The 115,343-nt window shown below is 64.9% G+C and carries 84 protein-coding genes, 1 other RNA gene, 1 pseudogene and 1 riboswitch (1 of these 87 running past the window's edge); of the genes and pseudogenes, 38 read left to right on the forward strand and 48 right to left on the reverse strand.

Annotation, left to right across the window (positions count from 1 at the left end; all coding sequences use genetic code 11):
- On the reverse strand, positions 1 to 1,508 hold the 5' portion of the coding sequence (locus ACZZ0O_RS04525) for a DUF885 domain-containing protein (protein WP_463592336.1). Its footprint begins 304 nt before the window's first position; 1,508 of the gene's 1,812 nt are visible here — the first part of the coding sequence; the start codon lies at positions 1,506 to 1,508; its stop codon lies off the left edge, out of view.
- A gap of 343 nt (positions 1,509 to 1,851) precedes the next feature.
- The gene (gene rsmG, locus ACZZ0O_RS04530; protein ID WP_463592337.1) at positions 1,852 to 2,490 is read right to left on the reverse strand and encodes a 16S rRNA (guanine(527)-N(7))-methyltransferase RsmG; all 639 of its coding nucleotides are present in this window, start codon (positions 2,488 to 2,490) and stop codon (positions 1,852 to 1,854) included.
- Between the two features lie 365 nt (positions 2,491 to 2,855).
- Between rsmG and ACZZ0O_RS04535 the strand changes: the two genes are divergently transcribed.
- Positions 2,856 to 4,442, forward strand: a complete 1,587-nt coding sequence (locus ACZZ0O_RS04535) for an alkaline phosphatase D family protein (RefSeq protein ID WP_463592338.1) — start codon at positions 2,856 to 2,858, stop codon at positions 4,440 to 4,442.
- Here the strand turns inward: ACZZ0O_RS04535 and ACZZ0O_RS04540 are convergent.
- On the reverse strand, positions 4,427 to 5,023 hold the full coding sequence (locus ACZZ0O_RS04540) for a 4'-phosphopantetheinyl transferase family protein (protein ID WP_115514700.1): 597 nt from the start codon (positions 5,021 to 5,023) through the stop codon (positions 4,427 to 4,429). The genes ACZZ0O_RS04535 and ACZZ0O_RS04540 overlap by 16 nt on opposite strands.
- Before the next feature lie 126 nt (positions 5,024 to 5,149).
- Here ACZZ0O_RS04540 and ACZZ0O_RS04545 point away from each other — a divergent pair, with 126 nt between their 5' ends.
- Positions 5,150 to 5,401 carry a GlsB/YeaQ/YmgE family stress response membrane protein gene (locus tag ACZZ0O_RS04545; RefSeq protein ID WP_039425819.1) on the forward strand — a complete coding sequence of 84 codons (252 nt, stop codon included), beginning with the start codon at positions 5,150 to 5,152 and terminating at the stop codon, positions 5,399 to 5,401.
- 324 nt (positions 5,402 to 5,725) lie between these two features.
- On the opposite strand, the gene ACZZ0O_RS04550 is transcribed toward ACZZ0O_RS04545, so the two are convergent.
- Genes ACZZ0O_RS04550 through ACZZ0O_RS04565 form a run of 4 tightly spaced genes read right to left on the reverse strand, consistent with a single transcriptional unit; the run spans position 5,726 to position 10,913 of the window.
- The gene (locus ACZZ0O_RS04550) at positions 5,726 to 6,163 is read right to left on the reverse strand and encodes a GFA family protein (RefSeq protein WP_055846799.1); all 438 of its coding nucleotides are present in this window, start codon (positions 6,161 to 6,163) and stop codon (positions 5,726 to 5,728) included.
- Positions 6,160 to 6,939 carry an exodeoxyribonuclease III gene (gene xth, locus ACZZ0O_RS04555; protein WP_463592339.1) on the reverse strand — a complete coding sequence of 260 codons (780 nt, stop codon included), beginning with the start codon at positions 6,937 to 6,939 and terminating at the stop codon, positions 6,160 to 6,162. Before xth ends, ACZZ0O_RS04550 begins: the two co-directional genes overlap by 4 nt.
- 52 nt (positions 6,940 to 6,991) lie before the next feature.
- Positions 6,992 to 8,248, reverse strand: a complete 1,257-nt coding sequence (locus ACZZ0O_RS04560; RefSeq protein ID WP_463592340.1) for a phosphodiester glycosidase family protein — start codon at positions 8,246 to 8,248, stop codon at positions 6,992 to 6,994.
- The gene (locus tag ACZZ0O_RS04565) at positions 8,238 to 10,913 is read right to left on the reverse strand and encodes a TonB-dependent receptor (RefSeq protein WP_463592341.1); all 2,676 of its coding nucleotides are present in this window, start codon (positions 10,911 to 10,913) and stop codon (positions 8,238 to 8,240) included. Before ACZZ0O_RS04565 ends, ACZZ0O_RS04560 begins: the two co-directional genes overlap by 11 nt.
- A gap of 106 nt (positions 10,914 to 11,019) precedes the next feature.
- Between ACZZ0O_RS04565 and ACZZ0O_RS04570 the strand changes: the two genes are divergently transcribed.
- Positions 11,020 to 12,165 carry an ROK family transcriptional regulator gene (locus ACZZ0O_RS04570; RefSeq protein WP_115563384.1) on the forward strand — a complete coding sequence of 382 codons (1,146 nt, stop codon included), beginning with the start codon at positions 11,020 to 11,022 and terminating at the stop codon, positions 12,163 to 12,165.
- Between the two features lie 52 nt (positions 12,166 to 12,217).
- On the opposite strand, the gene ACZZ0O_RS04575 is transcribed toward ACZZ0O_RS04570, so the two are convergent.
- The 6 genes from ACZZ0O_RS04575 to ACZZ0O_RS04600 all read right to left on the reverse strand — a co-directional run bounded on the left by ACZZ0O_RS04575 (position 12,218) and on the right by ACZZ0O_RS04600 (position 19,188).
- A complete protein-coding gene (locus ACZZ0O_RS04575; protein WP_463592342.1) occupies positions 12,218 to 12,976 on the reverse strand; it encodes a hypothetical protein in 759 nt (252 codons plus the stop codon).
- A gap of 72 nt (positions 12,977 to 13,048) precedes the next feature.
- Entirely contained in the window at positions 13,049 to 13,792 is a 744-nt protein-coding gene (locus tag ACZZ0O_RS04580) for a peptidylprolyl isomerase (RefSeq protein ID WP_463592343.1), read from the reverse strand.
- Positions 13,793 to 14,060: 268 nt separating this feature from the next.
- The gene (locus tag ACZZ0O_RS04585; RefSeq protein WP_115563387.1) at positions 14,061 to 15,170 is read right to left on the reverse strand and encodes a glycerophosphodiester phosphodiesterase family protein; all 1,110 of its coding nucleotides are present in this window, start codon (positions 15,168 to 15,170) and stop codon (positions 14,061 to 14,063) included.
- A gap of 524 nt (positions 15,171 to 15,694) precedes the next feature.
- The gene (locus tag ACZZ0O_RS04590; protein WP_055846771.1) at positions 15,695 to 17,422 is read right to left on the reverse strand and encodes a cation acetate symporter; all 1,728 of its coding nucleotides are present in this window, start codon (positions 17,420 to 17,422) and stop codon (positions 15,695 to 15,697) included.
- Positions 17,419 to 17,736 (reverse strand): DUF485 domain-containing protein, encoded by a 318-nt coding sequence (locus ACZZ0O_RS04595; RefSeq protein WP_055846769.1) that lies wholly within the window; start codon positions 17,734 to 17,736, stop codon positions 17,419 to 17,421. Before ACZZ0O_RS04595 ends, ACZZ0O_RS04590 begins: the two co-directional genes overlap by 4 nt.
- Positions 17,737 to 17,805: 69 nt before the next feature.
- Positions 17,806 to 19,188, reverse strand: coding sequence for a DcaP family trimeric outer membrane transporter (locus ACZZ0O_RS04600; RefSeq protein WP_055846766.1), 1,383 nt, complete (start codon positions 19,186 to 19,188; stop codon positions 17,806 to 17,808).
- A gap of 295 nt (positions 19,189 to 19,483) precedes the next feature.
- Between ACZZ0O_RS04600 and acs the strand changes: the two genes are divergently transcribed.
- Positions 19,484 to 21,427 (forward strand): acetate--CoA ligase, encoded by a 1,944-nt coding sequence (gene acs / locus ACZZ0O_RS04605; RefSeq protein WP_463592344.1) that lies wholly within the window; start codon positions 19,484 to 19,486, stop codon positions 21,425 to 21,427.
- Positions 21,428 to 21,541: 114 nt separating this feature from the next.
- Here acs and ACZZ0O_RS04610 read toward each other — a convergent pair whose 3' ends face one another.
- Positions 21,542 to 21,859 (reverse strand): hypothetical protein, encoded by a 318-nt coding sequence (locus tag ACZZ0O_RS04610; RefSeq protein ID WP_463592345.1) that lies wholly within the window; start codon positions 21,857 to 21,859, stop codon positions 21,542 to 21,544.
- On the opposite strand from ACZZ0O_RS04610, the gene ACZZ0O_RS04615 reads away from it, so the two are divergent.
- Complete coding sequence (locus tag ACZZ0O_RS04615) at positions 21,859 to 22,527, forward strand: response regulator transcription factor (RefSeq protein ID WP_055850166.1); 669 nt, start codon at positions 21,859 to 21,861, stop codon at positions 22,525 to 22,527. The genes ACZZ0O_RS04610 and ACZZ0O_RS04615 overlap by 1 nt on opposite strands.
- A gap of 290 nt (positions 22,528 to 22,817) precedes the next feature.
- Here ACZZ0O_RS04615 and ACZZ0O_RS04620 read toward each other — a convergent pair whose 3' ends face one another.
- Complete coding sequence (locus tag ACZZ0O_RS04620) at positions 22,818 to 23,723, reverse strand: DUF4424 domain-containing protein (protein ID WP_463592346.1); 906 nt, start codon at positions 23,721 to 23,723, stop codon at positions 22,818 to 22,820.
- Positions 23,724 to 24,392: 669 nt separating this feature from the next.
- Between ACZZ0O_RS04620 and ACZZ0O_RS04625 the strand changes: the two genes are divergently transcribed.
- The 3 genes from ACZZ0O_RS04625 to ACZZ0O_RS04635 all read left to right on the forward strand — a co-directional run bounded on the left by ACZZ0O_RS04625 (position 24,393) and on the right by ACZZ0O_RS04635 (position 25,470).
- The gene (locus ACZZ0O_RS04625) at positions 24,393 to 24,629 is read left to right on the forward strand and encodes a hypothetical protein (RefSeq protein ID WP_463592347.1); all 237 of its coding nucleotides are present in this window, start codon (positions 24,393 to 24,395) and stop codon (positions 24,627 to 24,629) included.
- A gap of 70 nt (positions 24,630 to 24,699) precedes the next feature.
- On the forward strand, positions 24,700 to 25,263 hold the full coding sequence (locus ACZZ0O_RS04630) for a peroxiredoxin family protein (protein WP_323523335.1): 564 nt from the start codon (positions 24,700 to 24,702) through the stop codon (positions 25,261 to 25,263).
- Positions 25,264 to 25,266: 3 nt separating this feature from the next.
- Entirely contained in the window at positions 25,267 to 25,470 is a 204-nt protein-coding gene (locus tag ACZZ0O_RS04635; protein ID WP_039421648.1) for a hypothetical protein, read from the forward strand.
- Positions 25,471 to 26,018: 548 nt separating this feature from the next.
- Here ACZZ0O_RS04635 and ACZZ0O_RS04640 read toward each other — a convergent pair.
- A complete protein-coding gene (locus ACZZ0O_RS04640; RefSeq protein ID WP_463592348.1) occupies positions 26,019 to 27,644 on the reverse strand; it encodes a family 43 glycosylhydrolase in 1,626 nt (541 codons plus the stop codon).
- Positions 27,645 to 28,335: 691 nt separating this feature from the next.
- Between ACZZ0O_RS04640 and ACZZ0O_RS04645 the strand changes: the two genes are divergently transcribed.
- The 6 genes from ACZZ0O_RS04645 (at position 28,336) to ACZZ0O_RS04670 (ending at position 34,027) form a co-directional block, all read left to right on the forward strand.
- Complete coding sequence (locus ACZZ0O_RS04645) at positions 28,336 to 29,346, forward strand: aldo/keto reductase (protein ID WP_463592349.1); 1,011 nt, start codon at positions 28,336 to 28,338, stop codon at positions 29,344 to 29,346.
- Positions 29,343 to 30,215, forward strand: a complete 873-nt coding sequence (locus ACZZ0O_RS04650; protein ID WP_463592350.1) for an amidohydrolase family protein — start codon at positions 29,343 to 29,345, stop codon at positions 30,213 to 30,215. The genes ACZZ0O_RS04645 and ACZZ0O_RS04650 overlap by 4 nt, the downstream gene beginning before the upstream one ends.
- Positions 30,212 to 30,982, forward strand: a complete 771-nt coding sequence (locus tag ACZZ0O_RS04655; protein WP_463592351.1) for an SDR family oxidoreductase — start codon at positions 30,212 to 30,214, stop codon at positions 30,980 to 30,982. Before ACZZ0O_RS04650 ends, ACZZ0O_RS04655 begins: the two co-directional genes overlap by 4 nt.
- A 61-nt stretch (positions 30,983 to 31,043) precedes the next feature.
- A non-coding RNA gene (locus tag ACZZ0O_RS04660) (sX9 sRNA) lies at positions 31,044 to 31,119 on the forward strand.
- Positions 31,120 to 31,354: 235 nt separating this feature from the next.
- On the forward strand, positions 31,355 to 32,212 hold the full coding sequence (locus ACZZ0O_RS04665; RefSeq protein WP_115554955.1) for a fumarylacetoacetate hydrolase family protein: 858 nt from the start codon (positions 31,355 to 31,357) through the stop codon (positions 32,210 to 32,212).
- 492 nt (positions 32,213 to 32,704) lie between these two features.
- A complete protein-coding gene (locus tag ACZZ0O_RS04670) occupies positions 32,705 to 34,027 on the forward strand; it encodes an L-fuconate dehydratase (protein WP_463592352.1) in 1,323 nt (440 codons plus the stop codon).
- Positions 34,028 to 34,515: 488 nt separating this feature from the next.
- Here ACZZ0O_RS04670 and ACZZ0O_RS04675 read toward each other — a convergent pair.
- The 3 genes and pseudogenes from ACZZ0O_RS04675 to fucP all read right to left on the reverse strand — a co-directional run.
- Positions 34,516 to 34,698, reverse strand: a pseudogene (locus ACZZ0O_RS04675) (L-fucose mutarotase); the annotation flags it as partial.
- Between the two features lie 103 nt (positions 34,699 to 34,801).
- Entirely contained in the window at positions 34,802 to 35,161 is a 360-nt protein-coding gene (locus tag ACZZ0O_RS04680) for an L-fucose mutarotase (protein ID WP_463592353.1), read from the reverse strand.
- A gap of 2 nt (positions 35,162 to 35,163) precedes the next feature.
- Entirely contained in the window at positions 35,164 to 36,465 is a 1,302-nt protein-coding gene (fucP, locus tag ACZZ0O_RS04685) for an L-fucose:H+ symporter permease (RefSeq protein WP_115559286.1), read from the reverse strand.
- A gap of 179 nt (positions 36,466 to 36,644) precedes the next feature.
- On the opposite strand from fucP, the gene ACZZ0O_RS04690 reads away from it, so the two are divergent.
- From ACZZ0O_RS04690 to ACZZ0O_RS04705, 4 genes are all read left to right on the forward strand, one after another.
- Complete coding sequence (locus ACZZ0O_RS04690) at positions 36,645 to 37,394, forward strand: IclR family transcriptional regulator (protein ID WP_115514303.1); 750 nt, start codon at positions 36,645 to 36,647, stop codon at positions 37,392 to 37,394.
- 116 nt (positions 37,395 to 37,510) lie between these two features.
- Complete coding sequence (locus ACZZ0O_RS04695) at positions 37,511 to 38,635, forward strand: helix-turn-helix domain-containing protein (protein WP_463592546.1); 1,125 nt, start codon at positions 37,511 to 37,513, stop codon at positions 38,633 to 38,635.
- A gap of 130 nt (positions 38,636 to 38,765) precedes the next feature.
- Positions 38,766 to 40,235, forward strand: coding sequence for a S41 family peptidase (locus tag ACZZ0O_RS04700; RefSeq protein WP_463592547.1), 1,470 nt, complete (start codon positions 38,766 to 38,768; stop codon positions 40,233 to 40,235).
- 165 nt (positions 40,236 to 40,400) lie between these two features.
- Positions 40,401 to 40,562: riboswitch (yybP-ykoY riboswitch) on the forward strand.
- A 12-nt stretch (positions 40,563 to 40,574) separates the two neighbouring features.
- A complete protein-coding gene (locus ACZZ0O_RS04705) occupies positions 40,575 to 41,156 on the forward strand; it encodes a manganese efflux pump MntP (RefSeq protein ID WP_323518671.1) in 582 nt (193 codons plus the stop codon).
- Between the two features lie 471 nt (positions 41,157 to 41,627).
- Here the strand turns inward: ACZZ0O_RS04705 and ACZZ0O_RS04710 are convergent, their stop codons facing one another.
- From ACZZ0O_RS04710 to ACZZ0O_RS04720, 3 genes are all read right to left on the reverse strand, one after another.
- Positions 41,628 to 45,077 carry a NahK/ErcS family hybrid sensor histidine kinase/response regulator gene (locus ACZZ0O_RS04710; RefSeq protein WP_463592354.1) on the reverse strand — a complete coding sequence of 1,150 codons (3,450 nt, stop codon included), beginning with the start codon at positions 45,075 to 45,077 and terminating at the stop codon, positions 41,628 to 41,630.
- A gap of 587 nt (positions 45,078 to 45,664) precedes the next feature.
- Positions 45,665 to 48,064, reverse strand: coding sequence for a GH36-type glycosyl hydrolase domain-containing protein (locus ACZZ0O_RS04715; RefSeq protein ID WP_463592355.1), 2,400 nt, complete (start codon positions 48,062 to 48,064; stop codon positions 45,665 to 45,667).
- Between the two features lie 2 nt (positions 48,065 to 48,066).
- Entirely contained in the window at positions 48,067 to 49,449 is a 1,383-nt protein-coding gene (locus tag ACZZ0O_RS04720; RefSeq protein WP_463592356.1) for an MFS transporter, read from the reverse strand.
- A gap of 157 nt (positions 49,450 to 49,606) precedes the next feature.
- Between ACZZ0O_RS04720 and ACZZ0O_RS04725 the strand changes: the two genes are divergently transcribed.
- Both ACZZ0O_RS04725 and ACZZ0O_RS04730 read left to right on the forward strand, forming a co-directional pair.
- Positions 49,607 to 50,191 (forward strand): gluconokinase, encoded by a 585-nt coding sequence (locus ACZZ0O_RS04725; protein WP_463592548.1) that lies wholly within the window; start codon positions 49,607 to 49,609, stop codon positions 50,189 to 50,191.
- 868 nt (positions 50,192 to 51,059) lie between these two features.
- Positions 51,060 to 52,790: an outer membrane protein assembly factor BamB family protein gene (locus tag ACZZ0O_RS04730; protein ID WP_463592357.1), complete on the forward strand. Its 1,731-nt coding sequence runs from the start codon at positions 51,060 to 51,062 to the stop codon at positions 52,788 to 52,790.
- A gap of 479 nt (positions 52,791 to 53,269) precedes the next feature.
- Here ACZZ0O_RS04730 and ACZZ0O_RS04735 read toward each other — a convergent pair whose 3' ends face one another.
- The 3 genes from ACZZ0O_RS04735 to ACZZ0O_RS04745 are packed head-to-tail and all read right to left on the reverse strand — an operon-like array spanning position 53,270 to position 54,366.
- Positions 53,270 to 53,497 carry a hypothetical protein gene (locus ACZZ0O_RS04735; protein WP_055846715.1) on the reverse strand — a complete coding sequence of 76 codons (228 nt, stop codon included), beginning with the start codon at positions 53,495 to 53,497 and terminating at the stop codon, positions 53,270 to 53,272.
- Positions 53,478 to 53,927: a 3-dehydroquinate dehydratase gene (locus tag ACZZ0O_RS04740; RefSeq protein ID WP_463592358.1), complete on the reverse strand. Its 450-nt coding sequence runs from the start codon at positions 53,925 to 53,927 to the stop codon at positions 53,478 to 53,480. The genes ACZZ0O_RS04735 and ACZZ0O_RS04740 overlap by 20 nt, the downstream gene beginning before the upstream one ends.
- A gap of 10 nt (positions 53,928 to 53,937) precedes the next feature.
- Positions 53,938 to 54,366, reverse strand: coding sequence for a hypothetical protein (locus ACZZ0O_RS04745; protein WP_463592359.1), 429 nt, complete (start codon positions 54,364 to 54,366; stop codon positions 53,938 to 53,940).
- Positions 54,367 to 54,630: 264 nt separating this feature from the next.
- On the opposite strand from ACZZ0O_RS04745, the gene ACZZ0O_RS04750 reads away from it, so the two are divergent.
- From ACZZ0O_RS04750 to ACZZ0O_RS04760, 3 genes are read left to right on the forward strand one after another with little or no spacing between them, the layout of a single operon-like run.
- On the forward strand, positions 54,631 to 56,289 hold the full coding sequence (locus ACZZ0O_RS04750) for a hypothetical protein (RefSeq protein ID WP_463592360.1): 1,659 nt from the start codon (positions 54,631 to 54,633) through the stop codon (positions 56,287 to 56,289).
- Between the two features lie 34 nt (positions 56,290 to 56,323).
- On the forward strand, positions 56,324 to 58,015 hold the full coding sequence (locus ACZZ0O_RS04755; RefSeq protein WP_463602867.1) for an Hsp70 family protein: 1,692 nt from the start codon (positions 56,324 to 56,326) through the stop codon (positions 58,013 to 58,015).
- The gene (locus tag ACZZ0O_RS04760) at positions 58,012 to 59,559 is read left to right on the forward strand and encodes a hypothetical protein (RefSeq protein ID WP_463592361.1); all 1,548 of its coding nucleotides are present in this window, start codon (positions 58,012 to 58,014) and stop codon (positions 59,557 to 59,559) included. Before ACZZ0O_RS04755 ends, ACZZ0O_RS04760 begins: the two co-directional genes overlap by 4 nt.
- Positions 59,560 to 59,974: 415 nt before the next feature.
- On the opposite strand, the gene ACZZ0O_RS04765 is transcribed toward ACZZ0O_RS04760, so the two are convergent.
- Together ACZZ0O_RS04765 and ACZZ0O_RS04770 are read right to left on the reverse strand one after the other, a co-directional pair.
- A complete protein-coding gene (locus ACZZ0O_RS04765) occupies positions 59,975 to 63,835 on the reverse strand; it encodes a translocation/assembly module TamB domain-containing protein (protein WP_463592362.1) in 3,861 nt (1,286 codons plus the stop codon).
- Positions 63,832 to 65,613, reverse strand: a complete 1,782-nt coding sequence (locus tag ACZZ0O_RS04770) for an autotransporter assembly complex protein TamA (protein ID WP_055846702.1) — start codon at positions 65,611 to 65,613, stop codon at positions 63,832 to 63,834. The genes ACZZ0O_RS04765 and ACZZ0O_RS04770 overlap by 4 nt, the downstream gene beginning before the upstream one ends.
- Before the next feature lie 239 nt (positions 65,614 to 65,852).
- Here ACZZ0O_RS04770 and ACZZ0O_RS04775 point away from each other — a divergent pair, with 239 nt between their 5' ends.
- Positions 65,853 to 68,543, forward strand: a complete 2,691-nt coding sequence (locus ACZZ0O_RS04775) for a TonB-dependent receptor domain-containing protein (protein WP_463592549.1) — start codon at positions 65,853 to 65,855, stop codon at positions 68,541 to 68,543.
- Between the two features lie 382 nt (positions 68,544 to 68,925).
- Here ACZZ0O_RS04775 and ACZZ0O_RS04780 read toward each other — a convergent pair whose 3' ends face one another.
- The 3 genes from ACZZ0O_RS04780 to glyQ all read right to left on the reverse strand — a co-directional run bounded on the left by ACZZ0O_RS04780 (position 68,926) and on the right by glyQ (position 73,850).
- On the reverse strand, positions 68,926 to 70,518 hold the full coding sequence (locus ACZZ0O_RS04780; RefSeq protein WP_463592363.1) for a tetratricopeptide repeat-containing sulfotransferase family protein: 1,593 nt from the start codon (positions 70,516 to 70,518) through the stop codon (positions 68,926 to 68,928).
- Entirely contained in the window at positions 70,518 to 72,755 is a 2,238-nt protein-coding gene (gene glyS / locus ACZZ0O_RS04785) for a glycine--tRNA ligase subunit beta (RefSeq protein WP_463592364.1), read from the reverse strand. The genes ACZZ0O_RS04780 and glyS overlap by 1 nt, the downstream gene beginning before the upstream one ends.
- 186 nt (positions 72,756 to 72,941) lie before the next feature.
- Complete coding sequence (glyQ, locus tag ACZZ0O_RS04790; RefSeq protein WP_055846691.1) at positions 72,942 to 73,850, reverse strand: glycine--tRNA ligase subunit alpha; 909 nt, start codon at positions 73,848 to 73,850, stop codon at positions 72,942 to 72,944.
- Between the two features lie 91 nt (positions 73,851 to 73,941).
- On the opposite strand from glyQ, the gene ACZZ0O_RS04795 reads away from it, so the two are divergent.
- The 3 genes from ACZZ0O_RS04795 (at position 73,942) to ACZZ0O_RS04805 (ending at position 78,357) form a co-directional block, all read left to right on the forward strand.
- The gene (locus ACZZ0O_RS04795) at positions 73,942 to 75,756 is read left to right on the forward strand and encodes a GspE/PulE family protein (RefSeq protein WP_463602868.1); all 1,815 of its coding nucleotides are present in this window, start codon (positions 73,942 to 73,944) and stop codon (positions 75,754 to 75,756) included.
- An 891-nt stretch (positions 75,757 to 76,647) separates the two neighbouring features.
- The gene (locus ACZZ0O_RS04800; protein WP_115584631.1) at positions 76,648 to 77,412 is read left to right on the forward strand and encodes a glutamine amidotransferase; all 765 of its coding nucleotides are present in this window, start codon (positions 76,648 to 76,650) and stop codon (positions 77,410 to 77,412) included.
- A 45-nt stretch (positions 77,413 to 77,457) separates the two neighbouring features.
- Positions 77,458 to 78,357: a BPSS1780 family membrane protein gene (locus tag ACZZ0O_RS04805; protein WP_115514316.1), complete on the forward strand. Its 900-nt coding sequence runs from the start codon at positions 77,458 to 77,460 to the stop codon at positions 78,355 to 78,357.
- Positions 78,358 to 78,616: 259 nt separating this feature from the next.
- Here the strand turns inward: ACZZ0O_RS04805 and ACZZ0O_RS04810 are convergent, their stop codons facing one another.
- The 5 genes from ACZZ0O_RS04810 to ACZZ0O_RS04830 all read right to left on the reverse strand — a co-directional run bounded on the left by ACZZ0O_RS04810 (position 78,617) and on the right by ACZZ0O_RS04830 (position 81,767).
- Positions 78,617 to 79,201 carry a hypothetical protein gene (locus tag ACZZ0O_RS04810; RefSeq protein WP_463592365.1) on the reverse strand — a complete coding sequence of 195 codons (585 nt, stop codon included), beginning with the start codon at positions 79,199 to 79,201 and terminating at the stop codon, positions 78,617 to 78,619.
- A gap of 29 nt (positions 79,202 to 79,230) precedes the next feature.
- Positions 79,231 to 79,968, reverse strand: a complete 738-nt coding sequence (gene tatC / locus ACZZ0O_RS04815) for a twin-arginine translocase subunit TatC (protein ID WP_055846680.1) — start codon at positions 79,966 to 79,968, stop codon at positions 79,231 to 79,233.
- Complete coding sequence (gene tatB / locus ACZZ0O_RS04820) at positions 79,965 to 80,549, reverse strand: Sec-independent protein translocase protein TatB (protein WP_463592366.1); 585 nt, start codon at positions 80,547 to 80,549, stop codon at positions 79,965 to 79,967. Before tatB ends, tatC begins: the two co-directional genes overlap by 4 nt.
- Positions 80,550 to 80,564: 15 nt before the next feature.
- Positions 80,565 to 80,792, reverse strand: coding sequence for a Sec-independent protein translocase subunit TatA (tatA, locus tag ACZZ0O_RS04825; protein ID WP_055846673.1), 228 nt, complete (start codon positions 80,790 to 80,792; stop codon positions 80,565 to 80,567).
- Positions 80,793 to 80,864: 72 nt separating this feature from the next.
- The gene (locus ACZZ0O_RS04830) at positions 80,865 to 81,767 is read right to left on the reverse strand and encodes a lipid-binding SYLF domain-containing protein (RefSeq protein ID WP_463592367.1); all 903 of its coding nucleotides are present in this window, start codon (positions 81,765 to 81,767) and stop codon (positions 80,865 to 80,867) included.
- 152 nt (positions 81,768 to 81,919) lie between these two features.
- On the opposite strand from ACZZ0O_RS04830, the gene hemH reads away from it, so the two are divergent.
- Together hemH and ACZZ0O_RS04840 are read left to right on the forward strand one after the other, a co-directional pair.
- Positions 81,920 to 82,885 carry a ferrochelatase gene (gene hemH / locus ACZZ0O_RS04835; RefSeq protein WP_323518728.1) on the forward strand — a complete coding sequence of 322 codons (966 nt, stop codon included), beginning with the start codon at positions 81,920 to 81,922 and terminating at the stop codon, positions 82,883 to 82,885.
- Positions 82,882 to 83,748, forward strand: coding sequence for an alpha/beta fold hydrolase (locus tag ACZZ0O_RS04840; RefSeq protein WP_463592368.1), 867 nt, complete (start codon positions 82,882 to 82,884; stop codon positions 83,746 to 83,748). The genes hemH and ACZZ0O_RS04840 overlap by 4 nt, the downstream gene beginning before the upstream one ends.
- A 446-nt stretch (positions 83,749 to 84,194) precedes the next feature.
- On the opposite strand, the gene ACZZ0O_RS04845 is transcribed toward ACZZ0O_RS04840, so the two are convergent.
- The 3 genes from ACZZ0O_RS04845 to ttcA all read right to left on the reverse strand — a co-directional run bounded on the left by ACZZ0O_RS04845 (position 84,195) and on the right by ttcA (position 87,154).
- Entirely contained in the window at positions 84,195 to 84,980 is a 786-nt protein-coding gene (locus ACZZ0O_RS04845; protein WP_115529304.1) for a YgjP family zinc-dependent metalloprotease, read from the reverse strand.
- A 293-nt stretch (positions 84,981 to 85,273) separates the two neighbouring features.
- Positions 85,274 to 86,179, reverse strand: a complete 906-nt coding sequence (locus tag ACZZ0O_RS04850) for a recombination-associated protein RdgC (RefSeq protein ID WP_463592369.1) — start codon at positions 86,177 to 86,179, stop codon at positions 85,274 to 85,276.
- Between the two features lie 60 nt (positions 86,180 to 86,239).
- Complete coding sequence (ttcA, locus tag ACZZ0O_RS04855; RefSeq protein ID WP_055846656.1) at positions 86,240 to 87,154, reverse strand: tRNA 2-thiocytidine(32) synthetase TtcA; 915 nt, start codon at positions 87,152 to 87,154, stop codon at positions 86,240 to 86,242.
- 566 nt (positions 87,155 to 87,720) lie between these two features.
- Between ttcA and xylA the strand changes: the two genes are divergently transcribed.
- A complete protein-coding gene (gene xylA, locus ACZZ0O_RS04860; protein WP_115559807.1) occupies positions 87,721 to 89,058 on the forward strand; it encodes a xylose isomerase in 1,338 nt (445 codons plus the stop codon).
- Between the two features lie 217 nt (positions 89,059 to 89,275).
- Here xylA and ACZZ0O_RS04865 read toward each other — a convergent pair whose 3' ends face one another.
- Positions 89,276 to 90,343, reverse strand: a complete 1,068-nt coding sequence (locus ACZZ0O_RS04865; protein ID WP_311240326.1) for a LacI family DNA-binding transcriptional regulator — start codon at positions 90,341 to 90,343, stop codon at positions 89,276 to 89,278.
- Positions 90,344 to 90,504: 161 nt separating this feature from the next.
- Between ACZZ0O_RS04865 and ACZZ0O_RS04870 the strand changes: the two genes are divergently transcribed.
- From ACZZ0O_RS04870 to ACZZ0O_RS04895, 6 genes are all read left to right on the forward strand, one after another.
- Positions 90,505 to 92,706: an alpha-glucuronidase family glycosyl hydrolase gene (locus ACZZ0O_RS04870; protein WP_463592370.1), complete on the forward strand. Its 2,202-nt coding sequence runs from the start codon at positions 90,505 to 90,507 to the stop codon at positions 92,704 to 92,706.
- Positions 92,703 to 94,667, forward strand: coding sequence for a sialate O-acetylesterase (locus ACZZ0O_RS04875; RefSeq protein ID WP_463592371.1), 1,965 nt, complete (start codon positions 92,703 to 92,705; stop codon positions 94,665 to 94,667). Before ACZZ0O_RS04870 ends, ACZZ0O_RS04875 begins: the two co-directional genes overlap by 4 nt.
- Before the next feature lie 11 nt (positions 94,668 to 94,678).
- Positions 94,679 to 95,938, forward strand: coding sequence for a D-mannonate dehydratase ManD (gene manD, locus ACZZ0O_RS04880; RefSeq protein ID WP_115559358.1), 1,260 nt, complete (start codon positions 94,679 to 94,681; stop codon positions 95,936 to 95,938).
- A gap of 20 nt (positions 95,939 to 95,958) precedes the next feature.
- Entirely contained in the window at positions 95,959 to 97,644 is a 1,686-nt protein-coding gene (locus tag ACZZ0O_RS04885; protein ID WP_463592550.1) for a glycoside hydrolase family 43 protein, read from the forward strand.
- A 119-nt stretch (positions 97,645 to 97,763) separates the two neighbouring features.
- Complete coding sequence (locus ACZZ0O_RS04890; RefSeq protein ID WP_463592551.1) at positions 97,764 to 100,334, forward strand: glycoside hydrolase family 3 C-terminal domain-containing protein; 2,571 nt, start codon at positions 97,764 to 97,766, stop codon at positions 100,332 to 100,334.
- A gap of 91 nt (positions 100,335 to 100,425) precedes the next feature.
- The gene (locus tag ACZZ0O_RS04895) at positions 100,426 to 101,898 is read left to right on the forward strand and encodes a mannitol dehydrogenase family protein (protein ID WP_463592372.1); all 1,473 of its coding nucleotides are present in this window, start codon (positions 100,426 to 100,428) and stop codon (positions 101,896 to 101,898) included.
- 199 nt (positions 101,899 to 102,097) lie between these two features.
- Here ACZZ0O_RS04895 and ACZZ0O_RS04900 read toward each other — a convergent pair whose 3' ends face one another.
- Complete coding sequence (locus ACZZ0O_RS04900) at positions 102,098 to 102,487, reverse strand: bleomycin resistance protein (RefSeq protein WP_463592373.1); 390 nt, start codon at positions 102,485 to 102,487, stop codon at positions 102,098 to 102,100.
- A 49-nt stretch (positions 102,488 to 102,536) separates the two neighbouring features.
- Positions 102,537 to 102,950, reverse strand: coding sequence for a hypothetical protein (locus ACZZ0O_RS04905; protein WP_463592552.1), 414 nt, complete (start codon positions 102,948 to 102,950; stop codon positions 102,537 to 102,539).
- A 231-nt stretch (positions 102,951 to 103,181) separates the two neighbouring features.
- Here ACZZ0O_RS04905 and ACZZ0O_RS04910 point away from each other — a divergent pair, with 231 nt between their 5' ends.
- Positions 103,182 to 103,340, forward strand: coding sequence for a DUF2256 domain-containing protein (locus ACZZ0O_RS04910; protein ID WP_104615202.1), 159 nt, complete (start codon positions 103,182 to 103,184; stop codon positions 103,338 to 103,340).
- 237 nt (positions 103,341 to 103,577) lie between these two features.
- On the opposite strand, the gene ACZZ0O_RS04915 is transcribed toward ACZZ0O_RS04910, so the two are convergent.
- A complete protein-coding gene (locus ACZZ0O_RS04915) occupies positions 103,578 to 104,474 on the reverse strand; it encodes a DNA-binding protein (protein ID WP_463592374.1) in 897 nt (298 codons plus the stop codon).
- 439 nt (positions 104,475 to 104,913) lie between these two features.
- Here ACZZ0O_RS04915 and ACZZ0O_RS04920 point away from each other — a divergent pair, with 439 nt between their 5' ends.
- A complete protein-coding gene (locus tag ACZZ0O_RS04920) occupies positions 104,914 to 105,954 on the forward strand; it encodes a Kelch repeat-containing protein (protein ID WP_463592375.1) in 1,041 nt (346 codons plus the stop codon).
- 152 nt (positions 105,955 to 106,106) lie between these two features.
- Here ACZZ0O_RS04920 and ACZZ0O_RS04925 read toward each other — a convergent pair whose 3' ends face one another.
- From ACZZ0O_RS04925 to ACZZ0O_RS04950, 6 genes are all read right to left on the reverse strand, one after another.
- Positions 106,107 to 107,144, reverse strand: coding sequence for an SMP-30/gluconolactonase/LRE family protein (locus ACZZ0O_RS04925; RefSeq protein ID WP_463592553.1), 1,038 nt, complete (start codon positions 107,142 to 107,144; stop codon positions 106,107 to 106,109).
- 78 nt (positions 107,145 to 107,222) lie between these two features.
- Positions 107,223 to 108,404, reverse strand: coding sequence for an endo-1,4-beta-xylanase (locus tag ACZZ0O_RS04930; protein WP_463592376.1), 1,182 nt, complete (start codon positions 108,402 to 108,404; stop codon positions 107,223 to 107,225).
- Between the two features lie 50 nt (positions 108,405 to 108,454).
- Positions 108,455 to 111,151 carry a beta-galactosidase GalB gene (gene galB, locus ACZZ0O_RS04935; RefSeq protein ID WP_463592554.1) on the reverse strand — a complete coding sequence of 899 codons (2,697 nt, stop codon included), beginning with the start codon at positions 111,149 to 111,151 and terminating at the stop codon, positions 108,455 to 108,457.
- A 175-nt stretch (positions 111,152 to 111,326) separates the two neighbouring features.
- Entirely contained in the window at positions 111,327 to 112,748 is a 1,422-nt protein-coding gene (uxaC, locus tag ACZZ0O_RS04940) for a glucuronate isomerase (RefSeq protein WP_463592377.1), read from the reverse strand.
- A gap of 46 nt (positions 112,749 to 112,794) precedes the next feature.
- On the reverse strand, positions 112,795 to 113,787 hold the full coding sequence (locus tag ACZZ0O_RS04945) for an endo-1,4-beta-xylanase (protein WP_115514334.1): 993 nt from the start codon (positions 113,785 to 113,787) through the stop codon (positions 112,795 to 112,797).
- Between the two features lie 9 nt (positions 113,788 to 113,796).
- Positions 113,797 to 115,287 (reverse strand): MFS transporter, encoded by a 1,491-nt coding sequence (locus tag ACZZ0O_RS04950; protein WP_115529315.1) that lies wholly within the window; start codon positions 115,285 to 115,287, stop codon positions 113,797 to 113,799.
- Positions 115,288 to 115,343 lie beyond the last annotated feature (56 nt).

The raw sequence follows: 115,343 nt of genomic DNA on the forward strand, positions 1-115,343 counted from the left end.
GCCTGTTCGCGGGTCCAGCCGTCGTGGTGCACGCCGGTGTCGATCACCAGCCGGCAGGCGCGCCACATTTCGTAGGTGAGCCGGCCGAATTCCTCGTACGGGGTCTCGTAGATGCCCATCTCCTGGCCGAGCTTTTCGGTGTACAGCGCCCAGCCTTCGCCGTAGGCGGAAATGTAGTTTTCGCGCCGGAATGCCGGCTGCTCGCCCTGCTCCAATGCGAGCGAGCCCTGCAAGGAATGCCCGGGCGAAGACTCGTGCAAGGTCAGCGCCGGCAGGTTGTACAGCGGCCGCGACGGCAGGTTGTAGGTGTTGACCCAATAGGTCGTGGCGCCACCGCGCCCGGCGGTCCAGAACGGGGCGATATCGGCCGGCACCGGCTTGATGGTGAAGCGCCCGCGCGGCAGCGTGCCGATGAACTTGCCCACCTGCCCGTCCACGCGCTTGGAGATCCATGCGGCGCGATCGAGCAGCTCCTGCGGGGTCTTGGCGTAGAACTGAGGGTCGGTACGCAGGAAAGTGAGGAACTGCGCGAAGCTGCCCTTGAATCCCACCTGCTGAATGATGGCGTTCATCTGGGTTTGGATCCGCGCCACCTCGTCCAGGCCGATCTGGTGGATCTGCTCGGGCGTCAATTCCAGCGTGGTGTACTCGCGGATCTGCTGCCGGTAAAACGCCTTGCCATCGGGCAGCGCTTCGGCGGCCAGGGTGGTGCGCGCCTTGGGCATGTAGTCGGTGCGGAAAAAGGTCAGCAACTTGGCGTAGGCCGGAAGCACCGCGCCGCTGACCGCGGCCTTGGCCTGCGCACGCAACTGCGCCTGCTCGGCGGCCGGGATCTGCGCCGGCAGTTGCTTGAACGGCGCGTAGAAGGTGGACTCGGTGGGGTCCTTGACCTCGGCGACGGTGGCGATGGAGACATCGCGCCCGTCCAGCACCGCGCGCGGCACGCTGAAGCCGCGCGCCAGGCCGGTGCGCATGTTGACGATCTGCTGGTCGAAATAGCGCGGCACATCGTTCAAGCGCGCGATGTAGGCGCGGTACTCGGCGGCGGTCTTCATCGGCCGCTGCGCCATGAAGCCCAGGTTGGACCAGAACGAGCTGTCGGAATTGAACGGCATCTCGTACAGGCGCAGACGCACTTCGGCTGCGAGGTTTTCCACCTGCGGGCGATAGATCGCAAGGTTGATCTGGTTGGCCGGCGAGAGCTGCTTGGGGTCGATACCGTCGAGCTGCGTGAGCACACCCTCCCACACCGTCAGACGCGCCTGCTGCGCGGTAGCGCCGACGTCCGGCAGCTTGGTGTTGTCGCCGGTGGTGTCGGTGTCTTCATCGGCCTGGCCGGTTTCGGCCTGACGCCATGCCCACTCTTTTTCGTAGATCGCGCGGAAGCGCGCGTCGGCAGGGGCTTCGGCAGTCAGCGTGGCCGGCGCGGCGGCGGGCGGGGCGGCGACAGCGCCGAAGGACAGGCCCAGCAGGGCGAGCGAGAGTGCGGCGGCGAGAGGAGAGGTCACGTGCGGAGAGCCTGATCTGGAGCGAACGCCCGATCATGGCAGCCCCCGGGAGCGCTGCCATGGGCCGGAAGTCCCAACGCAGGCCGGCGCACGGGTGTGGCTGGAGTGTCGGCGGCTGGATTGATATGGCGGGGCGAGTCAGGGACTGCCCCCATCCGCCCTGCGGGCACCTTCCCCCGCAGGCGGGGGAAGGGACGTGGTGGGCTTGTCAGAAGCCGGTCGTCACCTCTTCGCCGAAGGTAAGGGACGTGACGTGCTTGGCGAGGGCAGTATCACCCCCTCTCCCGCTTGCGGGAGAGGGTCGGGGTGAGGGCCGCTCGAGGCCGATAAACGTGGCTTCGGCTCAGGCCTTACGCACTACCACCAGATGCCGTTCGCCATCCAGGCCAGGCACCTGCAGCGGGTGTACCTCGGCCAGCGTCCAGCCGGCCGGGAGCGCGGCGATTTCCTCGTGCGGATAGATCCCCTTCATCGCCAGCAGGCTGCCGCCCGGGCGCAGCAGGTGGCCGCCGACGGCGATGATGCCGGCCAGCGTATCCAGCGCGCGCGCGGTGAGATGGTCGTAGGCGGCCGGCTCGTCCAGCGCTTCGGCGCGCGACTCGGCCACGCGCGCATTGCCCAGCGCCAGGTGACGCAAGGCCTCGCGCATGAAGCGCGCCTTCTTGCCGTTGCTTTCCACCAGCGTCACCTGCAGCTGCGGGCGGGTGATCGCCAGCGGGATACCGGGCAGGCCGGGGCCGGTACCCAGATCGGCCAGGGTGCCGCTGGCGATGTAGGGCTGCATGGCCAGCGAATCGAGCAGATGGCGAGTGACCATCTCGCGCGGGTCGCGCACGGCGGTGAGGTTGTAGGTCTTGTTCCAACGCACCAGCAGCGTCAGATAGCGCAGCAACGGCGCGGCGAAATCCGCATCCAGGGATTGGGCCTGCAGGCCATGCGCCAGTGCGGCGGAGACATCGGGGGAAAGTGCGGCATCGTTCATGGCGCGATTATCGCAGGTGGGCGTGGCGGGATTGGGAATTGGGAATTGGGAATTGGGAATTGGGAATCGGGAATCGGGAATCGGGAATCGGGAATCGGGAATCGGGAATCGTCGATGCTCGCAGGAATGATCTGAAACAACCGGAGCGTGCATCGACACAATCGGCCGGCGGTTCACCGCATTGGCTGGCGGCCGCGATACGGCGACGCATTGCGAACATCTCGTCCGGCAATGCCGGCGCATCCCTCTGGCCGGCATCGGCGTGATCCCGGTCACGCGGCCTGGAGCTGTGCCGGTGCCGGACACGCAGCGGTAAGACAGCGGCGCTACATCTGCAAGCTCCCCCGTTGCACGAAGGACACCCCATGACCGCCTCCGATCCCGCGCGCCGCCGCGTGTTGCAAGGTTTGGGCGCCGGGCTGTTGCTGCCGGCGGCTGGCGCTTGGTCTGCACGCAGCCTGGCCGCGCCCTCCGGGCGACCGATCATCACCGATGGCGTGCAGAGCGGCGATGTGCGCGACGGTCGCGCGCTGCTGTGGAGCCGCGCGGATCGCCCGGCGCGGATGCGGGTGGAATGGGATACGCGGCCAAGCCTGCGCCAGGCGCGTCGCGTGGAGGGAGGCATGGCGATACCCGCCCACGATTTCACCGCGCGCTTGGATCTGAGCGGGTTGCCGTGCGATCAGGACATTTTCTATCGGGTGCGCTTCGAGGACGCCGACAGCGGTGTGCTGAGTGCGCCGGTGCATGGGCATCTGCGCAGCGCACCGCAAATGCGCCGCGATGTGCGTTTCGTCTGGAGCGGCGACACCGTGGGCCAAGGCTTCGGCATCAATCCCGACATCGGCGGCATGCGCATCTACAGCGCGATGCGCGCACGCAACCCGGATTTCTTCCTGCATAGCGGCGACACCATCTATGCCGACAGCCCGATCCCGGCCGAACTCACCGTGGAAGACGGCAAACGCTGGCGCAATCTCACCACCGCGGCCAAGAGCAAGGTGGCCGAAACGCTGGACGAATTTCGCGGCAACTACCGCTACAACCTGCTCGACGAGCATGTGCGCCGCTTCAATGCCGAGGTGCCGCAACTGTGGCAATGGGACGACCACGAAACCACCAACAACTGGTCGCCCGGCAAGCAACTGGATGCGCGCTACCAGGTGCGCGACATCGGTGTACTGGCCAGGCGTGCACGCAAGGCGTTTCTGGAATATGCACCAATGCGCGGCGTGCGTGCCGATGGCGATGGGCGCATCTATCGCAAGATCGGCTATGGCCCGCTGCTGGATGTGTTCGTGCTGGACATGCGCAGTTATCGCGGTGCCAACAGCGACAATCTGCAACCCACGCCGAGCGCGGAGACCGCATTTCTCGGCGCCGAACAGCTGGCCTGGTTGCAGCGCGAGCTGGCCGGCTCACGCGCGCAGTGGAAGGTGATTGCCGCCGACATGCCGATCGGTTTGCAGGTCCCCGATGGCGAAGATGGCAACGGGCGCCCGCGCTGGGAAGCGATCGCCAATGGCGATGACGGCGCGCCGCGCGGACGCGAGCAGGAGATCGCCGCGCTGTTACGCTTCATCAGCCGCGCGCGCATCCGCAACACGGTGTGGCTGACAGCCGATGTGCATTACTGCGCCGCGCACTACTACCATCCGGACCGCGCCGCGTTTCAGCAGTTCGAGCCGTTCTGGGAATTCGTCGGCGGCCCGCTCAATGCCGGCAGCTTCGGGCCGAATGCATTGGATGCCACCTTCGGCCCGACGGTGGTGTTTCAGAAGGCGCCGCCCGCGCCGAACACCTCACCGTTGGCCGGGTATCAGTTCTTCGGCGAGGTGGAGATCGACGGCGCCAGCGGCGTGTTGACGGTGACCTTGCGCGATCTCGATGGCGTGGCGCAGTTCCGTCAGCCGATCTTGCCGTATGGCGCGGCGCCTCATGCGGCGGGCTGAGGATAAAACGCCAGCGCGGCGCGGCAGTCCGGCGCGGCCCACCATTCGTGCAGCTGCCACTGTGCGGCATCACCTAGTTCGGGGTCGCACCACTGCAGGTGCAATGCGCCATCCGAGTCAACGGCGTACGCAAGCCGATGCAGGCCGAACGACAGGCCATGCCCGTAGGCCTTGAGCAAGGCTTCCTTGGCGCACCACAGACGGAAAAACAGCGCCTGCTGTGCGTCAGTCTCCAGCGCCGCCAGCAACGCCAGTTCGTCCGGATGAAAGAAACGCTGCGCGATGTCGAGCAGGCGCGGGCGGGCGCGGATGCGTTCCAGATCCACCCCCAGCCGTACGCCGCGGCCCAACCCGACCAGCAGGTAGTCGCCACTGTGGCTCCAGCCGGTATCCCAGTCGGGCAGCGCCGGTTGCAGAGAGGGTCGGCCGCGCGCATCGCGCAGCAGCGGCACCGCGGCCGGGTCGATCGCCAGGGCCGGGCCAAGCAGCTGCCGCGCCTGCGGCTCGCCGCGCTCACCGGGCCGATGCGGACGCAGCCATAGCTGCACCGGGCCATGCTGCCACCCAGCGTGCGCTGTCACGCCGTGCACACCAACCCCAACGCAGGGAAATTGCGCGCATCGCGCTCGACAGCTGCTTCACGGCGCGCTGCGTCCAATAGCGCCCATGCACCGCTCCCGGTGCAAGCGAACGAGGAGATTGGCACCATGGGCATCATTATCTGGTTGATCATCGGCGGCATCGTGGGTTGGCTGGCCAGCATCATCATGCGTCGCGATGCACAGCAGGGCATCATTCTCAATGTGGTGGTCGGCATCGTCGGTGCAATGATCGCTGGCTGGTTTTTAGGCGGCGGCATCAATCAGGCGATCACCGTGATGACCTTTGTCTGGTCGCTGGTGGGTGCGGTGATTTTGCTGGCCATCGTCAATCTGTTTACCCGTGGCCGCGTGCGTTAACAGCGTCCGATAAACCGGTGGGCGCGGCCGTCAGGTGCATGCGGACAACACGGCGTCATCGTAGCGTACGCGCGGCATCCGCCTCCGGGCATGGGCCGCATCCATCCGTTAGTCGCCTGGCTGTTTTACTGGTCGCTTTAAGAACGGCTAAAGAGCAGTCGCCGATGGAGAGGGACGGCACGGGAGAACCGCAGCATACGAGCGGTGCATACCGATTCCGGGCACTGGCCGCGCCCCCGACGACTGCGCGGTCGATTGGTTAGCCGATCTAAATCGCGCCACATCGGTGACTGCACTGCCCGGGCTTGCCCGGGCAGTGTCGTTTCAGCTGCCGGCAGCGGCGCGATCTGCCGGATGGTTGACGCCGTCTTCCACCTGCACCGCGATGTTCAGCGCATATGGATTGACGCCTTCCAGGCAGCCGACGTTGTAGCCGTATTCGTTGGGATTGGAGCGGCGCCGGTGATGGGTGTAGATGCCGCATACGCCGCAGAAATAATGCGCTGCGGCGTGCGTGTTGAACTGATACAGGCGCAGCACGTCTTCGCCCTGCCGCACGTGCAGGCCATCGAGCGCGACCGAGGCGACGATGGCGCCACGACGGCGGCACATCGAACAATCGCAACGGCGTGGATCGAGCAGGCCGTGCGGCAATTCCAGGTCGATCTGCACGGCGCCGCAATGGCAACTCAAACGGTGGACCGGCCCCAGCGTCACGTCGCCGATCTTGTGCGTGCTGCGACGCAGATGACGCTCGCTCATGCGCCGGCCTCCGCCAGTTGCACCCAGGCCGGGGCATGGTCGCTGGGGCGTTCCCAGGTGCGAGGTTCGCGGTCGATGCCCGACGCCACTGCGCGTGCGCGCAGCGCATCCGACACCAGGGTCAGGTCGATGCGCAGCCCCAGGTTGCGGCGGTACGCGGCCTGGCGATAATCCCACCAACTGAACTGCTCGGCGTCGTCATGATGCAAACGGAACGCATCGTGCAGGCCCAGCGCCAGCAATTTTTCCAGCGCGGCGCGCTCGGCGGTGGAGGTGAGGATGTGGGTCTCGTTCCACACCACCGGGTCGTGCACGTCGCGCGCGTCCGGGGCGATATTGAAGTCGCCCAGCACCACCAACTGCGGGTGGCGCTGCAGCTCCTGCGCGATCCAGGCGTGCACCGCATCGAGCCAGCGCAGTTTGTAGGCGTATTTGTCGGTGCCCACGTCCTGCCCGTTGACCACGTACAGATTGATGATGCGCACGCCATCGACGGTGGCGGCGATGACGCGCTGTTGCACATCATCGAACCCGGGGATGCCCATCTGCACGTCCAACGCTGGCGCGCGCGACAGGATCGCCACGCCGTTGTAGGTCTTCTGCCCGCAGAACAGGCTGCGATACCCAAGCGCGGCCAGCGCCGCGTCCGGGAACTTGTGGTCTTCCAGCTTGGTTTCCTGGATCCCCACCACGTCCGGCGCGACGTCGGTGAGCCACTGTTGCAGGTGCGGCAGGCGCACGTTGAGCGAGTTGACGTTCCAGGAGGCGATCTTCATGGCGGGGGCCGTGGTTCAAACCACCAATGGTACCGCGCCATCTGCCGACGCCTCAGGGCTGCTCCACGATCCGTACACCCAACTGGTTGGCGACCGGGCGTTCGCGCCCCGGAATGCCGGTGTGGATGGGGCGGTTGAGCGTGCGCACGCGGCCATCCACGCGGGCGGCCAGGGTGCTGGAGCCGCCGCCGTCCAGGTTAATTGCGGCGTTGGCACCGAGCTGCTGCAGCACGGCGGTCAGCGCGTCCAGCGACATGCCGGCGCTGTAGCCGGGCTGGCGGCCGTCGGCCACCACCATCCACAGCGTCTTGCCGGCACGGTCCAGGCCCAGCGCGCTGCGCGGTTCGGGGCCGTCGTAGTAGTCGGCGCGGCTGGCTTCGCGTGGTTGGCGCTTGCCATCGAGCAACAGCAGCGGGCCGGCGCCCACACCGACGCGCGTGCCGGGCGGGCAACTGCCGCGCACGATGCGCACGGCATTGCGCGCGCTCACGCAAAAAGCGGCATCGACGCGCGCATCACTGGTTGCGGCGGCCGAATCGAGGTGGCCATCGTCGATGGCCAGGCCTTCGGCAGTGACGCCCTGCCCGGCTGCCGGGACGAACGCCTTGTCGAACAAATGACCACCATCGAACGGTAAGAAATAGTCGGCATTGATCGCCAACGCCAGCCCGTTATCGCGTACGAAGGCAGTGGTGGAATTGGCGAGAAATTCGCCACCGCCGCTGCGGTCGCCGTGCGTGCCGACCAGTTGCAGGCCCGGCGTGGTCAGGTCGATCTGCACGATGTGCAGCATCACCGGCTGCGGGCCATCCACGCGCTGGCGCCAATAGCGCACGCCCGGCGCCAGGGTGACCGGCGCGGCAGGTGCGGGCACCGGTTGCACCAGCGGCTCGATGGTCACGCGCGCACGCGCACGCGCGTGATCCAGCGCGGCCAGGACCGCATCGATGCGTGCCGGCGGTGTGCGCAACAGCAACGCTTGCGCCGGTGCCGACTGCAGCAGCTGTGCCAGGCTGATGCAGCGCGCACCACTGCAGGATGCAGTGTCGCTGCCCACGTGTGCCGGGCCGTCGGCATCGTCGAGTACCTGCAACGCAATACGATTGTGCTCGGCCGGTTTGCAGCGGGTTACTGACGCCAGCACGTCGTCGGGCCATTGGCCCCAGCAATCGCCGCTGACGATGGTCTCCATCGCCACGAACGGCGGCGTTGCTGCGGGCGTGGCCGCTTGGTCGGCACACGCATTGCCGATGCATGCGGCCATCAGACAGATACCCAGTGCCGCAGCAAAGCGTCGATCAGAATGCATAGTCCACTCCCAAGTAATACGCGCGGCCGTTATCCAGTTGCTCGCGCATCAATTGCTGATCGGCGCCGATGACACGGGTCAGCCGCGCGTTGCTCAGGTTGCGGCCCTGCACGGTCATGCGCAGCTTGCTAGTGAAGCGCCACGCCAGCTGTGCGTCGTAGCTGGTGATGGCATCGTAGTAGCGATCATTGACGCGGTTGTCGGTGGCTGCGGACAGCAATTGCAGACCGGTGTAATTGGCGCTGACGCGCGCACTGAAGCGGCCGAGGTCGTATAGCAGCGAGGCATTGGCGCTGCGCTTGGGCGATTCCATCAGGCCGGGCAGCGCGCGCAGGCTGCCATCGCTCATCTGCACGTCGGCAGTGCGCGGGTCGAGCACGGTCAGATTAGCCATCGCGCCCAGATGCGACCACGCACCCGGCAGAAAATCGAACCGCGTATCGATGGCGGTGAACTCGACGCCGCGCACGCTGGCCGCACCGGTATTGATCGCCTGGGTGGTGGTGACCTGATACGTGCCGACCAGCCCACCTGGATCGCGCTGCAGATCGGTATTGGTGACGCGCACGATCTCGTCGTCGATGCGCTTGTGGAACACCGCCATCGACAACTGCGAATCCTGGTCCGGGTACCACTCCAGCGACAGATCCAGATTGTCGGCGCGGCGCGGACGCAATTGCGGGTTGGCGATGCTGCGGTTGATGGTCAAGCCGGTGGTATCGACCACCGGACTGCTGTTCTGGCCGATGTCGCCATAGGTGGGCAGGCCGATGGTGCGGCTGCCGGCCATGCGCAGTTTCAGCGCCGGGGTGATGTCCCAGGCAAGGTTGGCCGATGGCAGCAGAAAGCGCCGGTCGCTGGCGTCGGATTGCTGCAGATAACTGGTGGTGCTGCTCAGCGGCTGCGGCACCGCACTGAGCACCTCGCGCTGCAGATACTCGTTGCGCAGGCCGAAGGTGGCCTGCGTGCGTTCGCCATGCCAGGTGCCCATCAGGTAGGCCGCGCCATTGCGTTCGTCGATACGGAAATCGCTGATCGCACTATTGCGCGCATTGGTGTTGGCCAGCACGTAGGCGCCTGGCGAGGAGCCCGCAAACGCGGCCACCCGCGCCGGGTCGACCAGCAGCAGGCAGCTGAAATCGGCATACGGACAGACGCGCGCATCGTCGGTCCCGACCGTCGCCAGGCTGACCCGCCCGACCGGATTGCGACGCACTTCGTCCAGGTTGTAGCGCTGCTGCAGATCGCGGTACTGCAGGCCGGTACGCAGCCCCCATCCCTGCGCATCGGCATCGGCGTTCTGGCTGTAGTCGACCTTGAAGGTGGTGGTGTCGGTGCTGCTCTTTTCCACCCGGGTCAGAAAGTACGACTGCAGGTAATTGGCCGGATTGCTGTAGTAACCGGGGTCGACCAAGGTGATGGTCGGGCGCGTGTCGTTGCCCAGCGCGTAGCCGAATCCCAGCCGTGCGGAGGCGGCCGCAGTGAACACATCTTCGCGCGTGTCTTGTCGATACTTGCCGGTGGCACGGTTGAACAACACATCGATGTGGCCCTGCGGATTGAGGCGGAAGCTGCCGTTGACTTGCGCATAGCGCAGCGTGCGGGTCTGGTCGAAGCGGTTGGCATCGGCCTGTGCGCTGCCCTGCGCGTAGCGGCCGTCGTCGGCATCGGTCACCTGCGCATTGCCGACCCGGTTGATCCACTGCGAGCGGCGTTGTTCGTCGTTGCCGTGTTCGAAGGAGCCGGCGCTCAACGCCAGTTTCAGCGCGTCGCCATCGTCGTATTCCAGCTTGCCGAACACGCTGCGGCGCTGACGCACGTTGTCGTAGCTGAGCGGACGGAAACGGTCCGGGGCGATCGCCATGCCGTTGGTGTCCAGCGTGGGGACGAGGGTCTGCCGCGCGCCGTTGGCGTAGTAGCTGTAGCTGTCGATGGCGGTGTTCAACGACGACGAATCGCGACGGAAATAATCGGCCGACAGCACCACACCGAAGCGATGGTCTGGCCCGAAGGTGTTGCTGAAACTGCCCTGCACCTGGCCGGACGGGCCGCTACCTTGCAGCTGCCTGCGGTTTTCCCAATCGGCCAGGTTCGCGCGCACGGTGGCGAACGGGCCGTCGTGATCGAACGCGCTGCGCGTGCGCAGCGACGCGATCCCGCCGATGGCATTGCTGTCCATGTCGGCATTGAAGGTCTTGTAGATATCCACCTGCTGCGCCAGCGATGCAGGAATCACATCCAGCGACTGCACGCGCCGGCTGGTTTCGGTGGACGGCAGCGCCACCCCGTCGATCAGCACCGTGTTGTAGTCGGGATTGAAGCCGCGCAGGCTCATGAACTGCGCCTCGCCGCGGCCGTTGTTGACCACCATCGACACGCCCGGCACGCGCTGCAAAGCCTCGCCCAGCCCGAAGTCGGGGATCGAGCCGATATCGTCGGCGGCCACGCCATCGGACACCACTGCCGCTTCGCGCTTGGCGCCGATGGCCTGGCGGATCGACAGGTGCTGGCCGGAGACCTGCACGGTGTCCAGCTGGACGGGTGCGTCGCTGGCGGGAGCCGCCGCGGACGGCGCCGGCTCGGCGGCATGGGCGCTCAGGCTGGCGCTGACGCACAGGGCCAGCAGACACAGGCGGGGGCACGGGCGGGTAGTGAAGCGGGACATGGGGCGGCCGGTCGAGGATGAGACCGCTAATTTAATAACTTCCTGTGAATTAATTATTTCAGTCCGGTGCGGGTAAGCTTGCGGTTTCCCCGTGACACCGCGCGCCATGTCCTCCACTGCCGCCTTTGCGCTGCCTCCACACACGCCCACCTTGCCCGGCTTGAGCCTCAACGAGCGCGACATGCTCGACCGCTTGCGGCTGGCCGGGGTGCTGACCCGCGCCGACCTGAGCCGCGGTACCGGGCTGACCGTGCAGACCGCGGTGCGCCTGATCGAAGGCCTGCAGGCGCGCGGCATGGTGCACATGGGCAGCAGCATCGCGCGCGCCGGGCGTGGCAAGCCGGGCGTGGCGGTGTCGTTGAACCCGGGCCATGGCCACACCTTGGGCATCTCCATCGCCACCGATGCGCTGAGTCTGGCGCTGATGGACTTTTCCGGTGCGGTGCTGGCTGGCAACGAGGTCGCGCTGACCGATACCACCTTGTATGGCGTGCTGACCCAGCTGCAGGCCGCCGATGCCGCGCTGCTGGCGAGCGTCGACGATGCCGGCCCGCGCCTGGGCATCGGGGTGGCGATGAGCGGGTTTTTTACCGGTGTGGACACCTTCATCAATCCGCCCGAGCCGCTGCGCGCCCTGGGCCAGATCGCGCTGTGTCCGTGGCTGGCCGACGCCTTTACCCAGCCGGTGTGGATGGACAACGACGGCAGCGTGGCAGCGGCAGGCGAAGCGATGCTGGGGGTGGGCCGGCGGCATCGCGATTTCGCCTATCTCTACCTCAGTTACGGCTTCGGCGGCGGGCTGGTGGTCGATGGCCAGGTGCTGCGCGGCGCCCGCGGCAACGCCGGTGAGTTCGCCGGCATGCTGCCCGCGCAACAACTCGAACGCGCCACCCTGGAGTTGCTACGCGAACTTGTGGCCGAAGACGGCATCGCGCTGCCGGACGTGCGTGCGTTGCTGGCCGCCTACGACCCGGCATGGCCGGCAATCGAACGCTGGATCGCACGCAGCGCGCCGGGCGTGTCGCTGATCGTCTCGGCGATCACCGCGGTGTGCGACCCGGAAGCCATCGTCTTCGGCGGTCGCCTGCCGGCGGATCTGGCGCAACGGCTGATCGCCGCCGTGCAGATCGACAACCAACCGCGCCGTGGCCAGGGCCGCCCGATGCCGCTGCTGCTGCCGGCCGAAGCACCGGCCGATGCGTGTGCGATCGGCGCGGCCACGCTGCCGTTGAAGGCGCGTTACTTCCGTTGAGTGGTCAGCAGCGCTAAGGTCGGCGCTGGTCGAGTGACACACGCGTTGGTCGTCACTCGGATCGACGCCGGGCCAGCGCACCGCTTGCACCGGCAAGTCCTGGGCTGGCGCAACACTGCGCATGCAGGTCGCGAGCAAGCAGGACGACTTGTCCCTCGGTTGCCGGGTCCATGTCTTCGAACATCTCTTCGCCAGGCAGCGACGAGGACGGTAACGCACGCCCGAACGGCTGCTGCGAGACCAGTCGCCAGGCATCCGCATACAACGGCTCGGCAGTGTCCAGCAGCGGCGAAGAGAGCAGCTGATCGAGCACCGGCATGGCCGCTCGATTTCCCTGCATCGCCATCGCTTCGAGCTCGGCCAACACCTGCTCAATCTCCACATGATCAGACCCAGAAAGCGGCGACGGCTTGTCGTCGGTCGCGAGCGCAGGCTGACGCTCCAGCACGGCGCCTGCACGTCGGCGCAGCAGCTCCAACCGCGCATCCGCGCTACCGGCCGTCGCCGCCTGCCGCAGCAATCGGTCCACCTGCGCGTCGTTGCCGGCACCAAGCTGTCGACACGCACGACGTTGCGCCAGGCGGTTACGCCGCGCCGACGCGTCCGACGCACTGGCGCTGGCATCACCCGCCCCGTCGTCGGCCACGCCGAGTGCCTGCGGGGTCTCGGCCATTGCGGTGCAGCGCATGTAGGCCTGCGCACGCGCGTACAACGCCTCGGAACGTGCGTCGGCGCGATTGGGCAGCGCAGGCGGCGCTGCTCGATCGTGATCGGCGGCGATACGCGCTGCCGGCTGCGCAGGCTGGGCCATGTCGCTATCGCACCCGGACAGCATGAGCGCGACAAGCAAAACAACGTGCCATCTATGGAGCATGCCGTCGCCTCACTGCTTGCGCTGTTGCTCACTCGCCACGGCAGGCCGTTGCGATGGAAGCACGGCGCTGATGCCGCCACTCGCTGCCAGCGTCTCTTGCAACATCTGCGCAATGGCACGATCGCGCCGCTCCTCACGCAACTGCGCTTCGATCATTCCACCGACGTGATCGAGCGTAGCGGTGTGTTTTTCGTCCAGGCGAATCAGGTGATAACCGCCTGGGCCGCGTACCGGCGCGGAGACCTCACCCACCGACAGCGAGCGTACCTGCACCGCGAACGGGGTGGCCAGGTACAGACCGAACATGGACGAGAGCTGCCCGCCTTCGACAGCCGTCGCGCCATCGTCGGACTGCTCGGTGGCCAAGCGGCCGAAATCCTCACCGGCATGCACACGGGTCCGTAGCATCTGCGCACGTTCCAGGGCTTGCGCCTGGGTCAGCGGATGACGGTGCGAGCCAGCCTCGGGACGTTCGGCAACGAAGACATGGCTCAGTCGGAATTCGTCGAAATCGCCGGGTCTTTCCGCAAAACGCCGTGCAACATCCGCCTCCGAGACCGTGGCCTGCTGCAGCAGGCGATCACGCTCAGCCTGCGCCAGCACGGTATCGGTTGCCTCGCGCAGTAAAGCCGCAGTTTGCGGATCGTTGTAAAGGCCCTCGGACCGCGCGCGCTCGGCAAGCATTGCACGTTCGGTCGCTGCGCTGGCAGCAGCATCGCCGGCTTCGGCAATCGGCGCTGACTCCGTGGCCACAGGTGCGTCCGTCGCATCCGCACCAGCGTGAAGCGGCAGCGCCTGAACCTCGATGCACGCAGCCAGCAGCAGCAATGCGCCACACGTTACCCGCACAGAACTCAATGACATATTGAATACACCAGACATAGCATCTCCTATCGGGGGCAGTGCGTAACAACACGGTGCAGCCAGGTGTTGTGTGCATCCCAGAAAATAGTGGCTCGACTCTTTCAGTCATTCCGGTACGCCACTGTTGGCCGTACCGGAGCGATCAGCGTTTCAACCATTACGGGGCGTAATGGGAGACGCGCCTGCCGTTGGTTTTCAATGTGCGCATAGCGCCCTTCGGGTCATCTGTGGTGATCAGCCCGAAGCCCTGCGACATCAGGAAGGCGATGTCGCCGCGATGGTCGGCGGTATCGGATTTACCCTGGTAACTGGAGAAGTTCTTCGATAACGCATAGCAGCACGACCCATTGTTGTTGTAGAACCTGCCCGCCAATGGACCATCGGGAATGGCCTGAAATACGCCAATGCGCTTGCCGCTGGCACGGGCGGCATTCTTTTGCCCCTGTAGCAGGCCATCGTCCTGCTTGACGTTGATTTCCAGGGTATGCGCGTAGTTTTGCCATTCGACTCGGCTAGCTGGAACATCGATGCTGGACAGCATGTTGGTGGTGTAGACCGGAATGGCATGCACGTATTTCGCATTGCCTGCGAATGTCGTGGGGTGCGGGAACAGCGTGGCATTGACCTTCATCGCCACCACCTGCTCTGGATGATTCGGAAACGCGCGCAGCGCAGCGGTATGCACGGCACGCACTCCATCGGCCGTCTTGACGTCGAAGATCAACGGCAGCTGCATATTGTTTTTCCTCCAGTATGCAAACAGCTCATCCAGGCTGTAGACCTCCCAAAGGGTCACTGTGCGGCGATCCGGCGTGAGCAGATGCAGCCGCTTGATGTCTGCCAACGACATGCTGCTGACCAGCGGATTGGAGCCCAGGCCATTGATGGGGTTGTACTTGGGACCACCCACCACGGTGTACACATCCGTGGTACGGCCAAGGTTGTAGTCATGCATCAGCACCGGCATACCATCCTTGGTGATCTTGACGTCCAGCTCCACGCCATCCATGCACTGGACATCGGCGGTGAGCACTGCACGGCTGGAATTTTCTGGCAGCGAGGGATCGCTTGCGTACTTACCCCAAAGACCGCGGTGAGCAAGCACCAAGGTATCGGCGGTGAACTTGTCATTGAGAATTTCCGCCATCTTGTTGGCGGTGTTGCCGCACGATGCGACCGCAAGTTGCGGCAAGGCCGCCAGTACGGCCAGTGCGCTGAGCAGGCGGCAGGCACGCGCCAGGGGATGTGGTGCTGAGAGAATCGGCATGGAGGATGTGTCCGGGTTGGCAGTGCTGAGAGGAAGGGCAAGGGATGGACGAGAGCCGATGGGTCGACGCAACCGGCGAACTCGCTTGCAGCGCACTCGCCAGCCGGTCGATACCGGGGAGAGGCCAAGCCGTGCGTGATCAGCGTTCGGCTTGCGGGCCAATTTAGTCACTCTCCATGACTTAATTTCTTCGCTGGTGTTGCGGTTGTTCGCGATCGCGCAGGCGTTGCGTGAAAAACGAAGTAGACGACCGCAATCGCGTCGTAACACGCAACGCCGCCGCGATGGCGGCATGCGCGGGCAGCACGGTGGGTCCTGCGTATCGACATCTGAAGCCGCTCGCATCTTGGTCAGTAACGCGTTGGATCACTGCCTGCCTGTGCGCTCTGACAACCGTCGATCGCTGCGAACCGGCCGTGGCGCTGGCGGACGCGCGTCGCTGCGCGGTCTCACCCTCCGCCAAAACGCAGAACGCCGGCACAAGGCCGGCGTTCTGCGTTGACAGCGATGGGTTACGCGATCGGTCAGTGACCCGACGCACCGCTGGCACCCAGGCCGGTTTCGGCACGGATCTGCTGCGCCTTGAACGCCGCGCGTTCGTTGGCAGCCTGCGGGCTGCGATCCAGCACCGAGAACAGCCAGATGCCGACAAAACCAATGGTCATCGAGAACAGTGCCGGCGAGGTGTACGGGAACGGCGCCGACCCGGCCGCGTTACCCAGCGTGTCCACCCACACCGACGGCGACAGCACCGTGAGCACCAGCGAGGAGATCAGGCCCAGGAAACCGCCGGTCACCGCGCCGCGCGTGGTGCAGTTCTTCCACAGCAAGGACAGGATCAGCACCGGGAAGTTGGCCGACGCGGCGATGGCGAAGGCCAGCGACACCATGAAGGCCACGTTCTGCTTCTCGAACACGATGCCCAGCAGCACTGCGATCACGCCCAGCACCAGGGTGGTGGCACGCGAGACCTTCAGCTCCGAACCCGGCGCCGGGTTGCCCTTCTTGATCACCGTGGCGTACAGGTCGTGCGACACCGCCGAGGCACCGGACAGGGTCAACCCTGCGACCACCGCCAGGATGGTGGCGAAGGCCACCGCCGAGATGAAGCCCATGAACACGTTGCCGCCGACCGCATTGCCGACCAGCACCGCCGCCATGTTGGCCGCACCCTTGCCGCCGTGGATGGTGCCGGTGGCGACGTCCGCAAACTGCGGGTTGGTCAGCACCAGGGCGATCGCACCGAAGCCGATGATGAAGATCAGGATGTAGAAGTAGCCGATCCAGGTGGTGGCCCACAGCACCGACTTACGCGCCTGCTTGGCATCGGGAACGGTGAAAAAGCGCATCAGGATGTGCGGCAAGCCGGCGGTACCGAACATCAGCGCCATGCCGAAGGAGATCGCCGAGATCGGGTCCTTCACAAAACCGCCCGGACCCATGATCGCCAGGCCGGCCTTGGCCGCGTCGTCGGGCGATGCACCGCCGTTGGCCGCAATCGCCGTCTTCACCCGCACACCCTCGGCAAACAGCGCCTCGAAGCTGAAGTTGAAGTGCCACATGATCGCCACGGCCATGAAGGTCACGCCGGTCAGCAGCAACACTGCCTTGATGATCTGCACCCAGGTGGTGGCGGTCATGCCGCCGAACAGCACGTAGACCATCATCAGCACGCCGACCAGGGTCACTGCCACCCAGTAATCCAGCCCGAACAGCAGCTTGATCAACGCACCGGCACCGACCATCTGTGCGATCAGATAGAACAGCACCACCACCAGCGTGCCGGAAGCGGCAAAGCTGCGGATGGCGGTGGGCGCGAAGCGGTAGCCGGCCACGTCGGCGAAGGTGTACTTGCCGAGGTTGCGCAGCCGTTCGGCCATCAGGAAGGTCAGGATCGGCCAACCGACCAGAAAGCCGATGGCATAGATCAAGCCGTCGTAGCCGTTGGCCATCACCGCCGCGGTAATGCCCAGGAACGACGCCGCCGACATGAAGTCGCCCGCGATCGCCAGGCCGTTCTGGAAGCCGGTGATGCCGCCGCCGGCGGTGTAGAAGTCAGCAGCCGACTTGGTCTTGGCCGCCGCCCATTTGGTGATCCACAAGGTGCCCAGCACGAAGAAGCCGAACATGCCGATCGCCACCCAGTTGGTGGGCTGCTTGTCGACCTGGCCCATGTCGCCACCGGCGGCCAGCGCGAGGCCTGCCGGCAGCAAGCCGGCCAAAATCAGAAGAAGGCGCGAAGTCTTGCTCATTTGCGGGCTTCCTCCAGGATCTGCGCGGTCAGCTGGTCGTAGGTGCTGTTGGCACGACGCACGTAGATGGCGGTGATGACGATGGTGAACACCATCACCCCGATCGCGATCGGAATGCCGATCGAAGTCACTCCATCGCCGATGGGTTTGGCCAAAAATGCCTTGTCGAAAGCGATCAGGCCGATATAGCCGAAATAGGCCAGCAACATCAGCACGGTGAGCGTCCAGCCGAGCGTGTTGCGCTGGCGCTTGAGCGCGTGGTACTTCGGATTGGCATCGATCTTGGCGATCAATGCGTCATTCGAGACGGTCATGGTCTGTCTCCTGGAGTGCGGGCAGCACGGCCCGCCCACATGCGTGGCGGGCGGCCGATGGGTGAACCTTTAGAAGCTGTACTTGGTGGTGAACTGCAGGCGCGAGATGTCGCCGGAATCGCCGTTTTCGGCTTCGCGGCGGCCGTACATCAGCTCTGCGCCCACATCCACCTTGGGTAGTGGCGAATAGAAGACGTTGGCGCGGATGCTCTGCTGCGACTTGCTCGCCAGCCCGCCGGTGTTGGCCAGCGAATGGTCGTAATCCACGCGCGAATACATGATGGTGCTGCGCAACTTGGCGTTGTAGTCGTGCCGCCAGGCCACCCAGCCGGCCACCGTGCTGACGGTCTGGATGTTGCCGTCGATGTCGATTTCCACGTCCGAGCCGTTGCCCAGGCCCAGATAGCGGCCAAGGCCTTCGCCGTAGGCCAGCTGGTAGCGCAGGTCGTTGCTGGAGTTGATGATCCAGCGGCCGCCGCCGGCGATGGCGCCGCCGAAGTCGGTGTCGTTGGTCAGCGCGCTGCGGGTGCGGTACTGGCGTGCGATCGCCGACAGACCGAACGTGCCCCAGGTGCCCTTCCAGTTGTACCGCGCGGTCAGATCCGGCATCGCGCCATGGTCCGAGGCCAGGATGGTGTTGCCGCCCCGGTATGGCGTGGTCAGCGTTTCGGTGTTTTCTGCCGACACGCTGAAAGCGCCGCGGGTGTAGCGGATCTGGGTCTGACGGCTGAACAGCGCACCGTCGGTCGGCCCGACGATGTCGGCCGCTTCCGGCAGGATCGTGGCGTCGACGAAGTTGGACCAGGTCTGGCCGGCCAGCCAGTTGTTCCAGCTCATGTAGGCGTGCCGCAAGGTGCCGCCGTACAGATTGTTGACCTGGTTGGCCAGCGCGTTGCCGAAGAAGTCCAGTTCGATGAACCCAGTCAGCTTGTCGCCGTTTTCGGTCACCGTGTCCACGCCCAGGTTGAAGCGCGAGAACTTGGCATGGAAGTCGGTGTCGGTGCTCGACGCCTGTCCCCCGACAGGCGTCTGCGTCGGGATGTACAGGTAACGTCCCACCGCACCTTCAGGCAATGCGCCGTCGCTGGTGCGGGTGGTCATGAAGTCGGCCTTGATGAAACCACCGTAACGAAACGTTGTCCCCGGCAACGCGTTCGGCGTGATGCTGGTCAGCTGGATCGGCTTTTTGCCGGCCGGGAGCGCTGGCGCGGGCGGAGTCTGCGCCTGCAAGGTGCGCACCTCGGTGACCTGCGTCTGCGTCTGGGCAATCTGGCCCTGTTGTTGTTGCTGCGCGGTCACCAATAGTTGGACCTGACGCTCGAGCTCGGCAATACGTGTTTCCAGCGCCTTTTCCTTTGCCGTCTGCGCGAACGCAACGCCCGGCAGAATGCTGGCCACGAACAATGCGGCCGCCAACGGATGGCGCACCAACGGTGCAGTACGGTGTTTCATGGAACCCTCTCCCCAATGAAGGCCTCGCGCTTGATGGCGATGCTGTGCGGAGCGTGAGGCAGTCCGCGGTTTGCAGCCTATTCGCCTTTGGTCGTAGCTGCAACGCAGCATTCCACAAGGTGACCGATGGTCGCACCAGGACCCGCAATGGATGTGCGCCAGCGCACGCCTTAGGTTACGACCATGGTCTAACGCGCCGTTGACCGCCGGGACAGAATGGATGCGGCACACTGATCGCCTACCGAGGGCAGCTGCCGTGCCCTCTCCCAACAAGTTCATCGCAAGTGAGGGTGCCATGGCTGATGTTTATCCCGTCGATCCCGCGTTCGCCAAGGGCGCACGCGTCAATGGCGAGCAGTACGCAACGCTGTACCGCGAATCGATCGAGCATCCCGAGCAGTTCTGGGGCAAGGCCGCGCAGCGGCTGGACTGGTTCAAGCAACCCACCCAGGTCAAGGACGTCAGCTTTGCGCTGGACGACTTCCATATCCGCTGGTTCGGCGACGGCGAGCTCAACGCCAGCGTCAACTGCCTGGACCGCCAGCTCGCCACGCGCGGCGACAAGACCGCGCTGCTGTTCGAGCCCGACAGCCCGGATGCGGCGTCCTACCCGGTCACCTACCGCGAGTTGTACGAGCGCGTCTGCAAGCTCGGCAACGCGCTGCGCAACCTCGGCGTCAAGAAGGGCGACCGGGTCACCATCTACCTGCCGATGATCGTCGATGCGGCCGTGGCCATGCTCGCCTGCGCGCGCATCGGTGCGGTGCACTCGGTGGTGTTCGGCGGTTTTGCCGCCAACTCGATCGCCGACCGCGTGATCGACTGCCAGAGCAAGCTGATCATCACCGCCGACGAAGGCCTGCGCGGCGGCAAGAAGATTCCGCTCAAGGCCAACGTGGATGCGGCACTGAAGATTCCCGGCACCAATACGGTCGAAACCGTGCTGGTGGTGCGCCACACCGGTGGCGCGGTGGACATGCAGGCGCCACGCGATCGCTGGTTCCATGACGTGGTCGATGGCCAGCCGGCCGAATGCGAACCCGAGCGCATGAACGCGGAAGATCCGTTGTTCATCCTCTACACCTCCGGTTCCACCGGCAAGCCGAAGGGCGTGCTGCACACCACCGCCGGCTATCTGCTGTTTGCCAGCTACACGCACGAAGTGGTGTTCGACCTGCGCGAAGACGACATCTACTGGTGCACCGCCGACGTGGGCTGGGTCACCGGCCACAGCTACATCGTCTACGGCCCGCTCGCCAATGGCGCCACTGCGGTGATGTTCGAAGGCGTGCCCAACTACCCCAACGTCTCGCGCTTCTGGGACGTGATCGACAAGCACCAGGTCACCTTGTTCTACACCGCGCCCACCGCGATCCGCGCGCTGATGCGCGATGGCGAAGCGCCGGTCAAGCGGACCTCGCGCAAGAGCCTGCGCCTGCTCGGCAGCGTCGGCGAGCCGATCAATCCGGAAGCCTGGCGCTGGTATTACGAAGTGGTCGGCGACAGCCGTTGCCCGATCGTGGACACCTGGTGGCAGACCGAAACCGGCGGCATTTTGATTTCGCCGCTGGCCGGTGCGGTCGACCTCAAGCCGGGGTCGGCCACGCTGCCGTTCTTTGGCGTGCAGCCGGCGCTGGTCGATGCCGAAGGCAAGATCCTGGACGGCGCCACCGAAGGCAACCTGGTGCTGCTGGATTCGTGGCCGGGCCAGATGCGCAGCGTCTACGGCGACCACCAGCGGTTCATCGACACCTATTTCCGCACCTATCCGGGCAGCTATTTCACCGGTGACGGCTGCCGCCGCGATGCCGATGGCTACTACTGGATCACCGGCCGCGTGGACGACGTGATCAACGTGTCCGGCCACCGTATCGGCACTGCCGAGGTGGAAAGCGCGCTGGTCTCGCACCCCAAGGTCGCCGAAGCGGCGGTGGTGGGCTTCCCGCACGACGTCAAGGGCCAGGGCATCTATGCCTACGTCACCTTGATCGCCGGCGAGAACCCCAGCGAAGAGCTGCACAAGGAGCTGGTGAGTTGGGTGCGCAAGGAGATCGGCCCGATCGCCTCGCCCGATCACCTGCAGTGGGCCCCCGGCCTGCCGAAGACGCGCTCGGGCAAGATCATGCGCCGCATCCTGCGCAAGATCGCCGAAAACGCACCCGATCAACTCGGCGACACCTCCACCCTGGCCGACCCGTCGGTAGTGGATTCGCTGGTCAATGAGCGGCTGACGCGCTGACGCGCGTTGGGAATGGGGAATGGGGAATGGGGAATCGTTAGAGCGGTTCCCTGAGGAGTGGGAAGTAAATCGTCGGATTGGGAATTCGTAAAAGCGGGTTCCCGACCCCTACATTTATTCATCGCTGCCAATTCTCATCTTCAACGTCACCGCATCGACGCTGTTGCTGTTTGCTGTTTGCTGTTGCTGTTGCTGTTGCTGTTTGCCGTTGCTGTTTGCCGTTGCTGTTTGCCGTTGCTGTTTGCCGTTGCTGTTTGCCGTTGCTGTTTGCTGTTGCCGTTGCTGTTTGCCGTTGCTGTTTGCTGTTGCTGTTGCTGTTGCTGTTGCTGTTGCTGTTGCTGTTGCTGTTGCTGTTGCTGTTTGCTGTTGCTGTTGCTGTTTGCTGTTGCTGTTGCCTTTGCGATTCCCGATTCCCCACTCCCGGCCCCTCAATGACCACCCTGCTGATTGCCGATGACCATCCCCTGTTTCGCGAGGCCTTGCGCGGGGCGGTGCAGCGGGTCATGCCGGGCGTGCAATTGTTCGAAGCCGACAACGTGGATGCGTTGTACACGCTGGCCGATGCGCAACCGGACGCGGACCTGCTGTTGATGGATCTCAACATGCCGGGCGCACAGGGCTTCAGTGCCCTGGTGCATATGCGCTCGCTGCATCCGCAGTTGCCGGTGGTGGTGGTGTCCGCACGCGAAGAACCCACGGTGATGCGGCGTGCCATCGACCATGGCGCGTTCGGTTTCATTCCCAAATCCGCCGACTCCGACACCATCGGCCGCGCGCTGGCCACGGTGCTGGATGGCGAGCGCTGGATTCCGGCCGAAGCGCAGAATCTGCCGCCCACCGATAGCGAAGAGCGCGAGGTCGGCCAGCGGTTGCGCGATCTCACCCCGCAACAGTTCCGCGTGCTGCAGATGCTCGGCGCGGGCCGGCTCAACAAGCAGATCGCCTACGATCTGGGCGTGTCCGAAGCCACCATCAAGGCGCACGTCACCGCAATCCTGCGCAAGCTCGGCGTCACCAACCGTACCCAGGCCGTGCTGATGGCCGGCAAGCTCGCCATCGACTCCGACGGCATCGTGTTGCCGCCGCCGGAAGACGACTGACGCGCGCAGCGGTGTGTCTGCGGGCGTTGGGGTTGGTCGGGAAAGCCCTGTCGCGCCCGGGTGCGCTCCTACGTGTGATCCCACCACGTCTGCCTTCGTCGTTGGTGGGCAATCGATAGAATTGCCGTGCAACACGACACGACATCAGCGTAGGAGCGCACCTGGGCGCGATGGGCGTTACCGGTAAAACTTGTTTTGCAGAAGAAACCTGATGCGTACGGCTGCGACGGACGTTACCGGGAAAGCTCCGTCGCGCCCAGGTGCGCTCCTACGTGTGGGGCTTGTGGCGTTTACTCCGGCGCGCGCACGAACAAGACGTTCAGATCGCGCATCGGGACGAAGTTGGCCTGCTTGAACTGGAAGGTCAACGGGTCGATCTTTTTCAACTCGCCGTCGAAGCACAGGCTCAGGATGTCGCTGGCGGCCTGCTTGCGGATGGTCAGCTGGAAGTCCTTGATCGGGCCGTTCCAGTTCTTGCCGGTGGTGAGCACGTAGCGCAAGTTGGCCCAGGCCAGACCGGACTGGCCTTCGCGGCGCTGCATGCTGGTCTTGGTGGCCGGTTCGATACAGGAGTCCTTTGCATAGGAATCCAGCAGATACGTGCTGGGCTGCGGCACACCCGTGGACAGGCTGGGCACATACGCATGCCGGATCTGCACGCTGCGGCGCGCCGGAAATACCTGTTGCCAGACGAAGTACTCGTTGAGGGTGAAACGCGGTTGCGCGTCGGCATCGACCCAGCGCGCGGGCAGCGGTTTACGGGCCTTGGGCGGGGTGCCGGATTCGGGTAAGGCCTCCACATCGTCCTGGGTCCACCCGGTGGCGGCAAACGCCTTGGAGATGTCGCTGCCGTCGTCCAGCAACACCACCAACTTGCGCGTGGTGGCGATCGGCTTGCCGTCCACCCACAGTTTGAAGTCGGTGAGTTCGCTGTGGTCGGCCATGCCGAAATACATTGGCGGCATCGGGAAGGCCACCGGCACGCTGAGGTCGCGCTCGCTGTTGTTGGTAAACACGTAGTCCACCTGCACGCGTTCTTCGCTGAGCAGCAGCGCCTCCTTGTCCATGCTGATGTCGGGCTGGTGCAGCAGCCGGATAGTGCCGTTGTCGTCGCCAAAACTGCTGTCGTTGGCGTGCGCTGTCGCACAGACGAACACCGCCAGCAGCAGCCGGCGCGCCATTGAATCCTTGTGCATCGCTCCCCCAAAACCGGCACGTACCGACGCGCCGCACTGCACAGCATGCCATGCACCGCGCACTGGCAGATGGCAGCGCGCGACAGCTACGCGCGCACTTGTCGCAAGACTTGCCTGCAGCCGCGTTTGCGCAAACCGCCCGCATGTCTTCGCACAACGGTGGCAAGCCCAAGCGCACCAACCTGATCGCATCGGTAGACGGCATGGCGCGACTGCTGTGTGCGTTACCGGTCGCAAGGCCTGCCTGCAATCGCGCTTGCACAAACTGCCCGCATGTCAGCGCACACCAATGGCAGGCGCAAGCGCACCGGCCTGATCGCATCGGCAGATGGCATGGCGCGACTGCTGCTTGCGTTACCGGTCGCAAGACCTGCCTGCAGCCGCGTTTGCGCAAACCACCCGCGTGTCGTTGCCCAACGATGGCAAGCCCAAGCCCAAGCGCAACAGCCTGATCGCATCGGCAGATGGCATGGCGCGACTGCCGCGTGCGTTACCGGTCGCAAGGCCTGGCTGCAGCACTATTTGCGCAAACCAACCGCATGTCATCGCCCAACGGTGGCAAGCCCAAGCGCAACAGCCTGATCGCATCGGCAGATGGCATGGCGCGACTGCCGCGTGCGGTACCGGTCGCAAGGCCTGCCTGCCGCACTATTTGCGCAAACCGTCCGCATGTCATCGCCCGACGGTGGCAAGCCCAAGCGCACCGGCCTGATCGCATCGGCAGATGGCATGGCGCGACTGCTGCGTGCATTACTGTCGCAAGGCCTGCCTGCAGCACTATTTGCGCAAACCGTCCGCATGTCATCGCCCGACGGTGGCAAGCCCAAGCGCACCGGCGTGATCGCATCCACACCTGCGCACCGCGCGACATCGCAGTTGTCGATATCACCATTGACCATGAGCTGATGCCTGGGCAAGGCTCGGGCATCAAGGACGCTTTGGAGTTGGCATGGCGCGACGTTTTCCCTGGCTATGGATCGGCCTGCTGATGGCCTGTGCATTGATTGCGGCGCTGGCGTGGCAAAACCGACAACTGCGCGTGCAGCAGCAATGGCTGCAGACACGCATCAGCACGCCGTACGAGGGCATGTACGTGCCGCGCATCGAGGCGATGGACGCCGACGGCCAGCGCCATCTGCTGGGTGCACCGCAGGGGCCGGCGCAGGTGCTGTTCTTTTTCACGACCACGTGCCCGTACTGCCAGCGCTCGGCACCGACCGTGCTGCGCGCGGCGCGGCAGTTGCAGGCCAACCTGCCGGGCCGACCGCAATTACTGGGTGTGTGCCATTGCGATGCGGTGCAGGCCGCGCGCTATGCGCATGTGCATGGCTTCGATTTTCCGGTGGTCACGTTGACCGATCGTCGCGCGCTGATGCTGTTCCGTGCGCGCAACGTGCCGCTGCTGATGGCCATCGATGGGGACGGGCGCGTGCGCCATTCCCATGTTGGCGTGTTCGATACCACGGAGCGGGTGCAGGACCTGGTCGCCGCCTTGGGCCGCACGGATGCGCCAGCGGCTTTTGCAACGTTGAGGGAGTAATGCATGAAAAAGCGTTGGGTAAGCTTGCGCAGTGCGTTGATGGCAGCGACGTTTCTGGCCAGCACCGGCTTCGGTGCGTTCCAGGTGATGGCCGTGGACGGCGCACAGCCGAAGGCCGAGTCGTGTAGTGCATGGGCCTGCAAGGCCGAGTGTCCGGAGTTCGGCGGCGATTTGGGACAAGGCAACGTCTGCTACTGCTGCGGTTGAGTCCAGCGGCGGGGCCATCAAGGCCCCGTCCTCTGCGGTGACGCGCACGCGCCCAGCTTGGCGTAGAACCGCTGAAACTACTGCTGGAAGACCAGCGCGATCTGCTCGTTGATGCACTGGAATCCGCATGCAGTGCGCATGCAGTGCGGCGTCGCGGATCAGTTGACGAGGTCTCTCACTGATTCTCTTCGGGATCTTGCACGGCATATGCAGCGGCGCTGTCAGCGTGCTGACTACGCTTGCAAACTACGATGCGTCAATCGACCGTTTCCGCGGTCCATGACGGTATAGCGTGAACCCCACATCGTCGCGGCATTGAAAGCCGCAGGCATGCAAGGCAACACAAGGCCCCACGCGGCAGATAAGCACCGTGTCTCCACGAGTTTGTCTGGCAATTGCCGGTATTGCCTCAAGAAGTCGGCGAAGGCGTCTGGTTTCATGCATCGAATCGGGCTGAAAATGTTCCCGATAGCCTTTTTGGACTCCAGGCACTGGCCACACGCAGCATCACCGTGCAGCCAATGCCTAGCGTCACCCGGCAGCCACGCTCAGCCCAGCGCGCGATAGCTGAAATCGCGCAACACCACCTCGCCCTGCTGCGCGGCATACACGCCCAGCTGCAGGCTCAAGAAGCCCCCGAACACGTTGTGGTGGAATCCGGACACCTCCATGCGCGTGGGATGACGCGTCCACTGCAGGCCGTCGTCGAACGAATACGCAAAGCTCACGATGTGGCGATCGTTGGTCAGCCGCACGCAGATGCGGCGATGCGTGTTGGGCGCGCGTGCCCACACCAGTTCTTCGGAATACTCGTAGGTCTTCATGGTGTCGGCGGTGAAGCCGATGCCGACGAAGGCCTTGTGGTTGTAGAACAGCAGGAGGCCGCCTTCGGCATTGCCGACCAGCTCCAGCGTCACCTCGGCCGCGTAGGCGCGATCGGGTACGCCGCAGGTCAACGGTGCGCTGTCGATGGGCGATGTGCCGGCGCAGGTCAGCGTCAATGCCTTGTTGGCCCGCCGCACGCGCGCCTGCTCGCCGGGCTTGGGCGCGTGCAGGCTCCACTGGGTGCCGAATCGGTCGGTGGAAAAGTCATCGGACAACGCGAAGCCGCTCGCCACATTCGCATTGCCGGTGGCAGCGCGTGCCGGCGTACGCAACGGCTTGGACAGGTCGCCGCCGGTGGCGCGAAACCAGCCGTCGGCGGTCCACTCGATCGGCTCCAGCAGGGTCTGGCGCCCCAGGGTGCGGAAGCCGTTTTCGTAGCCGTGATAGACCAGCCACCAGTCGCCGCGTGGGCCTTGCACCAGCGTGGCATGGCCGCGCGACCACCACGGCTCCTGTTCGGACAGGGTGCGCACCAGCGGGTTGCGCGGGCAGTGTTCCCACGGCCCGTGCACCGAGCGCGACCGCGCGGCGATGACCATATGCCCGGTCACCGGCCCGGCGGTGCCACCGACGGCGGTGACCAGATACAGCCAGCCGTTGTGCCAGGTGAGCTTGGGGCCTTCGGGCGCGAAGTTCTCCACCACCCAGTCGTCGGGATACCGCCACGGCGCGTAGGCCGGTTCGAGTTGCCCATCGGTGGCCAGGCCGTCGTCGCGCAGGCCGATTTTGCGGATGCCGTTGACGAACAGATAGCGCTTGCCGTCCTCGCCGACGACATGGCCGGGGTCGATGCAGCCGGCGATGTTCAGATCGATCGGCGCGCTCCATGGCCCGCGAATGTCATCGGCCCAGATCACGAAGATCGACCAGCCCTTGTCGTCCGGATTGGCCGGGATATAGATGAAGTAACGGCTGGCGTGCTTGCACAGATCCAGCGCCCAGATCGTGCCCAGTTCCTGGCGCAGCGCCGGGCCGATCGGGGTCCAGTTGACCAGGTCGGTGGAGTGCCACAGCACGATGCCCGGATACGAAAAGAACGACGAAAACGTCATGTAGTAGTCGTCGCCATCCTTGAGGATGGTGGGGTCCGGGTGATCGCCGGCCACGATGGGGTTGAGATAGGTGCCGTTGCCCAGGTCGGCCTTGCGCTGGCCCTCGATGCCGCGCGCCCACGGCGGCGGATGCGCGGCGCATGGCACGGCTGACGCCTGCGCGGCAGCCGGCAACGGCGCGACCAATGCGCCTGCGGCCAGCACCTTGAACAACTCCCGCCGTGTCGTGTCTGGCATGCATCAGCTTCATCGGATCAAGGCTGGTATCTAGCCCTAGCCGCCGAGGCGAGGCAACCGCGCAGGCCGTGGTATAGGAACTGGTGATGCGGGGGCCGGATTTTGAAATAGCAGGGCTGGAGTGCGTTGCAACGCGAGGGGGCATGCCACTGCGCTGTAGGGCGGGTGTCGAGACGGCGACAGCAGGCGCGCCAGCGCGATCAGCGCGGCGCTACCCTTGGCCTGGAGAGCCGCAGGGCGATCCCTCCAGCGCGCGCGGACAACCGAGTTCGCAATGGGGGCACCGGTCGAAGACCATGCGGGTCTGGGTCATGGATTCCACACGCTTGCCGTGCCACCAGCCGCAACGGCGCTGCCGCACGAGAAATCCGAGTAGCCAGCGGAGTGCGGTGTTGCCGTTAGCCGTTAGCCGTTAGCCGTTAGCCAATGGCCAATGGCTAATGGCCCAGACGACCACAAGCGATGCGCGCACGAACAGAGAGATAGCGCGAGAAAGCGACGCGCACGGCACCGATCACCCAATCCGTCAGCCGCCCTGGCTCGTCATGCTGCACTGCAGCGTGATCTGTTCATTGATGATTGCGATATTCATATGCGAACAGCCGGGCACCTGCCGGCTGGTGGACGTTGCGATGCCCAGCTGCCCTCCAGATTTCATTCGCGCCTGCGCCACCCTTGCGGAGCGTGGCGCATGAGCGCCGTGGCACGGCAACGTCTGGGCCGCACCGACGTGCAGCTGTCGGCGCTGGGCTTCGGCGCTGCGCCGATCGGCAACCTGTACACCGAGGTCGCCGAGGCAGACGCGCTGGCCGCGGTGGCAGGCGCGTTCGAGGCCGGCATCCGCCACTTCGACACCGCGCCTTACTACGGCTATGGACTCAGCGAGACACGCCTGGGCCGCGGCCTGGCCGGCGTGCCGCGCGCTGCCTACACGCTGTCGACCAAGGTTGGCCGCTGCGTCTACGACGACGCACAGGCCGTTGCCGGGCGCGACGGCTTTGCGGTGGCCGGCCGCCGCGCCGCATTCGACTACAGCGCCGACGGCGTGCGGCGCGCGTTCGCCTCCAGCCTGGAGCGCCTTGGCACCGACTACATCGACGTGCTGCTGCTGCACGACATCGGTGCGCTGACCCACGGCGACAACCACGCCCACGTGCTGCAGCAGGCCTTGGAGGAGGCCTTGCCGGCCATGGCGGAGTTGAAAGCGTCCGGTGCGTGCGGGGCGATCGGGCTGGGCGTCAACGAGCAGGACGTGGCACTGGAGGTGCTGGCACGCTTCCCGATCGACTGCGTGATGCTGGCCGGGCGCTACACCCTGCTGGAACAGCACGGCGCGCGTGCGCTGCTCGACCAGGCGCAGCAACACGGCGTGTCGATCCTGTCGGCCGGCCCTTACAGTTCCGGTCTGCTCAGCGATGCGCGCGGCCCTGGCGCCACCTATAACTACGCCCCGGTGGACACCGCCACCTTGCAGCATGCGCAGCGTCTGTATGCGGCGTGCGCGGCGTTCGAGGTGGATATCGGCGCGGCCGCCCTACAGTTCCCGCTGGCGCATCCGGCGGTGACCACCGTGGTGGCCGGCATGCGCACCCTGGCCGAGGTGCAATCGGCCGCCACGCGCTTGCAGGCATCGATCCCGCCTGCGCTGTGGCAGCGCCTGCGCGATGGCGGGCTGCTCGATACGGACCTGCCCACGCCATGAGCCGCGTCGATGCGCATCTGCATTTCTGGCATCTGGCCCGTGGCGATTACGCCTGGCTGACGCCGGAGCTTGCGCCGCTGTACCGCGACTTCGCGCCGCACGATGTGGACGACGCGCTGGATGCGGCCGGTGTCGACAGCGTGGTGGTGGTGCAAGCCGCCGCAACCGAAGCCGAAACCTGTTACCTGTTCGAGCTCGCCCACGATGCGCCATGCATTGCCGGCGTGGTGGGCTGGACGGATTTTGCTGCGCCCGATGCCGCCGCACGCATCGGTGCACTGGTACGCGCAGGCGGCGGTTTACTCAAGGGGCTGCGCCCGATGGTGCAGGACATCGCCGATGTGCAGTGGCTGGCAAACCCCGCATTGGACGCCGCCTTCGACGCGATGCTGGCGCACGATCTGGCCTTCGATGCCTTGATCCGCGCTGTGCATGTGCCGGCATTGCAGGCGCGCTTGAAGCGTCACCCGCAGTTGCGCGTGGTCGTCGATCACGGCGGCAAACCGCAGATTGCGGCCGGCGAATTCGTCGCCTGGGCCGCCGGCATGGCCGCGTTGGCACAGCATCCCAACGTGCACTGCAAACTGTCCGGGTTGCTCACCGAAGCCGCGCGCGGTGCCGGCATCGATGCACTGGAGCCGTATGTTGCGCATCTGTTTGCGCGCTTCGGTGCGCAGCGGCTGCTCTGGGGCAGCGACTGGCCGGTGCTGACCCTGCGCGCCGATTACGCGCAGTGGTTCGATCTTGCGCAACAGCTCGTCACCCGTCATGCCGCCGAACACGCTGATGCGGTATTCGGCGACAACGCACGCACGTTCTATCGTCTGCCACGGCCGGCGGCCCCCACCCACGGAACCTTATCGGTATGACAGTCTCGATTCCCACCACGCCCAACAACCGTCTGCAGGGCAAGCGTTGCCTGATCACCGCTGCTGGCGCCGGCATCGGCCGCGAAAGCGCGCTGGCCTGCGCACGTGCCGGCGCGCAGGTGATCGCCACCGACATCGACGCCGCTGCCTTGCAGGCGCTGGCGTCCGAGTCCGATGCGATCACCACCCAGCTGCTCGATGTCACCGATGCCGCCGCGATTGCAGCACTGGTCGCCGAACACGGCCCGTTTGATGTGTTGTTCAACTGTGCCGGCTACGTGCATCAGGGCAGCATTCTCGACTGTGACGAGCCGGCGTGGCGCCGCTCGTTCTCGATCAACGTCGATGCGATGTATTACACCTGCAAGGCGGCGCTGCCGGGCATGCTCGAACGCGGCCGCGGCAGCATCATCAACATGTCCTCGGTCGCGTCCAGCATCAAGGGCGTGCCGAACCGCTTTGTGTACGGCGTAACCAAGGCCGCGGTGATCGGCCTGAGCAAGGCCATTGCTGCCGATTACGTGGCCCAAGGCGTGCGCTGCAACGCGATCTGCCCGGGCACCATCAAGACGCCGTCGCTGGGCCAGCGCGTGCAGGCCCTGGGCGGCGACGAACAGGCGGTGTGGAAGAGCTTTACCGATCGCCAGCCGATGGGCCGCCTGGGCGACCCGCGCGAAATCGCGCAGCTGGTGGTGTATCTGGCTTCGGACGAATCCTCGTTCACCACTGGCCAGACCCACATCATCGACGGGGGCTGGTCCAACTAAGAGCAGCTAACAAAACTACTGTGCTCACCGCCAGGCGGGCGCGGCCGGTGCTCGGTGCGGCATGTACCACCCGTACACTCCGGTTCCTCCGCGCCGTCCACACCCACCTAACGACTGCTCGCTACGTTTTGTTAGCCGCTCTAAACCCAGCCGACCACACTGCTGTGCAGCGGCCAGATCCATGGCCGCTCGCGATGGTGTCTTAGCCGCACTGAGTAACGCTGACAACACACCGCATCGCACGCATGACGTGATCTGTTGCCAGCACGCATCACCGCCATTCCTGTTCCGAGCGCGTCGTCCACCTGCTGCTGAAACACTTTGCAACAGGTGGCGACTCGCTCCGATTCCTCCCCTGCAAAGGAAGACTGCATGAAACTCGTACGTATTGGCGCCGAAGGCCACGAACGTCCCGGCGTGATCGACAACGAAGGCCGCATCCGCGACCTGAGCGGTGTCATCGACGATGTCGCCGGTGAGCACCTCACCAATGCCGGCCTGGAAAAACTGCGTGCAGTGGATCTGTCCACGTTGCCGCTGATCGAAGGCGAGCAGCGCTATGGCGCCGCGGTGGGCCGCATCGGCAAGTTCATCTGCGTGGGCTTGAACTACGCCGACCACGCCGCCGAATCGGGCATGGAAGTGCCGAAAATGCCGATTCTTTTCATGAAGGCCACCACCGCGGTGTGCGGCCCGAACGATACCGTCATCATCCCGCGCGGCTCGGTCAAGAGCGACTGGGAAGTGGAACTGGGCGTGGTGATCGGCGATATCGCACGCGATGTGTCGATGGACGACGCACTGAATCATGTCGCCGGCTATGCGGTGATCAACGACCTGTCCGAACGCGAGTTCCAGCTCGAGCACGGCGGCCAGTGGGTCAAGGGCAAGAGCGCCGACACCTTCGGCCCGATCGGCCCGTGGCTGGTCACCCGCGATGAAGTGCCCGACCCGCAAAACCTGTCGATGTGGCTGGAGGTCAACGGCCACCGTTACCAGAACGGCAGCACCCGCACGATGGTGTTCGGCGTGGCCGAACTGGTCAGCCACATCAGCCGCTACATGACGCTGATGCCGGGCGATGTGATCAGCACCGGCACGCCGCCGGGCGTGGGCCTGGGCCAGAAGCCGCCGGTGTATTTGAAGCCGGGCGATCTGATGGAACTGGAGATCGAAGGATTGGGGCGTCAGCGTCAACCGGTAGTGGCGCATCCGCGCGATGCGGCCTAAAGCTCCTTTTCCCTTTCCAGGATTTTGGTCGCATTGCGTGCCAAGTTGCGCTCAACGCACGTGGTAACGCCTCCGCACGACGCAACTTAAAGCCCCTCTCCCCTCGGGAGAGGGGTTGGGGTGAGGGTACGTAGCGACGTATCCGAACGATTCGTCGCGCTGTCGCGCGTTGTTGTTGGACGTGTTGTTAGACATGACGTGTCGGCACTTGTGTTGATCCGTCATGCGTATCTTTTTCTGGGTTGTAGCGGCGCGTTGAATGACCAAGCGCTGTAGCGCGTTGATATCGATGCGTCGTCAATCGTTTAGTGATTTTTTGTTGATCTGTGTTGCAAACGGATGTGTCACTGCAGCGCTTCAACACTTCCGGCGCTGCGCGTCCGTACCCTCACCCCAACCCCTCTCCCGGTGGGAGAGGGGCTCAAGCGTCCCTCTTCCCCACGCTCTTTTTCGCCCGTTTTCTATTCCCCGTTTCCATCGCCCAGGATCTTCATGAGCACCATCGTCGCCCTCGATACCCACGACGTCCGCTTCCCCACCTCGCGCGAGCTCGATGGGTCGGACGCGATGAATCCCGATCCCGATTACTCGGCTGCCTACGTCGTGCTGCGCACCGATGCGCCGGATGAACTGGCCGGTTACGGCCTGGTGTTCACCATCGGCCGTGGCAACGACGTGCAGACCGCCGCCGTGGCCGCGCTCGCCGAACACGTGGTCGGCCTGCGCGTGGAGGACGTCATCGCCGACCTGGGCGGCTTCGCGCGCCGGCTCACCAACGACTCGCAACTGCGTTGGCTGGGCCCGGAAAAAGGCGTGATGCACATGGCCATCGGCGCGGTGATCAACGCCGCCTGGGATCTGGCTGCGCGTGCCGCCAACAAGCCGCTGTGGCGCTATATCGCCGAACTCACACCCGAGCAGCTGGTCGACACCATCGACTTCCGCTACCTCACCGATGCGCTCACCCGCGACGAAGCGCTGGCCATGTTGCGCGCCGCGCAGCCGCAGCGCGCGCAGCGTACTGCGCAGTTGATCGAGCAAGGCTACCCCGCCTACACAACCTCGCCCGGCTGGCTTGGGTACTCCGACGAAAAACTGGTGCGCCTAGCCAAGGAAGCGGTGGCCGATGGCTTCCGCACCATCAAGCTCAAGGTCGGCGCCAACGTACAGGACGACATCCGCCGCTGCCGCCTCGCGCGCGAAGCGATCGGCCCGGACATCGCGATGGCGGTGGATGCCAACCAGCGCTGGGACGTGGGCCCGGCGATCGACTGGATGCGCCAACTGGCCGAATTCGACATCGCCTGGATTGAAGAACCCACCAGCCCGGACGATGTGCTCGGCCATGCGGCGATCCGCCAGGGCATCACCCCGGTGCCGGTGTCCACCGGCGAGCACACCCAGAACCGGGTGATGTTCAAGCAGTTGTTGCAAGCCGGCGCAGTGGATTTGATCCAGATCGATGCCGCGCGCGTCGGTGGCGTCAACGAAAACCTCGCTATCTTGCTGCTGGCCGCCAAGTTCAACGTGCGCGTGTTCCCGCATGCTGGCGGCGTGGGCCTGTGCGAGCTGGTGCAGCATCTGGCGATGGCCGACTTCGTCGCGATCACCGGCGAGATGGAAGACCGCGCGATCGAATTCGTCGACCATCTGCACCAGCACTTCCTGGACCCGGTGCGCATCCAGCACGGCCGCTATCTTGCCCCACAGGTGCCCGGCTTCTCGGCAGAAATGCATGCGTCTTCGATTGCGGAATTCAGCTACCCGGATGGACGTTTCTGGGTGGAAGACCTGGCAGCCAATCGACAGGGCTGACCAGCGCCCTCATCCGCCCTTCGGGCACCTTCTCCCGCTTGCGGGAGAAGGGAAACGGGAGCGGGCAACGACGCAGCAGAGATCACTGCGAGCAGCAAGATTCAGCCGCCGCGCCGCGCCATCGGCCGGGCCGAGCCAAGAGAAAGAGCAGTCATGACTACCAGGGCGAGAACGGTAGCTTGGTCATGGCTGCGACCGGAAAGGGCGAGAACGCTAGCCTAGCCATGGCTGCGAGCGAAACATGCACGCTGCAGCCACTTCACCGCCACCCTTCTCCCGCCTGCGGGAGAAGGTGCCCGTAGGGCGGATGAGGGAGCGGGGAAGCAGAAATCACTGCGAGCAGCAAGGAAAGAGCCGTCATGACTGCGAGTGCGAGAACGCTAGCCTAGTCATGGCTACGAACGGCACATGCACGCTGCAGCCACGTCACCTCCACCCTTCTCCCGCCTGCGGGAGAAGGTGCCCGTAGGGCGGATGAGGGATGCCACTCACCCTTGCGCTTCTACCGCCTCACTCAACGCAAAAATCCACCCGGCCTCCCGCCACTTTTCCCCAGGCGCACTGCCTGGCAGCGGCTTCTGGAAGCACCACATCAGGTCTTCCCATGCCTGGATGCGCGGATCGGCCGCATCGCGCGCGGCCTTGGCGGCTGGATCGTAGTCCACGCCAACCTAGTCATGGCTGCGAGCGAAACATGCACGCTGCAGCCACGTCACCGCCACCCTTCTCCCGCCTGCGGGAGAAGGTGCCCGTAGGGCGGATGAGGGATGCCACTCACCCTTGCGCTTCTACCGCCTCACTCAACGCAAAAATTCGCCCGGCCTCCCGCCACTTTTCCCCAGGCGCACTGCCCGGCAGCGGTTTCTGGAAGCGCCACATTAGGTCTTCCCACGCCTGGATGCGCGGATCGGCCGCATCGCGCGCGGCCTTGGCGGCTGGGTCGTAATCGTCGCCCACCTCCATCAGCATCACCAACCGATCGCCGCTGCGAAAGATCTCCAGTTCAATAATGCCGGCCTGCTGTAACGAGGCCACCACTTCCGGCCACACCTGGGTGGGTTGATGCCAGCGCTCGTAGTCGGCGATAAGTGCGGCATCGTCGTGCAGATCCAGTACATAGCAAAGACGCGGCATGCTCAGGCTCCGGCAATCGCAGGCGCGACACGACGTGCGCGCAACGCGAACAGCAGGATCACCGCAAAGCACGCGCCCGGCACCGCCATCGCCCAGTGAATGCCGGCCATGTCCGACACCGCGCCCATCACCGCCGTGAGCAGCGCTCCGCCGATGATCGACATCACCAGCAAGGAGGAGCCCAGCTTGCGTGCGTCGTCGTGCATGCCATCCAGGCCCAGCGCAAAGATGGTCGGGAACATCACCGACATGAACACGCTTGCCGCCACCAGCGCGTACAACCCGGTCCAGCCGGGCAGCGCGATGGCAACCGCGCACAACACCACATTGATCGTGGCAAAACTCGCCAGCAACTTTGCCGGTGCCAGATAGCGCAGCAACGCGGTGCCGACAAAGCGGCCAGCCATGAACAGCACCAGCGAGATGGTCAGATACGTGGCCGCGGTCTTTTCCGGTGTGCCCGGTACCGCGTCCTGCAGGTAGCGGATCAGATAACTCCAGATGCCGACTTGCGCGCCTACGTAGAAGAACTGCGCCACCACCGAAAACATGAAGCGCCGGTTGCGCAGCAATTCGCCAAAGCGTGCGCGTTTGGGCGCCACGCCGCTGTCGCTCTCCGGCGCGCCGGTGGGAAAACGCACCAGCGCGATCAGGATCGCCCACAGCACCACCACTGCGCCGATGATCAGGTACGGCATCTGCACGGCTGAGGATTCGGCAGCGAAGAACGCCTCGCGCGCGGCTGGCGCCATCGCCGCCAGCTCGGCGGGCGTGTGCTCCACACCAGAGAAGATGAAATGCTGGCCGACCAACACGCCGGTGATCGACCCCAAGGGGTTGAACGCCTGCGCAAGATTCAGCCGCCGCGCCGCGCCATCGGCCGGGCCGAGCACGGTGACCAGTGGATTGGCGGTGGTTTCCAGAAACGCCAGGCCACTGGCGATGACGAACAGCGCCAGCAGGAACAGCCAGTAGGTGTGCACCTGCGCGGCCGGGTAAAACAGAAACGCCCCGCACGCATACAGCAGCAACCCGAGCACCACCGCGGCCTTGTAGCTGTAGCGACGCATGAACATCGCCGCCGGCATCGCGAAGACGAAATAGCCCATGTAGAAGGCGCTCTGCACCAACCCGGCCTGCAGGTCGCTCAGCTCGAACGCCTTTTTGAACTGCTTGATCAGGATGTCGTTGAGGTTGTTGGCCATGCCCCACAAAAAGAACAGGCTGACGATCAACAACAGGGGAACCATGGCGGTACGCGCCAGGTTGCCGCGCGGTGACGCGGCAATGTCACTGTGATGCATGCGACCGATCCCCTCCCAAGGCTGTGGCGCTTGCGTTGCAATGGCGCGAGCGTACTGCGCACGCCAACGCCATGCAAATATAAAATCTTTGTTTATATTTGCACGCAAGCACCCACCCTGACCCCTGCCGGCGATGCCTGTACCCTGGCGCGCCGCACCTTGCCTGGAATTGCAAACGGATGAGCCCCGAACCCGCCAAGTACCGCGCGCCGGCCCTGGATAAGGGGCTGGATATCCTCGAGCTTCTTGCCCGCCAGGCGCAGCCGATGAGCATGGGCGCGATCTCGCAAGGCATCGGTCGCTCGCGCGGCGAGATCTTCCGCATGCTGCAGGTGCTGGAGGAGCGCGGATATCTCACTCGCGATGGCGAAGGCGACTACGTGCTGACCAACCGCCTGTTCATGCTCGGCATGCAGCAGCCGCCGGTACAGAGCATCAGCGAGGCCGCGTTGCCGGTGATGCGGCGGCTGGCCGATGCGATCTGCCAGCCCTGCCACCTGGTGGCGCCCTCGGGCGACCAGATCGTGGTGATCGCGCAGATGGATGTGCCCAGCGATCTGGGCCTGGTGGTGCGCCCGGGCCACCGCCGCCCGCTGACCCATTCCAGCTCCGGGCTGGTGCTGTTCGCCTTTCAGCAACCGGAGGTGCAGGCGCGCTGGCTGGACATGCTGGACGCCAGCGAGGTGCCGTTCGAACGTGCGCAGTTCCTGGCCGCCGCCGCGCAGGCACGCAACGATGGCTACGCCATGCAACCCAGCGAAGCGGTGGTGGGCGTGGTCGATCTGACTGCGCCGATCCTGCAACGCGGCAGTGCGACCTACACGCTCACCGTGCCGTTCATCGCACGCCGCCCGGAACTGGTCGGCCCGCACGCGGCCTTGCAGGCGCTGTGTGCGGCCACGCAAGAGATTTCCAACGCGCTGCACTGACCTCATCAGGCAATCCACGCCGCCTGGCGCAGATGCCCAGGCGCGTTGCACAAGGCATCCCCCTATACTCGGCGCGGTCGACCACGCGGGATCGCATGTCCAGCCTCACGTTCGGGATGTGGAGCACCATCCTGCTGCTTGGCAGCGCGCATGGCGTACTTGGCGCGGGCCTGTTGTTATTGGCCCCGGCCAACCGGATCGCCAACCGGTGCCTGGCCGCACTGCTGCTGGTGGTGGTGGCGCTGATAACGCCTTACACGCTGGGCTATGCCGGCGCCTACGACGCCTACCCTGACCTGACCTACGCGCCGCTGTTCTGGGAACTGGCGATCGGGCCACTGGTGTGGCTCTACGTGCGCCAACTGGCGCGCCGGCAGCTGCCGCGGCGCTGGGCGCTGCATCTGCTGCCGGCGCTGCTGCAAGGCGGCTATTACACCTGGCTGTTCACCTGGCCACTGCAACGCAAGTGGGACTGGAACGCCGCCGTCCACGTGCCCTGGGTCGCCCCGCTGCAAGACGCCTTGGTGCTGGCATCGCTGACGGCCTATCTGCTCCTGGCATGGCGCGAGTATCTGGCCTATCAACGCTGGCTGGAACATCACAGCGGTGCACGCGAGGAGCTGCGTTTGCCGTGGCTGCGCGGTTTTCTGCTGGCCGCGTTCTTTCTGCTGGTGTTGCGGCTTGGCTTCACCGCCGGCGACCGGCTGTGGAAGCCGCTGTCCTATTTCGACGAGTTTCCGCGCTACCTGGCCACCGCAGCGCTGGTCTATTACCTGGGGCTAGAAGGCTGGCGCCATGCCCGCCTGCACTACCCGCCGCGCGATGCGCCGCTGATGCTGGAGCCGCCACAAAATCCGCCCGACCCAGCAACGCTTGCTGCCCCCCAGCCTGCGGCGGAAAAGGACTGGCAGGCGCTGGGGCAACGCGTGGCTGACGAGGTCGCTGCGCACGGCTGGTGGCGCGAGCCGGACCTCAGCCTGCCCGAGCTGGCGCGCCGCATGGGCACCAACAGCAACTATCTGTCGCGTGCGCTCAACGAAGGCCTGGGGCAGACCTTCAGCGCCTTCATCAACGCGCTGCGCATCGCCGAAGCCCAGCGCCTGCTGGCCGGCGATCAGGACATCCTCTCCATCGCGCTGGCGGTGGGGTTCGGTTCCAAGGCCAGCTTCAACCGGGTATTTCGTGCCCACTTCGGCTGCACGCCCAGCGACTACCGGCGCGCGCAACGTCGCACATCCTGAAAATTTTTGGCAATTGGGCATTTGAGTCGCCCGCCACCGCGCAGCTGCCGATGCTGGCGACTCTTGCCCAGGAGCTGCCATGTCCCATCGCATCCGTCTTCTTTCAGTGTTGTTAGTGCTGCTCTGTCCGATCTGCGTCGCGTGGGCGGCCCCGCCCGCACCCGCGTTGACACGCGACAGCACACTGCCCGGTCCGGCGCTGCTGGCCGATATCGATGTGCTGCAACAGGCCTATGGCGCACTGCATCCGGGCCTGTACCGCTACGCCACCGAGGCGCAGGTTGCGCAACGCTTTGCCGAGCTGCGCGCCGAACTGGCAGACGGCGCCACGCTCGGCCAGACCTACCTCGCCATCTCCCGCCTGACCGCCAGCGTGCGCTGCGGCCACAGCTTCCCGAACTTCGTCAATCAACCCGAGCCGATCCAGCAGGCTCTGTTCGGCGACGGCCGGCGCCTGCCGTTCCACTTTCGTTGGCTACAGGGCCGCATGATCGTCAGCCGGAATGGCTCGGATCAGCCCGGCTTGCTGCCCGGCACCGAAGTGCTATCCATCGATGGTATTGCCACCTCGAAGATTCTGGCGGCGTTGATGACAGTGGCGCGCGCCGATGGCAGCAACGACGCCAAGCGCATCGCCCAGATGGAGGTGCAGGGGTTTGCGCAGATCGAGGCGTTCGATGCGTATCTGCCGTTGCTGTTTCCGCAGATCTCCGCCAACCCGGTGCTGCAGGTCCGCGCGCCCGGCGCCACCGCTCCACGCGCGCTGCAGGTGCACGGCATCGACGCGGCGCAGCGTGATGCGATGGCGGCCAAACGTACGCGCGACAGCGCAGCGCCGGCATGGACGCTGACGATGGACTCGACCGATCTGGCGGTTCTGCGCATGCCGGATTGGGCGCTGTATGAAAGCGCCTGGGATTGGCAGGCATTTCTGGCGCGCAGCTTCACGCGCCTGGCCGAGCGCAAGGTGCCTGCGTTGGTGATCGATCTGCGTGGCAACGAGGGCGGGCTGGACGTGGGCAGCGTGCTGCTGGGGTATCTGGCAGCAGGCGAGATCGCGGCGGCGCCGATGCGCAACCTGGTGCGCTATCGACGCGTGCCCGATGCATTGGCGGCCTACGTCACTACCTGGGATCGCAGCTTCCGCGACTGGGGCACGCGCGCGGTTGCCTACGACACGCGGTTCTACACGCTCAATGCGCAAACCGGCAGCGCTGCACCGCGCTACCTGCCATTGCGTACGCCGCACTTCACTGGTCGGGTGTTTGTGTTGATCGACGCCGAAAACAGCTCGGCCACTTTCGCGTTTGCGCAGCAACTACAGCGCAACGGCTTGGGCACGCTGGTCGGCCAGCCCACCGGCGGCAATCTGCGCGGCATCAACGGCAGCGCGTTCTTCTTTTTGCACTTGCCCAACTCGCACATCGAGGTGGATCTGCCGCTGGTCGGGCAGTTTGCAACCAGCACGCAACCTGATCGCGGCGTGCTGCCGGACGTGCCGGTGCAGAGCACCGTGGAGGATCTGCAGGCCGGCCGGGATGTGGAAATGGACACCGTGCGCGCCCTGCTGGGTGGCCAGCAAGCGCGGCCGACACACTGACAGCGCAACCACCGGGCCGTGGGCTCGCCCGTGGTTTTCCGGCTGTTCTACTGCGGCTGCAAACCCCTCGGATGGCCGCTGCATAGCCACGGCTATAAAGATCAGACCGACCTTCGCGTGCAGGCAAAACGCCCGAAAGCGGGTTTTGCGTTGTTACACTGCGCGCCCCTTGGGGAGTAGCCTGCTTTCGGTTATCGAAAGCGCCTGCATCAACATACTCGGCCGTTGCGCCGTGGTGCAGGCAACCAATCGTGGTTTGGCGAGACCAGCGGCATGCGCGTACGACGACGGTTGGCGCGGGCGCATGCCGTTGTGACCGTGCCCAGCCCGAGAGTGTCGATGTCTCCATTTTCCATTGTGTTGATCGGTTTTGCGATGTCCACCGATGCGTTTGCCGCTGCGATCGGCAAGGGCGCGGCGATGCGCAAACCGCAGTGGCGCGATGCGCTACGCGCCGGATTGATCTTTGGGTGCATCGAAGCGATCACACCGGTAATCGGCTGGTTGCTGGGCCGCGCGGCGTCCAGCTATGTGTCCGCCTATGACCACTGGATCGCCTTCGTACTGCTTGGCGCGCTGGGCACGCACATGATCGTGGCCGGCCTGCGCGCCGATCCTGACGATACCGACGAGGCAGCCGATGCGCCGAAGAAAAACGGCCTGCTTGCACTGGCCGCCACCGGCTTTGCCACCAGCATCGATGCGATGGCAGTCGGCGTCAGCCTGGCTTTTTTGGATGTGCACATCGGCGTGGTGGCCGTAGTGGTCGGCCTGTGCACCTTCAGCATGGTCACCGCCGGCATCATGCTGGGCCGCGCCTTAGGCGCGCTGATCGGCAAACGTGCCGAAATCCTGGGCGGCGCGATCCTGGTGATCGTCGGCAGCGTGATCCTGTATGAACACCTCAGCGGCGCGGCGTAAGCCCCTGCGCACAGGGAATCTTTCGACTGCCTGTTTTCTGTAGGAGCGTGCCTGAGTTCATCGCGGCCATCGTGTGCGCACCTTTTGATGCGTAAGTTGCTTGCCTTCATCGCAGCCAGCGCAAGCGCCATCCTCATTGCAAGTGCTTCGTAGGAGCGTGCCTGCGCGCGACGGGGCGTTATCGGCAATGCCCAGTCGCGCGCAGGCACGCTCCTACGCTGCATTCGGGTGGCTACCCGTCAGCGCTTTTTCGCGTCGTGGAGCGCGCTCAAGAATGCACGCAGTGACGCGGGTTTTACCGGTTTGGTGAGCAAGCGGTAGCCGCATTGATGCGCAACTTGCTTGCCTTCATCGCAGCCAGCGCAAGCGCCATCCTCATTGCAAGTGCTTCGTAGGAGCGTGCCTGCGCGCGACGGGGCGTTATCGGCAATGCCCAGTCGCGCGCAGGCACGCTCCTACGCTGCAGCCCCGTCAGCGCTTTTTCGCATCGTGGAGCGCGCTCAAGAAGGCACGCAGTGAGGCGGGCTTTACCGGTTTGGTGAGCAAGCGATAGCCGCGCGCACGTGCAAGTTGTTTGAGTTCGTCGCGACCGTCGGCAGTCAGTAGCGCGCCAGCGATCGGCGCAGTCGCGGCGGCCTGCACCGCATCCAGCGTGTCCAGTCCATCCAGACGGTCGTGCAGGTGATAGTCCACCAACATCACATCCGGTTGCTCGCGCGCACAGTCCAGCGCCTGATCCACGGTGCTGGCAGTGATCACCTCCACCTGCCAGCGGCCGAGCAACGCGCGCATGCCATCGAGAATCTCGCGGTCGTTATCCACGCACAGCACGCGCAATCCGGCCAGCGAATCGCCGCTGGGCAAGGCGCGCGTGGCCGGCACCGGCACCAGCGGCGCCACCGGCACCGGCGCCACGCGCGGCAACAGGATCGAGAACATGCTGCCGCGGCCGACCTGGCTGCGCGCACTCAGATCGTGATCGAGCAGACGCGAGATGCGTTGGCAGATCGACAACCCCAATCCCAAGCCCTGCTCGCCCCAATCGAAGGGCTGCTGATAGCGGCGAAACTCTTCAAAGATCTGCCGCATGTGGTGCTCGGGAATGCCGGGACCGGTGTCCCACACCTGCAGTTCCACCTGTTCGCCGCGCCCGCGCATGCCCAGCACGATACGGCCCTGGCGCGTGTAGCGCAGCGCATTGGCCAGAAAGTTCTGCATCACCCGGCGCAGCAGGCGGCGGTCGCTGCGCACCCAGATCGGCCGGCTATGCACCTGCAGGCGCAGGCCGCGGCTGGATGCCACCGGCGCGTATTGCGCGGCCAGCTCGTGCATCAATGCGCTGGCATCGAAGTCTTCGACCGTGGGGCGCAGCCCGCCGGCATCCAGACGCGACACGTCGAGCAGACCGTCGAGCAATTCTTCGGCCGCACGCAACGACGCATCCACACGCTCGGCCAGATGGCGTTGTTCTTCGTTGTTCTGATGGCTCTCGCGCAATGCGGAGGCGAACAGCCGCGCGGCATTGAGCGGCTGCAACACGTCGTGGCTGATCGCCGCCAGAAAGCGGGTTTTGGACTGCTGCGCCAGCTCGGCTTCGCGCGAGCGATCGGCCACACGTTGCTCCAGGTTTTCGTTGGCATCCAGCAGCGCGCGCTCGGCGCGTTTGTAGTCGGTGATGTCGTTGTAGCTGGTGACATAGCCACCGCCGGGCAGCGCCTGGCCGCGCATTTCGATCACCTTGCCGTCGCTGCGGGTGCGCTCGAACACATGCGGCGAGCCGGCACGCATGTGGCGGATGCGGCGATCGATCTGGTCTTCGATATCGCCTTCGCCCAGCTCGCCGCGTTCGGCGTTGTAGCGGATCAGATCGGCAACCGGGCGGCCGACATACAACATGCCATCCGGATAACCAAACAACTGCTGATAACGCCGATTCCATGCGGTCAGGCGCATCTCCGGGTCGACCACGCTGACCGCGGCGCTGATGTTTTCCAGCGTGGTGGACAGGATCTCGCGATTGAAGCGCAGTTCCTGGCCGGCCTCGTCCAGCACCGCCACCACTTCGCCCAGTTCCATGCCCGAGCCGCGCAACAAGCTGGTCAGCACCAGCCGCGCCGACGCAGCGCCGATGGAGGCCGCCAGCAAGCGCTCGGTGAACTGCACCCAGGCGCGATCGGCCACCACGGTCGGTTGCAGCTCGCGCTCCAGCAGCACCGCCTGGTCGACAAAGGCGCGATGCGCGTGCCGCTCGCCCACCACGCGCTCGGCCAGCGCCTGCAGGTCGGCCACGCGCACATGCCCGGGCCAGTCGCCGGCCACCGCCGGACGCTGCGCATACGGGTCCAGAAACGGTGCTGCACGCAGCCGCTCGTCCACGCCCGGGCGCCAGCGTGCCGACACCAGCATCATCGCGCCGACGTTGATCAGCAGCGACCAGAACGTGCCATGCGCCAGCGGGTCCCAGCCGCGCATGCCGAACAACTGCTGCGGCTGAAGCCAGCCGATACCGAACGGCCCATCCACCAACCACTCCGGCTGCAGCCAGCCCGCACGCGTGGCGGCCGGCAGCAACAGCGTGTAGATCCAGGTCATGAAGCCGAGCACCATGCCGGTTTCCACGCCCTTGCGGCTGGCCCCGCGCCAATACAGCCCGCCGATCACGCCCGGCGCAAACTGCGCCACCGCCGCAAACGCCATCAATCCGTAGGCCGCCAGCGTGGTGTCGTTGGCCACGCTGCGGTGATAGCCATAGGCCACCAGCGCCAGCAGCAGGATGGCCACGCGGCGGATCCACAGCACGCGCGAAGCCACCGCTGCACGCGCATCCGCGCTGCCGCGGCGGCGTAGCAGCACCGGCATCACCAGGTCGTTGCTGACCATGGTGGCCAAGGCGATGCTGGCCACGATCACCATGCCGGTGGCGGCCGAAAACCCGCCCACGTAGGCCACCAGCGCCAGCACCGTGTTGCCCTGGCTCAGCGGCAAGGCCAGCACCACCGCATCGTCCACCACCGCGCTGCCCTTGCCGAACAACGCGATGCCGGCCGAGGCGATCGGCACCACCATCGCCGAAATGATCACCAGGTACGCCCCGAACAACCAGCGCGCGCGCCGGATATCGCCGACATCACTGCATTCGACCACCGCCACATGGAATTGCCGCGGTAGGCAGATCACCGCCAGAAAACTCAGCAGCGTCTGCGAGATGAATCCCACCGACGGCGTGTGCTCGAACAGGGTGCGCGCCGAATCGGCGATGTGCAGTTGGTGATCGCTCAGCCACATCCACGCAAACAGCCCCACCGCCACGATGGCGATCAGCTTGATCACCGACTCCAGCGCGATGGCCAGCATCATGCCGTGATGGTGTTCGGTGGCATCCACCTGGCGGGTGCCGAACAAGGTGGCGAACAACGCCATCAGCAGCGCCACATACAAGGCCGGATCGGCAAAGATGCCGCGCCCGGCGCTGCTATGCCCGGTCAGCACCTCCAGGCTCATCGCCACCGCTTTGTACTGCAGCGCCAGATACGGGACGATGCCGACCAGCGCGATCACCGCAACCAACGCGGCCAGCCGCCGCGAGCGGCCGTAGCGCGAGGAAATGAAATCGGCGATGGACACGGTGTTTTCGGAGCGTGCGATCAGCGCCAGCCGCTCGATGATGCGCCAGCCGAACAGCAGCAACAGCAACGGGCCGAGGTAGATCGGGAGATAGCCGATACCGTTGCGCACCGCCGAGCCCACCGCGCCGTAGAACGTCCACGACGAGCAGTACACCGCCAGCGCCAGGCTGTAGACCGCCGGCCGCAGCCACGGCCGCTCCGGATACATCGGCCGACGATCGCCCCACCACGCCACCCCGAACAGCAGCGCGGCGTAACCCAGCGAGACCAGCAGCAATATCCAGCTCGAGACCAATGGGTGTCCTAGGCGGCGCGATGCGAGCCTGGGAGTTTACGCAGTGGGGAACAGCGCGTGGGCGACGGGATGCTGCCGGCGGCGGATTGGGCAGCGGGGCTGCGCGTGGACGGCTGGAGAAGGTGGGGATGACGTGGCTGCCCCCATCCGCCCTTCGGGCACCTTCCCCCGCAGGCGGGGGAAGGAGGCGTAGCGGATGATAACGGAAGGCCGGCTGCTGGCTTTACTGGCTGTTGGCTGTTGGCTGTTGGCTTCTGGCTGTTGGCTGTTGGCTGTTGGCTGTTGGCTGTTGGTTTTGGGTTTTGGGTTTTGGGTTTTGGGCTTACCGCTTACCGCTTACCGCTTACCGCTTACGGCTTACGGCTTACGGCTTACGGCTTCTAGATCCTGGATCTGGCTTTGAGCGTTAGCTTTGGCTTTGGCTTTGGCTTTGGATCTAGCTCCAGCTCCAGCTCCAGCTCCAGCTCTAGCTCTAGCTCTAGCAACGACAACCTAAAAACTGCCGGCAACCTCCCCTCTCTCCCCTGGGGGAGAGGGTGCCCGAAGGGCGGGTGAGGGCCGCTGGCTAAGCAAGCCGCAGCCACCCCTCAGCCCGGCAGACGCACGCGCACCTGATACGTGCGGCCGGCCACGATGTTGTGAACCCGTTGATCCGGGCAGAGCTCGCCATCCACCAGCACCTCGTTGTCGCGACGACCCGCCTCGCGCGTCAACACGACCTCGAACTGCGCGCCACGAAATTGCCGCGTCACCTGCGCATTGAGCCAGTGCGACGGCAGCTGCGGGCGGATCGCCAACGCGTCGCCCTCGCCGACCAGGCCAAACAAACCCTCCAGCACGCAGCGATACACCCACGCCACCGTGCCGGTGTTGAACAACTGGCTCGATCGCCCTGCGGTGCGCGGGTACTGATGCCACGCGCCACGGTAGTAGTTGGGCAGCGACACCGGCAGATGACCGCGCTGCAGCACGTCTTCGCGGGTCGGGCCCGGCAGCATCGCGCGCAGGATCTCCCAGGCGCGGTCGGCCTCACCAATCTGGTACAGGCTGTACAGATAGAACGCCACCGCGTGGTTGTAGACCGCACCGTTCTCCGCCGCACCCGGCCATTTCTGGGTAAGGCGCCCCACGTCGTCGCGCATGTGGGTATAGGCCGGTGCCAGCATCACCGGGCCATACGGCGTGTGCAGCTGTTCGCGCACGGCCTCCAGCAGTGCCGTGCGTTGCTGCGCATCGGCGGTGCCGGCCAACAGCGCAAAACTCTGCGGATTGAGATAGATACGCCCTTCCACATCGTCGGCAATGCCGAAGCGCACACCGTCGTCGGTGATGCCGCGCGCATACCAGTTGCCATCCCACAACTCACGGTTTGCGTCGGCGTTTACCGTGCCCACTGCCTGGCCGAATGTCTGGGCCTGCGCGGTGCGTCCATGCGCGGCGCAGATGTCCGACCACAGCCGCAGCGCATACGCAGTCGCCACGGTGAGCCAGCCGGAGACGCCCTTGCCGCGCCAGCCGACCATGTTCATTGGGTCGTTCCAATCGCCCTGGGCGATGAAACTCAGGCCACGCGCGTCACGTGCGTCCAGCAACCACTGCATCGCCGCATCCAATCGCTCGGCCACGCTCAGCGCCTGGCCATCGTGCGTGCGCACCACCGCCTCCAGCACGCTGGCATCGTTGGTTTCGGCCAGATACGCACTCAGGAAGATCGGCAACCACACGCAATGGTCGGTATGCGGCACCTGGTTGATGTATTTCAGCTCGGCGCCTTCCACCAGCAAGATGCCGTCCGGCATCGCGCCGCTGGGTTCCTGCTGCGACAAGGCATGCAGCAACGCCGCACGCGCGGTCGCCGGCTGCAGATAGGCCATGCCCATGTGGTCTTGCAGATAGTTGCGCGTCTGCGGATCGGTGGTCAGGCGGTTGACATCGCCGTGATAGAACACCTGCCGCGGCAACCAATGATTGACCAGGTTATCCAGCGCCGCATCGGGCGTGGCGATCTGCATGCAACCATGGCCGGCCTGCAGATACTGCGCATAGGCGCGTGCCGCCTCGGCAAAGCCTTCCTGCGACAGATAGCGCGCGCGCAGCGCGGCGATTTCTGCATCGTCCTTGGCCGGCCCGAATGCAAAGCGATACACGCTGGCCGCATCTGGCTCCAGCCGCAGGCGATATTGCAGCGCGGCGGCCGGGGTTTCGTAATGCGCCTCGCTGTTGCCCAGCTGCTCGGCCTGGATGGCAGAAGGCGCATGCAACCCACCCTCGCCTTCGAACGCCAGTTGCTGCGCCTCCCACGCCACCGGCGCTTGCTCGTACAGCAGGAAGGTGCAGTCCTTGAAATCGCGCTGACGAAAGTAATCGTCCACTTTCTGGTACGGCGCCACGCTGCGGCAGACGATGCCACCCAGCGCAGGCTCGTAGCCGCCGGATTGATGCATCCACGACATGTAACCGACCGGGAAATACACGTACAGGCTCAGCCTCCGCGCGCGCCCGGAGGCGTTATGCACACGGCATTCCCACAGTTCCACCGCATCATCGGTGGGCAAAGCCACGCACAGCTCCACCACGATGTCGTCATGCTGCACGCGCCAACGTACATCGTGCTTGCCGGCAGAGAATTCGAAGGCCTGCGGCTGCGCGCGCACCGGCTCGTGCGGCACCGAATACAGCGCGCCGCTGTCTTCGTCCTTGAGGTAGAAAAAACGCCCGGGGTGATGCGCGTAATACGGCTGCTCGGGCATCATGAAATTGCGCGCTTCCAGCATCGGTGCGTGCGCGTACTTGGATGGCTCTGGCTGCATGAACTGGCCGGTGGCATAGCCGCGGCAGGTGAGCTGCAACATCATGCAGCGGTTCCACAAAAAGCCGCCGGCATTGGGCATGGCGGTCGGGCTGTAGAGCGCGTAGCGCATGCCATCGGCGCTGGGCGCCATCAAGGTGGACAGTGGGTCGGACGCAGCGGTGGGCGTTGCAGACACGATCAGGGGTGCTCCGGTTCGTCGCGCTTGCGCGCGGCCAGTTCGTGCTGGATCTGGCTCAGCAAGCCGTCGTCCAGCGGATAGAAACGCATGGTCCAGGCAGCCAGCAGCGCGACCACCCCAGGGATCACAGTCAGCAACAGCACGATGCCGGTCAACGACCCGGTGGACTGCGCACTGTTGGCCACATAGCCCATCCCGGCCAGCACCCACGCGATGCCGGCCGAGGCCAGTGCGCCGCCAAGCTTTTGCGAAAACGTCGCCGCCGCAAACGTCATCGCCGTCGCGCGCCGACCGGTGCGCCATTCGGTGTAGTCGGCGCTGTCGGCATACATCGAAAACGCCAGCGGCGACTTCGGCCCCAGTGCCAGGCCGATCAACATGTTCAACCCGAAGATCGCCCATACCGCATCGGCAGGCACGAAGAACATCGCACAACTCAACAAACCGACGATCACCATCAGCCCGCACATCAGCTGGCGCTTGTCCCAATGCCGCGTCAGCAATGGGGTGATGGCTGCACCTACGCCCAAGGCCACCGAATAGCTGCCCAGGAACAAGCCGACCAGATCCGGGCGTTGCACGTAGTACTTGAGGTAGTACACGCCTGCACCACCGCGCATGGTGATCGTGATCATGATGATCAACGACAGCACGAACAACACGCACCACGGTTTGTTCTGCAGCAGATCGGCGATGTCGCGCCGGATCGGTGTGCGTTGTTGCGGGGGCGGTTGCACGCGCTCGCGCGTGGTCAATGCCACGGTGACAAACAACACCAGCGCCACTATGCCGTACAGCATCATCGTGCGCTGCCAGCCCAGCGCATCGTTGCCGCCGCCGAACCAGCGCACCAGATCCATCGTGAAGTAATTGACCAACGTGGTGCCTGCAAACGCACCGATGAAACGCAGGCTGATCAGCCCGGTACGCTGCTGGCTGTCGGCGGTGATCACGCCCGACAAGGCCGAGTACGGAATGCTCACCACGGTGTAGGCCAGCATCATCACCAGGAAGGTCACCGTGGCCCACACCATGCGCCCGTTCTGATCCAGGTCCGGCGTGGTGTAGGCAAGCATGCCGGTCAGCGCCATTGGTATTGCGCCCCACAACAGATACGGGCGGAACTTGCCCCATCGGCTGCGGGTGCGGTCGGCGATGGCGCCCATTGCCGGGTCGGCAATCGCATCGGCGATCTTGGTCAACAGGATCATCGTACCCACCGCTGCGGCCGGCAGATGCATGGTGTCGGTGTAGAAGATCAGCAGAAACGCCGAGATGTTGGCCCAATACAGATTCAGGCCCAGATCGCCGGCGCCGTAGCCCAGCTTTTCGCGCCAGCGCAGGCGCGCCGGTGCAGGAGACGGTGCGGGTGTTGACGTCATCGACAGACCTTCGGATGCGTTGTACCCGGCCGGGCACGCCGTTACGCTGGGTGCCCGCTCACCTGGCAAGGAGCGCCGACGCTACACCACGCATCGGCTGCCGCCAACGTGAAATCGGCTCAAATGCCGAATCGATCCGGAGATATAACCTGACGTGATGGACACCGCCGTACCTGCCACGCCCGCGTCCGCTTCGCCCATGGCCATCGTTGTGATGGGCGTCTCGGGCAGCGGCAAGACCACCATCGCGCAGGCGCTCGCCGCGCATTACCGCTTCCGCTTTCTGGATGCCGACGACTATCACAGCGTGGCTGCACGCGCGCAGATGGCAGCCGGCCAACCGCTGACAGATGCCATGCGTCTGCCGTGGGTGGAGCTGCTGGCCGCCACCTTGCGCGACTGCGTGCATGCCGGCGAATCGGTGGTGCTGGCATTTTCCGGATTGCGCGGCACGCACCGCCAATTGCTGCGCGGCAGCGGCGTGCAGATGCGCTTTGTGTTCCTGCATGCGGCGCCGCATGTGATTGCCGCACGCCTGAGCGCACGCGCCGGCCACTTCATGCCGCCCAGCCTGCTCGACAGCCAGCTGCAGACGCTGGAGCTGCCGTTGGACGAGGCAGATGTGGTGTCGGTCGATGTGGACGCGACCGTGCCGGAAGTGGTGCGCAATGCGATCGCGCAGTTGGCGCTGAGCGCGTCTGCTGCAGTGCACACAGCCGCGGACGCGCCTCAACGCGCGTAACGCGCCGAGCTCACCGCTGGCCAAGCACAGTATTGAGCGTGCGCTCGATCGTTCCTTCTGCCATCGGGAGAAGGTGGCGCGAAGCGCAGGATGCCGGTGCGGGCAAAGCCACGCGCGGTTGGGATACATCAGGGCTTCGCTTCGTACCCTCACCCCAACCCCTCTCCCGCGGGGAGAGGGGCTTTTGATCGTTCCTTCCCCATCGGAAGAAGGTGGCGAGAAGCGCCGTATGCCGGTGCGCGCAAAGCACCGCTCGGGTGGGATACATCAGGGCTACGCCGCGTACCCTCACCCCAACCCCTCTCCCGCGGGGAGAGGGGCTTTTGATCGTTCCTTCCCCATCGGAAGAAAGTGGCGCGAAGCGCCGTATGCCCGTGCGCCCAAAGCCCCGCGCGGTTGGGATACATCAGGGCTTCGCTTCATACCCTCACCCCACCCCCTCTCCCACGGGGAGAGGGGCTTTGTCGTCGTGTAGCTGATTGGTTGGCTCGCCCATCGAGAGTCAGTGACGCGCCGCGCTGGGGGGCGCGGGCAGCGCCTCATCCGACGGCGACCCACCGTACAAGGTGGCGCAAAATTTCCTGGTTACCTTTTGCAAACCCATGAATTACTGACGAATTCGCTGCTGCAGCGTTGAATCATTTTTTCTATCGTACTGGAGCGAAATAGTGATGAATCATCACTATTTGTGCGATTAACGCACATGCTGAACGCAAAATTTTCGACTTGGTATTACCAGATGCAGACGGACCCGACCGTTGCGTGAATGCAACGGCGTACGCGTGTTGCACGGGCACCGCAATCGGCGATCTTCACCACGCAGATCCGGGGGGATCCAGCGCTTCCTTCCATTAATGGACATGCCGTGATGACCAACTCCAATCGCCGCTTGCGGTTACGCAGTTTGACGCTCATTCCCTGCCTGCTCGCCAGCGCAGTGGCTTTCGCCCAGCCCGGCTCCGCCACCGCACAACAGCCGGTGTCTGCGCTGGACACCCAGGCCTTCGCGCGCTCCGGCCAGGTGTGGAGCGCCTTCGGCAGCAACCTCCCGTTCGCGAGCCCCACCAGCTGGACCACCGCCGGTGGCGGTTACTTCAACGCGCGCTTCGCGCCGGGTGAGTGGAAGATCAATCGCACCACCGTCAAAGGCCTCAAGCCGGCCTGGACCCTGACCACCACCGGCGACATCTCGGCAACGCCGAGCGTCGAAGGCGGCACCCTCTACGTGCCCGACTGGGGCGGCACCCTGTATAGCGTCGACACCCAGACCGGCAAGCCGAACTGGCAGGCCAAGCTGTCCGACTACACCGGCAACGCCGCCTCGGTGACGCGCAATACCCCGGCCATCACCGCCAAGAGCATCATCGTTGGCGACCAGGCTGCCGGCACCGTGATGGCGATCGACAAGAAGACCGGCAAGCTGTTGTGGAAGACCACCGCCGAAGCCAACCCGCAGGCGCGCATCACCTCCTCGCCGGTGATCTACGGCAACCGCATCTACGTCGGCATCTCCTCGGGCGACTGGGGCAATCTGGCGCCCAACCACACCTTCAGCTTCCGCGGCAGCGTCGTGGCGCTGGATCTGAACACCGGCAAGAAGCTGTGGCAGTTCTACAACGTGCCCGAGGGTTACACCGGCGCCTCGGTGTGGGGCCAGGTGGCGATCGACCCGATCAGCAAGCGTCTGTATTTCGGTACCGGCAACAACTACAACATCCCCGAGGGCGTGGGCAATTGCGTCTCCAATGCACGCTCCTATCTGGGCAGCGACCTCACCGTGCAGGACGAGCTGAACTGCATGGCACCGGATAACTATGTCGACTCGGTGATCGCGCTGAATCTGGACACAGGCAAGCTGGCCTGGGCCAATCGTGCACAGGGCTACGATGCCTGGAACCTGTCGTGCATCATCGCGCCCACCAACGGCCTGTGCCCGAATACGCAAGCCACCAACCTGACCGGCCCCGATTACGATTTCGGCGGCGCTGGCGTCAACCTGTTCACCGTGTGGCGCGACGGCAAGCCGCAGCAGTTAGTCGGTGCCGGGCAGAAGAGCGGTATCTACTGGGCCTTCAACGCCAAGACCGGTGCCAAGGTATGGTCGACCCAGGTCGGCCCCGGCGGCACCACCGGCGGCGTCGAGTGGGGCACCGCGTTCGACCCGTACAAGTCGCAGATCTATGTGGCCATCAACAACAACAACAACACCACCTACACCCTGGGACCGGACAACACCGTCAGCCATAACGGCGGCTCGTGGGCGGCGCTGGATGCGGCTACCGGCAAGATCAAGTGGCAGGTCAAGGTGCCGGGTATCAACAGCGTCAACCCGACCGTACCGGCAGGCGGCCAGGGCTCGCTGACGGTGTCGCCGAACCTGCTGTACGCCGGTTCGATGGCCGGCAACATGGTCGCCCTCGACACCGACACTGGCGCCACGCTGTGGAACTACGACGCCACCGGCTCGGTGCTCAGCTCGCCGGCCGTGGTCAATGGTGCGCTGTACTGGGGCGCCGGCTACGGCCGCTTCAACTTCGGCACCGCCGCGACCAGCAATCAGCTGATCAAGTTCGTGCCGGAGAGCGGAGCGGCCAAGTAATCGGCTAGCACGTGCTCTGCGTTGCGTGATGCGCAGTGAAAGCAAAACAACGACGCCACCTTCGGGTGGCGTCGTTGTGTGTGGGGCTGGTCGATAGCGTAGCGCGGTGCGTTGATTGGCGTGTGCGTGTTTGCTGTTTGCCGTTGCTGTTTGCCGTTGCTGTTTGCTGTTTGCTGTTGCTATTTGCTGTTGCTGTTGGCTGCTGGCTGCTGGCTGCTGGCTGTTGGCTGTTGCTGATCGAGTATGGAGACGGCGCCAAGCGATGCTCTGCATTCGGTGCCGTCGCGTGATCGCAGAACAGCGTCGCCGACCGGTGGTGCATCATGGGTAGCGTGCGTAAGACCAGTGCGTGCGGGTGCAGCGATGGGTGTGCCGTCTCCGACACCGTCTCGTTGCGGCGCAGGGGAAGAAGCGACGCGTTCTTGATCGACCGCAACACGCGCGAGCAGCGCGCTACACCAAAGGCACAGGTCACGCCGCTACAGCCGCGTGACCTGACAGAGACGGATCTGCCCCGCTTCCAGCCCATGCGCTTCTGCCGCACGACGGCGCAACGCACACACCAGTTCGGCGGCATCCAGCACGCCATCGGCAGACACCTCCACGCTGTGCGCGAGCTGTCCCCACAACACCGGCCGACCATCGCAATAGCCTTCGTAGTCGGCGAAGTAATGCAGCTGGCGCTGCTCAGGTCCCGACGTGGACATCGCCCTGAATCTCCGTGCAGCCCAGATGTTCCAACGCGATTTCCAGCCCCAGCAGATAGCTCTGCGCGCAGTAACCGCGCACCGTCGCCAAGCACTCGCCCAGACCTGCCGGCAGGCAGCGCTCCGGCCGGTCCGTACTGTCGTCGTGCGTTTCCACATAGGGATAGCGCAACGCCGCCAGCACCCGATGCAGGCGCACGCTGTCCACGCAACTGCCCGGATCGATCAATGCAATTTCCATCCGCGCCTGCCCGGCCACGCGCAACGCATCCAGCAACTCCTGCTCCGACACGCAGGCGCGCAACGCCACCGTCTTGCCTGCATCGCCGGCACATTGCACTAGCTGCCGGATCACGGCCCGCGGCAATGGCTGCGGCCCACGCACCCGCGGTGATACCGCATCCGGCCCACGCACGATCATGATCGACATGCCGGCGTCCTCAGGCAGCCACGCGCAACGGCGCGTGCAACGAGGGCAGACAGCGCGCAGCAATGCACAACGACATCGCATACGCACGCGGCGCATCGTGCGGCGCAATCACAACAGCCAACGGCGCATGCTGCGGATGCAGCCACGGCTCCAGCTCCTGCGCCGCATCGGCATGCAGCTCGATGTACGGCGTCGGCAGCGCATCCACCGCTGCACGCAAGGCCCTGGCACAACTGCGCTCGGACAACGGCAGATCGCCCGAGTCCAGCAGCACCAGCTCCACCTCCGCATCACCACCGGCCAATTGCAAGCTCGCAATCAAGCTATCGACATCGGCGCACGCCACCGTCCGCAGCGCACGCCCACCACACTCGGGCGACATGACCGGCAACGCTTGCGCCGGATCAACCTGGGGACCTTGCAAAATCAGGATACACATTGTGTTTGGCTCAACGCACCATTGTGCGGGAGTGCCAAGGTAGATCTGTCGGGCGTAAAGGGACTATTCGCGCCCTGGCGTGCAGGCATAAAGATTGAGTAATGGCTGTACTTACCGTTCTATTCACACCTCATCCGTCCCGTAGGACAGCGACATAAAGTTTGGCCGCCATCGGTCGATAACGCGTGATTGGAGCCGGGAGCAGGTCAGGATGGAACGCGATCACCCCATCGGGGTTGCAGGGTTGCAACGATGAGCTGGGCAATGGAAGCGCTGGGTCTCTCAGCGGATGCCGATGCGCGCGCGATCAAGCGCGCATACGCCGCACGCCTGAAAACCACTCGCCCGGATGATGATCCGGTTGCATTCCAGCAACTGCACGAAACATATCAGGCCGCATTGGCGTGGTTAGAGGCAACACCGTGGCTGGACGCCGCAGCGACGGTCGCGGACATCGACGCCGGCACGCCAATGGCACCGAAACAGCAGGCAGTTTCGATCAACGAAGAAGCACACATCAGCCGCCGCCGCGTGCATGCTGAATTCGTGCAGCAGCCGTTGCTGGAAGCCGAACTGACACAGTGGCAGGACGATGCCTATGTGCAGGAAGTCGCCACGCGCATCCTCGCTGCGACCCACTCCATGCCCGCAGCAGACTTCAGCGCCTGGTTGCGCGCCCTGCCCGAACTCTGGTCGCTGGAATTGCGCCCACGCATTGGCTACGACATCGCCAACCGGCTAGCACACGATGGCGTGACCCTGTCCGACGCAGTCTTCGACACCTTGGTCGCCTCTTTCTCCGATGACCCAGACAGCGATTTGCGTTATGCGCTCTGGACCGGCCGCGTGATGGCTATCGTACTTGGGAAGTCGCCGGATCTCCTGGCCCAGTGGATGACGCAGCGGGTCACCGTGCTACCCGACGACGAACGCGCCACGCTCGGTACTTACGTCTTGCGTGCATTGCGCCAACGACAGACGTCGCTGCCACTGGACGCCATCGACACGCTATCGAAGACTCTGTGTTGGAGCCAGTTAGACCACGATCGAGAAGATCGCGCTTGGCTGCACGATGTGCGCAAGTCGGCACAGGTGCAGGAGCGCAGTCGGCGGCGACTCGCTGCACTGGCGCCTGGCGGCGATGCGGCCGTTCTGGCCCAAGAACTGGAAGCGGCACACTGGCAGAGGATGACGCCACAATGGGCCGAAGCGCTCAGAGCACGCGTGGTCGGGCCACCCTCTCGGTGGGAGTGCTTCCTGTCTGCCTTGCTGCCGATGCGGCCGATTTGGCTGTACCGCTTCTGCGGCATCGTCAATCAATGGTTCCCCTGCGGTTTGCCCGCAGCGCTACAGCCACGACACGTTCGTTTCTGGAGGCAGCTGGGCGACCCGCGGCGCCCTCATGGCTGGCAGCTGGCGGTCGATCTTGGACGCGGACTGGTCGTCGCCGCCTTGCTCGCCACCGGGGCGACCTTGATGCTTCCGATTGCCGGTATCGCCGCTGCGTCCTGGATTTTTAGCGCTCTCGGGGCGAGTCTGGCGATCTGGAGTGCGCTGGTGCTGGTTCAGATGGCGGCGCGCTGGCAGGCACGTACCATCCTCTCGAGCAAGGGCAAGCGCATTGCGCACCGCTGGGCGATACCGACAGCCAGCATCGTCATCCTGGCAGTCATGCGCACCGGCGGTTGGGGAGCCGCCTGCAGCGCAGCGCTTGCGTATATCGCCGTTTTCCGCCTCACAGGACGCATGGAGGCCGATTCACGATCGGCGATCATGCCCATGCTCACGTTTGTGGGCCTCGGCACGCCGGTCTTGCTGGTATCGCAGGCGGGTGCCTGGCCTGGCACGATTTTCGCGCTACTGCTCTGGGTGGTCTCGCTGATCCAGGATGCGCAGCATCGTCGCCTGCATGGGCACCAATAAATTTTCTGCACTGAAGAGACATAAGGATCTGCTCATGATCGTAGGTATCGACCTCGGCACCACACACTCACTGATCGGCGTGCACGATGCCGAGGGCGGGCGACTGTTCGCCAATCCTCACGGCAGCCTGTTGACACCGTCGGTGATCAGCATCGGCGATGACGGCAGCTTGCTGGTCGGCAAGCCGGCGCGCGAGCGTCTGGTGACACATCCGCATCTGAGCGTGGCGGCGTTCAAACGTTGGATGGGCAGCCCGCGCGAGACCAAGCTGGGTGAGCGCAGCTTCCGCCCCGAAGAATTATCGGCGCTGATCCTGCGCTCGTTGATCGCCGATGCCGAAGCGGCGCTAGGCAGCAAGATCGAAGAAGCCGTCATCAGCGTACCGGCGTACTTCTCCGACGCGCAGCGCAAGGCCACGCGCGTGGCCGGCGAACTGGCGGGTATTCGCGTCGAACGGTTGATCAACGAGCCCACCGCTGCTGCGCTGGCCTACGGGCTGCAGGAACGTGGCGGCGAAGGCCGCGTGCTGGTGCTGGATTTGGGTGGTGGCACGTTCGACGTGTCGCTGCTGGAAATGTTCGACGGTGTGGTCGAAGTGCACGCCAGTGCCGGCGACAACTTTCTCGGCGGCGAGGATTTTCTCGAGGTGCTGGTGGAAGGCTTCTGTGCCGAGCATCGTCTCGATTCAGCCAAGCTCGCACCCGGCGACAGTGCGCAGCTGCGTCGTCGTATGGAGCAGCTCAAGCGTGAGCTAAGTACGCAGGCACAAGGCGCTCTCACCGTGAGCATGGCTGGACAGAGCTATGCCTGGGAAATCGACGAGGCGCGCTTCGCGCAACTCGCCGAGCCCTTGCTGCAGCGCATGCGTACACCGATCGAGCGCGCCATGCGCGACGCAAAACTCAAACCATCGGAACTGGACGACATCGTGCTGGTGGGCGGCGCGGTGCGCATGCCGATGATCAGCCGGCTGGCCACCCGCATGCTGGGCCGGCTGCCGCTGCGGCACGTCAATCCGGATCATGCGATCGCGCTGGGTGCGTTGGTGGCTGCTGGCCTGAAGAGCCGCGACGAGAGCCTGCGCGAAGTGGTGCTCACCGATGTGTGCCCGTACACGCTGGGCACCCAGGTGGCGCGTCAGGGCAACGATGGCAAGGTGCGCTCCGGCTATTTCCATCCCATCATCCCGCGTAACAGCGTGGTGCCGGTGAGCCGCGAGGACCGTTTCTATCCGATCAACGAGCAGCAGACCCATGTCATCATCGATGTCTACCAGGGCGAAAACCCCATGGTGGAAAAGAACATCAAACTGGGCGAAGTACGCGTCCCCCTGGATCCCAGGCGCGCACGCAGCGAGCAAGGCGTGCTCACCCGCTTTACCTATGATGTCGATGGGCTGTTACAGGTGGAGGTGATCGAAGATGCCACCGGCAGGCGCCACGAACTGGTGCTGGAACAGAACCCCGGGCTGCTTGATCGCGAAGAAATCGCGCGCCGGCTGCAGGCCCTGGAGGCTCTCAAGGTACATCCACGCGACCAGCAGCAAAATATCGCACTGATGGCACGTACCGAGCGCGTCTATGAGGAATATATCGACGCGCGCCATCTGGTGCAGCAGTGGATCGTGCAGTTCCGGGAGGTGCTTGAGAGCCAGGATCTGCGACGCATCGAACGCCACCGCGACGAACTTGCGCAGGCGTTGGACGAACTGGAAGCGCGTGCATGAGCTGGGCGCTGGATGCGTTGGGGTTAGATGACGATGCAGATACGCGTGCGATCAAGCGCGCGTACGCGGCACGTCTAAAGCTCACCCGCCCGGATGACGATCCAGCCGGTTTCCAGCAGCTGCATGAGACCTACCAGGCCGCGCTCGCCTGGTCGCGCCATAGCACCGAGAGGACGACGGCAGACGAATCCGATGAGCACGATGAGCACGATGAGCACGATGACGATATACCTGAGCACGCGATCGTGCGCAGTGCCTCTCTGCCTGTGCCGCCGCAGATCGTTGTCTGTCCACCGCCGGAAGTCCGGAGAGCTGATACGCTTCGGCCCGAATCACCTGCACTGGCGCAGCCGGACGTGGCGCGGTGCCCGGCCCCTGCGATTGCCATCGACTGGATCGCATCGGCACAAGTCCCACAACCCGATATCGATCTTGAGCAAGTGCGACAACGCATCTTGCAGCAAGCCGGTGTGTTGGATCCGCAGCAATTGCGCCAGTGGCTGGTGGCGCAACCGGAATTATGGTCCCTGGAATTCAAGCCACAGATCAGTAGTGCCTTGCAGCGCTCTCTGCTGGCCGGTAGTCAAGCGCTTATCGAAGACAACTATGATGTGCTGGCAGACTTCTTCGATTGGGAACAGGCGCTGGATGCGCCCGACCCCTATCTGGTCGCACATGTGCGTTCACGGATGCATCGACGTTGGCTGCTGCAGCCGGCAGGGCACAGCCAACTGGCTATCGAACTGCAGCATGTTGGCGATGCATCAGCCAGCGTTCCGCAGGTACGTAAGCTATTGAAATGGCTGGCACCAGCCGAGTCCGAAGGCGCCGCCTTCGCTGCGTTGTTATGGCCTTGGCGTGCCAGCCAGGTACGCCGTCTGCTTGATCTGATCGGCTATGTCCCGGACGGTAGTAAGCCACCACCACCGCTGGATCGGGAAAGCGCACTGCGCTGGTATCTCGCCAGCCAGCGGGACGTATTCAACCCGGTCATTGCCATGTTAGGACTGGCACGCAGTGCAATCGTCGGCACTGCAATCTTTCTACTCTTCCTGCTGCTGGCGATGATTGATCACAATCCTTCGCCAGGAATGTCGCCGGTCCTGGAGGTGGGACTCTATGGCGCAGCCATGTGTATCGTTGGCTGGGCAACATGGTATTCCGTGATGTCGCTGATGCGTTGGCAATGCCGGCCGGAGGCAGATCCACGGTTGACACATCCGCTGCTGCAACGGATGTTCATCCCCGCCGTTGGCATGCTCGCGGGAGGCTTGATTTTCATCGACCTGAAGCAGGCTGCAACCTTTATCGCGCTGCCGCTGCTGCCGGTCGCACTCCTGCGCTGGATACGCCGCGACAGCGAGACCTTCCAGTTTCAATGGGGCTGGGGCTGGGCATGGGCGGCACTTCTCTGCACCAAGGTCGTGTTCATGGCATTCGGGTTTCTGATCCTTTACCCCCAAATCGCGTTGGTGTTGACTGCAGTCGCCTGGAGCATTGACCTGATAACGCACTGGAAGGTGCGCAGGAAGCGCGCAAACTAACGATCCCTGGGTAAGTTACGGCAAGCCCAGCTCGCCGCGAGCACCTTACAAACGCGATGCCAGGCGTCGGATTGAATCGATACGCGCTTGATCAAGCGAACATCCCAGCACGATCCATCCCGGCCCGATAACGCATCAAGACATCTCGACGTTGATCGGAGTCGCCCTCGAGGATGCGCTTGTAGCCCTCAGACAGATGCATTTGGGAGTCAGGACCGCTCAGGTGCCCTTTCAATATCCACGTCAGTTGTCGAAGCACTCTATCCAACCTGATAGCCATCCGTCCCCATCTGTCCGATGAGCTCATACAGAGTCTTTCTTACCCGATTTCTCGATTGGTCGTCTTTTGAAAAAATCCATCCATGCTTAGAACCAGATAATTGAACCTGTGAGGTGCCAGGGCGTTTCGTTAGTGCTACTTCTCCCGCCGCCAATTCACCGAGCCCTTGGTCTCCACCGTGCTGGATTCGGCTTCCACATCGAAGCCGCGGCTGAGCAGGTATTTGAGGGTGAGCACCGAGCCGCCGCCGATCATCGAGACGCCGTAGCCGACGTACAACTTGGGCGAGAGGTATTTGCCGAAGCCCACCACTGAGCCGAGCGTGCTGGATTGGCTGACGCCGGCCTCGTCCAGGCCGAGCTTGGCGCCGATCTGCGAAGCGATCAGGCTGCTGCCTGCCGACAGTGCAGCCGAAGCGGCGCTGACTTGCTGGGTTTCGTCGCTGCTGGCGGTGGACAGGCCGCGGCCGAGTACCAGGTACGACAGCGCTTCGGATTGCGACATTGCCGGCTCCGACCACACATCGGCACGTGGCGATTCGGCGCGGCCACTGACGTCGATACCGGCGGTGACATCGCCGATCTTGCGTTCGGCGCGCAGGCTCACGCGCGGGTCGGAGACGATGTTGTTGTTCCAGGTCAGCTGGCCGCGGCTGATGGTCAGATCCTGGCCATAGGCCTTGTAGCGGCCGCGCACATCCAGCCCGCCATTGGCGGTCATTTCGCGCCCCGGGCGCGCGCGGATCTGCATCTGCCCGCTCAGGCCGCCCTTCAGGCCGAAACCGCTCATGTTGACCTTGTCGCCGAGCACGATGGCCAGGTCCATATCCAATGGCGAGGACGGAGCGACCTCCGGGTCGACCGGGTCCAGCACCACCACGTCTTCGGACACCGAGGTGCCGCGATCCAGGCGCTCCAGGTCGATATCGGCTTCGGGCACGGTGACCTTGCCGCGCAGCTGCATGGTCTTGTCGACGATGCCGAACTGCATGTCCGGGTTGGCAATGATGCGCAACTCGCTGGTGTTGTAGGCCAGCACGTTCTGCCCGCGGATGTTGAGCAGCAATGGCGTGCTGGTGCCGAACCACGACAGCCCGCCATCGACGGTGAGCGTGCCCTCGCCGGACTTGGCCGAGGCGGTGATCTTGGCCGAGCCGTCCGGCAAGGCGTCGAAGCGGCCCTTGCCCTCGCTCAAGGTCAGACCCATCGACGGGTATTCGGCAGTGAAATCGCTCAGGGTGGCGTCGCCGCCCAGCAGCGGTTTGTCGCGGGTGCCCCGCAAGCTCACATGGCCTTCGACCAGGCCCTTGGGCCGCACCACATCGGCCACCACCAGCTCCAGCCAGTACAGCCGCGACATGTTGAGATACAGCTCGCCATTGAGCGGCGCGTACGCGTCCCAGCCGGTGTTGAACTTGGCATCGACAAAGCCCGCGCCCTGGAAGCCGACACCGAGCTTGCCCTGGATCTGCTGCGGGGTGAAATCGGCCTGCATGCTGAACTGGTCGTAGCGCAGCAACTCACCGCGATTGGGGTTGCCGGCCACCGCGGCGTAGCGGGTTTCGCCCAGGCGGATACCGCCTTCGGGCGAGGCGATGCGGAAGCTGCCTTCCCATGCATTGCCGCGCGGCTTGAAGCTGCCGTCGAGTGCGAGTTCACCGCGCAGATAGATCTGCCGGCCTTCCTGCTTGGGCAACCACGGTTGCACCAACGACAGTGGCAACGCGTCGCCATGCACCACCATGCCCTCGCGCGGCCAGTTGGCGCTGGCGCACAGCGCGCCGCCGGTGGCTGCGCCGAGGCAGGTGTCGGACAAGGTGAAGGCCGCGCCATCGGTACTGAACTGCGCCGGCTGCCGCAGCGCCCAGGCATCGCCCTTCGACGGTGCGATGCGCAACGTGGCGACCTGGCCCTGCCAGCGCGCGCCATTACGACGCACATCGCCCTGCAGCGCGACGCTGGCCATGCTGTTGGCGATATCGGCATCCAGACGCAGCGCTTCCACCGCGCCGCGTGCCTGCACCCGCACGCTGTCCAGCACCACGCCCGCTTCGATAGCGGTGCCCTGCAGCGCCAGTTGTCCATCGCTGCCGCGCCACGGCAAGCGCCCACGCAAGCTGATGCTCTGCGCGGTGTAGGTGTTCCAGCGCAGGCCATTGCCGGCGATGTCGGCGGTGATGTCCGGCGCATCGCGGCGGCCGCTGACCTGCAACTGCCCGCGCACGGTGCCGGTGGCGCCAGGCAGCACGTCGTCCAGTTGCAGCGGCTGCAGTTGCGCGGCGATATCGAGCTGATCGCCGACCTTGCCCTTGGCAGTGACGCGGCTATTGCCCAGCGACAGTTGCAGTTCGCCTTCGCCTTGTTCGCCACGCAGGGCGAACTTGCCGTTGGCCGACAGCGCGCGCTGGCGCAGCTGGCCGGTCAGGCTGGGAACATCGGCCGTGGCTTCGAAGCCCGGCGAGACGCCACCGGCCGGCGCCGGCAACTGCCGGCCCTTGGAGGCGATCTTGCCGGACAGATTGCCGTTCCAGCCCGGTGCGAAATAGCCCGGGTCGAACTTGGCCAGCTGCGCGGTGACATCCCACTGCAGCTCCGGTGCCCAGCCCACTTCGCCGGTGACATCCAGCGAGCCGCCCGGCGTGGTGGCCTGCACCTGCTTGAGCTGCGCGCGTTGGTCGTTGCCACGACTGTCAAACACTAGTGCGGCTTGCTGGCCGTCGCGCTCCACGGTGGCGCGGCCGATCGCGGCCCACGCCTTCAGCGTGCCGGCCACGCCCAGGCGTGCGTCGATCAATTCCACCGGCACCACCGGCGCATCGGGGGTGGCCGGGTCGGACGCGGGAGTGAAGCGCAGGCCCTTGGCATTGACCGCAAAGCGGAAGCTCGGATTCTGGGTATCGCGGAAATCGGCGGTGCCGCGCAGCTGGGTGCGGCCTTCGAAGGTATCGATCACCAACGGTTCGACCGTCAACACCTGCTCCTGCAAGCTGATGTGCGACGGCTGCAAGGTCGCGCTCAGCGCGCCCTGTTTGATGCTGCCCTGCAGATCGGCCTTGCCGCCCTTGCCGGACGCGGTCAGGTTCACTGCGATCGGCGTGGCCGGTGCGCTGGTCGCGCCAGCGGCGGCCGGAATCAGCAGCGAGGTATCCAGTGCTTCGGTAACGGCCTTCAACGCCCAGGTCGGGTCGTTGCGGCCGGTGAACACCAGGCTGGCCTGCAGCGGAGCCGGCGCGCGGCCGGCGATCGCCACTTCCATCTTGTCCAGGTCACCGCGTGCGACCAGGCCCAGGCTGGCCGGCGTGCGGCCACGCGCGGCCGGCAGCACCGCGGTGGCGGTGAGATCGGCGTGGTAAGCGTCGTTGGGAATGTAATCGCCATGCAGGCGGAAGTCGCCCATGTCGGTGTCGATCACCAGATCGCGCGTGCGCAGTTCGCCGGTCGCCACTTCCAGCCCGCCCTGCATCTTGTGCAGCACGATCATCGGCTGCTGCAACTGGGTGATGCGCAGGTTGTCCACTGCAATCTTGTCGGCCTGGATCGCCAGCGGCACGTTGATCTGCGGCAGCGACTCGGGCCAGCTGGGGAGCTTGAACGGTTCGTCGCTCTTGCCCAGATTCAACGTGGCGTTACTCACCTGCACCGCATCCAGCTGCAACTTGCGGCCGAGCAATGGGCGCAGATCCGGCTCCAGATACACGCGCTCGGCGGTGAAGTGGATGTCCTGATAGGTGAAGTCGACATTGCGCAAGGTCAGCGGGCCAGCCACCGGGCCTTCGACGCTGCCGTAGCTGAAGCTGGCACCCACCGGCAGGCGCGCGACCACTTGCGCCAGCAACACGTCGCGCCCGGCCACGGTCTGCAGCAACCAATAGAGCGCGATCAGGGCCAGCAGCACCAGCCCGAGCACGGTCAGCCCCGAGCCCACCCAGAACCGGCGTCGGCGATAAAAACGCGCGCGGCGCGGTGCGGCAGGTGGCGTGGGCGTGGGTGTGCTCACAGGTTGGCCCCGATATCGATGTAGAGCTGAAACTGCGAGTCGGGGTCGTTCAAGCCGTGTGCGATATCCACGCGCACCGGTCCCACCGGCGAACGCCAACGCAGACCGAAGCCGATACCGGTATGCCAGTCGGGCCGGTCGTCGAAGGCGCTGCCGCTATCGACAAAGACCGCTCCGCCCCACGGGCCGCCCTTGAGGTAATGCTCGTACTCGGCACTGCCGGTGACCACGTTCTTGGCACCCAGCGCAAATTCGTCCGGCCTGGGCGTGCGTGGGCCCACTTCGCGGAAGGCGTAGCCGCGGATGCTGTTGGCGCCACCGGCAAAGAAGCGCAGGCTGGGCGGCATCGCCACCAGATCGCTGGTCCAGGTGGTGCCGCCTTCGCCGCGCAGGATCACCCGCCCGTTCTCGCCGGCCCCCAGAAACCAGCGCAGCTGCCCATAGAGCTGGCCGAAGTTGGTGTCCGAGCCCGCACCTTCGGCGCCACCACGGATCAGCGCCTGGCCCGACACACCGCTGCGCGGAAACAGCCGGTCGTCGACATTGATGTAGTTGGCCTGCAGCTGCGGATAGATCAGCGTGGAGGTTTCGTACACCGCACCTTCGAAATCGTTGCCGCTGCTGAAACGCCAGCGCTCGCGCAAGGCGTTGATCGAGGCAATCGCGCTCCAGCGCTCGTTGATCTGGCCGCTGCGGCTGCCGGTGAGTTTGACGTTGCGCAGGTCGATGTATTCGGTCTGCTCGTCGTACAGGCGCGCCGAGGCGGTGTACCAGCCGTCGAGCCAGCGGAACGCCGGCACCCGGTAACTGGTGGTCAGGCTCTTGCGGTTCTGCGCGTAGTCCAGCTGCGTGTCCATCTTGTGGCCACGCGCATTGACATAACGCCGCTCCACGCCGCCGCGCACACCGGCGCCGCTCTCGCTGCCGTAGCTCAGACCGGAGGTGTAGACGGTGCGCTTGGCGCGGGTGAGCTTGACGTCCACCGGTACGCGGCCATCGGCATCGGCGTCTTCGGGCTTGGGCTGGATATCGATGGTGCTGAAGTAATCCAGCTTGGTCAGCGACTCGCGCAGCCGATCCAGTTTGCCTTCGTGGTAGTAGCTGCCCTCGTCCCAATACACCAGCGGGTCGAACAGGCCATCGCGAAAGTAGTCGTAGTCGAAGCGCACCTTGCCCATGTCGTAGCGACGGCCGCTATCCCAATTCAGGTCGATGTCGGCAGCGTGTTCGGCGCGCGTTACCGCGACCCGGCGCTGGGTGAAGTCGGCGTCGAAGTACCCACGCTCAGCCAGACGCCGCGTGATGCGCACCTTGCTGGCTTCGTATTGCGGGTGGCTGAAGACCTGGCCTTCGCGCGGCTCGAACTGCTTGAGATCTTGCCCCAGATAACGGTCCTGCTCGGCCCAGCCGGTGATGGAGATATGCGAGGTGCGTACCCGGACCGGCTCGCCACGGTCCACCGTGATCACCACCGTCACCTTGTCGCCATTGCGCGGCGCGGCCAGTTCGATGGTCGGCGAGTAGTAACCAAACGGCTCCAGTGCCTCGCGCGTCTGCCGCTCCGCCTGCGCCAGCAGGTACTCCAATCGCGACTCACCCTGCTCCTTACCGACGGCCTCATACAGAGACAGGGAGACCTCGATGTTCTCGATCATCTCGGCATCGTCGCCGTCGTCCAGCCCTTTGATCTCGATCTTGTCGATGGTCGCCCGGGCAGCCGCTTGCAGCGGAACGAACAGGGTGCACAGCAGGGAAAGAGCAAAGACGGCTTTAAGCATCGGCAAAGGATACCCAGCCTAGGTGTGAAGGGACAAAAAATCTGCGCAAACACGCCTATACGGCACCGGACGGAACTGGGTACAGTCGGCACGTTGTTAACGTTTCGTTGACACCCATTGCGCGCGGCCCCCCGATTGCCGCGCGCCCGTTCATACCTTTGGAGAGAGAGGTTCGTTTTATGAAGCGTCATTTGCTGGTTACCGCCGTGTGCACCGCCCTGACCATGCCATCGCTTGCGCTGGCACAGGAGCAAGGTGAAGTGACTCAACTGGACAAGGTGACGGTGACAGGGTCGTTGATCCCCCGGTCCCAGATTGAAACCGCAACCCCGGTGTTTTCGATCACCGCCCAGGACATCCAGCGCCGCGGCTTCAAGGACGTCTACGACGTGCTGCGCTCGCAACCGACGGCCACCGGCGCGGTCCAGGATGGCCAGTTCAGTGGCGGCTTCACTGCGGGTGCCAAATCGTTGAGCCTGCTCGGCCTGGATCCCGGCTTCACCCTGGTGTTGATCGATGGCCGGCCGATGGCCGACTACCCGTTGCTCTACAACGGCCAGAGCAACTTCGTCGATCTGGCCAGCGTGCCGGTGGGCATGGTCGAGCGCATCGACGTAGCGCCCGGTAACCAGTCCTCAATCTACGGCTCCAGCGCCATCGCCGGCGTGGTCAACATCATCCTGAAAAAGCGCATGGACGGCGTGCAGATGAATTACCGCATGGGCACCTACGACGGCGGTGGCGGCAACAACCAGCGCTTTCAGCTCACCGGCGGCAACGAGATCGGCGGCGCCAACATCGTCTGGGGCCTGCAGCTCAACAATCAGGATCCGATCTACGGCTATCAGCGCCGCGACTTCGATTCCACCAACGACAATCCGGACCCGACGCTGCGTTATGGTTCGCGTATTGCCTTGCATAACCTGCCAACCACTTATATCGATCCCGGCGCCGAAAATTGCGCTGCATTGGGACCGCTGTTCAATGGGGCGGTGCAGTACGACAACCGCGCCAACCGTGGCAACTTCTGCAGCAGCCGCGCAGTACCAGGCTACGCCAGCATCCTCAACAAGGAACGCAGCGCCAGCGGCTATGCCAACCTGAGCTATGCGTTCAACGACAACACCGAGCTGTACTCGACCGTATTGCTCAATCGCACCAAGGTCGAGGTCAATGGCGGACCCCGCTTCTGGCAGACCTCGTCGGACACCGGTGGCTTTTTCTACAACCAGGACAGCCAGCAACTCGAAAGCTATCAACGTATCTTTGCGCCTGAAGAAACCGGCAACAACAATTTCAACAACGACCGCCAGACTGCCGACTCCTACAACATCGCGCTCGGTCTGAAAGGCGGCCTTGGTGCCAGCAACTGGACCTACGATGCCTACTACGCACGCTCGGAATATCGCATCGAAAGCCGTCAGCAGTGGCCGCTGGCCGACCGCATCGAAGATTTCTTCCGTGAACAGTTTCTTGGCGCGCCGCAGGGTGAGTACTACGGCTACCCGATCTATTCGCCCAACGATGCCAACTTCTACCGCGCGTTGACGCCGGCGCAGTACCGCAGCTTCAACGATGAAATCCGCACCAAGTCCAGGACCTGGACCCAGAACGTCAACCTGCAGCTGACCAACACCGAGTTGTTCAACCTGCCGGCCGGTGCGGTCGGCGTCGCCGGTGTGTTGCAGGCCGGTAATCAGTACTGGACCAATCCGACTGACCCGCGTGTGATTGCCGGCGACTTCTACCAGCTGACCGGCACCCAGGGCAGCGGCAAGCGCGAGAATTGGGCGGCAGCCTTCGAAATGCGGGTGCCGATCCTGAGCACCTTGACCGCTAATCTTTCCGGCCGCTACGACGACTACAAGAACCAGGGCGGCGGTGGCGATTCCAAGTTCACCTACAAGGCCGCACTGGAATTCCGCCCGATCGATTCGCTGCTGTTCCGCGGCAACTACGCCACTGCGTTCAAGGCACCGGACATGGCGTTCTCGTTCGCTGGCGACAGCGGCTTTTTCCAGGGCGTCAACGACTACTACCGCTGTGCGGTCGAAGAACCCGGCGTGCCGATTGCCGACTGCACCTTTGCCGGCACCAGCATCCAGGGCCGTCGGTCCGGCAATGCGGATTTGCAGTCGATCACCGCAAAATCCTGGGGCGCCGGCGTGGTGTGGTCGCCGAGCGCACGCTTCAGCGTCAACGCCGATTACTACAACATCAAGATCGATGACAAGGTGAGCGACCTGAGCACCGATGCGTTGCTGCAAAACGAATCGGCCTGCCGGCTCGGCGCCCTGGACATCAACTCGCCGACCTGCGTGGACGCGCTGTCGCGTATCGACCGCACCGCCGCCGATGCGCTGGTGCCCAATCGCCTGAGCAACATCCGCATCAACCCGGTCAATATTTCCAACGAGGAAATCTCCGGTGTGCTGACCAAGGCGACCTACAACCTGGCCACCGAATCCTGGGGCCTGTTTGTGTTCGACGCGCAGTACAACCTGACGCTCAAGCACGAAAGCCAGCAGTTCCCGCAAGACCCGGTGCGCGACCTGCTGAGCGAGCCATTCTTCTCTTCCGAGTTCCGCAGCATCACCAATGCCTCGATCACCTGGCAGAAGGATGCATGGACCACCACCTTGTTCGGCCAGCGTTACGGCCGTACCCCTAACCTCCTCGCGCAGCAGAGTACCGATGGCTATGCAGTGGAAGGGGCGCGCAAGGTCGGAGCGTGGACCACCTTCAATGCGACGCTGGACTATGCGATCAACGACGACATCTCGCTGACTGCCACCGTCAACAATCTCGCCGACACCCGCCCACCGCGTGATCGCACCTACACCGACTACCCGTACTACAACATCTTCAACTACACCGGCTATGGCCGTTCGTACATGCTGGAATTGAACTGGCGCTTCGGCGCGCAGTGAGTCATCGGTTGTGACCAACGGCCGGCAGTCATCATGACTGCCGGCCTTTTTTTTGATGCAAGGCCGCTGACTTATAGGTGCCTGTATTGGACTGAAAGCAGCGACCAGCAGCGCTTGAACGCTGTCTCGATGGAGGCCAGGTCTGGTCGCACTCGCCTTGGCAGACATGTTACCAAACACGTGGGATGAGGGCGCGATGCCCTCACCGCTTGCACGACACGCCGTGCGTCCATCCACGCAGGTTCTTACGTGACATCCATCCCGCCAACAGCGGTCCCGCAAGCAGCAAGGACATCGCACCTGCCAACGTGGCAGTGGGCTGACCGGGATCAAACAGCAGGCTGCCCACCTGACGGTGAGCGCATTCGCTTGTCAGCGGGGCTTAGCGCGTAGCGTCTGTTTCGATCATGCCCGCCTGCAACAAGGCCTGCCTCAGCGGCTCCAGTTGCGTTGCATAGCGACGCCACGCTTCCACATTGCGCCCATGCACACCCTCGCGTACCTGCACGCTGCTCAACGTGGCCGATGCTGCGGCATTGCGGGTGATGTCGATCTGCCCTGGCTCTATCGCCAACCCGCAGCGCGTCATCAACTGCTCCAGCACCGCAGATGGATCGCGCACCATCTGCGCGTAGTCCACATCGATCACCCGGCCAGGTAGCGCAGCGCGCCACTGCGCCATCAAACCGTGATACGCCTGGTAATGACGCGCCAGTGTCTGCAGGTCGTAGCTGTAAGCATAGGAATCGCCGAACAGCGCGCGATAGTTGGAAAAGCACACTGCCATCGGCTCGCGCACCAGATGCACGATCAGTGCACCCGGCAAGGCCCGTGCGATCGGCCCGATCGCCACTGCATTGGCAGGCAACTTGTCGATATACCAGCGCGCTGCCCCCGCGCGCCACTGCGTCTGCTCCAGATAGCGCTGCCCGACCTGTGCGTAGTCCAGCGTGGGCAGCGCCTGCAACAGGCCCGCATCCAGCAGGCTGCGCCCGGCTTGGTCCGCGCCCCAGCGCAACTGATGGCCGAAGTCGCTCAGTTCGCCCGCAGAGACAATCTGCGAATGGTTACCCAGCATTCGCTCAAGCACCGTGGTGCCCGAACGTGGCAGGCCGAGCACGAAGATGGGTTGCGGGCCGGGTGCAGCATCAGCTGGCTGGGCAGCAAACACGCCTTGATCGGCCAAGGCGCCCAACTGCGAATACAGCGATGCCTCGGCTTCGGCATCGTGGCGCAGGCGTGCGTGCATGACCGCATTGCCATGCTGCAGCGCATCCCAGGCGGCATCGGTCTCGCCCAGATCTTCCAGCTCCTTGTACAGCGCGAACGCCAGCCCGGCCCGGTCTTCGCTCCCGGGTGCAGCGCGCTGCAACTGCTGGCGCAGTGCAGCGATATGGTTATCGGTCGCGCTCTGGCGGCGCAAGCGTGCACGCGTCAGCGCCGCACGGCCGTAGCCGGGCTGCTGCGCCAAGGTCTGTTCCAGCGCCTGCGCTGCCGCATCCAGATGCCCGTTGAACTGCAATTGCACGGCAAGGAAAAAGCGGAAATCCGCGCCATCGAATCCGCAGGCCTGCGCGCGCTGCATCATCGCCAGCGCCTCGGGATGTTCGCCCAGGGATTGATGCACATGCGCCAGCAAGGCCAGCGTCGCGCCATCGCCACACTGCAGCACCGATGGATGCCGCAGCAGCGCATGCAACGGCCGATGTTCGCCAACGCGCAGCAGCGCTTGCGCCACACGGCAACGCAGCGTCACATCCTCGCCCAGATCGCGCGCGGCCAAGCGCAGCTGCGTGACCGCCTCGCGCATCTTGCCGCTCGCCAGCACGGTGCCGGCCAACAGCACCCGGGCCGACACATGCGTCGGCTCCACCGCCAACACCGCCTGCAACGCCGCCGCCGCGGCGGCCATGTCGCGGCGGGCCAGCGCGTCCTGGGCACGTTGCCACTGCGTCGCGCCGGCAGCGGTGGACATCAGCTGGACAGATGCTCGATGGCGGCAACGCTACCGAGGCGGTCGCCGAGCTTCTTCAGCAGCGCCAGGCGGTTGGCACGCAGCTGGGGGTCTTCGGCGTTGACCATCACCCCATCGAAGAACGCGTCCACCTGCGGACGCAGGCGGGCCAGGCGCGCGAGCACGGCGACGTAGTCGTGGCGGTGCAGTGCATCGCCGGTGTCGCCGATGGCCGCTTCCACCGCTTCGGCCAGCGCTTCTTCGGCCGGTTCGCGCAGCAGCGTGGTGTCGATGTCGCCGGGGATCTCGCCGTCGACCTTGCGCAAGATGTTGCGGATGCGCTTGTTGGCCGCGGCCAGCGCTTCGGCCTCGGGTAGCGTGGCGAAGATGCCGATGGCATCGATGCGGCGGTCGAAGTCGTAGAGGGAGCCGTGGGTCGCGCCCAGGTGCGCTCCTACGAGCCCTGTAGGAGCGCCCTCGGGCGCGACCGAGAACAATGCAGCGACTGCATTGAAGTGCGTTGCCGGTACGCCCTTGTCGGCGTAGTAGCCGCGTAGGCGATCGAGGATGAAGTCGAAGATTTCGCCGTCCTGGCTGGTCTGCGCAAGCGCGGTGTGCGCGTCTTTTTCGACAGATTGCGATAAGGCGGCGCCGGCTTCTTTAGCCTTTGCTACAGCAGTTTCTGTCTTGAGTAAGTGCCGGGCACTTGCTTGGAGATTGATCTGAGTCCTGGCCTCGGCAAGCAATTTCTTCAGATCAAAGTCAAATCCCGACTCAATCACCGTCCGCGCCAAGCCCAGCGCATTACGCCGCAGCGCAAACGGGTCCTTGTTGCCGGTCGGCTTCAGCCCGGCCGCAAAGCCACCGGCCAAGGTATCCAGACGCTCGGCAATCGCCAGCACCTTGCCCAGTGGCGACAGCGCGATGTCGTCGCCGGCAAAACGCGGCTGGTACGCCTCGTCGATGGCCAGCGAAATCTCGCTCGGCTCGCCAGCGGCTTTTGCGTAATGGCGCCCGGCAATACCCTGCAATTCCGGGAATTCATTGACCATGCGCGACTGCAGATCGTTCTTGGCCAACACCGCAGCGCGGCGTGCCTGCGCCGGGTCGGCGCCGACCTGCGGCGCGATCGCCTCGGCCAGAGCGGCTACGCGCGCGACCTTGTCGGCCACGCTGCCCAGCTTAGCCTGATAGGTGACGCCGGCAAGGCCTGCGCCCATCGCTTCCAGCCCCTGCTTGAGGTCTTCGTCGAAGAAGAACTTGGCATCGGCAAACCGTGGACGGATCACCCGCTCGTAGCCCTTGGCCACTTCGGCCACGTCCTTGGAGACGATGTTGGCAATGCCGATGAACTGCTCGGTCAACTTGCCGCCGTCATCCAGCACCGGGAAGAACTTCTGGTTGATCTCCATGGTTTCGATCAGCGCTTCCTGCGGCACCGCCAGGAAGTCGCGCTCGAAGCTGCACAGCACCGCCGACGGCCATTCGACCAGGTTGACCACCTGCTCCAGATTGTCGTCACTGATGCGCGCGCGGCCGCCGGCCTGCTTGGCGGCCGCTTCGACCTCTTCGACGATCCGCGTGCGGCGTACATCGGCATCCACCAGCACATGCGCGCTGCGCAGCGCGTCGATGTAATCGCCCGGCGCGGACAACGACACCTCGCCTTCGTGCATGAAACGATGGCCGCGGGTGATGCGGTCACCCCGCACGCCCAGTAGTTCGGCCGGGATGACCTCAGTGCCGAACAGCAGCACCAGCCACTGCACCGGCCGCGCGAAGGCGTAGGCATGCGCGCCCCAACGCATCGGCTTGGGGATGGGCATGGCGGCAATCGCTTCGCGCAGGATCTCCGGCAACAGCGCGGCGGTTTGCGCACCCGGCGTCACTGCGCGATGCACGAAACGCTCGCCCTTGGCGTCGCTGGTGCGCTCCAGCGCGGTCCAGTCGATGCCAGCCTTTGCGGCAAAACCGGCCAGTGCCTTGGTCGGGTTACCATCGGCATCCAGCGCAATATTGAGATACGGCCCCAGCACTTCGGAGCGCTGTTCGGGCTGTTCGGCGGCCACGCCCGGCAGCAGCACCGCCAGACGGCGCGGGGTGGACAGCGGCTTGGCATCGCCACGCGTGACCGCGATGCCGCGCTTTTCCAGCCCGGCCAGCACGCCATCGAAGAACGCCTGCGCCAAGCCCGGCAGCGCCTTGACCGGCAGCTCTTCGGTGCCCAGTTCGATCAGCAGGGGGTGCATCTGAGTCATTGCGTCGGACCTTGGTTTTCCCTTCGTTCGTCAACCGACGAAAGGTGGCTTGATGATGTCCTTCTCCCGCAAGCGGGAGAAGGTGGCGCGATGCGCCGGATGAGGGGTGTGAGCCGGCGGCGAAGGCATGCTGCCCCCATCCGCCCTACGGGCACCTTCCCCCGCCAGCGGGGGAAGGCAACAGCATCAGCGTTTGACGCCAGGAAATCCCAGCTTCTCGCGCTGCGCGTGATACGCCTGCGCCACGCCCTGGGCCAGCGCGCGGACGCGCAGGATGTAGCGCTGGCGCTCGGTCACGCTGATCGCGCGGCGCGCATCCAGCAGGTTGAAGGCGTGACTGGCCTTGGTCACCTGCTCATACGCCGGCAACGGCAGGCCGACCTCGATCAGGTGCTTGGCCTCGGCTTCGCAGGCATCGAAGCGGTGGAACAGCTCTTCCACATTGGCATGCTCGAAGTTGTAGGCGCTCTGCTCCACTTCGTTCTGGTGGTAGACATCGCCATAGCTCACCGGGCTGCCGTCCGGGCCGTAGGTCCACACCAGGTCGTAGACGTTGTCGCAGCTCTGCAGATACATGCACAGCCGTTCCAGGCCATAGGTGATCTCGCCCAGCACCGGCTTGCACTCCAGCCCGCCAGCCTGCTGGAAGTAGGTGAACTGGGTCACCTCCATGCCGTTGAGCCAGACTTCCCAGCCCAGGCCCCAGGCGCCGAGCGTGGGCGACTCCCAGTTGTCTTCGACAAAGCGCAGGTCGTGCACCAGCGGGTCGATGCCCAGCGCCTTGAGCGAGCCCAGGTACAGGTCCTGGATGTTGTCCGGGTTGGGCTTCATCGCCACCTGGTACTGGTAGTACCGCTGCAGCCGGTTGGGATTTTCGCCGTAGCGGCCGTCGGTAGGACGGCGCGAGGGCTGCACGTAGGCCGCATTCCACGGCTCCGGGCCCAGCGCGCGCAGGAAGGTGGCCGGGTGGAACGTGCCCGCCCCCACTTCCAGGTCCAGCGGCTGGATCAGCACGCAGCCCTGATCGGCCCAGTACTGGTTGAGAGTCTGGATCAGGCCCTGGAACGTGATTGGAACGCGGCGGGAATCGGACATGCAGCAAGGGCCGTGCGAAAGGGGTGCGCTAGTATACCGGCCCACCCGCGGCGCTTTGCCGCGGGAGCATCGCGGCAGGGGAACCACCAGCATGGAACAGCGGCGCAACGCCGACCCGGACAGCGCAGCGACGATCCTGCCGCGCGGCCGGCTGATGTTCGACCCGGTGGCCGCCGCCCTGCTGTCAGACGGCATGGTGGTACCGCACGAACACGAGCGCGTGCAGTTCTCCGCCGCCGGCGTACGCAACGCCAGCGAAGTGCATCCGCTGGTGCTGCTGGCCAACCTCAAGCTGCATGCCGCGCAGGCACCGGCCGGCGAGCTGGGCCTGGAGCGGCTCACCGAATGGATGGCCACCCGCACCGGGCTGCGCTATCTGCGTATCGACCCCACCCGCATCGATGTCGCCGCCGTCACCGGTGTGGTCTCGCATGCCTACGCGCGCCGCCACCGCATCCTGCCGCTGGCACTGGATGCCGAGCGCGTGCTGATCGCCACCAGCGAACCGCTGGCGCTGGAGTGGCTGGCCGACGTGCAGCACTTGAGCCGCCGCCGCATCGAGCTGGCGCTGATCAACCCGCTGGACCTGCATCGCTACACGATGGAGTTCTTCGGCGTGACCCAATCGGTGCGTGGCGCGCGTGGCGATGCGCGCAGTGTCGAGCCGGGAGCGGGCCTGCCCAGCTTCGAACAACTGGTGGAACTGGGCCGCGCCGGCGACGTCAATGCCGACGATCACCACATCGTGCATATCGTCGACTGGCTGCTTCAATACGCCTACGAGCAGCGAGCCAGCGACATCCATCTGGAGCCGCGCCGCGAAGCCGGGCGCATGCGCTTCCGCATCGACGGCGTGCTGCACAAGGTCCTGGAAGTACCGCCGTCGGTGATGACCGCCGTGGTCAGCCGCATCAAGGTGCTCGGCCGCATGGACCTGGCCGAGCGCCGCCGCCCGCAGGACGGCCGCATCAAGACCCGTTCGCCGGGTGGGCGCGAGGTGGAAATGCGTCTGTCGACGATGCCCACCGCGTTCGGCGAAAAGTGCGTCATGCGTATCTTCGACCCGGATTCGGCGTTCAAGAGCATCGAGCAACTGGGTTTCAGCCCCGAAGAAGCCGCCGGCTGGAGCGCGCTGGTCGAGCGCCCGCACGGCATCGTGCTGGTCACCGGCCCCACCGGCTCGGGCAAGACCACCACGCTGTATTCCACGCTCAAGCGCCTGGCCACACCGGATGTAAATGTGTGCAGCGTGGAAGACCCGATCGAAATGATCGCGCCAGAATTCAACCAGATGCAGGTCCAGCAGAACATCGACCTGGATTTCGCCAGCGGCGTGCGCACGCTGCTGCGGCAGGACCCGGACATCATCATGATCGGCGAAATCCGCGACCTGGAAACCGCGCAGATGGCGGTGCAGGCCTCGCTCACCGGGCATCTGGTGCTGTCCACGCTGCACACCAACGATGCGGCGTCGGCGATCACCCGTCTGCTGGATCTGGGCGTGCCGCATTACTTGGTGGCCTCCACGCTCAACGGCGTGCTGGCACAGCGCCTGGTGCGCACGCTGTGCGTGCACTGCAAGCGCCCGCACACGCTCAGCGACGACGACTGGGCGGCGATCCGCGAACCGGGCGAAGCGCTGCCGGAGACGCTCAATGTGCACGCCCCGGTCGGCTGCCTGGAATGCCGCCGCACCGGCTATCTGGGCCGCGTGGGCCTATACGAATTGCTGCCGGTGAGCCCGCGGTTGCGCAGCCTGATCCGCGCCGACACCGACCTGGCCAGCTTCAGCCAGGCCGCCCGCGGCGACGGCCTGCGCACCCTGCGTCGCACCGGTCTGGAAAAGGTCGCCGCCGGCCTGACCACCATCGAAGAAGTGCTGTCGGTGCTGCCGCCGCGCGAGTAAGCGGGTGATCGCCAGCGACGCAGGTCGTTTGTGCATGTTCGGGGGCAGCTGCGCCGATCCTGGGCAGACCGACGGCGGCATTGATGTGCCCGCCCGAGCCGAGGACGCGGCATCCCGCATGCGGATATGCACTCTGCTAACCGCACGCACGCATGACCGCCACCTGGTGTGAAGGCGTTTAGGCCACGGCACTCAACCAGCAAGAACGAGCCCCTACAAAAACCGCTCGACACCCGTTACAGCCCCGGCGCACATCGCTGGCGAAGACGCTGCCACGCCTTGGGAGCAGACGTGACGGCACCTCGTCGCTGTCCCGTTCTAGCGCGCACCAAGGCACGCTCCGACTACCACACTTAGGGCGCTGCAGCGGTCCACTCGTGCGCTGGCGCAGATCATCGGTATCGCCAGACCACTTGGCTGAAAACCACGCTGCAACCCTGCCGCTGAGGATTGCAGCGCCGCGTCCGTCGCACGTGTGAGCGCCCCAAGACATGCTCCGACGGCAGGCTTGAGTAGGCTGCGGCGGTCCAAACATGCTCCGCCGGCCGGCCGATATCAGGACGGGCCGACCACGCCGCTGACCAACGCGCTGAAACACCCAGAGCTGCGCCTTGCAGCGCCCCGTCCGTCTCCCGTTCAAGCGCCCCACGGCATGCTCCGCGTGCAAAGGCGATGACGCTGCGGCAATCCAGTCGCGGGCCTGCCTGCCGATATCGATGATGTGCGATGGCCGCCAGCCACCACCATCGCCATTTCATCTACCCGGCCGCGAGGGCATCAGCACATGGCAATCGGCAATCACGCACAGCGTCCGCAGTGGGCCCTGACTTGAAAAAAACGCGCCACTGCCGCCTACAATCGGGGGCATCTGTCGTGTCCGGGTTGTCGCGCATGTCCGTTTTGCCGTTCCTGATCATCGAAACCGGTCACCCCGTGCCGGAGATGAAGCGATACGGCCGCTTTCCGCATTGGATCCGCGTGGCGGCCGGCTTGGCCGAACACGAAACCGTGGTGATTGATGTCGCCAATGGCGACGACCTGCCAGACCGCGGCCGCTTTGCCGGCATCATCATCAGCGGCTCGGCCGCCTTCGTCACCGACCGTGCCGACTGGAGCGAGCGCAGTGCCCAGTGGCTGCGCGACGCCGCCCATGACGGCAAGCCCTTACTGGGCATCTGCTACGGCCATCAGCTACTGGCCCACGCGCTGGGCGGCGAAGTCGACTACAACCCGGCCGGCCGCGAGTCCGGCACCATCGCGCTGGAGCTGCACCCGCCGGCCGAACAGGACCCGTTGTTTGCAGGCCTACCGGCGCAGTTTCCGGCCCATGCCACCCACCTGCAGACGGTCGTGCGCGCGCCGGACGGTGCCATCGTGCTGGCGCATTCGCGTCAGGACCGTTGCCACGCCTTTCGCTGGGGCCGCGCCACCTGGGGCGTGCAGTTCCACCCGGAGTTCGCCACCCACCATATGCGCGGCTACGTCCGCGCACGTGCCGAGTGCATTGCCCGCCACGGCCACTGCGCCCGCACGGTCGCCCGCGAGGTTACCGCCGCTCCGGTCGCCCGCAAGCTGCTGCGCCGGTTCGTGCATCACGCCCGCGGCCTGCAAACAGTGAACGCTCATCCCGCCGCGCACACGCAAAAGCAGCGATAATCGCGTTACGCCGGATGGTCCGGTGCGTATCGATCCGGAATGGGAATGAGCGAAATTCGCAAGGTGCCGGCGTCTGCCGGCGCAGAATGGCTGTTGACCGGTTTCTCGCTGCTGAAGCGGGCGCCGCTGGCGCTTGGCTCGCTGGGAGTGATCTGGAGCGTGGCCGCCTCGCTGGTGGTGTCGCTGTCGGTGCTGGTGCCGCTGCTGGGCCCGGCACTGCAATTCCTGCTGGTGCTGGCCGGCCCGTTGTTCATGGGCGGCATGCTGTGGGCGATCCGCGAGGTCGACGAGGGCCGCATCGCCAAGCCATCGCACCTGCTGCATGGCCTGCAGGACGGCCGCGCGCCGCATCTGCTGGTGTCGCTGCTGCCGCAGCTGATCGCCGGCCTGCTGCTGGGCGTGCTGCTGCTGGCGATGATTGGCGCCAACGGGTTGCAGCAGTTGTCCGAGGTGATGCTCAAGATCAACCAGATCAGCCAGTCCGGCGCGCAGCCGGACCCGGTGCAGATCGAACAGCTTGCCGCCAGCCTGCCGGCCGGGCGCATCCTGCTGTGGCTGCTGCTGACCATCGCCACGTTTGCGGCGATGACGCTGGCGCTGTTTGTGATGCCGCCGCAGGTGATGTTCGACCGCAGCACCGGCGGCCACGCGTTGCGCGAAAGCCTGCGCGCCAGCCTGCACAACCTGCCGGCGATGCTGGTGTTCTTCGTGCTGGCCTTCATTGCCATCTTCGCGATCTATTTCGCGGTGATGATCGTCGCGCTGATCGTCGGCCTGGTGGCCGGGCAAACCGTGGCGATGTGGCTGGCGCAACTGCTGCTGATGGCCGTGCTGATGCCGGTCTTCGCCGGCTCGGTCTACGCCGCGTGGAAGCAGATGTTCACCCACGAAGGCGCCACCGCACAGCCCACCCCGCCCTCGCGCCCGGATGTGTTTGCCGCCTGATTCCACAGAACCGTAGGAGCGCACCTGGGCGCGACGAGGCCTTCCCGGTAACGCCCGTCGCGCCCAGGTGCGCTCCTACGACGTTTGATCGGTCTGCGCAGTGTCGGTCCACCTGATCGAGCTCCGCTGCCCTCGCGTCCAGATGTGTTGCCGCCTGATCCCGCAGAACCGTAGGAGCGTACCTGAGCGCGACGAGGCTTTCCCGGTAACGCCCGTCGCGCCCGGGTGCGCTCCTACGATGTTCGATCGGTCAGTCCGTTTAGTCGAGTTCCACGCGAACGATCGCAATGCAGTCGGGTATCTCGCCGAACGGCAATGCATGCGCAGCGAACACGTTCTCATAAACGGTCACCTCTGCGCCGGAGCGCGTTGCGCGCAGGTGTCCCACGCCGCTGAAGGACGTATTGGCGTTTTCTCTCAAGGCTGCATGACGGCCGTGGTAGAGACTACTCGCCGCCTTGCCGGATGTATCGATGCGGACTGTCAGCTCGCCATACATGGCGCTCAGGAAGTCGTGTTGTTCGGTACCGAACAACTGGAACGGATCGACAGTGTTGTGAATCAGCAACACCGTCGGCATACCCGCACTGGCAGCCACACGCAGCTGCGCCCGTGCTTCGGAAATCTTCTGGCGCACGTGCCAACCGACCGTCCTGGACCATCCGCCATTCGGATCGATTCCGCGCGTACTCTCAATCTGCTTGATCTCCACCGCAACCACCGTGCTGCCAAGCCACACGTGATAATCGGGCGTGCGGGTGGATGTCTCGGCGATCCGCTGACAGTCCAGCCGATGGTGCGCGCAGAAGGTTTCGAACACCTGCTCTGATACGGTTCTCTGCATTCCCAAACCAGCCCGGGGCTGTGTGCAGACTAAGCGCTCTTCGGCACCACAGCCCGCGAGGCGATGATGCCCAGCTCATAAAGCAGGCACATGGGGATGGCCAGCATCAGCTGCGAGACCACGTCCGGTGGGGTGAGTACGGCGGCCAGGATGAAGATGCCGACGATGGCGTAGCCGCGGCCTTCGCTGAGCTGCTTGGGCGTGACCCAGCCCATCAGCACCAGGATCACCAACGCGACCGGCAACTCGAAACTGGCACCGAAGGCAAAGAAGATCGCCAGCACGAAGTCCAGGTACGAGGTGGCGTCAGGAGTAATCGCGATCACGTCCGGCTTGAACGTGGTCAGGAAGTGGAACACCGCCGGCAACACCAGGAAGTAGGCAAACGCGCAGCCGATGTAGAACAGCGCCACCGCCGAGGCCAGCAACGGAAAGGCCAGTTTCTTCTCGCGCTGATACAGGCCCGGGGCCACGAACGCCCAGGCCTGATACAGCAGCCACGGCACGCTGAAGAAGACCGCCACGAAGAAGGTCAGCTTGAGCGGGGCGAAGAACGCGCCGGCCGGATTGACCGCAACGATGGTCTGCCCCAGCGGCAGCTGCGAGACCAACGGTGCGGCCAGCCAGGAATAGATCGCGCGTGAAAACGGCAGCAGTGCCAGCAACACCACGCCCAGACCGATCAGTGCGCGCACCAGACGGGCGCGTAATTCGACCAGGTGCTCAATCAGACTGCTTTCGGCCTGTGCGTCGTCGAACAGGCTCAAGGCGCCTTCTCCTGGGTGCTGCTAGTTGCGGTCGTTGGCGCGGTCGTGCCCTGCACGTTCACCGGCGTGGAGGCCAGGCTGCCGTGCGGAGCCGGCACCAGCGTCTGCCGGGGCGCCGGCGCAATCGGCTGCGCCTGGGCGATGACCGGGGACGGGCCCGGCACGTGCGCATGCGGCTGCAAGCTGCCCGGCTCTAGCACCACCGGCGCATCGGCGGGCAGCTCCAGCGGTGCGGCCACCGGAGTGGCGCTGGTGCGGATGTCGATATCGCGGCCGAGCTCGTCGTGCAGGCCGCGTGCCTGCTCATGCAGACCGCGCGCACCGTCTTCGACCTGCTGCTGGGTGTTGCGCAATTGCCCTTCGGCTTCGCGCAGCGAGGCCTGCACGTCCTGCAGGCTGCGCTTGAGTTCGTCGGCTTCCAGCTCGCGTTCGAGCTCCTGCTTGACCGAATCCCACTGCATGCGCGCACGGCGCACCCACAAGCCGGCAAAGCGCGCGGCCTTGGGCAGGCGCTCGGGGCCGAGCACCACCAAGGCGACAATCGCAATGAGCGTCAGTTCGCCAACACCTATGTCAAACACCGACGCTGCTCCGGATCAGCGCGCGTCGCGGTCGCGTTCGGCCTGCGCCTCACGCGCCTGCTCGGCAGTGCGGGACTCGTCACCGAGCTTGCTGGCCGGCTTGTCTTCGTCGTGCATGCCTTTCTTGAATTCCTTGACCGCGCTGCCGAGATCCTTGGCACCGCTGGTGAGACGCTTGGTACCGAACACCAGCAACACGATCACCAGCACGATCAGCCAGTGCCAAATGCTGAAACCGCCCATGATCTGCTCGCTTGCTGAAAAGAAGGAAGACTCAGGATACCCCAGCGCACCGCGCAGGGGGATGACAGCGGCTTAGCGGTTGCCGTCTAGTGATTCGGTGCGGATTTCGCCATCGGATACCGACTGGAACCCCTGCTGCGGAGGCGGCGTGGTGCTGGGCTGCATCGGGACCGTGCTGGCCTCGTTGGCCGGCGGCGGCGGGGCCGATTGCGCTGCCGGGGCAACGCTTGGCGCGCGCGCCGGCGGCGGCGCGGTCTCGTCGCTATCGCCATCGCTGCTGCGATTGGCGCGCGCGGTGTAGGTGACCTCTTCCAGACGGTCGCGGAAGGCGATCACGTCGGTGGACGGGCGCTCGTTGGTGCGACCTTCGAAGATCATGCGCGGGGTGGCACCGCCGCCGTAGGCGTTGAGGTCGGCGGCATCGTCGATCTGCAGCACCGCGCCATCCAGCGCGACGCCGGCGAACAGGCCGCGGGCGCGCGACCACGACCAGATTTCGGCCTTGAGCTGGCCATCGGTGGCGGCGGCGGCATTGCGGCCCACCGGGCCTGCGGCCACGCCGGCATCGGCGCCGAGGGTGAACTTGCCGTTGACGATGTTGTCCAGGCTGCGGTCGTTGCGGAACACCAGCACCACGTCGGAGGACTGCACGCCGGCCTGGAAGCCGATGCTGCCGCCGGTGAGCTTGACGAACACCGGCTGCGACCAGCTGCCGTCGGCGTTCTTCATCGACATCAGACCGTGGCCGCGACGGCCGCCGATCACCAGGCCGGCCTTGAGCGTGTCGGGGATGACCACGATGGCGCGCGCCTCGTCGAGCAGTTTGTCCGGGATGGACTGCTCGGGAATCTTCATGATCTCGTTGAGCACCCGCACTGCGTTACGCGCACGCTGGTCCTCTTCCGGGCCGGCGACGGCGTGGCCAGCGGCGAAGGTCAGCGACAACAACAGGGCCAGACGCGACAAACGAGGCATGACAAGCTCCAAAGGACGATCCGTCAAAGATAGCAATGCCGCGACGTTAGTGCTGGCGCAATGAATCGGTGGTGAGCGCATCCGGCGGCAAGACGGCGCAGATCGGGACGATTGATGCGCTGTCCTCGGCAGTCCTGCCCGGCTCTGCCAGAATGGCGCGCATGAACACCACCTCCGATACCGCCCTGCTGGTCGTCAACCTCGGCACCCCCGAATCGCCGACCGCCCCGGCCGTGCGCCGCTACCTGGCCGAGTTCCTCAGCGACCGTCGCGTGGTCGCGATCCCGCCGCTGTTCTGGAAGCCCCTGCTGTACGGGGTGATCCTGCCGATCCGCGGACCCAAGTCGGCGGAAAAATACGCCAAGGTGTGGCTGCCCGACGGCTCGCCGCTGGCGGTGTATACCCGCCGCCTGGCCGAGGGCTTGAAGGATGCGATGCCCGACTGGCAGGTGGAATGGGCCATGCGTTATGGCGAGCCGGCCTTGCGCAAGACGCTCGATGCCCTGCGCGCGCGCGGCATCAAGCGCATCGTGGTGTTGCCGCTGTATCCGCAGTATTCGACCACCACCACCGCCTCGATCCAGGACGTGGTGGATGCGTGGCGCCCCAGCGCACCGGAGATCGACGTCACCGTGATCCAGGAGTATTGCGAGGACGCCGGCTGGGTGGCGGCGATCGCCGATTCCATCCGCGCGCACTGGCAGGTACACGGGCGCAGCGAGAAGCTGATGTTTTCCTTCCACGGCCTGCCGCAACGCGTGGCCAACGCCGGCGACCCGTATCCGCAGCAATGCGAGCGCAGTGCGCAGGCGATTGTGACCGCATTGGGCCTGGGCCCGGACGAATGGCAGATGGGTTACCAGTCGCGCTTCGGTGCAGAGCGCTGGCTACAGCCGTATGCCGAACCAACGCTGTGGGCGCTGGCCGAAGGCGGCGTGCGCAGCTTCGATCTGGTGTGCCCGGGCTTTGCCACCGATTGTCTCGAGACGCTGGAAGAAGTGGCCTTGGGCTTTGCCGAAACGCTGGCCGAGCGCGGCGCCACGCTCAGCTACATCCCCTGCCTCAACGCTGCCACTTCGCACGCGCAGGCACTGGCCGCATTGGCGCGTCGCGCATGAGGTTGGAGCCGTTTGCGTGCGAGCTGGCCATCGGGCGTGTCACCGGCTTGCGCAACACAGACCGCGGGTCACGCCGGGTGCTGGCATTGCACGGCTGGCTCGATAACGCGGCCAGTTTTGTCCCGCTCAGTGCGCATCTGCGCGCGCCCGATCTGGATCTGGTGCTGCTCGACCTGCCCGGTCACGGCCACAGTGCGTGGCTGCCGATGGCTGCGGAATACACGCTGAGCAGCGCAATCCATAACTTGCTGCAGGTGGCCGACGCATTGGGTTGGGACCGTTTCACGTTGTTGGGCCATTCGCTGGGTGGCGGCGTCGCCAGCCTGATGGCCGCCGCCGCGCCGGAGCGCATCGAGGCCTTGGTGGTGATCGAAGCGCTGGGCGCGTTGGCCGAGCCGGTGGAAAGCACCGCCGAGCGACTGCGCGACTCCGTGCGCTCGACCCGTACCCTGCCGCAGCGGCCGCTGCGCGTCTTCAGCTCGATGGACGCGCCGGTGCGCGCACGCATGATGGCCAATCAACTCACCGAGCCGGCGGCGCGCTTGCTGGTGGAACGCGGCCTTCGTGTGGTCGAAGGCGGCTACAGCTGGTGCACCGACCCGCGCCTGACCTTGCCCACCGCCATCCGCATGACCGAAGCGCAGATCGATGCGTTGCTGGCCGCCATCGTGTGCCCCACCCAGGCGATCTTCGCCACGCCGGGGCAGCCGTATTTCTCCGACACCCTGCGCGATCACCGTGTGGCCATGGTGCCGGACGCCCGCCTGCACCTGCTGCCGGGCACCCACCATGTGCATATGGAAGCACCGCAGGCGGTGGCGGCGGTGATCAACGGGTTTTTGGCAACGCTGCCGCAGCCGTGATGCAGGCATGCGCGATCCGCAGATAAGCTGACGCGATGGCAGATCCCATCCGTGTGGTCACTGCGATTGAATCCTTCGCTGTGTGGAATGCGCCGTGGACGTTTTTCGACACGGTGCACGCGACGCCATACTTGACTGCCGATGATCGCCTGCTGTTGCAGCAGGTGTGGTCAATGGCGTGTCACGCCGAGCACTGGACGTCGGGTGGCACGCTGGATACAGGCGCGGCGGCAACGGAGAGTGCCCTGACATCGCACTTTGCGTGGTTGTCAGCGCAGGCCTGCCGGCAACTTGCCAGGGCTGCGTCGTACGCGTGGCGCTAACAAAGCGTGCCATCACGCGTGATTGGCAGGCGGCGGCCCCGTTGCTGAGCCATTGTGGGATTCAACACACGTACTGATGTCGCAGCCGCCGCGGCAGGCGTACTTTCCGCAACGACGTGTGCGTCACTCGCCCTGCAACAACCGCCGTAGCTGCGCCTTGAGTTGGCGGCCGTGTTCGTGGAAGTAGCTGCGCTCGTCGCGCCAGGCGGGGAAGCGGTGCTCCACTTCGGCCCAGAACGCGGGCGAGTGATTGGCTTGCAGCAGATGGCAGAGCTCGTGCACCAGCACGTATTCGAACGCCGACGGGCGCCCGAGGACCAGCGCCAGGTCCAGCGCCATCGAGCCATCCGGCGCGAGCGACCCCCACTGCGACGACATCACCTTGAGCCGCAGACGCGTGGGCGGGCGCGGCAAGCCGGGCAGATACGTGGGCAACCAGCGGCCGACGTCGGCGCGTGCCTGCGCTTCGTAGAATTCCTTCAGCGTGCGGCGCAGGCCGGCGTCGCCCAGCCGGGACGGCACATGGAAATGCGCGCCTGCCTCATCGACTTCGATGCGCGTGTAACGGCCCTCGTGCCAGTGCAGCGGCAGCAAGACGCCACGCAACGGCAGCAGCCCGGGCACACCGCGTTCCAATGCGGGAAACGCATCGACCTGCTGGTACCGCGACAACTGCGTACTCAGCCAATCCAGATGCGCATGCAGGAACCGTTCGCCGGAGATCAGGCTGGCCCGCAGCGGCAAGGTGAGCCGCGCACCGCGTTCGTCGACACTGAGTTTGATGCGCCGCGCGCGTGAGTCGCGCACGCGCAGCACCTCGATCTCGCGGCCTTCCAGTTGCACGCGCACGCAGTCGCGTTGGACAACCTGCGAGGGCGGCGCAATCAGGCGGCGGACGGGCTTGAACATGGGTACAGGATAGCGCTGCGATGTGTCAGGTGGTGAGACGCCGGCGGCGTTGGCATGGATGCGTACGTGGCCTCGGATGACTGCCAGCATCAGACGCGATGTGGACACCGTGGCTGCCCGTCGCCATGACACGTTCAGCGCAGAATGCCAGGCCCGGATGCGCGCGCGGTGCGGTCAACGCAGTGCGGTCAACGCGGTGCATGCCACGCAGTGCGAACCGGTGCGCGAGGCATCCGCCGCACGCTGGGATGCGACGCCAGCCGCGCTGACAACTGCGGCTGGCGTCGTACGGATTACTCCGCCTTGCTCAACTTCAGTGCGGTTTCCAGCAGCAGGAACAACCGGCGGATTTCCGCGCTCATCAACGCAAAGCGCGCATCGAGTTCGGCACGTGCGCCGTCGTCGTCGCTGTGTTCGAGCTGGTCCAGCGCGCCGTCGAGGAACTTGAGCTTGCGGATCACCAGATCATCGCCGAGCACGAACGACAGATTGTCGTCCAGCACCAACGCCAGCTTGGTGACCTGCTTGCCGGCCTCCAGATGCTTGTCGATTTCGTCGCCGCGCAGCTCCTGATGCTGGCACTTGACCACCGCGCCGCCTTCGATGGGGTCCTTCATTTCGCATTCTTCGCCCAGGCTCAGGCCTTCGGGCAGCGGCTCGCCGGCGATCCAGCCGGTGAGGATGGCGCGCGGTGCGACTTCGGCATTCAACGGCAACGCCGGGAAGCTGCCGAGCGCGCCGCGGATCTCGCTCATCACGTTCTCGCCGCTCTTGCGGCTGGAGGTGTTGACCGCGATGTAGCCGTTTTGCAGATCCAGAATCGCGTCGGTGCGCGAGCTCTTGACGAAGGCGCGCGGCAGCAGCTCATGGATCAGGTCGTCCTTGAGGCGCTTGCGGGCCTTGCCGCCGGGGCGGCGGCCTTCCTTATCTTCGATCTCGGCGACCTTGCGCTCGAGCAGGTCGTTGACCACCGCGCCGGGCAGGATCTTGTCCTCGCCACCGATGGTGAGCCACAAGAACTCTTCCAGGCGGTGCGAGAGCACCTCCTGCTCGTCGCGGCCGAATGGCGAAATGAAACCGCGCGAACTCATTTCCAGCGGGCCGACCGGCTTGAGCTGCACCTGCGGCAGCAGTGTCTCGATCTCGGAAAAATTCAGCGTGGTGGGAAAACGGAACAGGGTGAGATTGCGAAAGAACATGCGTAAGACCGAAGAAGAGAAACGTGGAGGTGGAAGACCGACGGCGACCGGGTGGGCGCGTCAGTCGCTGTCGTGTGTGGTGTCGCCAGTGGCGAACCAGGCGGTGGAGTCGTGCGCGGACGCGGCGGTGTCGGGCGCACGGCCCAGAGTCATAAAATCGAACAGCGTGCGGTCGGCCAGTTGCTCGGGGCGCACGTCGCCAAGCGCGCGCGCAATCTGCTCGACCCGGCCGGGCTGCTCGTGGTCCCACTGCTGCAGCATGCGGCCGACCTGCTGGCGCTGCAGGTTTTCCTGGCTGCCACACAGGTTGCACGGGATGATCGGAAATTGCCGCGCCTGCGCGTACTCGGCGATGTCGGCCTCGCGCACGTAGGCCAGCGGGCGGATCACCACATGCGCACCGTCGTCGCTGCGCAGCTTGGGCGCCATTGCGGCCAGCCGCGCGTGGTGAAACAGATTCATGAAGAACGTGGCGACGATGTCGTCGCGGTGATGGCCGAGCGCGATCTTGGTCACCCCATGCGCTTGCGCATAGGCATACAGCGCGCCGCGCCGCAGCCGCGAGCACAACGAACATAGGGTCTTGCCGGCCGGAATCACCCGGCTGACCACCGAGTAGGTGTCCTGCTCGACGATGTCGAATGGCACGCCCAGCTCGCGCAGGTAGGCCGGCAGCACATGGGCGGGGAAGTCGGGCTGTTTCTGATCCAGATTCACCGCCACCAAGGTGAACGGCACCGGCGCCTTGCGCTGCAGGTGCAACAGCATGTCCAGCAAGGTGTAGCTGTCCTTGCCGCCGGACAGGCACACCATGATCTTGTCGCCGGCGGCGATCATGCCGAAATCGGCGATCGCCTGGCCCACCTGACGTTGCAGCCGTTTGCCCAGGCGCAGCTGCTCACGCTGCAACCGCTGGCGCGGGTCGCGCGGCGCGGGGTCGGCCAGGGGTTGCGGCAGCGGCAGGACAGCGGTCATAAGCCGCCCATTGTAGCTGCCGGGGCGATTGGGATTGGGTCGTGCCTGAGGTGGCCGCCCCCATCCGCCCTTCGGGCACCTTCCCCCGTACACGGGGGAAGGGAGCAAGCCCTCGTCTACGGGGGAGCGCCTCCCACCTAGCCATCCCCCCGGCAGTTCCCTCTCCCGCTGGTCCCCTCTCCCGCACGCGGGAGAGGGTGCCCGAAGGGCGGGTGAGGGCAGCACGCCAACGCACATCACCGGCATCCCCACATCCTGCTGCCACGGAACAGTCCGCATCTCGCAGCGCAGCAAGCCTTTCGGCGGCGGGCTGGGTAAAGTCCGCAGGACCGTTTCAGCTGGGATCGGCATGACACCTTGGGCTTCGCTGTATGGCGCGGCTTTTTTCAGTCGGCTTTTTGGTAGCGCTAACATTTTTTGGGTTGCGAAGCAGAACACGCACGCACAGATCTACGGCATGTGCTGCAGCGACGCGACGCCACCGGCCGTTACGCCTTCCATTACTGCTGTGTGTCGATGCCATCCCTCTCCCCCGTAACGCCCCCCTTTCTGCAGGAGTCCACCCCATGAGCAACACCGTTTTCATCGGCGCGAAGGAATATTTCCCCGGCATCGGCAAGATCGGCTTCGAAGGCCGCGACTCCGATAACCCGCTCGCGTTCAAGGTCTATGACGCCAACAAAAAAATCGGCGACAAGACCATGGCCGAGCATCTGCGCTTTGCCGTGGCCTACTGGCACAGCTTCTGCGGCAACGGCGCCGATCCGTTCGGCCCGGGCACGCGCGCCTATCCGTGGGATGCGGGCAACACCGCGCTGGGGCGCGCCGAAGCCAAGGCTGACGCCGCGTTCGAATTCTTCACCAAGCTCGGTGTGCCGTATTACTGCTTCCACGACATCGATCTGTCGCCGGATGCTGACGACATCGGCGAATACGAAAGCAACCTCACCCACATGGTCGGCATCGCCAAGCAGCGTCAGGCCGACACCGGCATCAAGTTGCTGTGGGGCACCGCCAACCTGTTCTCGCACCCGCGCTACATGAATGGCGCATCCACCAACCCGGACTTCAATGTGGTGGCGCGCGCGGCGGTGCAGGTCAAGGCTGCGATCGATGCCACCGTGGAATTGGGCGGCGAAAATTACGTGTTCTGGGGCGGCCGCGAAGGCTATGCCTGCCTGCACAACACGCAGATGAAGCGCGAGCAGGACAACATGGCGCGCTTCCTCACCCTGGCACGCGATTACGGTCGCGCGATCGGCTTCAAAGGCAACTTCCTGATCGAGCCCAAGCCCATGGAGCCGATGAAGCACCAATACGACTTCGACAGCGCCACGGTGATCGGCTTCCTGCGTCAGCATGGCCTGGACCAGGATTTCAAGCTCAATATCGAAGCCAACCACGCAACGTTGTCGGGCCACAGCTTCGAGCATGACCTGCAGGTGGCATCCGATGCCGGCCTGCTGGGCAGCATCGATGCCAACCGCGGCAACCCGCAGAACGGCTGGGATACCGACCAGTTCCCGACCGACCTGTACGACACCGTCGGCGCGATGCTGGTAGTGCTGCGTCAGGGCGGGCTGGCACCGGGCGGCTTGAACTTCGATGCCAAGGTGCGCCGCGAATCGTCCGACCCGCAGGACCTGTTCATGGCGCATATCGGCGGCATGGACGCGTTTGCGCGCGGTCTGGAAGTGGCCAATGCGCTGCTGACCTCCTCGCCGCTGGAAACCTGGCGTGCCGAGCGTTACGCCAGCTTCGACAGCGGCGCCGGTGCGGCGTTTGCCAATGGGTCCAGCACGCTGGTGGACGTGGCAAAGCATGCGGCCGGCAATGTGCCGACCCAGATCAGCGGCCGCCAGGAAGCCTACGAAAACCTGATCAATCAGTACCTGACGCGTTGATGTTTGCCATCGCATGCGCGCGGTATGACGCCGCGCGTGTACGGCAACTGCGTGCAGCGCCACTACGCGATGCACGTGACCGCGCGACGTATCGACATGGCTGACAACGTGGTGCTTTAGTCAGGGAATCACTGCACCGACAACCGCAAAGCACGTGAGACATGTACAACTCAGCTAGCGCCCACCTTGCAGCGACACCGTGGTGCGCTAGCCGCTTTTACTCGGCCGGGTCGATTGCGATCGGTGCGGCCACCGAATCCCGCTTGACCAGCAGGTGCGCGACCACATGATCGACCATCTTCGACGTGCGTTCCTTGGCGCGAATCGTCTTCAACAAGATGTCCAGCGCGGCATCGGCCATGGCGGCGATGGGCTGCTGCACGGTGGTGAGTTCGGGCCAGACGGCAGTGGCGGCGGAGGTGTCGTCGAAGCCGACGACCGACAGATCGCGTGGCACGTCCAGCCCACGCCGATGTGCCACCGAGATGGCCGCAGCGGCCATGTCGTCGTTGCTGGCGAAGATCGCGCTGGGACGGCGCTTGCGGGCCAGCAGTTTTTCGGCCGCCAGCAGACCCGAGCGGTAGGTGTAGTCGCCCGGTTGCACCAGATGCTTGTCCAGACGCAGCCCGGCTTGCGCAAGCGCGGCCTGAAATCCTTCGAAACGCCGCGTGCTGGCCGACAGATTGGGGTGTCCGGCGATATAGCCGATGCGGGTATGCCCCTGCTCGATCAGATGCTCGGTGATCTCCTTGGCCGCAGCGAATTCATCGATGCGCACACAGGCCACGTCGGGACTGAAATGATTGGACGCGATCACCACCACCGGCACCTTGGCGCGCACCAGTTCCAGCACCGCAGCACGGGATTCGCACAACGGCGGCGGCAGGATCACCCCGGCCACACCCTTGGCGAGTTTGCGCGCGGCCTTGCGTTCGGCATCGGCGTCCAGGTCGTCCCAGCAGTCGATCACCAGCTGGATCGAAGTGCGCGAAGCGACTCGCAGCACGCCCAGCAGCAACTCGCGCAGATACGCGCCGCTGGGGTCGCTGTAGATCAGCGCAATGCGCGTGCTCTGCGCAGCGGCCAGCGCACTTGCGGCGAGGTTGGGTGTGTAGCCGAGTTTGTCGACCGCACGCATCACGCGCTCGCGGGTGGCATCGCGCACGCTGCCGTTGTTGTTGACCACACGCGAAACGGTCATCGGCGACACCTTTGCCAGCGCCGCTACCTCGTCGATGGTGGTCGCGCGGCTGGTGCGGCGGACCGATTTCCTGACCTTCTCCAAGCGTGGCCTCTTCAAGTGCGAACGAACGTTGGCGGATGCATGCGTGTTGCTGCCGGTACACGTGCAGCGGGTGCGTGCATGAGGATGCACATCATGGTACCGGGAAGCAGACAGAGCGGGGTGATGCGCGCAACCGCTGGTGCCGCATCGGAGCGTACGGTATGAACGCTTGGCCGATGGGACGCACTCGCGCAAGCGTGCGTGCGTTGGCGCTGATGTGTCTGGTGCTGTTGGGCGCTGTGCTACTGCCGACGGCACCGGTACAGGCCGAAGATGGCTACGAATTATGGTTGCGCTATCAGACCGTGCGCGACGCCGCGCAGTTGCAGGCAAGCGCACGGACCTTGGTGGTTGCCGGCGATTCTCCCACCCTGCATGCGGCGCGCGATGAGCTGGCGCGCGGCGTGCAGGGCTTGCTCGGCCACGCGCTGCAGAGCGCTGTCACGGTGACGGCCGATGGCGCACTCTTGCTGGGCGCCGCCAACGCACCGCAAATTGCCGCATTGCAGCTGAAAACCGGCGATCTGGGCCGTGAGGGGTATCTGATCCAGACGGTGCGCGTGGATGGACATCGCGCCACCGCCATCGTGGGCGGCAGCGATGTCGGTGCGTTGTATGGCGCCTTTCATTTCCTGCGCCTGCTGCAGACCGGACAGCCGATCACCGCGCTGAACGTGCGCGAATCGCCGCGCTTGCAGCTGCGCATGCTCAACCACTGGGACAACCTGGATGGCGTGGTGGAACGCGGCTATGCCGGTGCATCGTTGTGGAGCTGGCAGACTCTGCCCGGCTATCTGGACCCGCGTTACACCGACTATGCGCGCGCCAATGCATCGCTGGGCATCAACGGAACCGTGCTCAACAACGTCAATGCCAAAGCCTGGAGCCTGACCCCGCAGTATCTGGACAAGGCCGCGGCGCTGGCCACGGTGTTTCGTTCGTACGGTATCCGCGTGTTTCTCAGCGCGCGCTTCAGTGCGCCGATCGAGATTGGCGGCCTGCGCACCGCCGACCCGCTGGACCCGCAGGTGCAGCAGTGGTGGCGGACCAAGGCCGACGAGATCTACGCGCGCATTCCGGATTTTGGCGGGTTCCTGGTCAAGGCCAACTCCGAAGGCCAGCCCGGGCCGCAGGATTACGGGCGCTCCCATGCCGATGGCGCAAACCTGTTGGCCGACGCGCTGGCGCCGCACGGCGGCGTGGTGATGTGGCGCGCGTTCGTGTACTCGCACGAGCAACCGGACGACCGCGCCAAGCAGGCGTATAGCGAGTTCGTCCCGCTCGACGGCGCCTTCCGCGACAACGTAATCGTGCAGGTCAAAAATGGCGCGATCGACTTTCAACCGCGCGAGCCGTTTCATCCGTTGTTCGGCGCGATGCACGAGACACCGCTGATGCCGGAGTTTCAGGTCACCAAGGAGTATCTGGGCTTTTCCACCCATCTGGCGTATCTGGGCACGCTGTTTGCCGAGACCCTGCAGGCCGATACCTATGCGCGCGGCAAGGGCTCGACGGTGGCAAAAACGGTGGACGGCACGCTATTCAACGCTGGCAAGCGTCCGCGCCTCACCGGCATTGCCGGCGTGGCCAATATCGGGGCGGATCGCAACTGGAGCGGCTCGCTTTTCGATCAGGCCAACTGGTACGCCTACGGGCGGCTGGCGTGGGATCCGGCGTTATCGCCAGAGGCCATCGCGCAGGACTGGGTGCGCATGACCCTGTCCAACGACCCTGCGGTGGTAACACCGGTGGTCGGCATGATGCTGCGCTCGCGCGAGGCGGTGGTGGATTACATGACCCCGCTCGGGCTGCACCACCTGATGGGGCGCGGCCATCACTACGGGCCGGCGCCGTGGGATGCGGGCAGCGAGCGGCCGGACTGGGACCCGGTGTATTACCACCGCGCCGATCGCAACGGCATTGGCTTCGATCGCAGCGCTAGCGGCAGCAATGCGGTGGCGCAATACGCCGCGCCGGTGGCGCGTGTGTTCGGCGATGTGCAGCGCGTACCCGAGCAGTCCCTGCTGTGGTTTCACCATGTGCCGTGGGACCGGCGCATGGCCTCCGGGCGGCCGCTGTGGGATGAGCTGGTGTGGCATTACGACCATGGCGTGGACGAAGTGCGTGCGATGCGTGCGACCTGGCAAGACCTGGCAGGCAAGATCGATGCGACGCGCTACCAGCAGGTGGGCGATTTTCTGGCCATCCAGCAGAACGAGGCGCAGTGGTGGCGCGATGCCAGCATTGCCTATTTTCAGAGCGTCTCCGGGCGCGCATTGCCAGCCGGCGTGGTACCGCCTGCGCATCCGCTGGCGTACTACCAGGCATTGAAATTCCCCTACGCACCAGGAAATCCGAAATGAGCGCGCGCGTGATGACGACCCTGGCGGTGCTGCTGTCTGCGGCGATGCTATCCAACGCTGCGCAAGCTGCCGATGCACCGTTGCTGCATGCGCTGTTTCAAGATCATGTGGTGTTGCAGCGCGATGCACCGATCAAGGTCTGGGGCGATGCGGCGCCCGGCGCACGCGTCACCGTGCAGCTGGATGCGCAGCAGGTGCAGGCACGTGCCGACCGTGATGGCCATTGGCAGGCGCGCCTGCCTGCACACCCGGCAGGTGGTCCGTACCGCTTGCAGGCGAGCACGCCCAACGGCACGACGCAGCAGGTGAGTGATGTATTGATTGGCGATGTGTGGCTGTGTTCGGGCCAGTCGAACATGGAATTGCAGGTACATCGCTCGCTGGATGCGCGCAGCGAAATTGCCGATGCCGATCACCCCAGCATCCGCATGTTCAAGGTGCCGGCGCAATCCAGCCCCACGCCACAGACACGCTTCGGTGGTAACGCGGCGTGGCAACTCACCACGCCGGAAGCGGTGAAGGACTTTTCTGCGGCGTGTTACTACTTCGCACGCGAATTGCAGAAGACCGTCGCGGTGCCGATGGGTTTGATCAACGCCTCGTGGGGCGGCTCGCAGATGCAGGCCTGGATCGGCGACAAGGCATTGCGTGCGGCAGGCGACGATGGTCCGGCGTTGGACGTGCTGGCGCGTTACGCCACCAGCCCGACCGATGCCGCGCCGCGCTGGGGCACGTTGTGGGAAACCTGGTGGCGTGCGCATGGCGACGGCACGCCATGGCAGCCGGATGCGCCGGGCGCGTGGCAACCCGCCCCTGCGGCGCTGGGCGCATGGGACGACTGGGGCGTGCCGCAGCTGGTCGGTTTCAACGGCATGGTCTGGTACCGCACCACCATTGAGCTGACCGCAGCGCAGGCCGCGCAGGAAGCGACCCTGTTGCTGGGGCCGGTGGACGAGCTGGACCAGACCTGGGTCAATGGACGCGGCGTAGGCAGTAGTTACGGTGCCGATCAGCCGCGCCGCTACACGCTGCCGCGTGGCCACCTGCATGCCGGGCGCAACAGCATCGTGCTCAACGTGCTCAACACCTATCGCCGTGGTGGATTGCTGGGCGATGCGTCATCGCGTGCACTGCAGTTTGCCGATGGCAGCACGTTGCCGCTGGATGCGCCCTGGCAGTACCAGATCGTGTCGCCGCAACTGGGCACACCGCTACGCGCGCCGTGGTCGTCGGCCGCCGGGCTGACCACCTTGTACAACGGCATGATCGCCCCGCTTGGCCAGCTCGGGCTGCGTGGTGTGCTGTGGTACCAGGGCGAATCCAATGCCGGCGACGCGGTGCATTATCCGGCGCTGCTGCAGGCGTGGCAGCGCGACTGGCGTGCACGCTTCGGTGCGCAGCTGCCGCTGCTGGTTGTGCAGCTGGCCAATTACGGCGCGCCGCCCACGCAACCGGTCGAAAGCGGCTGGGCACAGTTGCGCGAGGCGCAGCGCCGCTTCGTTGCCGACGATGCGCATGCCGGCCTGGCGGTGGCCATCGACATCGGTGACCGCTACGACATCCATCCCGCCAACAAGCAGGAGCTTGGGCGGCGCCTGGCGCGTGCAGCGCGGCATGTGGTGTATGGCGAGGCGATTGCGCCATCCGGCCCGGTGTCGCGCAGCGCACGTCGCGATGGCGACAGTATCCGCATCGCTTTCGACGACGTGGATGCGGCATTGCTGAGTTATGGCAACGACGCGCCGATCGGTTTTGAAGTCTGCGCCGCGGCAGCCAACAGTTGCCGCTACACCAGCGCCACGCTGCAGGGCCGCGAGGTCAGCCTGCGCATTCCTTCCGGCATCACCGCGACTCGCGTGCGCTACTGCTGGGCCGACAGCCCGGTGTGCACGCTTTACGACCGCAGCGGCCTGCCCGCCGGTCCGTTCGAACTTCCCATCACTACCGCCTCTTCCCCATGAGCGAGACCACGATGCCACAGACCCCCGACTCCCCTGCTCCGCTGCAAGGCTCGGCCCGCGATCGCGAGATCGTCGAGGCGCGCGTCATCGTCACCTGCCCGGGCCGCAACTTCGTCACCTTGAAGATCCGCACCCGCTCGGGCATCACCGGGCTGGGCGATGCCACGCTCAATGGCCGCGAGCTGGCGGTGGCGGCATATCTGCAGGAACACCTGGTGCCGAACCTGATCGGACGCGACGCCGGGCGTATCGAAGACATCTGGCAGTTCTTCTATCGCGGCGCGTATTGGCGCCGTGGCCCGGTGACGATGAGCGCGATTGCCGCGGTGGACGTGGCGCTGTGGGACATCCTGGGCAAGATGGCCGGCATGCCGCTTTACCAGCTGCTTGGCGGGCGCTCGCGCGAAGGTGCGCTGGTCTACGGCCACGCCAACGGCCGCGATATCGCCGAAACCAGCGACGAAGTGGGGCGCTTCCGCGAGATGGGCTTTATCGCCATCCGCGCGCAGTGCGGCGTGCCCGGCATCAAGAAGACCTATGGCATTTCCAGCGGCGGCAAGCCCTATGAGCCGGCCGAGAGCGAACTGCCCACCGAAACGGTGTGGTCCACGCCGCGCTATCTCGGCGTGGTGCCAAAACTGTTCGAGCAACTGCGCAACGATCACGGCGATGAAATCGAATTGCTGCACGATGCGCATCACCGGCTCACACCGATCGAAGCCGCACGCCTGGGCCGCGATCTGGAGCCGTACCGGCTGTTCTGGCTGGAAGATGCCACCCCTGCGGAAAACCAGCGCGCGTTCGAGATCATTCGCCAGCACACGGTGACGCCGCTGGCGGTGGGTGAAGTGTTCAATTCGATTTGGGACTGCAAGCACCTGATCGAGCAGCAACTGATCGACTACATCCGCACCACAATTGTCCACGCCGGCGGCATCACCCATGTGCGGCGGCTGGCAGATTTTGCCGCCCTGCATCAGGTGCGTACCGGCTTCCACGGCGCCACCGATCTGTCGCCGGTGTGCATGGGCGCGGCGTTGCACTTCGACACCTGGGTGCCCAACTTCGGCATCCAGGAATACATGTTCCATTCCGACGAAGCCAATGCGGTCTTCCCGCACGACTACGTGTTCCGCGATGGGCGCCTGCATTGCGGCGAAACCCCAGGGCATGGCGTGGACATCGACGAAGAACTCGCCGCCAAGTATCCCTATGTGCCCAAGCAGTTGCCGATTGCACGCCTGGAAGACGGCGCGATGTGGGACTGGTGATGCGCCTGTTGCCGGCAGCGCTGAGCTTGCTGATGGCAGCGCTTGCGCCTGGTGTGGCGCAGGCGCAAGCCAGCGCCGCTATCACTGCCGATGTCGCCTTCGATTGGTTCGATTATCGCGGCGACGATGCGGTGTTCGCCACGCCGCTGGCAGCTGGCCAGTACCGCAACCCGATCCTGGCCGGCTTCTATCCGGACCCCAGCATCACCCGCGTGGGCGAGCGCTATTACCTGATCAATTCCACGTTTGCGTATTTTCCGGCGATTCCGGTGTTCGAGAGCCGCGATCTGGTGCACTGGACGCAGATCGGCAATGTGGTCGAGCGTGCCGATCAGCTCGACTACGACGGCCTGGGCGTCTCGCGCGGCATGTTCGCCGCCAGCATTCGGCATCACGACGGGCGCTTCTACGTGGTGGGCACCTCGGTGGACAGCGGCGGCAATTTCATCGCCAGCGCCGAGCGTGCATCCGGCCCCTGGTCGGCACTGACATGGTTGCCGAGCATCGATGGCATCGACCCGTCGTTGTTCTTCGACACCGATGGCAGCGCGTACTTGCTCAACAACGGTCCACCGGAAGGTACACCGTTGTACGAAGGCCACCGCGCGATCTGGATGCAGCGCTTCGACATCGCCACAAATCAGCCCACCGGCCCGCGCAAGGTGCTGCTCAACGGCGGCGTGGACCTGGCCAGCAAGCCGATCTGGATCGAAGGACCGCACCTGTATCAACGCGACGGCTGGTACTACCTGTCATGCGCCGAGGGCGGCACCGGGCCGCAACATTCGCAGGTGGTGCTGCGCAGCCGCAACGTATGGGGGCCGTATGCGCCCTCGCCGCACAACCCCATCCTCACCCAGCGCGACCTGCCGGCCGAGCGTGCGCATCCGGTCAGCAATGCCGGCCATGCCGATTTTGTCGAAGCACCCGACGGACAATGGTGGGCGGTGTTTCTGGCCAGCCGGCCGTACTCCGGCGAGCGCTACAACACCGGGCGCGAAACCTTCTTGTTGCCGGTGCAATGGCGCGATGGCTGGCCGTCGATCCTGCCTGCGGGCAAACCGATTCCCTTCATCGCCAACGCACCTGCAGGGGCAAAAGCGCCTGTCGACCAGGCGCCGCTGTCGGGCAACTTCACCTGGCACGACGACTTCACTGCCGCCACCTTGCAACGCGAATGGCTCAGCTTGCGCGTGCCCAAGCGCGCGGTGGCCGATACGCTGGCACGCGCTGGTTGGTTGACCCTGCATGCAACTACGCAGGGCCTGGAAGGCAGCGGCACGCCTGCGTTTGTTGCGCGTCGCCAGCAACACACGCGCTTTCATGCCAGCACCGCGTTGGCGGTGCCTACACAGGCCGGCGTGCAGGCCGGGCTGGCCGCGTTCCAGAACGCCAACGCGTGGTATGCGCTGGGCGTGCGCCGCGACGGCGCTGCACTGGAAGTGTTTGTCGACAAGCGCGACGGCGCCACCACCACCACGCTGGCGCGCACCCGCATCCCGGCCACCACCACGCAGCTGCGTCTGCAGATCAGTGGCGATGGTGGCGCATACAGCTTCGACTACGACGCCACCGGCACCGGCTGGCAATCGCTGCGCCGCAACGACGACGCCGGCATGCTCAGCACCGCACAGGCCGGCGGCTTCGTCGGCAGCATGATCGGGCCCTTCGCCCGTTTGCAACCGGACCGCACCAAGGAGGACTGACCATGCTTTCGCACTCTGCCCGTTCCACCACCGCCCCGCGCCGCGCCCTGGCCGCCGGGCTGCTGCTGGCGATTGCCGTCGCAAGCACCACCACCCAGGCGGCCACATCGCCGCCGTATATGGACACCCAACTGCCGTTCGAGACACGCGCCGCCGACCTGGTGTCGCGCATGACGCTGGACGAAAAAGCCGCGCAGATGCAGAACGCCGCGCCGGCCATCCCGCGCCTGCAGGTGCCCGCCTACGATTGGTGGAACGAAGCACTGCATGGCGTGGCGCGCGCCGGTGGCGCCACGGTGTTTCCGCAGGCGATCGGGCTGGCAGCCACCTTCGACACCCCGCTAATGGCCGAGGTCGCCACTGCTATCAGCGACGAAGCGCGCGCCAAACATCACGCCTTTCTGGCGCGCGGCGAGCACAAGCGCTACCAAGGGCTCACGTTCTGGTCGCCCAACATCAACATCTTTCGCGACCCACGCTGGGGCCGCGGCCAGGAAACCTACGGCGAAGACCCGTTTCTCACCGCGCGCATGGGCGTGACCTTCGTGCAAGGCCTGCAGGCGCAGCAGGGCGCATATCGCAAGCTCGATGCCACCGCCAAGCACTACGCGGTGCACAGCGGCCCGGAAGCCGACCGCCACCACTTCGATGTGCATCCCAGCGAACGCGATCTGTATGAAACCTACCTGCCCGCATTTCAGGCCTTGGTGCAGGAAGGCCATGTGGCCGCAGTGATGGGCGCCTATAACCGCGTCAACGGCGAGTCCGCCTCGGCCAGCACGCGGCTGGAAGGCATCCTGCGCAACGACTGGGGCTTCGATGGCTATATCGTCAGCGACTGCGCAGCGATCCGCGACATCTGGCAGAACCACAAGATCGTGCCCACGCCAGAGGCTGCTGCCGCATTGGGCGTCAAACACGGCACCGACCTGGATTGTGGCGATACGTATGCGGCATTGCCCAAGGCAGTGCGTGCAGGCTTGATCGACGAAGCCACCATCGATACCTCGCTCAAGCGCTTGATGACCACGCGCATGCGCTTGGGGATGTTCGACCCACCGGCCAAGGTGCCCTGGGCGCAGATTCCCGCATCGGCCAGTCAATCGCCGCAGCACGATGCACTGGCACGCCGCACCGCGCGCGAATCGCTGGTACTGCTGAAAAACAATGGCCTGCTGCCGCTCAAATCCACGCTCAAACGCATCGCCGTGGTCGGCCCCACCGCCGATGACCCGATGTCGCTGCTGGGCAATTACTACGGCACGCCTGCCGCGCCGGTCACCATCCTGCAGGGTATTCGCGATGCGGCGCCACAGGCGCAGGTGGTGTATGCGCGCGGCAGCGATCTGGTGGAAGGACGCGAAGACCCCAATGCCGCCGCGCCGATCGAGGCGCGCTATCTGCGTCCGGCCGCCGATGCCAAACAGAACGGATTGACCGGTGAGTACTTCAAGGGGCGCAGCTTGGCCGGGCAGCCGGTGCTGACCCGCATCGACCCGCGTATCGCGTTCCGCTGGGACCGCAATGCGCCGACCGACGACGCGCTGGGCCGTGGCGAACTGCAGCCCGGGCAGGCCTTGGAGAAAGACGATTTCAGCGTGCGCTGGCACGGCCAGTTGCTGCCGCCGGTCACCGGCGATTACGAACTGCAGATCGCCGCCGATGACGGCGTGCGGCTATCGCTGGATGGCAAGTTGCTGATCGACCAGTGGAGCGATGCACCGCGCATGCGCAGCGGCAACGCCAGCGTGCACCTGGAAGCCGGCAAGGCCTACGACCTGCGCGTGGAGTATTACGAAGCCACCCGCGATGCCGGGGTGCGTCTGGCCTGGCGCATGCCCGGCGCCAAGCTACCGTTGCAGGAAGCGGTAGACGCCGCGCGTAACGCCGAGGTGGTGGTCTTCGTCGGCGGGCTCACTGGCGATGTCGAAGGCGAAGAGATGGACGTCAACTACCCCGGCTTTGCCGGTGGCGACCGCACCGACACCCGCCTGCCCAAACCGCAGCGTGACTTACTGCAGGCATTGCAGGCCACCGGCACGCCGGTGGTGATGGTGCTGACCACCGGCTCGGCACTGGCCATCGATTGGGCGCAGCAGCACATCCCCGCAATTCTGCTGGCCTGGTATCCCGGCCAGCGCGGCGGCAGCGCGGTGGGCGATGTGTTGTTTGGTCAAGCCAATCCCGGCGGTCGCCTGCCGATCACGTTCTACAAGGAAAACGAGCGCTTGCCGGCCTTCGATGATTACGCCATGCGCGGCCGCACCTATCGCTATTTCAACGGCACACCGCTGTACCCGTTCGGCCATGGCCTGTCGTACACGCAATTTGCGTATTCGAACCTGCGCCTGGATCGCAACACCGTCGCAGCCGATGGCACGCTACGCGCCAGCATGACCCTGAAAAACACCGGTCAACGTGCGGGCGACGAAGTGGTGCAGCTCTACCTGCACCCACTCGCACCGCAGCGCGAACGTGCCGGCAAGGAGCTGCGCGGCTTCCAGCGCATCACCCTGCAACCGGGCGAACACCGCGAGGTGAGCTTCACCATCACACCACAGACGGACCTGCGTATCTACGACGAGCAGCGCAAGTCGTACGCCGTGGATCCGGGCACCTATGAAGTGCAGATTGGTGCCTCCAGCAGCGACATCCGCGCCAAAAAAGTCTTCACCATCGACAAAAAGTAAAGCATTCGCCCCTCTCCCACCGGGAGAGGGGTTGGGGTGAGGGTACGGCCCCAAGCACCCTCACCAGGCAACACGTCTCGCAGAAACCCATATGCCAACGCCACGCTTGTCACGCAGTACACTCGCCGCCCTGCCACCCACCGTAGCCATGCCCGGCTACGACACTGCAGCCACCACCATCGGTATCGTGCATCTGGGCGCCGGCGCTTTTTTTCGCGCGCATCAGGCGGTCTACATCGATGACCTGCTTGCCACCGACCCAAGTTGGGCGATCAGCGCCGTCTCGCTGCACAGCCCGCAGGTGCGCGATTCCCTGCGTCCGCAGGATGGTCTCTACACACTCGCCCTGCTCGACGAGACGCCGCAGCTGCGCGTCGTCGGCTCCATTCGCGAAGTGTTGTGCGCTGCGGACGAACACGCTGCGGTGCTCGCCCGCCTCGCCGACCCAGCGGTGCGCCTGATCACGCTCACCATCACCGAGAAAGGCTACTGCCTGGCCGGCGACACGCTGGATCTGAGCCACCCCGATATCGTGCACGACATCGCCAGCCCTGCCACACCCCGCAGCGCCATCGGCTATCTGGTGGCCGGCCTGCAACAGCGCATGCAGCGCGGCGTCGCACCGTTCACCGCACTGAGTTGCGACAACCTGGCCGATAACGGCAGCCTGCTGCGTCGCGCGGTGGTGACGCTTGCAGGCCAGCACGATCCCGCGCTTGCGGCGTGGATCGACCAGCACGTCAGCTTTCCGCGCTCGATGGTCGACAGCATCACCCCTGCCACCGACGATGCGGTGCGCCAGCAGGTACAAGCACAACTCGGTCAGTCCGACGCGTGGCCTATCCAGCGCGAGCGTTACACCCAGTGGGTTGTCGAAGATCGCTTCTGCAATGGTCGTCCTGCGCTGGAGCGCGTCGGTGTCGTACTGAGCGACGACATCGCCGGTTACGCGCGCGCCAAGCTGCGCCTGCTCAATGCACCTCACTCCGCACTGGCCTACCTGGGCAGTTTGCTGGGGCGCGACACGGTGGCCGACGCCATGCGTCAGCCGCCATTGGCAGCTCTTGTCGAAACCCTGATGCGCGAGGACATCGCCCCCACCTTGCAGCCAATGCCGGGCTTCGACGCGCAGCGCTACAGCGATGCCATCCTTGCGCGGTTCCGCAACCCCGCCATCCGCCATCTATTGGCCCAGATCGCCTGGGATGGCTCGCAAAAGCTTCCGGTGCGGCTGCTCTCCACGATCGGCGACGCGCTCGCTGCAGGCCAACCGATCGATCGCCTCTGCCTGCCGCTGGCCGCGTGGCTGCACTTCATTCGCCGGCAGGCGCACAACGGTATCGCGCTGATCGATCCCTTGAGCGAGGTGCTCAGCGCGCTGGGACGCGAAGCGACCGGCGATGCCGGCCACGATATCGCCTTGTTTCTCAAGCTGGATGCCGTGTTCGCACCGTTGTCTGCAGATGTGCGGTTTTCTGCAGCGCTGACCACCGCGTACGCTGCGCTGGGTGCCGCGACGCCGCACGACGTGGAGAAAGCGCTTGTCGCGATGCGTGTTGTCTAGCGGATGCGCAGGGCGCCATTTCGGTCAGCGATATGTCGGCCATCGATTTGAAAGCGCTGCGATGCGCAATGCGCCACTGCATGACGCGATGGCAGATCAGCGGGCATGCAATCTGACCCGGCACCAGTGTCAGCATTGCAGTCGAGCGCTGTCGACGCGAGTCGAATCCGATGCTCCAGCGTCGTCAATCCCTGCCCGGTTACCCGGCTGCAATGACTTGACCAATCCGTAGTAGGTTGCCGCTCTCATCCACAATCGCAAACTCGCGCATCCCCCAAGGCTTGTCGCCCACCGGGTCGATCCGCGGAATACCGCGCTGCGGAAGTGCCGCCGACTGCATCGCCGCGTAGATCTCATCCACCTCACCCACCCGCAGATAGCAGCCCGCATAACAAGCGGCCGGGTCGAGATCCGGATGCGCAAAGAAATGCAGCTCCACAGCGCCACGCCGCATAATCGCGTATCCCGCATCATGCGGATGCACATCGCCCTCAAACCCGAGCCGCCGATAGAACGCCAGCGTCTGCGCAATCGAGCGGCTGGGCAGGATTGGGATGGTTTGGTCAACTACGTTGCTCTGGGTGCTCATCGTGGACTCCTGCCTGCAGATGATCGGCGTTCAAACGCCAGTGGTGGCTTTAACCTACTGCGACCTGACGCCTGGATTCTGAAAGACGTATCAATACCAGCGCAAGCAGCGCCAGGAAGCTCAACTCCCACACATAGAACGCCACACCGACGTGATCGATCAGCACCTCGTGCCCGGCTTCGTTCTTTGCAAACTTCGTGGCACGAAAGGTGTCCAGCCCGATGAGGCAAGCCGACAGCATCAAGGCCGACGCCATACGGTACATCTTTAGGAAATAGCAGAGCCAGGCGATAAAAAACAGCGGATTGCTCATCCAGGCAACGCATTGACCGTCGAGCACCTGCATCCAGCCAAACAGCAGGATGACCAGACCGCCGATGTCATCTCCTCCTCCATGCAGCACGGGAAGGCATAGCGCGATGAGGTAGAGAAGCGCTGACGACACGAGGAGGAATAGCTTCACACACGTCCCTATCTTGAAATGATGCACAGCGGCTGTGTTGTGCGGCAGCATCTGCGCTGGAAGATTGGCCTGCACTATATCAAGGCAGGTGATCTTGGATTTCGGACCGACACGTCCGCGATAAATCTGCGGCACGCCAGGCGAGACGCATCACGTGTGAGTTTCGGCGCTGCGTGTCGCTGTGACATGCTTGATCTAGTGTTCACGACGACATGCATTACCACCATCGACATGGCAATGCGCAAAAAGCAGGATCTACCGGAGAAGGTTTGCGTGCAATGCGGGCGGCCATTCCGTTGGCGCAAGAAATGGGAGAAGGTCTGGGACGAGGTGAAGTACTGCTCGGACCGATGCCGCGGCGATAGCAAGCGACACCGACCCGCCCCCTAGCGAAGCTGGCCTACCGCTTGCGTCGTCGGCGAACAGGCAGGGCCGGTGCTCGGATCGGTATGCCGCATACGGCCGCTGAAGGTGCGCCGCGCCGTACCCGCCGTTAATGCCCAGATGACGATTGCTGGCAACGCTTGCCGGCCGCCTGGCTTGATAAGGCCGCAACGCTACTCCGCTGCGGCCACGCTTCTGACGCTGACGCAGCGTGACCCGATGGCGGATATCCGCTGGCTTTGGCTATTTCTTTGCCACCGCTTTCTTCGTGGTGCCCGACTTAGTCGCACGCTTGGTGCTGCTGCGCTTGCTAGCCACTGCCATATTGTCGACCAGGTTCGGATACGGCCGGCCGGCTGCCTTGGCGCGCTTTTTGGCTTTGGCTTTTTGGGTAGGAGACAGCGACGCTGAGGCCGACTTTTTGACCGGATTGGGCTTGGTCCAAGGTGCGGCCTTTTTCGCGTCGCTCGTCTTTGCACTACGCGCAGTAACACGTTTCTTTGCAACGCCGTTGCGAGTGTCAGCCTTCTTGGTCGCCACCTTCTTGGCTGCTGTCTTCTTGCTAGCTGTCTTCTTGCTGGCTTTCCTTGCAACCCCCTTCACGACAGAACCCGCGTCGCTCTTTTTGCCAGCTGCTTTCTTACTTGCCGTCGTTTTAGCGACGGCCGTCTTCGCCACGGCCTTCTTGACGGCCTTTTTAGATGCTGCTTTCTTGGCTGCGCTTGTCTTGGTCGCTGCCTTCTTGCCTGCGGCAGCGGTACCGCTGGTTCTCCGCTTCGATGGGGTGGCCGTCTTGGTGGTGGCTTGCGCGTCCAGCTGTCGCAACACCCGCTCTGCCCAGCGTTGCCCGGCATCGCCGCCCCACAACAGCCAGGCGATGTAGCCGGCCGAAGGTGCCTTGGCATCTGCCCACCCCTTGCCCTGCTTGTCCACCCTGTGACGTACAAAGTACGCATGCATGCGCCGTATCGTCTGTGCAGATAGCGACTTCTGCGCGGACAGATCGCGTGCCCGCGCCACACCAATCGCGGTGCCGCCACGCCCATGCTGCTTGCGCAGCTTCAGGCCGCGTGCGGCCGCCTGCGCGACATTCTTTGGCGGTGAGAGATCAACCGTGTGCGTCGTAGCGGTGCGCGCCATGCGAAGAGTCCTGATAGGAAGCGTGACCGGTAGTGTTCGCATCCGCGATGCAGCCTACGTGAAGACGTGTAGCGGTCGATTCTCGTTGACCTGTCTGTGCTGCATGCGCTGCAGCGACTGCCTGCGCAACGCCAATCAGCTAATCGCCGAAGAATGACGCGTACTCCCTGGTGCCATGCGTCGGTGCTGCGCGATGACCCAGCAGATCAGCCGAGGATTGCCGCAAGCCTGCGGTGCACCGCGTATGTCGTCGATTGAATGGCAGCCGCCTGAAGCGGCGACGCGAGCCCGCGCTGCTGCATGCTCGTGAAAGGCTGACCACGTCGAATTGTCCATCGAACCGCGATTGATCACCTATGGGTCAGTCTGCTCGCAGCGAAGACGTGGCATCGTCGTGCCGATACACTCGATCACACGTTGTCATCGGAGGGAACATGCCTTGAAACTGTCAGCACTCGCCGTCATCACCGCCGTCGCGTTCGCCGCGCCGCTCCTTGCACTGTCGGTCGAGGACGCGTGTGCCGTAGAGCGGGCATCGCACAATCAGATCGGTGCAGGCGAGAGCTGGAAACAGATCCACGCCGATAGCACACCGCATGCACGCCACGAGAACAGCTTGGTGGCCATCGGCGAGCGGCTCTATCTGATCGGCGGGCGCGACCAGCGGCCACTGGACATCTTCGACACCCGAACGCGTCGCTGGTCGCAAGGCAGTGCGCCACCGTTGATGGTGAGCCACGCGCAAGCAGTGGTGGTGTCGGGCAAGCTGTATTTCGTAGGCGGATTCACCGGCGATTACCCGGAGGAAGCTTCGCTGACCCATATGCTGATCTACGATCCGCAGACCGACACCTGGCAGGTGGGGCCAGAGATTCCCGTACACCGTCGGCGTGGCGCGGCAGGCGCAGTTGCGCATGAGGGCATGCTGTATCTGGTGGGCGGCAACACGCGCGGGCACATGAGCGGCTATGTGCCGTGGCTGGACGCTTTCGACACCAAGACCCAGCAGTGGACGCAGCTGGCCGACGCCCCGCACGCACGCGACCATTTTCATGCGGCAGTGATCGACGGCAAGCTGTATGCCGCCGGTGGGCGCAGGTCTGCGCATGAAAGCGGCAACACCCTGGCGCAGACGATTCCGGAAGTGGACATTTACGATATTCAACGCGGCACTTGGTCAGTCGCGCCGGCGGCCTTGCCGACGCAGCGTGCGGGCACAGCCGCCATCGTGCGCAATGGCCAGCTGCTGATCATCGGTGGCGAGAGCATGCGTCAGGTCAAGGCGCACGACGAGGTAGAAGCCTACGATCCGGCTAGATCCAGTTGGACAGCGCTGGCAGCACTCCCGCAAGGGCGTCACGGCACCCAGGCCGCAGCAGTCGGCGACGATCTCTACATCGTTGCGGGCAGCGGCAACCGGGGTGGTGGGCCGGAGTTGGATGATGTGTTGATGTTGGGTGACGCGGAAGCCATGCGCTAAGCAGCGTGGGCGACAGCCGAGTCGAATCGCAGGAGTGGCTTGAAGGAAAAGCGACGTGTCATGCAGGGCTATGGGTAACGCTCCATCGCGGCCAGGGCCGCTCCTACAAGAGCGGCGACTGGATGGGCTAAGGTTTGGTCGCCCGATAGGTACTACCGCACAAACTGCAACCCCAGCGCCTTGACCCGTACGCGTGTCAGCATCGCGTGCGAGGTCATGTAGAGCGTGTGACCGTCGTTGCCGAAGGCGCAGTTGGAGATGGCTTCGCCGGTTTCGATGCGGCCCAGGCGTTGGCCGGCCGGGTTGAAGACGATGACGCCGCCGGGGCCGGTGGCAAACAAGTGGCCGTCGGCGGACACCGCCATGCCGTCCGGCAGTCCTGGCGAGTCCTTGCCCACCAGATCCGAGGCATCGGCGAACACACGCTTGCTAGTGACCGCGCCACGCGCGTCGAGCGCGTACGCCATCCAGATCGGCCGTTCCGGATCGGAATTGGAAACGTACAAGGTGCGCGCATCGGGCGAGAGCGCGATGCCGTTGGGGAAGCTCAGGCTGTCGTCCAGCAGATGCACGCTGCCATCGGTGTCCAGCCGATAGACGCCGTTGAAACGCAGCTCCTTGACCGGCGAGTCGTTCAGATCCTTCAAGCCGTACGGTGGGTCGGTGAAGAACACCACGCCGTCAGTGCGACGGACCACATCGTTCGGGCTATTGAAACGTTTGCCATCGAAGCTGGTAGCCAGCGGTGTTTTCTTGCGTGTGGCCGGGTCGAGCCTGGCGACGATGCGGGTACCGGAGTCGGCGAGTAACACAGTGCCGTCGGGCTCGGCATACAGTCCGTTGGCACCGGCTTCGCGTAGCGTGGCCTGCTCCGGGCCGACATAGCCCGAGGGCGACAGCAACACCGACAGGCCGGCCTCTTCGGACCAGCGATACAGCTTGTTTTCCGGCACATCGGTAAACAACAGATAGCCGCCATTGCGCACCCATGCCGGGCCTTCGGACCAGGTGAAGCCTTCGGTGAGCTTCTCGATCCGCGCGTCTGCAGCAACCACCTCGCCGAAGCGGCGATCGAACGTTTCCACATGCCCGATGGCTGGGAAGCGCGGCGGCGGCGGATCCTTCTTGGTGCAGGCAGCGACAATCGCCAACAACGGAACGGCCAACAACAGATAGGACGGCAAGCGCATCGGGAAGTCCGGAAATCCAGGTGAGTGCATCATGCCATCATGCGGCGGCAGGGTCCCTGCGCATGTTGGCGAACGCGACTATCGACCAGCGCTCGCAGGCACCGCCAACACCGCATCCAGCGCCGGTTTTGGCTGGTGATTGCGGTCGAATAGCAGCGGGTAATTCGTACGGCCTGGCACCGGGTAATCGTTCTTCCACGACATGCCGTCGCTGACACCCCACACGCTTACGCGCGCCAGCTTGTCGCGCTTGCGCCAGAACAGTGCGAACAGCTCCGCGTAGCGGTCGCGCAATTGCGCCTGCACAGCAGGCGGCAGCCCATCGCGGTAGGGGTCCAGAAAGCGCTTGAACTCCGGCAGTTGGAACTGCTTGTGTGCCATCCCGGTGCCGATGACCTGGCCTTCCTTGGTGAGCGGCAGCACGTCCACATCGAGTTCGGTGATCATGACCTTGATGCCGAGTGCGGCGTAGGCGTCGATGGCGTCTTCGATATCGCGCAGGCTGGGATAGTCGAGCCCCCAGTGCCCTTGCATGCCGACGCCGTCGATGCGGATACCGGATTGTTGCAGCATCTTGACCATGCGCACGATGCCGTCGCGCTTGGCCGGCCGCCATGCGTTGAAGTCGTTGTAGTAGAGCTCCGCGTCCGGTGCATACCGCTGTGCAAAGGTAAACGCATTGCGCACCACGGTGTCGCCATCGCCCACGCGTTGCACCCAGTTGGTGGAACGGTAACTGCCATCTTCGTCGATGATCTCGTTGACCACATCCCAGGCCTGCACCTTGCCGACGTAGCGCCCGGCCACGCCTGCGATGTGCGCGCGCATGCGCTCGATCTGCGCGGCCGAGCTATTAGGCTTGCCCTGGGCATCGACAAAGAACCAGTCCGGGGTCTGGTTGTGCCAGACCAGCGTATGCCCCACCACAAACAGGTGATTGCGTTGCGCGTAGTCCGCGAACGCATCTGCAGCACGAAAGTCGAAGACGCCCGGGCGCGGCGCAACGACCTCGGCCTTCATCACGTTCTCCGGGGTGACCGCGTTGAAGTGGCAGGCCACCAATGCGGCGGCCGCGGCGTCCTTGCCGGAGACGATGTCGGTATTGACCGCAGTGCCGAGCAAGAACCCGTCGGCATACGCGTGCTTGAGCGATGTGCTGGCGGTATCGCAACGCGCGGCTGCGGGCAGGGCGGCGATCGCGCTGATGCCCACAATGGCAATGCGCAACAGGGTTGCAAGAACGGGCAGGTGCGTGTGCATGGCAGGTTCCAAGGTGAGTTACTGCAGGCGACAGGTCATGCGCAATCCCATCACTGCGCCACGATCTGCGCCTGCGCGGCGTCCAGGCTGTCCGATTCGACATGCAGCGTGATGGTGCCGCGTGCGCCCGCCTTCGCCCGCACGATCGCCAGGCACAGCCCGTTAAAGGCGTTGCGTTGCGGCGAAGCGAACGACTCCAGATTGGTGGGGTCGCCGTTGTCGGTGGCAACCAGTTCGCCCGGGCCATCGATCCGAAACCGCAGGCGGTCGCCGGCGGTGGGCTCAGGACGTCCGTCGCGATCCAGCAATTGCACGGTGACGAAGCTCAGATCCCGGCCGTCGCCGTCGATGCGGCTGCGGTCGGGCGTGATCTGCAGGCGCGCCGCGCGGCCGGCGGTCTGCACGCGGTCGCTGGCCCACGGCTTGCCGTCCTTGTAGGCCTGCACACGTAGCTCGCCGGGCTGGTACACCACATCGTCCCAGCGCAGCCGGTAGTGCAGCGCGCGCTTGCGCTTGCGCCCCTGCGAGACACCATTGACGAACAGCTCGGCCTCATCGCCGGAGGTAAACACATGCACCGGCGTCACCTGGCCCTCGCGGCCGGGCCAGCTCCAGTGCGGCAGCAGATGCGCCATGGGCAGCTGCGGGCGCCAGCGCGCCTGATACAACCAGTAGCGATCCTTGGGAAACCCCGCCAGATCGAAGATGCCCGAATATGCACTGCGCGAGCTGTAATACGGCGTGGGTTCGCCCAGATAGTCGAAGCCGGTCCAGACGAATTCGCCGGCGACATACGGGTGCCGATCCAGCGCCGCAAACACCTTGTCGGCACTGGAGCCGAAGTCCACCGCATGCAGCTCGTAGGCGCTGACCTGATGCGCCACCGAGTCGCCGCCGCGCCCGTCGCGCACCGGCGCGCTGATGTCCGGGCTCACCGGAAACAGATACACGCCGCGGCTGCTCAAGGCCGATGCGGTTTCACTGCTGACAATGGCCTTGTGCGGAAATGCGGTATGAAATGCCGGATATTGCGGCGGTTTGCGGATGCGCTCGGTGCCTGCGAACTCCGGCGCATCGCGGATGCCCTCGCCCTGGTAGTTGAGGCTGATAACATCCAGCGCGGCCGGCAATGGCATGTCCGGCGAGGCGTAGTTCATCGCGACCGTGGCCGGCCGCGACGGATCTTCGTCATGCACGATGGCGTGCAGCGTGCGCGCGATGGCGGCGCCCTGTTGCCCGGTGTACTGCTCGCCCACTTCATTGCCGACACTCCACAGCATCACCGACGGATGGTTGCGGTCGCGTCGCAACATCGCGCGCAGATCCGGCTCATGCCATTGCCCAAATACCAGATGGAAATCCAGCGGCGTCTTCTTCATCTCCCAACTGTCGAACACCTCGTCCACCACCAACAGGCCCATGCGATCGGTGAGTTCCAGCAGCTCCGGTGCGGGTGGGTTGTGGCTCATGCGGATGGCGTTGGCACCCATCTGTTGCAGCAACTGCAACTGCCGCTCGGCGGCGCGCACATTGAACGCGGCACCGAGCGCGCCGAGATCGTGATGGTTGTTCACCCCGCGAATCGGCACATGCTCGCCGTTGACCAGCAGGCCCTTGTCCGCATCGAACACGATGCTGCGGATGCCGAACGGGGTTTCGTAGCGATCCACCACCTGCCCCCGCTGGCGCACCTCGGTCACCGCCACGTAGCGATGCGGTTGCTGGGTCGGCGGTGGGCCCCACAGGCGTGGTGCGTCGATCTGCACGGTGCCCTGCACGCGGGTGCTACCGCCGGCAGGCACGGCAATCTGCGCTACGGGAATCTGCGCGACCGCATCGCCACTGCGTGTGCCCGTTGCCGCGTCGAGCACGTAGATGGCGGTGCTGACCTGCGCCTGCGCCGCAGTGCGCGCAGCGTTATCCAGCGTCACCGCCAGCTGGATCTGTGCCGATGCGGCCGACACCTGCGGTGTGGTCAGCTGCGTGCCCCACTGTGCGATGTGCAGCGGCGCAGTCTTGGTCAGCCACACATTGCGATATAGCCCGCCACCGGGATACCAGCGCGCCGAATCGGGTGGATTGTCCAGACGGATCGCCAGCTGGTTGCGCGCGCCGGCAATCGCATACGGCATCAGATCTACACGCCAGGAGCTATAGCCGTAAGGCCAGCCGCCGACCAGCCTGCCGTTGAGCCAGACCGTGGCATAGGACATCGCGCCATCGAGATCGAGAAACAGCGAGCGGCCGCGATCGCTGGCCGGAATGTCCAAGGTTTTGCGATACCAGCCAATGCCCCAACTCGGCAGACGCCCCATGCCGCCGTATGGACCATCGACCAGAAACGGCTCGGCGATGGCCCAGTCGTGTGGCAGATCCACGGTTTGCCAGCGGCTATCGTCGAACTGCGGCTGCACATACGCGACGTCATTGCCGGGATTGCCGGGCGGGCGTCGATGCCGTTGCGCCGGGTCGGCGATCAGGGCGTTGGCGGTTGGCAGAATCCACGGCTTGAGCACGTCCTTGGCCGCTGCGCGCAGCTGCTGCGCCTGATCCGGACGCGCATCGGCCACCTTGCCGTCTTCGCTGCGGATCACCTGCGGGCGCGCGTCGTAATCGAGCACCACGTGATTGCCCGGCGGGTCGTCACGCTGAAAGCGCCATTGCGCGTTGAGCGACACCCGCTCGCGCGGTGCGCCGGTTTGTGCGGTGGCGTCGAGGGTGGGCAGTGCAAGCCCGGCACAGATCATGACGGTGCAGATCATGTTGGTGCAGCTAACGCGCATGGCATTGCGCCACGCTGCAGCGCGTGGCGACTGTATGTTGGTCATGACCTCAGCCCCCCCCCCCCGCATTGCGTATGACGCGACGTTGCACGCCGCTGCTGCGTCGTATCACTGCCGCACACGCAGCGCTGCGGTTGCGTCACAGCTTGTAAGCCTGCTTGGGCAGCCGATACGCGAGATCCATCGCCACCTCCACCGCTTCGTCTTCCTCCAACCGATGCTCGGCGACCAGCTTGGCCAGGAACGCGCTGTCTACGCGCCGCGCGACATCGTGGCGGGCCGGGATCGACAGGAATGCACGCGTGTCGTCATTGAAACCCACCGTGTTGTAGAAACCGGCGCTGGCCAGGGTCTGCTCGCGGAAGCGCCACATGCCCTCCGGCGCGTCATGGAACCACCATGCCGGGCCCAGCAGCAGCGAGGGGTAATGGCCGGCCAAAGGTGCCAGTTCGCGGCTGTAGCTGGTTTCGTCCAGCGTGAACACGATCAGGCGCAGGCGCGGGTCGTTGCCGTAGCGATCCAACAATGGCTTGAGCGCATGCACATAGTCGGTGCGCATCGGAATATCGGCGCCCTTGTCGCGCCCGTAGCGCTCAAACAACGGCCGGTTGTGATTGCGAAAGCAGCCCGGATGCAACTGCATCACCAGGCCATCGTCCAGGCTCATCGCCGCCATTTCGGTCAGCACCTGCGCGCGGAATAGCTCGGCCTGTTGCGGCGTTGCAGCGCCACGCACCACGGTGTCGAACAGGCGTTGCGCCTCACCCGGCGACAGATCGGCGGTGGCGGCACTGGGATGCCCATGATCGGTGGAGGTCGCGCCGTGCGCGGCGAAGAATGCGCGGCGTTGCCGATGCGCGCGCAGATAGCCTGGCCAGGTCAGCACGTCCTCGCCGGTAAGCGCGCCGAACTGCTGCAGCGCACCGGCAAACTGCTCATGCTCCGGGTCCACCACCGGGTCCGGGCGGTACGCGGTCACCACACGGCCGGCCCAGCCGCTGTCGCGAATGGTCGCGTGATGCTGCAGCGTGTCCAGCGGCGATTCGGTGGTGGCGATCACCTCGATGTTGAAACGCTCGAACAGCGCACGCGGACGAAAGCCTGGCGTCTGCAGCGCGGCGGTGATGTGGTCGTAGTAATGATCGGCAGTACCGGCATCCAGACGGATGCGCAGATCGAAGACGGTGTGGAAGACATGATTCAGCCACACCGCAGACGGCGTGCCGCGCAGCAACGTGTAGTACGCAGCAAACACGCGCCATGCCGCGCGCGGGTCCACCGGTGCGCGCGTGCCATCGGCGTGCGGGATACCCAACGCATCCAGGTCGATGCCCTGGCTGTACAACATGCGGAACACGTAGTGATCGGGCACCAGCAACAGTTCGGTGGCATTGGCGAACGCGGCATTGGTCGCGAACCAGGCCGGGTCGGTATGGCCGTGCGGGCTGATGATGGGGAGCGTGGCGATCTGCGCATACAACCGGCGCGCAATCGCCCGCGTGCCGGGGTCGGCTGGCAACAGGCGGTCGTCGTGCAAGGTCAGCGGCAAGGAGGTGGACATGGGGTCGGGGCACCAAACAGTTGAGATGGGTCGTGCAACGCGCGCGTCAGGGCGCGGGCGTGCCGGGATGGGCGGCCACGTAATCGCGCAACCAGGTCATCGCCGGGCGCTCGCTGCCATCGCCACGCACCAGATAGGCGGCTTCCTTATCGCGCCACAGGCCGGGGCGGAATCCCCACAGCGTGATGCCGCGCACCGCCGGGTGCTCCCAGAAGATCGGAAACACGCGCTGGTAATCGGCCAGCTGCTGCGCATCGCTTGGCCCATCCAGATCGAATTCGGTGATGTAAATCGGCAAGCCGGTGGCGGCCAATGCATCCAGATTGGTGCGATGCACCGACATCGCCACGTTTGGCGTGGTCTCGAATGCATGCTCCTGGATGCCGATGGCATCGACCAACTGTTCGCGCTGCAGCAACCGCACGATCTGCAGATATTTCTGCGTGGCCTGCGTGTTGTTGGTGATGCTGTAGTCGTTGATCATCAGCTTGGTATGCGGAAAGTGCTGGCGCGCGAGCCGAAACGACTGCAGGACCCACTCCCAGCCGCTGGCGCCGTCACCGCCGAGCGCCTGCAGATAATTGCCGCCGCCGGTGTCGGCCTTGCTGGGCGGGTCGTTGAGCGGCTCGTTGACCACTTCCAGCAGGTCGATGTCCGGGTAGCGCTGGGCCACGGCGGCAAACCACTGCTCGATCTCGCGGCGCTGCTCGGCCGGGGGCAAGGTCTTGATCCACTCCGGCTGCTGATTGCCCCACACCATCACATGCATCTGGAACGGCATGCCGTTGGCTTTTGCGAACCGGTAAGCGGTATCCAATGTGCGCCAGTCCATCTGGTCGCGCACTGCCTCCACCGTGCCCCACTTGCCGCCGTTTTCCGGGGTGAGCTTGTTCCAGTACTGCGCAAAGCCCTGCGCCTGTTGCGGGCTGTAGGCGCTACCCAGAAACTTGGACGCGCCCGCTGCCAGCGGCGCGGCTTGCGCCACCGATGCGATGCTTGCTGCCAGCAACAGTGCGATTCTCGCGGTGTGCAGGGACATGGTGATTCCTCAGGATGATGGAGGCGTTGCGGTGGCCGCAGGCAGCTGCGCCGGCTGTAGCCGCGGCACCAGAGCATGCACGACCGCCAATGCCAGCAGGTAGGCCGAACCGGCCATCAGAAACACCGGCACGTAGCTGCCGGTCGCCTGCAGTAGAAACCCGATGAACGTGGCGATCAACATGCCGCCCACTGCGCCGGCAAATCCGCCGATGCCTACCACGGTGGCCACCGCATGCCGCGGAAACATGTCCGAGGGCAGCGTAAACAGATTGGCCGACCAGCCCTGGTGTGCAGCGGTGGCCAGGCCGATCAGACCCACCGCGAGCCACAGGTTGTCTGCGCGTGCGGCAAACACGATCGGCACCACCGAGACGGCGCAGATCAGCATCGCGGTCTTGCGCGCACGGTTGACGCTCCAGCCGCGCGCGATGAAGCGCCCGGCAACCCAGCCACCGGCGATGCTGCCGATATCGGCCAGCACAAAGATCACGATCAATGGCGCACCCAGCTGCAGCAGGCTCAGGCCGTACTCGGCATGCAGGAATTTTGGCAACCAGAACAGGAAGAACCACCAGATCGGGTCGGTGATGAATTTGCCCAGCACGAACGCCCAGGCCTGGCGATGCCGCAGCACCTGCAGCCACGACAACCGCGCTTGCACCGGCTCATGCGCATCGCTGCGGATGTGCGCAAGTTCTGCGCTCGACAGACCGGGTTGCTGCTCGGGCGCGTGGTAACTGCACCACCACACCACCAGCCAGGTGGCGCTCAGTATCCCGGTAAACAGAAAGGCCGCCTGCCAGCCCCAGGCAGTAGCGATCACCGGCACCAGCAAGGGCGCGACGATGGCACCGATGTTGGAGCCGGAATTGAAGATGCCGGTGGCCAGCGCGCGCTCGCGTCGCGGGAACCATTCGGCCACGGTCTTGAGCGCGGCGGGAAAGTTGCCGGACTCGCCCAGCCCCAGGAAAAACCGCGCAATCGCAAAGCCCACCACGCTGGTCGCCAACGCGTGGCCCATCGCCGCCAGACTCCACACCCCGATCGCCAACGCATAGCCCAGCCGCGTCCCGAAGCGGTCGATCACCGCACCGCTGCACAACAGGCCCAGCGCATAGGCCGCCTGAAACGCAGTGACGATGTAACCGTACTGGATCTCGTTCCAGCCGATCTGCGTCTGCAAGAACGGCGCAAGCACGCCCAGCACCTGGCGGTCCACGTAGTTGATGGTGGTCGCTGCCAGCAGCAGCGCGCAGACGCGCCAGCGCACCCGGCCCAGGCGCGCTCCGGGGCTAGCAGCATCGGCCGCAGGCGCGTCGCTCATGGGCACAGCTCCTGCAAGCGCACAACCATGTCGCCTGCGTTGTCGCGATACCTGCTGCGCATCGCGGCAAGCAAGGGCGCAAGCAGCATGTCGCTTGCGCGTTGTCCGATTCGATTCATCGACCACTGCACCTGCACGAAGGTGGCCTTGCGCCACGGGTGATAGCGCTACCATTACCACGCTGCACGCAGGAATCCATCGCGCACTGCAGCACGCGGCGACCGTCCGTC

This window comes from Xanthomonas sp. AC360 (assembly GCF_979258225.1).

What these genes read in the sequence shown, in the direction of transcription:
- rsmG (WP_463592337.1), bottom strand. Translation starts at nt 2,490, where the DNA reads ATGAACGATGCCGCACTTTCCCCCGATGTCTCCGCCGCACTGGCGCAT.
- ACZZ0O_RS04535 (WP_463592338.1), top strand. Translation starts at nt 2,856, where the DNA reads ATGACCGCCTCCGATCCCGCGCGCCGCCGCGTGTTGCAAGGTTTGGGC.
- ACZZ0O_RS04545 (WP_039425819.1), top strand. Translation starts at nt 5,150, where the DNA reads ATGGGCATCATTATCTGGTTGATCATCGGCGGCATCGTGGGTTGGCTG.
- ACZZ0O_RS04550 (WP_055846799.1), bottom strand. Translation starts at nt 6,163, where the DNA reads ATGAGCGAGCGTCATCTGCGTCGCAGCACGCACAAGATCGGCGACGTG.
- xth (WP_463592339.1), bottom strand. Translation starts at nt 6,939, where the DNA reads ATGAAGATCGCCTCCTGGAACGTCAACTCGCTCAACGTGCGCCTGCCG.
- ACZZ0O_RS04560 (WP_463592340.1), bottom strand. Translation starts at nt 8,248, where the DNA reads ATGCATTCTGATCGACGCTTTGCTGCGGCACTGGGTATCTGTCTGATG.
- ACZZ0O_RS04565 (WP_463592341.1), bottom strand. Translation starts at nt 10,913, where the DNA reads ATGTCCCGCTTCACTACCCGCCCGTGCCCCCGCCTGTGTCTGCTGGCC.
- ACZZ0O_RS04570 (WP_115563384.1), top strand. Translation starts at nt 11,020, where the DNA reads ATGTCCTCCACTGCCGCCTTTGCGCTGCCTCCACACACGCCCACCTTG.
- ACZZ0O_RS04575 (WP_463592342.1), bottom strand. Translation starts at nt 12,976, where the DNA reads ATGGCCCAGCCTGCGCAGCCGGCAGCGCGTATCGCCGCCGATCACGAT.
- ACZZ0O_RS04585 (WP_115563387.1), bottom strand. Translation starts at nt 15,170, where the DNA reads ATGCCGATTCTCTCAGCACCACATCCCCTGGCGCGTGCCTGCCGCCTG.
- ACZZ0O_RS04590 (WP_055846771.1), bottom strand. Translation starts at nt 17,422, where the DNA reads ATGAGCAAGACTTCGCGCCTTCTTCTGATTTTGGCCGGCTTGCTGCCG.
- ACZZ0O_RS04595 (WP_055846769.1), bottom strand. Translation starts at nt 17,736, where the DNA reads ATGACCGTCTCGAATGACGCATTGATCGCCAAGATCGATGCCAATCCG.
- ACZZ0O_RS04600 (WP_055846766.1), bottom strand. Translation starts at nt 19,188, where the DNA reads ATGAAACACCGTACTGCACCGTTGGTGCGCCATCCGTTGGCGGCCGCA.
- acs (WP_463592344.1), top strand. Translation starts at nt 19,484, where the DNA reads ATGGCTGATGTTTATCCCGTCGATCCCGCGTTCGCCAAGGGCGCACGC.
- ACZZ0O_RS04615 (WP_055850166.1), top strand. Translation starts at nt 21,859, where the DNA reads ATGACCACCCTGCTGATTGCCGATGACCATCCCCTGTTTCGCGAGGCC.
- ACZZ0O_RS04620 (WP_463592346.1), bottom strand. Translation starts at nt 23,723, where the DNA reads ATGCACAAGGATTCAATGGCGCGCCGGCTGCTGCTGGCGGTGTTCGTC.
- ACZZ0O_RS04625 (WP_463592347.1), top strand. Translation starts at nt 24,393, where the DNA reads ATGTCATCGCCCGACGGTGGCAAGCCCAAGCGCACCGGCCTGATCGCA.
- ACZZ0O_RS04635 (WP_039421648.1), top strand. Translation starts at nt 25,267, where the DNA reads ATGAAAAAGCGTTGGGTAAGCTTGCGCAGTGCGTTGATGGCAGCGACG.
- ACZZ0O_RS04640 (WP_463592348.1), bottom strand. Translation starts at nt 27,644, where the DNA reads ATGCCAGACACGACACGGCGGGAGTTGTTCAAGGTGCTGGCCGCAGGC.
- ACZZ0O_RS04645 (WP_463592349.1), top strand. Translation starts at nt 28,336, where the DNA reads ATGAGCGCCGTGGCACGGCAACGTCTGGGCCGCACCGACGTGCAGCTG.
- ACZZ0O_RS04650 (WP_463592350.1), top strand. Translation starts at nt 29,343, where the DNA reads ATGAGCCGCGTCGATGCGCATCTGCATTTCTGGCATCTGGCCCGTGGC.
- ACZZ0O_RS04655 (WP_463592351.1), top strand. Translation starts at nt 30,212, where the DNA reads ATGACAGTCTCGATTCCCACCACGCCCAACAACCGTCTGCAGGGCAAG.
- ACZZ0O_RS04665 (WP_115554955.1), top strand. Translation starts at nt 31,355, where the DNA reads ATGAAACTCGTACGTATTGGCGCCGAAGGCCACGAACGTCCCGGCGTG.
- ACZZ0O_RS04670 (WP_463592352.1), top strand. Translation starts at nt 32,705, where the DNA reads ATGAGCACCATCGTCGCCCTCGATACCCACGACGTCCGCTTCCCCACC.
- ACZZ0O_RS04680 (WP_463592353.1), bottom strand. Translation starts at nt 35,161, where the DNA reads ATGCCGCGTCTTTGCTATGTACTGGATCTGCACGACGATGCCGCACTT.
- fucP (WP_115559286.1), bottom strand. Translation starts at nt 36,465, where the DNA reads ATGCATCACAGTGACATTGCCGCGTCACCGCGCGGCAACCTGGCGCGT.
- ACZZ0O_RS04690 (WP_115514303.1), top strand. Translation starts at nt 36,645, where the DNA reads ATGAGCCCCGAACCCGCCAAGTACCGCGCGCCGGCCCTGGATAAGGGG.
- ACZZ0O_RS04695 (WP_463592546.1), top strand. Translation starts at nt 37,511, where the DNA reads ATGTGGAGCACCATCCTGCTGCTTGGCAGCGCGCATGGCGTACTTGGC.
- ACZZ0O_RS04705 (WP_323518671.1), top strand. Translation starts at nt 40,575, where the DNA reads ATGTCTCCATTTTCCATTGTGTTGATCGGTTTTGCGATGTCCACCGAT.
- ACZZ0O_RS04720 (WP_463592356.1), bottom strand. Translation starts at nt 49,449, where the DNA reads ATGACGTCAACACCCGCACCGTCTCCTGCACCGGCGCGCCTGCGCTGG.
- ACZZ0O_RS04725 (WP_463592548.1), top strand. Translation starts at nt 49,607, where the DNA reads ATGGACACCGCCGTACCTGCCACGCCCGCGTCCGCTTCGCCCATGGCC.
- ACZZ0O_RS04730 (WP_463592357.1), top strand. Translation starts at nt 51,060, where the DNA reads ATGACCAACTCCAATCGCCGCTTGCGGTTACGCAGTTTGACGCTCATT.
- ACZZ0O_RS04735 (WP_055846715.1), bottom strand. Translation starts at nt 53,497, where the DNA reads ATGTCCACGTCGGGACCTGAGCAGCGCCAGCTGCATTACTTCGCCGAC.
- ACZZ0O_RS04740 (WP_463592358.1), bottom strand. Translation starts at nt 53,927, where the DNA reads ATGTCGATCATGATCGTGCGTGGGCCGGATGCGGTATCACCGCGGGTG.
- ACZZ0O_RS04745 (WP_463592359.1), bottom strand. Translation starts at nt 54,366, where the DNA reads ATGTGTATCCTGATTTTGCAAGGTCCCCAGGTTGATCCGGCGCAAGCG.
- ACZZ0O_RS04750 (WP_463592360.1), top strand. Translation starts at nt 54,631, where the DNA reads ATGGAAGCGCTGGGTCTCTCAGCGGATGCCGATGCGCGCGCGATCAAG.
- ACZZ0O_RS04755 (WP_463602867.1), top strand. Translation starts at nt 56,324, where the DNA reads ATGATCGTAGGTATCGACCTCGGCACCACACACTCACTGATCGGCGTG.
- ACZZ0O_RS04760 (WP_463592361.1), top strand. Translation starts at nt 58,012, where the DNA reads ATGAGCTGGGCGCTGGATGCGTTGGGGTTAGATGACGATGCAGATACG.
- ACZZ0O_RS04770 (WP_055846702.1), bottom strand. Translation starts at nt 65,613, where the DNA reads ATGCTTAAAGCCGTCTTTGCTCTTTCCCTGCTGTGCACCCTGTTCGTT.
- ACZZ0O_RS04780 (WP_463592363.1), bottom strand. Translation starts at nt 70,518, where the DNA reads ATGTCCACCGCTGCCGGCGCGACGCAGTGGCAACGTGCCCAGGACGCG.
- glyS (WP_463592364.1), bottom strand. Translation starts at nt 72,755, where the DNA reads ATGACTCAGATGCACCCCCTGCTGATCGAACTGGGCACCGAAGAGCTG.
- glyQ (WP_055846691.1), bottom strand. Translation starts at nt 73,850, where the DNA reads ATGTCCGATTCCCGCCGCGTTCCAATCACGTTCCAGGGCCTGATCCAG.
- ACZZ0O_RS04795 (WP_463602868.1), top strand. Translation starts at nt 73,942, where the DNA reads ATGGAACAGCGGCGCAACGCCGACCCGGACAGCGCAGCGACGATCCTG.
- ACZZ0O_RS04800 (WP_115584631.1), top strand. Translation starts at nt 76,648, where the DNA reads ATGTCCGTTTTGCCGTTCCTGATCATCGAAACCGGTCACCCCGTGCCG.
- ACZZ0O_RS04805 (WP_115514316.1), top strand. Translation starts at nt 77,458, where the DNA reads ATGAGCGAAATTCGCAAGGTGCCGGCGTCTGCCGGCGCAGAATGGCTG.
- ACZZ0O_RS04810 (WP_463592365.1), bottom strand. Translation starts at nt 79,201, where the DNA reads ATGCAGAGAACCGTATCAGAGCAGGTGTTCGAAACCTTCTGCGCGCAC.
- tatA (WP_055846673.1), bottom strand. Translation starts at nt 80,792, where the DNA reads ATGGGCGGTTTCAGCATTTGGCACTGGCTGATCGTGCTGGTGATCGTG.
- ACZZ0O_RS04830 (WP_463592367.1), bottom strand. Translation starts at nt 81,767, where the DNA reads ATGCCTCGTTTGTCGCGTCTGGCCCTGTTGTTGTCGCTGACCTTCGCC.
- hemH (WP_323518728.1), top strand. Translation starts at nt 81,920, where the DNA reads ATGGCGCGCATGAACACCACCTCCGATACCGCCCTGCTGGTCGTCAAC.
- ACZZ0O_RS04840 (WP_463592368.1), top strand. Translation starts at nt 82,882, where the DNA reads ATGAGGTTGGAGCCGTTTGCGTGCGAGCTGGCCATCGGGCGTGTCACC.
- ACZZ0O_RS04845 (WP_115529304.1), bottom strand. Translation starts at nt 84,980, where the DNA reads ATGTTCAAGCCCGTCCGCCGCCTGATTGCGCCGCCCTCGCAGGTTGTC.
- ACZZ0O_RS04850 (WP_463592369.1), bottom strand. Translation starts at nt 86,179, where the DNA reads ATGTTCTTTCGCAATCTCACCCTGTTCCGTTTTCCCACCACGCTGAAT.
- ttcA (WP_055846656.1), bottom strand. Translation starts at nt 87,154, where the DNA reads ATGACCGCTGTCCTGCCGCTGCCGCAACCCCTGGCCGACCCCGCGCCG.
- xylA (WP_115559807.1), top strand. Translation starts at nt 87,721, where the DNA reads ATGAGCAACACCGTTTTCATCGGCGCGAAGGAATATTTCCCCGGCATC.
- ACZZ0O_RS04870 (WP_463592370.1), top strand. Translation starts at nt 90,505, where the DNA reads ATGAACGCTTGGCCGATGGGACGCACTCGCGCAAGCGTGCGTGCGTTG.
- ACZZ0O_RS04875 (WP_463592371.1), top strand. Translation starts at nt 92,703, where the DNA reads ATGAGCGCGCGCGTGATGACGACCCTGGCGGTGCTGCTGTCTGCGGCG.
- manD (WP_115559358.1), top strand. Translation starts at nt 94,679, where the DNA reads ATGCCACAGACCCCCGACTCCCCTGCTCCGCTGCAAGGCTCGGCCCGC.
- ACZZ0O_RS04890 (WP_463592551.1), top strand. Translation starts at nt 97,764, where the DNA reads ATGGACACCCAACTGCCGTTCGAGACACGCGCCGCCGACCTGGTGTCG.
- ACZZ0O_RS04895 (WP_463592372.1), top strand. Translation starts at nt 100,426, where the DNA reads ATGCCAACGCCACGCTTGTCACGCAGTACACTCGCCGCCCTGCCACCC.
- ACZZ0O_RS04900 (WP_463592373.1), bottom strand. Translation starts at nt 102,487, where the DNA reads ATGAGCACCCAGAGCAACGTAGTTGACCAAACCATCCCAATCCTGCCC.
- ACZZ0O_RS04910 (WP_104615202.1), top strand. Translation starts at nt 103,182, where the DNA reads ATGGCAATGCGCAAAAAGCAGGATCTACCGGAGAAGGTTTGCGTGCAA.
- ACZZ0O_RS04915 (WP_463592374.1), bottom strand. Translation starts at nt 104,474, where the DNA reads ATGGCGCGCACCGCTACGACGCACACGGTTGATCTCTCACCGCCAAAG.
- ACZZ0O_RS04925 (WP_463592553.1), bottom strand. Translation starts at nt 107,144, where the DNA reads ATGCGCTTGCCGTCCTATCTGTTGTTGGCCGTTCCGTTGTTGGCGATT.
- ACZZ0O_RS04930 (WP_463592376.1), bottom strand. Translation starts at nt 108,404, where the DNA reads ATGCACACGCACCTGCCCGTTCTTGCAACCCTGTTGCGCATTGCCATT.
- galB (WP_463592554.1), bottom strand. Translation starts at nt 111,151, where the DNA reads ATGATCTGTGCCGGGCTTGCACTGCCCACCCTCGACGCCACCGCACAA.
- uxaC (WP_463592377.1), bottom strand. Translation starts at nt 112,748, where the DNA reads ATGTCCACCTCCTTGCCGCTGACCTTGCACGACGACCGCCTGTTGCCA.
- ACZZ0O_RS04945 (WP_115514334.1), bottom strand. Translation starts at nt 113,787, where the DNA reads ATGTCCCTGCACACCGCGAGAATCGCACTGTTGCTGGCAGCAAGCATC.
- ACZZ0O_RS04950 (WP_115529315.1), bottom strand. Translation starts at nt 115,287, where the DNA reads ATGGTAGCGCTATCACCCGTGGCGCAAGGCCACCTTCGTGCAGGTGCA.